This window comes from Francisella sp. AG1 (genome assembly GCF_057683165.1).
In genome coordinates this window covers 1614804-1729753 of the sequence record NZ_CM173135.1, presented here as the reverse complement: position 1 = coordinate 1729753, position 114950 = coordinate 1614804, and the positions used below count along the sequence as shown (strand labels likewise).

Below are 114950 nucleotides of genomic sequence, written 5' to 3'. Positions count from 1 at the left end.
TATTAGTTTGAGATAATTATCTATTTAGAAGAGTTGAATTTAAAAGATAGTATAACTATATAGCAGCTAGAACCCAAAGTTTACCATATTAGCTTTAAAAAGCATTATGGAGATGATAGATTGTAACAATGAATTTTTAAAAAATACTACATAGATGAGTGAAATTACAGTACTTTGGATTACATTTATAATTTATATAGCAATTATTTTTGCTATAGGTTTATATTCTTTCTTTCAGACAAAAAAAGTCTCAGACTATATGCTCGGTGGACGTTCTTTAAGCGCACCTATTGCGGCTCTTGGCGCGGGAGCTTCAGATATGGGGTCATGGCTATTATTGGCTTTACCTGGAGCATTTATGGTATCTGGCTTAAATCAAATATGGTTGCCTCTTGGTTTAACAATAGGTGCTTTTTTGAATTGGGGAGTTATTGCTAAAAGATTAAGAATATATACAGAAATAGCTAAAGACTCTATTACAATCCCTGCTTATTTTGAAAATAGATTTCATGATAATACGGGGTTGGTTAGATCAGTTACAGCAATAGTTGTAGTTATTTTTTTTACTATATATACAGGTGCAGGATTTGTTTCTGGAGGTGTACTATTTAGTTCTATGTTCGGTATTTCTTATCATGAGGCATTGTTACTGACAGCCTCAATTATTTTTATATATACATGTGTAGGAGGTTTTTTAGCAATTTCGTGGATTGATTTTTTTCAGGGAACGTTGATGTTATTAGCACTACTATTAGTTCCTACTGTTGTATATCTGAATTTTGGCCATGCAGATGTGGTAGGAGCATTATCAAATGTTGATATTAAAGGTTTTTATGATATCACAGCAGGAGTGCCTTTAATAACTATAGTGTCTCTATTAGCTTGGGGATTGGGGTATTTTGGTCAGCCGCATATTATAGTTAGGTTTATGGCTATTAAAGATCCAAATAAAACTCCTAAAGCGATGTGGATTTGTATGATCTGGATGATATTAGCTTTAATCGGAGCTGCATGCGTTGGAATCTTGGGCGCAGCATATTATCAAGATGGGATAATAAATCCAGAATCAATATTCTTAAAATTATCAGCAGTATTTTTTAATCCTTGGATAGAGGGTGTTTTATTAGCAGCAGTATTGTCAGCTGTTATGAGTACATCATCAGCACAACTCTTATCATTATCTAGTGCTTTTTCAGTAGATGTGTATACTAAGTTTTTTAGAAAAAATGCTTCTCATAAAGAACTTTTAGCTATTAGTAGATTAACAGTGCTTGTGGTTACAATTCTTGCAGTGTTTTTATCATATAATCCAAATACAAGTATCTTGAGTTTGGTTGGACATGCTTGGGCAGGTTTAGGTAGCTCATTTGGAGCTGTTGTAATTTTTTCTTTATTCTGGTCAAGGATGAATAAAACAGGGGCTTTAGCAGGTATAATTGTTGGTTCAGTTATTGTATTGGTATGGCCATTATTTGTACCTCTTGGTGGCTGGTTCAAGGTTTATGCAATGGTACCAGGCTTTGCTTTGAGCAGCTTATCTATAATAGTTTTTAGCCTATTTACAGCAGCTCCAGAAGAATCAATTAGAGCAGAGTACAATAAGTATAAACAAGAATTAAGTTAATAATATTTATTGTTACTAAGAATTTTTTACAGTAAACTCTCAATCATTTGATTTTATATTCATTATGAAGAAACTATTAACTTTTTTATTGATCATAATATTTTTATATAGCCTTTCATTCGTTGAAGAATTTTATGCTGGGCTGATTTTATTGTTGTTACTACTTAGTTTTATTATATTTCTATATATAACTTCAAAAGATAAGAGATTAGACTTTATTAGTGTTTTGTATGTAGTGTTAAGCTTTGCTTTTGTTATTTATGTTTCTCAAACTTTTTTTGTTGCAAACTATAGCATTCATCCATTTGCATCGTTGCTGATGTTAAGTGTTCTTTTGCCGACATTTTTCTTGTTGGGTTATAGGATAGTTTTGAGTATTCATTGTTTTGTAGATAGTTTTTTTGCTGTTGATAGTGAATTTATGGAGATTGATGAAAGTCAGAGTTGCTCTATAGTTATAACTACTAGAAATGAGCCTTTTGAAGTTTGTAAGCTAACGTTTGATTCAGCCTATGCTTTAGATTATGATGTTACAAAAAAAGAAATAATCGTGGTTGATAATAGTAACTTAACACATAAAGATTTTGATAGGTGGCAAAATTACGTTTCTGAACATAATATGAGAAATGGATTTAGTTGTAAATTCATTCACAGAGATGGTGTTGAAGGATTTAAACCTCGCAATCTTGATATTGCTATGGATAATATAAGCTTTGATCATGTTTTGTTTTTAGATGCAGATTCAACCTTGCCAATAAATGCTTTGAAGGTGGGTTTAGCAGAGTTCAAAAAAAATAATAGGTTAGGTTTTGTAAGTTTTTTGATAGAGAGTACAAATTATAATGTAAATTTAGTCACTAAAGTTGCTAGTATTTTTCAAAATACAATTCGCTATTTCAATGAGTTTGTTGGTAAACGTGGTTATTGTAATTATCAGGGTCATAATGGAATATGGAGTAAACAAGCATTAACTGCGACATCAAAGTGGGAGGAATATTATAAGTCTCAAGTAATGGTAACCGAAGATATTGCTGCAGGGTTTCGTTGTTATGAGGCAGGTTTTACTAGCAAGCCAGTTTTTCTTAAGACTGGTGAATGGGTTCCAACTTCTTTAAAGGAATTTGAGAAGATGTGGTTGAGGTGGTCTTTTGGTGGGATGCAGGTTATGCATAAGTATATGGCTAATATAGTAGCTTCACAAAATCTAAAATTTAGAGTGAAGCTAGATATGCTTTATCTGTTGTTTAAAGTGGTAGCCTCTGGTTTCCCAATATTTGCCTTATTACTTGTACTTTTTCCAAAAAATGATTCTGGTTTTGTATTTATAGTTAACTTATCACTTATTCCACTATTTATCTTAAGCTTTTGGTATTATCTATATGGGAACATACAAGGAAATATTTTAAGTAAAATTTTTCAGATATATGTGGCAATGTTTATGTTGTCATCATTTGTTTTTTGGTGTGGAATAAAGGCAGAAATAAGTTATTATATGAATAGGTCACAAGGGTGGAAACCTACTAGTAAGTCTTTTGATCGAGCTGAAAGCTGGCTAGAAATTATTTATGCTAATTCAGTTAAACTGAGTTTTTCTATATTTGGGTTGGTAATTGCTATTATTTCTACTTGCAGGTTTTATTCTGAGACTGATTATTATATGTATTTATTGTGTATGCTACCAAGCGTACTACTTTTTTTAAATACTATACTGTGTGTGGTTGTATTGGGGAGGCCGAAAGTAAAGTAATAAAATGACAGGATACGATAATATATTTTATTTGGTAATAGCATTTAGTTTTGTGTTATTGAATGCATTTTTTGTAATGGCAGAGTTTTCTTTAGTAAAACTTAGAAGTTCGCAAGCTAGTGTTTTGAATAAGAAAAAAGGTATACAAGGTAGAATCTTGTACAAAGTTCATAGCAAATTAGATATATATCTTTCTGCTTGCCAGTTAGGCATTACATTGGCATCACTAGGCCTAGGGTGGGTGGGTGAGCCGGCATTTTCTGAATTGTTAGAGCCATTTTTTGTATATTTAGGGATTGGTTCACTTAAACTTTCTCAGTTTATTGCTTTTGCGACAGGTTTTGCAATTATATCGTTTTTACATATAGTTATTGGTGAGCTTATGCCAAAATCAATGGCCATAAGACAAACCGAAAGGTTATCGTTGTTAACTTGTATTCCCTTATATACTTTTTATTGGGTAATGTTTCCTTTTATATGGATATTGAATACTACAGCTAATATGCTATTAAATCTTTTTGGGCTTGATGCTAAGACTGAAGCTGAATATAGCTATACTGCTGATGAAATAAAAATTATTCTTAAAAGTAGCCATTTTAAAAAGCCTCTAACAGAAGAACATCGAGATATTTTATTAAGAATGGTTGAATTTTCCCATTTGCAAGCTGTTGATGCAATGCGACCTATAAAAGATATGGTGTTAATAGATTATAATTTGACAAGTCAAGAGAAGCTTGAGGTGGTTAAGAAAAACCTATATACAAGATATCCAGTCTATCAACGGAACGAAAAAAATATAATAGGTGTTATACATACTAAAGATATTCTATGTGCATTAGGCAATGACTCACAAAAAGAAAATCTAAGGCCAATATTGAAAGTATCTCATCATGATCAGTTAATTGATGTTTTGAAGAAGTTTCAGCAAGGTAAACCTCACTTTGCATTAGTCTATAAAAATAATAAACCATTTGGATTTATTACCTTAGATAATCTATTGACAATTTTGATTGGAAGAATTTCTGATGAGTTTCATTTGGTTAAAGAGCCATGGATTACTTTGGCTGAAAATAAATTTTTGATAAAAGCAGATGCTCCTGTGTATGCGATTGAAAGATTAGCAGGAGTAGATCTTTCTGAATATCCGGTTGATACAGTTGTAGATTTATTACAAAATGTACAGCAAGAGGATATCTCTATAAGTAGTTTCTGGGATCAACCTAAATTCATAGTTAAAATTTCTGAAATGGAAGGTAATCTTCTAAAAGAGGTTATTTTAGAGTTAAAAGATCCAATAGAAATGTAAAAGTTTTTATAGAAAGATGATTTTGGGGGAAATACATGTTAAGATATATTAAAGTTTTATTAATAATATGTTGAGTAGTGCTATTTGGATCTGTATGCATTAATAAACAAAAAGGATTATCTTTAATTGAAAGCATAGCTTCCTCAGCTTTAATTTTGTTTGTATTATCCTCAGCTTTTTTAGTAATAAATTCGATAATCTCAACATCAATAGTAACTAATAAAAAAGTTTTATTAGCAGAGCAATTAGATAAAAAAATTAATCAATATATACTAACAGGTAGGTTTAATAACTCAACTATTGATAGTAATCATTTTTTTCAGCTTCCGCCTTCTAGTTTGAAATTGGTTAAGTTTGTAGCTGAAGATATAGATTTTAATATTAAAATATCTAAAGAAGTAATTAAATATGGCAGCAAATTTAACTAAGAAATTTGGTAAAGGAATTACTTTTGTAGAGCTTTTAGTAGCAATTAGTATCTCAATTATTGTTATAACTATAGCTATAAATATATATATATCATTTAAAAAAAATTATATAAACGCTAAATCAAAAGCTGAAATAGATATTAAAGAGCTAACAGCTAAAAAAATATTTTATGATGCTATTGTTAATGCTGGCCTTTCTTGTAAATATGGCTCTAAAAATCAGTCCTATACTAATAGGACAGGTGATAATTCTTTAGGTTTTGATTTTCTTTATAATAATTCTTCTATTCGGGTTGGTAATATATCCTTTATTACTAGTTATCTACAAGATTCTTTAGGTAATTCTCAGGGTATTCTATATCAGTCAAATACAGACTATATTATGGTAAAAGCTGAGCAATCATTTACAGATTTAGCTTCCAAATTGATTAACTTGAATTTAAGCTTAGAAAAACCTCAGCAATGGAATGTGGGAGATTACCTTGCTTTATGTAATAATGATAATATAGATATAGTAAAGCTAGCAGGTATTAATAAAAATAATAAGCAAATTCATTTAGCTATTGCGCCATCTAGTGAATATTATAAATCAGATTATATAGGCAAATATAGTGTACAGATATTTTATATAGCAGCTAAGTATAATCCTTATAATTCAAGTAAATTAAGCTACTCGCTATATATGTATTTGAAAGATGGTTCGAGAAAAGGGGTTTCGTATCCACTTATAAAAGGAGTTTCTGATTTGAAAATAAACTATTCAGTATTGAATAGAAAAAACCTTTCTTGGAGAAAAATATTTAAAAATATAGATTTGGATGATACTAATGGTAAAGCTATAAAGATATCATTTAAAATTAAAAATAAATATTTTGAGAAAATAATTTTGTTGTGATGAGGGTATAGTTTGAGAAATTTAATTAAAATAACAGGATCATCATTATTATCAGCAATGATATTTGGTTTTGTAATTTTAGTAACAGTTTCAAGCCTTATCTATGTAGTTAGATATAATTTGCTTAGTATTAAAAGCTTAGCTAATCAAGAAGCTATATCAACATTTGAGCAGCAGTATATTCAAAGTATAACTAAAAAAGATCATATTAAAGCAGGAAAAAGTAATTTAGGTAATTATGTTATTGAAAATACTTTACAGAGTAGACAACCTATATTCTCGCATAAAAATATAGATATTTCTTTATATCATGGTGAGCCAACTGCAATAAGCTCAGACATTATTCATAAATTGTTTTATAAAGATAACCTTAAGATAACTAAGCAGATTTTTTATAAAAGCTTACCAAGAGGCTCTATGATTAATTATGATTCAGCTTTTGTGCCTATTAATATTCCATATGTTAATGTTGATAGAATGAATAACTTACAGAAGCATTACCATTTAAATAAGCAGGGAGATATTGGTGATAAAAGTAAAGGTTATATAGGTTTTATTGAAAAGCAATATAATTGGTTTGTGATTTCAGTAAATAATAATGTTCAAGTAATCAGTTTAAAAAAAATGCAGCTATCAGATGACTACCAAATTAATATAGGTTGGGATCTTCATAAGGGAAATTGGCAAATGCTAATAGCGATATATGATAATAAGCATTTATATATTTATAAAACCAAACTTGATGATTTAACAAATCATTTTGATAAAGCAGTATTGGACTTATCAACACCTTTTAAAATTGTAGATGGCCCAGTAGGAATTGCCGCTGTTAGCTGGGAATATCTTAAGGATAATGTTGAACCAAGTTTAGCTGTATTATCGATACGTTATGGTGAGGATGGTGATGCTGGAGCTATAGTTGGAGATATTGAGTTTGATAAAACAAAAGATGCTTATATTACATCGATTAGAGATATTATCAATAATTTAGGGGAAATAAAAAAGAGTAATGTTTATGTGATTGCTTTAGATCCTTTTTTTACTTTAGCAAGTAGCTCTTTGTATGTGTTTGTTGGAGATAGGTTGGTGGTTTATAAGTTTGATAGTGCTTATAAGATTAAAAAAAATACTGTGATCTTAGGGGATGTAATTAAAAACCCTCCAGTAATAGCTAAAAAAGATAGTTATAGTAACTATCTTTTGATTTATGATAAAAATAGCTACTATCAATATATTTACACTAGAGATAGTAATGTTTTTAATGCTTTAAAACCTGTTATATATCCTGAACAAAACATCCAAAATATAATAGTTAAATACGGTTTGAAATATATAGTCACAAAGAAGGATATTTATATCGATGATTTTCAAAATAACCAGCTTAAAAGTATTTCAATATAGGTGTTGCTATGTGTAAGAAGCTTAGCATTTTTTTTTTATTAGGTTTATGTATACTCAAACTTTATGCTAATGATTGTGAACTTATTAATTTTAATGCTGGTTATCATGGTTTACTTAAATTTGTATGTCATCAGGATATATCACTACAAGATAATAAACTCATTTTTTATATAGTGGGTAAAAATGTCAAAATTGAAAAAATTAATGTTAATGGTGGAAAGATTGATTATGATATGGATAAAATCTCAAAGAACATTAACCAAGTTACGTTAAATATTTCAACAGAATCTTTATTTATAGATTTGGATTTTATAGCTTATGAAAATCAGCCTATTAAATTATTTATAGAGCCAGAGAAAAAAAGTAATTTAGATTATAAGATTCTTTTTGGAGGAGTTGTAAAAAATTCTTATAATAATAAAGTAAATAAAAATAATAATTTACAGTTTCATAGAAATAATTTGGGAGAATTTTTTGTATTTAAAAATGGATTAGAGTGTTTTATTAATGAATCTTGTAAAGATAAAGTCAAAATCTCTAATAATTGTGGTTCTCAACAGTGCAATAAAATAAACCAAAAATTAAGTTTATATAAGGGTTTTGGGATCATTAACCAAAGATTCATATAACTGTAGATTAAGGTTAAAGGTAATGCAAGTCTTTTTATGATAAAATTATTGTGTGAGGGAGAGTTTATATGATGGAAGCTTGAGAGGTAAAGGGAAATAGATCTGATGAGAGCGAGTAATGAGAAGGGTTTTACAATAATAGAGGTTCTTGTAGCTTCGATGTTAGCTATGTTCTTATTGATTGCTGCTTTTTACACTCTAGGAAATATAATATCAAAAGCAATCTTGCTGGAGAAGAAAGTTGAATTAGTTGATGAGTTGGATAGGCGAGTTGATGAGTTTATGTTAACAGGAACTTTTGATGAAACAGCTATGGGTGAGATTATTTTCTCTAAGGTTGCCTCAGGAAGTAATATTCAAGAATTTACAGCATCTAATGAAAATTTTTCATTAGAAGTAATAAAAAGAGCATATACTGCTAGTACCGATATAATCAGTCAACAGCTTGGAGCATATATGCAAAGAGCCAATGAGATTTATATTGCAGCAGGCGCAACGATGATAGATGAGACATCAGGACTTATTGCAGAGATTGATGTTGCAAGGGCAGATTTGTTGTCTGAGAGTACAGCTAAATGGTCATCAAATACTGGTGTGTTGCTTAACTTGGGGTCCACACAAATAGTTACGGCAACCCCTCTAGATGATCCTCCATTTGGACCAGGCGCTTATATAACTGTTGCACCATTTACAAGTAACGATATAACTTCAGAAGGTGTTGTTTGGAGATGTACAGCTTATGGTTTTGATAATGAGCTGCTTCCATCTTGGTGTGTGTTATAAGCTTTAAAGTAGGTAGTACAAAATGCAATTGATATGTAGAAATAAAAGAAAAAACTCGGGACTTACCATGGTAGAAGTTTTAGTCTCGACTTTGATAGCTGTAATGACGGTTTCTGCCTTAATAAGTATTTATGTATCAGTGAAAAATAGTTATAACAATTATAAAGATAAAACAACATCGGAGTCTAAAGAATTATTAGTTAAAAACGTATTTTATGATTTTGTCAAAGATATTGGATTTGCATGTAAATTTGGGTATTCTGGACAGACTTATTATGATAGAACTTCTGACTCTCTTGATAGTTTTTTTTATAGCCCTTCAATGATACGTATAGGAGAGTTACCTTTAACAACTTCTGATCAGCTCCCCGAAACCTTAGAAGATGGATGTTCAGGAGAATGCTATCAAACGGGGACAGATTATATTATGGTTAAGAAAGAGCTAAGCCATACTTCTTTTGCTGAGATAAATGCTCTTAGCTCAACTATGAATGTTAATTCTGTAGGTGATATAGCGACGGGGGATTACTTATTTTTGTGTAATAAGAAATATATCAACTTGGCTAAAGCATCGACTGTAGACACAGATACAAATATTATAGAGCTATCGCAAGCTCCTTTAGGAGCTGCCTATTATCCAGGTGATTATATCGGAAAATATTCTTTTGAAATACTCTATATTAGAGATACAGGACAGCAAGATAGTGAGGGACAAACCATATATTCTCTATATGTATATATTAAGGATAATAATGCTGCTGGTAAATCTTATGAGTTAGTGAGGGGAGTAGATAATCTTCAGCTGGAATATGCAACAGTTGATAATAATGTAATAACGTGGAACGCCATTACATCTGATATAGATATAGATAGTTCTGGTTATCCAGCAGTCAAGGCCTCTTTTGAAGTTGGAGGACAAACATTTAGTAAGGTTATTAATTTATAGGCTTTTGGAGTGGTATGATAAAGAAAATAAAGGGATCTTCATTACTAGCAGCATTAATGTTTGCGTTTGTCTTGATGGTAATAATATCTGCACTTGCTTATAATTTTAGAATGGATTCGCTTGCTATTAGTACATTAGTTGATGAAAAGCAAAATATAAATTTAGACGAAGGTCATTTTGCTAACATTATAGGAGAAGTTGATTTATCTGAGACTACAAGTGAAGATATTGGAGATTTTAGATTTACAACTACACCAAACTCAATTGCTCCAGGATTTGAGTATGATAATACTAATGCTGAATTATATAATGCTGATCCTTATTTAATAAGTTTTAATGTTAAACATGAGTTTTATGATAATGGAATACTGAAATATATACGAAATTTTATTTATAACACATTACCAAGTAGCAGGTTTACTCAGCATAGTGAAGATGTTTTTCCTTTAAATATACCTTATGCAAACACTGATGCTATGACAGGTAATTTATCAAGCTATAGATTAAGCTCAGAAGAAAAAATATTAGATAAAGAACAAGGTTATCTAGGTTATATAGAAAAAGAAGATAGCTCTTTAGATGTACATACGAGTAGTTTAAATTCAGCTATTAGTGTTCCAGATGACTTATAGTTAATCCGATAGTTATTTGACAATAATGTTATAATATTTAGAAAAAATGTCATCATATAGCCAAGATTTCAGAGATATCGTAATAACTAAATATAAAGAAGGCCTAACAGACAAAGAGCTAAGTAATTTTTTTAATATAGATATCCGTACTACTAGATCTTGGATAAACTTATACGAGACAACTGGTGATTATAAATCTAAGCAAGGCTTGGGTTGCGGTAGAGTAGCAACCTTTACAGATAAGGAAGCGATAGAAAGCTACTTAAGAACATATCCAGATGCAATGGCTTTAGATATTAGAGAAGCATTAGCTCCTGAAATACCTAGAAGCACATTTTATGATTGTCTTACCAGACTTGGTTTTAGTTTTAAAAAAAGACACCTAAATATAAGCAAAGAAAAGAACAAGATAGGCAAAGTTTTATAGAGGTTGTTGAGACTATTGAACCTAACAAACTTGTATATTTAGATGAAATGGGTATGGATAATAAACAGTCTGTACTAAGAGGATGGTCTCTTGTTGGTAAACCTAGCTATGGTGAAGTTATTGCTTATCAAACTCAGAGAAAAAGTATAGTTGCTGGTTATAACTATTTAGAAAAGAAGATTATAGCACCGCTAGAGTATACTGGATATACAGATACTCAAATTCTTAATCAGTGGTTTGAAGAGCATTTATGTCCTGAGTTAATTCCAAAGACTACTGTTGTTATGGATAATGCTAGTTTTCATAAGTCTCCTAAATTGGCTAAAATAGCAGAGAAGTTTGATATACAGATACTATACCTTCCTGCTTATTCTCCTGATTTAAATCCTATAGAAAAAATTTGGGCCAATTTTAAAAGAATTTTAAGAAAAGTAAATAATTCTTTTGATAATTTATCTGATGCTATTACTCACGTCTTTAGCACAATATTATCAGATTAACTATATCTACTAATTATAAACTTAATATTGGGTGGGACCTTAAGCAAGGCTATTGGAGTGTTTTTTTAGTTATTTATGATGATAATAAGGTTTATACCTCTTCAACAACGCTAAGAAATTTATTTGATAATATAGCACAAGCAGAGACTGATCTTTCTAACTGGCAGGCTGTAGTAGATTTGCCTGGTGGAAACGAGAGTTCAGATTATCCTACATATGTGGCTGGCACAGAGTATGAAAATGGAGATGTAGTTGCATCAGGTGAGAATTTGTATAGTTGTAAGATTGCTGGGTGGTGTTCAAGCTCAGCAGAGTGGGCATATGGTCCAGGAACTGGTTCAGCTTGGCAGTCAGCTTGGGATTTAGATGGTGCTATAGATGATGAGGATGGTGAAAGTTCAGATGGTAGTATAGTGCTTGCTAAATGGTTTAATAACTCTAATAATGAAGAACCAAAACTTTTGATTTTAAGAAAAACATCAAGATCCAGTAATTTTGATCTTGATGTTTATAAAACTGCTTATGATAGTATTAATAAGCTTTTTATTGCTTCATTGGCTGATACATATACAACAGGATTAGTAGACTTTGATGAATCAAATGTACATGTTGTGATACCAGATGCTTTATTTACTCTAGACTCAAGTGTCCCATTGATTTTTCAGGGCGCTAATATTTTTGATTTTAATGCTGAAGGGACATATTTGCTAGGTGATGGGACAGGATCAACTAGAGGGACATTAATAGAAGAGGTTGCAAATAAACCAGTTATAATAAAGAAAAATTCAACACAGTTATATATTGTATATTTTAATGGTAGTAGTTATTATAAATATTTGTATAGTTTTGGTGTGGCTGTGCCAACTTTAGTATCTTCACGCATTTTTTCAGGAGAGCAAATACAGAGTTTAATTGTTAAATTTGGAGCTTTATTCATTGTTACAGACAGTAATATTTATATGGAAAATATGTCTGATGGTTCGCTGATTAGCGTCATACCAGCTAGTGGATCAGAATATCAAATTTTTAGGGATGGTGAAGGACAAATATATGCTATAGCAGATGGTTTAAGCTGTACTATAAGCTCAAATTGTAGCGATGATTCTAGAGTTTATTTTGATTCTGGCTGTAGTGTTTATGGTGGATGTGATATTTTGGATGATTTTAATGACGTTAGTCCATATCTCAATATGGTTTATAAAAGTTTTGAGTTCTAATTTTTTTTCAAAAGATGGTAAAATTTAGCTATACTGGTAGCTTATAATATAAGATTTGATAAATGGATTTAGTGTTTGATGATTTTTTATAATTCCCTATCGGGTAAAAAAGAAAAATTTAAGCCTATACAGGCGAATAAAATTAAGATGTATGTTTGTGGTATCACTGTTTATGATGATTGTCATATTGGCCATGCTCGTACTTTCGTAGCTTTTGATGTTATTTATAGATACTTTAAATATCGTGATTTTGATGTCACAATGGTAAGAAATATCACGGATATTGATGACAAAATTATCAAAAGAGCAAATGAGAATGGTGAATCAACTACAGCGCTTGTTGATAGGAATATCAATGCTATGCATGATGTATTTGACAAATTAAATATCCTAAAACCTACTAAAGAACCAAGAGCGACAGAAACTATACCAGAAATGATAGCCATGATCCAAACTCTAGTTAATAAAGGCTATGCTTATCAAGGTAGTAATGGTGATGTTTTTTATCGTGTTACTAAATTCCAAGATTATGGTAAATTAAGTAAGCAAAATTTAGAGGCTTTACAGCAAGGTTCAAGAGTTGATGTTGTTGAAGAGAAAGAAAACCCTATGGATTTTGTACTTTGGAAAATGGCAAAAGAAAGAGAACCTGCTTGGGATTCACCATGGGGCTCTGGACGTCCTGGCTGGCATATTGAATGCTCAGCAATGTCAAAGAAACTTTTAGGTGATAACTTTGATATTCATGCTGGAGGGTCTGATCTTAGATTTCCACATCATGAGAATGAAATTGCTCAATCTGAAGCGTGTAATGAATGTACATTTGCTAATTATTGGTTGCATTCAGGTATGGTGAAGGTTGATGCTGAGAAAATGTCAAAATCTTTAAACAATTTTTTTACAATAGTTGATGTTTTGGAAGAGTATCATCCAGAAGTTATTAGATATTTCTTAGCATCTACTGTATATAGAAGTGAGATTAATTATTCAAAAGAAAATCTTGATAATGCAAAAGCTTCTTTAGAGAGATTATTTAATGCTCTAAGGGATATAGAGCCTATCGAAGTTAATCTGCCAGATGATGCTGATGAGTATGAAAATAAGTTTATAAAGGCTATGGATAACGATTTTAATACTCCAGAGGCCTTGGCTGTAATATTTGCTTTAGCAAAAGAAATAAACACTCTAAAAACCACAAATAGATATAAAGCTAGCGGTTATGCTTTTTTACTGCGAAAGCTTTGTGATGTTTTAGGTATTTTATTTACAGATATTGAAGATTACTTTAAGCAAGTTAGAGGGGTGAATACTGGTGAGATTGAGAGGTTGATTGTAGAGCGCTCTAAAGCTAAAGAAGCTAGAAATTATGCTAAGGCTGATGAGATAAGAAATCAGTTACAACAGCAGGGAATAATATTAGAAGATAGTGCAACTGGCACTACATGGAAAAAAGGTTAATAAACTAAATGTATAGTCAAGAAAAACAACAAGACATTATAAATAATTTACACTCTATCATGGATTACATTCGTTGGTCAATTTCTGAGATGACAGAGAATCAATCATATTTTGGACATGGATCGGATTCGATTTGGGATGAGGCTATACACCTTGTTCTTAGTGCGATTAATATTTCTCATGATATAGATAGTAATATGGTAAATTCGCGATTATTAACCCAAGAGAAAAAACAAATAATCGAATTTGTCTATCAAAGAGCCTATGAGCGTAAACCTCTGCCTTATATTCTTAAAAAAGCTTGGTTTGCTGGTATGGAGTTTGATATTGATGAGAGAGTTATTATACCTCGTTCTCCAATAGCTGAGCTTATTAGAAATGATTTTTCTCCATGGATTGGAGATATTGAAGATGTTAAAAATGTCTTGGATTTGTGTACTGGTAGTGGATGTATTGGCATAGCTTGTAGTAGCGTTTTTGAAAATGCGAAAATATCTTTGGTAGATATCTCTGATGATGCATTAACAATTGCAAACCATAATGTAAAAAAACATCAATTAGTAGATAGTATTAAAGTAGTGAAGTCTGATTTATTTAATAATTTGAAAGATCAGAAATTTGACTTGATAATTTCAAATCCTCCTTATGTAGATAAAAAAGATTTTGAGAGTATGCCAAAAGAGTATCATTATGAACCAAAGCTTGCTTTAGAAGCAGGGAGTGATGGTTTAGATTTGGCTAAAAGAATTATACTCGAAGCAGACCAGTATATGACTGAGAAAGGTGTACTAATTGTAGAAGTCGGTAATAGTCAATATGCTTTGATGGAGATGTGTCCAGATGTCCCATTTACTTGGTTAAGTTTTAGTGAAGGAGGGGATGGAGTATTTTTACTTACGTATGCTGAGTTAATTAAGTATAAAGATTTATTTAAACAGTATTTAAAAGAGTAATATTAAGCCAATATATAACAATAGTTTAATTTGTTAAAACACTAAATTATTAAGCAAAAGATGTTATTTATTTATGATACGGGTGATTTTCTAAAATAGTATAGGCTCTATAGAGTTGCTCAGCTATTATTATGCGTACAATAGGGTGAGGAAAAGTCATCTTGGATATTGAGATTTTATCTTTAGCAATAGCTTTGATACTGCTATCTATACCATCTGGCCCGCCTATCAAAATAACTATATTAGGATTGTTAAGCTTCCAGCTTTGCATTTTAGCAGCAAGCTCTTCGGTAGAGATAATTTTAGATTTGACATCTAATATAACTAGATAATCATTTTGATTTAACTTGTTAAGAATAGCTTTAGCTTCTTGCTCCATCCATACATTTGGATTTCCAGTTTTGGTGCGTTTAGCTATGGGAATCTCAATTAACTCTAATTGAATAGCTTTCCCGAGTCTTTTTTGATATTCATCAAAACCACTACTAACCCATTTAGGCGGTTTTTCTCCTAGGGAGAATATTTTAATTTTCATTTTCTATCTCGTAAAACATAATAGATTTTCTTTAGAGAAATCGGGGTTGAACTTATAGCCTAGAGTATCAAAATTTTTAATATCACTAATACTCTCGATTTCATTATTAAGGATGTATCTGGTCATTAATCCACGTGCTCTTTTAGCATGAATACCTATAGTTTTGTACGTACCATTTTTATTTTCTTTGAAATCTATGTCTAGCCATTTAGCATTTAAACATGGTTTATTAATTGCTTGGGAATATTCATTTGATGCCAGGTTTATTAGAATTTTATTTTGATGTTTAGACAATGCACTATTTAGTTGAGATGTGATTTTATCTTGCCAGTATTTATAAAGAATTTGATTATTTATTTTTATTTTTGTACCCATCTCTAGTCTGTAAGCTTGGATTAGATCGAGAGGTCTAATCAGACCATATAACCCAGATAGCATAAATAAATGGTGCTGAGAGTACTCAATTGTTTTGATATCTAAACTTTGAGCATCTAAGCCTTTATAAACATCACCACTAAATGTAAAAATAGCAGCTTTAGCATTTGTACTATTATAATCGTTAGGGTCAAAACTAGTGTGTTTATCAAATACTTCCTGAGCTAATTTTGGACTAATTTTCATTAGTTTTTCAATCTCATCTATTTCATAATGCTTAAGAGTTTTTATAAGCTGAGCAATTTGAGCTTTGAATATAGGCTGAGTAAAATCAAATGAAGTTTTGATAGGTTTAAAGTTTTGGCTTTTAGCTGGAGAGATTACAATAAGCATTTCTTTATTCTTAGATTACTTTTTAGATAATAATACCAATTTATATCCAATAATGGAATTTGCTTTGATGGCTTGTAATTTATCTATATATTTAGTAGTATATATTCCGCTGACTTGGTTTCCACGCAATGCTAGATTGTGAACTCCGCCAGGTCCGGAAGGAAGCAACGGTAACTTTTGATTCATGTGCCGTGTTCAGGCTAAGTCAGCACTTCAAAAAAGATAGCCTTTCAAAAAACTTTATTTATAATAATTCAGCTATTCTCAGTGAGCCCACAAAGCTATTAAACTCAATGCTTAGTTTTTAACAGTTATTCTCAGTCAGTTGAATATTTCACCTACTTTTTTATATTTGCATGCATCAACTTAATTTTAGAGAAAAATATAATAGTCAATTCACAATAATGGGAAATTTTAATGAAAAAATATCAGTTTTATAATCGAATTCATAGCTTATTTTGCAACAAGTACAGCTATCCTCCACCAACTAAATGAAGGGATGATAAACCTACACTATTTGTGGAGGATCAATACCATTATTATCTAATAAATGGATCAGCATATGCTCCCAACTTTCAAATAATAAAAGTTTGAACATACCTAATAGTTCATCCCATAAATCATCATATGTAACACAGACTTTTCTGCACCATTGAAATAACTGGTCTGTGAATTCTAATATTTGATGAATATAAAAAGCTAGCATAATTAAAATATAAAAATTAAAGCTTTCCCCTTTCAGATGACCCCAATTATGAGCTAGTTTATATCCAAAGTTTTTAAGAGTATTAAAACACTGATTCTCTATACGCCATCTAGCTCTTGCTGCCTTAGTTATCTGTGCTATATTGCTCTTATCAACCTCCAAGTTAGTTGCCCACACACCAGCTATCGTTGATTTTTGCTTACCATCTTTGTCTTTGCTAATCGTAAAAGCTTTAACTACAGTAACTTTCGTGCTTGAGTCTTTGTTTAGAGGTATGTCATAATACCATCTGTATGCGATAGATGTATTGCCCATAGTACTCTTATGACTTTGATATTCAGAGCTATCTAAGCACTCATATAGATGTTTATGATTACCCTGTTTTATTCTAAATATATAATCTTCTCCATTTTGTATTACTGATTCTATAAAGGGTTTAGTAGCATAGATACTATCTGCTAGCCATATAAAGTTCATTCTTGGATGTTGTGATCTAAGTTTTGGTAATAAGCGTTTAGCTGCATTAATTTCACAGTCTTGCTTCTTATCACCATCAGTGTTTTTAATAGGTTCAGGCATTAATGGGAATATTTGCTTTTGATTTGGATGGCATATTATTGCTTGTAATGCCTGATGGCTATATTCTACTTTACCATTACGTTTTCTCTTTTGTAAACATTCTTCACATTTTATAGTTTCAGATGAATGGTATTGTGTAGCATCTAATGCTACAAGATACTTATCTTCAAACCTAAAATTAGATAAGTGCTTACCTCGTTGTAAACGGTTTAAGTAGTTATTGAATATTGGTTGAAACTTATCATACTTAATATTTGATATGATAGTCCTCAGTTGATTATCACTAGGTATTTCTGTAACTCCAAATTGGGTTTGCAGATTATTTTTATATTGTCGTTTCTGCATTAATCTTTGATATTTTAATAAGCTAGATGATTTGTAAAACATACAGGCAAGGGTAGATAATGCAGCATCACTAATTTGATAATTTACACTACTAGCTCGTCTATTATAGTTAATCCGATAGTTATTTGACAATAATGTTATAATATTTAGAAAAAATGTCATCATATAGCCAAGATTTCAGAGATATCGTAATAACTAAATATAAAGAAGGCCTAACAGACAAAGAGCTAAGTAATTTTTTTAATATAGATATCCGTACTACTAGATCTTGGATAAACTTATACGAGACAACTGGTGATTATAAATCTAAGCAAAGAAAAGAACAAGATAGGCAAAGTTTTATAGAGGTTGTTGAGACTATTGAACCTAACAAACTTGTATATTTAGATGAAATGGGTATGGATAATAAACAGTCTGTACTAAGAGGATGGTCTCTTGTTGGTAAACCTAGCTATGGTGAAGTTATTGCTTATCAAACTCAGAGAAAAAGTATAGTTGCTGGTTATAACTATTTAGAAAAGAAGATTATAGCACCGCTAGAGTATACTGGATATACAGATACTCAAATTTTTAATCAGTGGTTTGAAGAGCATTTATGTCCTGAGTTAATTCCAAAGACTACTGTTGTTATGGATAATGCTAGTTTTCATAAGTCTCCTAAATTGGCTAAAATAGCAGAGAAGTTTGATATACAGATACTATACCTTCCTGCTTATTCTCCTGATTTAAATCCTATAGAAAAAAATTTGGGCCAATTTTAAAAGAATTTTAAGAAAAGTAAATAATTCTTTTGATAATTTATCTGATGCTATTACTCACGTCTTTAGCACAATATTATCAGATTAACTATATCTGGTAAATTACTAATGTTAGACTTAAATCCATCTATAAGTGGCTGTAAACTTAGATGTTTTTTGGTTTTGACCATTACATAAAAAATATTTTAATATTTGTATGTTATTATCTAATAATATTAAGTATTTTAGTATATTCTAGTGAAAATTAGTGCGAAAAAGTTAAAAACTAAGCATTGAGTTTAATAGCTTTGTGGGCTCACTGAGAATAGCTGACAATTAGTTAACTTGACGATGCCATCAAAATCACTAAAGAAAAAAATAGTAGATTTCTTTATGCTAAATAATGATAAAAAATTCTAAAATAGGCACTATTTTTTAAATTAGCTATAAAATCTATTGCAACTAGATAAATATAATAATTTACTTTGTGTATAAAACAATATTTTTATACACAAATGATTTACCTTAGAGAAGACGATATACATGAAAGTAGATTCAGAAGTCGTTATGATGAAAAAGTTTGTTTAGCAAAAATTCATCAAGAGATAGCTGTAATATTAGTTGATAATGATCAAGGCAGGACTATATTCTTTTACTTTAAAAATAAGCAACGAGTTATAGATAATTATATAAATAGTTCTAGTGGAAATATAAAAATTAAATTTATTACTTCAGTTAAACAAACAGCCCAAGACATGCACTTCATAAACTTATATATTAGATATGTTCATAAGAAATCTAAAGGAGGAGTAAGATTAGCTTCGTATTTAAGGCTCCTTCCCCCTCCTGTAAATACCAAGAAATTTGGAAAGTCTGTAACAGCTGGTGTTATTAGACCTATATATAACCCAGAAGGTGTATTTACAATGAAATTAGGTGTAAAAAATAGACTTTCTAGAGAAGGAATAACAATACAATGTATTAACGAAGCTAAGCTAAGTAAAATTATAAAATCAGAAGAGATTTTATTTGGTAGATTGCTTGGACAACGTAAAGTTAGTTCTGAAGCGGTAAGACATGCCAGTTTTGAAAATAAAAACTCTGAAGAAGAGAGTGATGCTTATTTATTTCCTGGAAAACATAGAGCTAGTTTAGATGCTGCAAGACATGCCAGTTTTGAAAATAAAGAACCTGAAGAAGAGAGTGATGCTTATTTATCTCCAGTGACCTGTGAAAATGCTGTATCATACGCAAATTATAGTTTTTCTTATAATAATGAAATTTGTTTATCACGCATCTATAATAAGCCAGCTTTAATATTAATTAATAGTACAGAGGAAAGAAGTACATTTATATACCTAGAAGAAAACCATATAGATTATATACTTAATTTTGTAAATGCTAATGATAGTATAGTTTTAAAAATTATTGGATATATAGATTTAGAATCACGAAATAATCCAAATACTAAGAAATATCGCACTCTTATAAAAAAATATATTGAAACAATTATTAAAGTAACTAAACGATGGAGCGCTACATATATCCAAATTAAAGCAGTGAGAGATAGAGTTACTGGTGAAATTTTAGATAAACCTATACTTAATGTAAAAGGCCAATTGCTGTACAAATATAAAACAGATCAAAATAATATCATATGTATTAATAAAAAAGTACTTAATTTATTAATAAAAGATAAATTAAAACTTCTTATTCGTGATAAATTAGTAACTGTATCAAATAATCTTTATCATCAAACAGAGATATATGATGATCCAAGTAGGCGCAGGGCTTACTCTACTATCGAAATGCCTGTTCGATTTGGATCTTTTAGTGGAAATAATTCTTATTTGGATGAAGAGGATGAGAAATCTCCTCTATTAGGAGATATAAGTAGAAGTAGAAGTCACTCTACTATCGAAATTCCTGTTCGATTTAGATCTTTTAGTGAAAATAATTCTTATTTGGATGAAGAAGATGAAAAATCTCCTTTTTTAGAAGATATAAGCAGAAGTAGGAATAGTTTAAGGTCTCCTAGAGTGGATATTCGAGTGCATAGAGACAGCGAAGAAGATAAAGAGTTATTGTCATCATTAAATAATCGTCGCCGTAAAACCTATGGCTCTTTAGAAATATATGATGAGAATTATTTATCAGATGATGAAGAGTTTTCTTTATCGGATGATGTTAATCTTTCAATAGATGATGATTCGGAAGATAATGAAAGAAATTGCTGTGATCGTTGTATAATACTTTAAAAGGGCACTATTGGGGAGCCTCTTCATTAAACTGTTATAGGTATGCCTGCAACCTTTCCTCAAACTGGATAACAGCTATTCTCAGTGAGCCCACAAAGCTATTAAACTCAATGCTTAGTTTTTAACTTTTTCGCACTAATTTTCACTAGAATATACTAAAATACTTAATATTATTAGATAATAACATACAAATATTAAAATATTTTTTATGTAATGGTCAAAACCAAAAAACATCTAAGTTTACAGCCACTTATAGATGGATTTAAGTCTAACATTAGTAATTTACCAGATAATAGACGAGCTAGTAGTGTAAATTATCAAATTAGTGATGCTGCATTATCTACCCTTGCCTGTATGTTTTACAAATCATCTAGCTTATTAAAATATCAAAGATTAATGCAGAAACGACAATATAAAAATAATCTGCAAACCCAATTTGGAGTTACAGAAATACCTAGTGATAATCAACTGAGGACTATCATATCAAATATTAAGTATGATAAGTTTCAACCAATATTCAATAACTACTTAAACCGTTTACAACGAGGTAAGCACTTATCTAATTTTAGGTTTGAAGATAAGTATCTTGTAGCATTAGATGCTACACAATACCATTCATCTGAAACTATAAAATGTGAAGAATGTTTACAAAAGAGAAAACGTAATGGTAAAGTAGAATATAGCCATCAGGCATTACAAGCAATAATATGCCATCCAAATCAAAAGCAAATATTCCCATTAATGCCTGAACCTATTAAAAACACTGATGGTGATAAGAAGCAAGACTGTGAAATTAATGCAGCTAAACGCTTATTACCAAAACTTAGATCACAACATCCAAGAATGAACTTTATATGGCTAGCAGATAGTATCTATGCTACTAAACCCTTTATAGAATCAGTAATACAAAATGGAGAAGATTATATATTTAGAATAAAACAGGGTAATCATAAACATCTATATGAGTGCTTAGATAGCTCTGAATATCAAAGTCATAAGAGTACTATGGGCAATACATCTATCGCATACAGATGGTATTATGACATACCTCTAAACAAAGACTCAAGCACGAAAGTTACTGTAGTTAAAGCTTTTACGATTAGCAAAGACAAAGATGGTAAGCAAAAATCAACGATAGCTGGTGTGTGGGCAACTAACTTGGAGGTTGATAAGAGCAATATAGCACAGATATAGTTAATCTGATAATATTGTGCTAAAGACGTGAGTAATAGCATCAGATAAATTATCAAAAGAATTATTTACTTTTCTTAAAATTCTTTTAAAATTGGCCCAAATTTTTTCTATAGGATTTAAATCAGGAGAATAAGCAGGAAGGTATAGTATCTGTATATCAAACTTCTCTGCTATTTTAGCCAATTTAGGAGACTTATGAAAACTAGCATTATCCATAACAACAGTAGTCTTTGGAATTAACTCAGGACATAAATGCTCTTCAAACCACTGATTAAAAATTTGAGTATCTGTATATCCAGTATACTCTAGCGGTGCTATAATCTTCTTTTCTAAATAGTTATAACCAGCAACTATACTTTTTCTCTGAGTTTGATAAGCAATAACTTCACCATAGCTAGGTTTACCAACAAGAGACCATCCTCTTAGTACAGACTGTTTATTATCCATACCCATTTCATCTAAATATACAAGTTTGTTAGGTTCAATAGTCTCAACAACCTCTATAAAACTTTGCCTATCTTGTTCTTTTCTTTGCTTATATTTAGGTGTCTTTTTTTAAAACTAAAACCAAGTCTGGTAAGACAATCATAAAATGTGCTTCTAGGTATTTCAGGAGCTAATGCTTCTCTAATATCTAAAGCCATTGCATCTGGATATGTTCTTAAGTAGCTTTCTATCGCTTCCTTATCTGTAAAGGTTGCTACTCTACCGCAACCCAAGCCTTGCTTAGATTTATAATCACCAGTTGTCTCGTATAAGTTTATCCAAGATCTAGTAGTACGGATATCTATATTAAAAAAATTACTTAGCTCTTTGTCTGTTAGGCCTTCTTTATATTTAGTTATTACGATATCTCTGAAATCTTGGCTATATGATGACATTTTTTCTAAATATTATAACATTATTGTCAAATAACTATCGGATTAACTATAACTAAGGCAGCAAGAGCTAGATGGCGTATAGAGAATCAGTGTTTTAATACTCTTAAAAACTTTGGATATAAACTAGCTCATAATTGGGGTCATCTGAAAGGGGAAAGCTTTAATTTTTATATTTTAATTATGCTAGCTTTTTATATTCATCAAATATTAGAATTCACAGACCAGTTATTTCAATGGTGCAGAAAAGTCTGTGTTACATATGATGATTTATGGGATGAACTATTAGGTATGTTCAAACTTTTATTATTTGAAAGTTGGGAGCATATGCTGATCCATTTATTAGATAATAATGGTATTGATCCTCCACAAATAGTGTAGGTTTATCATCCCTTCATTTAGTTGGTGGAGGATAGCTGTACTTGTTGCAAAATAAGCTATGAATTCGATTATAAAACTGATATTTTTTCATTAAAATTTCCCATTATTGTGAATTGACTATTATATTTTTCTCTAAAATTAAGTTGATGCATGCAAATATAAAAAAGTAGGTGAAATATTCAACTGACTGAGAATAACTGACTTGATTTTATTAGTGGCGCACCCATCGGGACTTGAACCCAAACATCCGCCTTCGGAGGGCGACGCTCTATCCAGTTAAGCTATGGGTGCAACTCTTTGTTTTAAAGCACTTTATAGTATTAATCAAAATCTTTTTATATTTTGAGGTACTGTGTAGGTACTACATTAATAAAATTTTATTCTTTAATTTTATGACTAAAATAATAATGCAAACAATAAAGATATAGGATATCAAAAACATAACCATAAATGATAGAGTTATTTTTGAAAAGTTTTTGTATTTAATTATGGTAATTATATACAATTTTACATAACCTACTTGATATTGGTGTAATTAAATACCATGATACTCTTATAAATAAATTGGAGTTTCAAATGATTAATCAAGATTTCAAATCAATATTAGATTTAATAAATGCTTTCCCTGATGAAGAATCTTGTATAAAGCACTTAGAAGAACTAAGATGGGACGGTATTATATCTAGTCCATTTGATTCTACTTCTAAAGTGTATAGCTGTTCTAGAAATAGATATAGATGTAAAAATACTTCAAAATATTTCAATGTCAAAACTGCTACTTTATTTGATAACACAAAAGTAAAGCTTCAAAAATGGTTCATAGCTATTTGGCTGGTAACTTCTCATAAAAAAGGTATATCTTCACTTCAACTATCAAGAGATATTCATGTGACACAAAAACCGCATGGTTTATGCTTCAAAGAATAAGATCTTGTTTTGTTATAGAAAATAATAATAATTTAGAGAATACGGTAGAAGTTGACGAAACTTATATTGGTGGTAAAAACAAGAACAGACACTCAAATAAAAAAGTTCCAAATTCACAAGGTAGGAGCGCAAAAGATAAAACTCCTATTGTAGGAATGATTGAAAGACAAGGTAAATTAAATGCCAATGTTGTAGAAAATGTTAAGTCTGACACTCTTACAAGTGAAATTATTAGAAATGTTAAACATACTGCAAGTTTGTATACTGACGAATGGTTAGGATACAAAGGTGTATCAAAAATATATGATCATTCAGTAGTAAATCATAATCAAGGTGAATATGTAAATGGTAGAGTTCATACAAACACTATAGAAGGGTTTTGGTCACTTCTGAAAAGAGGTATTTTAGGTATATACCATTTTACTTCTAAAAAACATTTGCAAAGATATGTTGATGAATTTGTCTTTAGATATAACACTAGAAATATTAAAGAAGCCTGTAGATTTAATTTACTACTAGTAAATACAGATATAAGAACAACTTATAAGGGACTCATTAATGGCTAAAAAAAACAAAATCAAGTATGAAGGAGAATTGGACCTAGCAGGTTTAGAAATTTCTTGTTATGTCCTGGAAGATGGAACCAGAGTACTATCAGGAAGAGGAATGCAAAATGCTCTAAAGATTGTAGATGATGCTGATACATCTAAGCAATCATCTGGGACCAGATTAAACAGATATTTAAATCAAAAAACTCTACAGCCCTTTATTTACGGAAAAAAAGAGCAGGGCCACTATAGCCCATTAATTTGCTATAGAGGTGAACAAAAGGTTCTGTCGCAAACTCAACAAATGGGTACAATATTTCCAAAATCAGCAACCACTAGATACAGTTATGCAGCTATTGCATAAAATTGATCCCATACAGTCATCTTACCAGCATTGATGTGCTGACCTTTTTTGATCATGTTAATCAACTCGTAACCGGCTATAGTAGATTCCATAGAATCCCATGCTTTAAAGCCTAACATGGGTCGAGTTAATCTCTTGATATTTCTATGATCCTGCTCTATCAAATTATTGAGATACTTATTTTGTCTAATCTCTATACCATGAGTTAACCATATCCCAAGCAAAAATAGAAAGATATTAATACTTAGCAAAGCAGCCTCATTAGCACCGGATTTATCTACATTGACTTTCTCCGGCAAACCATGTTTGCCAATGGTTTGCTTGAAGAATTTACGAGCCGCTTTTTCATCTCTTTTAGGAGAAACCATAAACTCTAATGTATCTCCATGCTTATCTATTGCCCTGTAGAGATAAACCCATTTACCTTTATGCTTTACGTAAGTTTCATCCATCTTCCAACTTACATAACCACCATATTTCCTAAACTTTCTGCTAAAGGTAGCTTCTAGCTCTTTAGCATATTTTATAACCCAACGATTGAGAGTACTATGATCTACACTAACTCCACGCTCTTTCATTAACTCTTCTACATGTCTATAGCTAAGCGGATATGATAAATACCACGAAGAGCTTGAAGGATTAGAAGTTTTGTAAAGTGTCTACCTGTGAAATCTAACATAGAAAAACATGATTATATTTGTGGTAAAATAATACTACAAAATTGACTGATTGTCAGTTTGCGACAGAACCATTAAATAACGTCTTTTTTTCTAAAATCATATAATAAAGGATTTTCATACTTTAGTGTATATTCCTGAAGGCGAGATAATAGTTCATTAAAGTCTAATAAGAAATTCTTTTTTATAGTAAATGCATACTTTTTTTTAAACAATTTTTGAGTTTAATCCTAGTTTATTGATATTGTAGTTGTTTAAACTAAAATCAACCCTTTCAGATTTATAATTTAAACAAGTTATTTTTTGTTTATCAAAGTCGATCATTGTTATCTTAGGCTCATAAATAGGATGTAGGTTTTTTGCTAATTGATCAATTATATTATGATATCGTTTTTTAAACTTTTCCTTATTTTTTATAACCCAATCTTTTTTGACTATAACATAATCATTAAACTTTCCAGAAATAACAAGAGAATATTCTTTTCTATTATATTCTTGATATATGTGTAATGATAACCGAGAGGCTTCAAGTAATAAATGCTTAAGTTTTTTTATAGTCTTGTGCATATCATTCTCCTTAATTTTTAAGATTTCAAAAATTCCGGTTCATATATACCTCCATCAATAATAGGTATAATTTTATATGAGATAGGTATAATTACTGTTGAGCAAATTAAACTGAATGCTAATTTTGATAAAAAGCTTATAATAGTCATTGTTAGAATTGTTGATATAGATATCCCAATTGGGAGCATGATTAAGAAGATAACTGAAAAAGTAAAGACGAACTCACCTATTACATCAGCTAACAAGATTCTAATAATTAAGTTTAATTTTTGTTTCTTAAATCTACCCAGCATATATGAGGCAATATTTAGACCTAATAAAGCTGCAATACAATTATAAAAGAAAACATGAGTAAATTCACTTTTCATGACAATATTATATGAAGATTCATATATTTCTTTACCTTGAGGTGCTGGTAGCATATTTGTTAACTGTAAAATAGCAAAACCTAAACCAATTGAAAAAAGCGCAAAAAAAGTCATACGTCGAGCATATACATAGTGATAATTTTCTGTGACAATATTAGTTATAACAAAACAAAGACCTATAAAAAAAATTGCAGTAGCGCTAGTAGCTAAATTAAAGAAATTAAAGAACCTATAAGAAGTAAGCATACTTAATGCTAGAAAAAGTGTATACATTAAGGATAGAATATAAAATCCATTCATTTGATTAGAAATAATATGTTTCCTCTCTAGTGAGAAGTCTGATATAACCTCAAATAATTGTTTAAGAAATTCAATAGTGTTTGAAAAAATAGTTTTAAAAATCATCAAATTTTACTAAGCTAATTTTGTGTTTAATATTTATTAAAGTAACACTTTTAAGTTTCTCTTTGCAAGATAAATAATAAGTATTATTGAAAAAACTTAACTTCTCTATTTTTAATTCTTTGTTATCATTCTCTATAATTACTAGCATATTATTTTTAAAATCATTGACACCATTGAATTTTTTTATATATAAGCTAGATCCATACGGAAACAAAAAATTATGCGTATCAACCTTAATAATATACTCTATATTTTCTTCTTTGGTTAGATAAGTAGAAGATTTGCTTTTAATTGCTGATGTGGTTAATTTAGAGATATTAATTATAGGAACTTCAATTCCATTATTGTTTTTTACAATTTCACCATTGATAATAGATAGCTTAAGTATTTGTAATAATTTTGGTAATTCGCTGCTGCTTGGATCATATATGCCATTAACCCAATTACTAACAGAGCTTGTTGAAGCACCAAGCATTTTAGCTATATTAACTTGTTTTATGCCTAGATCATTCATTCTTTCTAGAATTAAGTTTTTTGTAAGTTTAGTTATTCCCATAATATTAACTAATTTAAACCATAAACTATTTAATAAGTTTAGCTAGCTAAATTAAATATGTAAAGTTCTTAGTAAAATATTTATTTTGGTGTTTTTATGTGGATATTTATATTTTGCTTTCTTATTATTTAATCAATAAATATCCAACTATCTTAGTAATATGACGAGAGAAGAAGTTTTAAATTATTTTGGGAATGTCAGTAAAATTGCAAAAATTGTTGGTAAAACTGCTTCAGCAATATCTCAGTGGGAAAAAAATGGAATTCCTGCTGATTGCCAAAGAATGTTTTATTATATTAGTGATGGTGAACTAAGACCTTCATCTGATATTCCTTATATTTCTTTTAGAAAGTTAGAAAGAATTAGAAGAATAAGAGATATATAAATATGTTTATAATATTTCTACTTCACAATAAGGAAAATTATTGTTATATTAATCATGGGTGTGGAAACCCTAAGACCCGTAGACATACGATAAATGTAAGTTATAATTATTCGATCAATAAATTTCATCAATTAATGATCGGGTGGCGTGTAGCCATACAAGACCTAGCGATAGGGAAAGCTACCGACATTTTGGTTTTAAATGTTTCCAACCGCCCGAACACCAAGTATATTTCAATAATTAACTGGCGTTTGGCGGTGAAGACATTTGCTACAGTTATATCTATAGCTGTATCTAAATATCTTCCATCCTCTTGTTTACAAACTGGAGGACAGTATGAAAAATAACTTGCAAAATCAATTAGATCATCGATATAATAATCGTGGGCTTAAGAACCCTTATACAATTTGTAGTTATGCAATAAATAGCAGATTCAACCAAGTGTTTTTCAAGTTTTGGTTGGGTAGGGATAGCCATAAAATAGCTAGTAATAGTAAAAGCTATCCGCATCTTAATTGTATGATGTTCTTAACTGCCCAGCCATCTATTTCTTTTTTAAAGTCATTGTATTGCTGGGTAGTGAAAACATCTATTACAGCTATAGCTGTATCTATATGTTTTAGCCCTTTGTTTAAATTAAACGGAGGTGTGAAATGAACAATAAATTTATTCCAAATAGTTTTCAAACGTCAAATTCTTTTGTTGATGATGTATTAAGAGAAATATCAGGTAATGCAGTTAAGTGTTATTTGATCATCGCTAGAAAAACGACAGGTTGGAATAAAACAAGTGACAACATATCAACAAAACAGCTTAAAGAAATCTCAGGTATCAAAAAAGATAATACAATTTACTCAGCTATCTCTGAATTAGAATCTTATGGACTAGTAGTTAAAAAAGTAAATAACAGATGGGGAAATTTATACTCAATTAATTATGATTTAGTACCCCCTATAAACGGTAGTACCGAAAAAGGGGATATCCCTAAAAAGGGTAGTACAGTACTGCCGAAAAAGGGTACTTCTAGTAGTACCGAAAAAGGGTACATACAAAGTAACACTATAAACACAAATATATATAAAGAAAAAATATATAAAAAAGAAAACACTATTGCTGCAAGAATTTCTGATTGGAAACAACAAGCAAAAAATGAAATCCAACCAACCCAAGATCAGTTAAATATTTTTGATGAGTTTATAGCTTATTGGACAACTCATAACTCTACAGATAAAAAATTCCCAGCTGAGAAACAAAAGCAATTTATTTTTAAACAGCGCTGGACTACTTGGTTAGCAAATGCCAAAAAGTGGAATAGTCAGCCAAATAATTCAGGTTGGGATTATTTAGAGGAAGTTTACCAAAAAGAAACAAAAAACAAGTTAGATCAATCAAATAATAAGCTAGGAGTAGATCATGGATAGACAGGAAGTGACGATAATATTGAAGACATTAAAGCTTTGTTACCCACTTTGGTATAGCAAACTAAAACCAAACGATATGAATGCGTTAATAGCTCTATACGAGACTAAGTTTGCTAAAGATGATTTTGAGATAGTACACAGGGCAGTTACAGAGCTAGTCGATGAATGTAAATCTGAACCAAAAATGCAGGAGATTCGTTCAAAGATCAAATCGATACAACACAACCTACAGATACATAGGGAGATTGAAAAGTCTAAAAATAGAATTGCTTATAAGCCACCTAAGAAGCTTAAAGAAATTGGACTTGATTACCTTAATAAAATTAAACAGCAGATAGCTTAGGAGTTTTTATGAGTGAAATAACTTTAGAGGAAATGATAGCAAGTAAGGCTGGTGATTCGATCAATAAGATTGTATCTGTTGTTATGGAGAATATTCGGAGAGAAAAGATTTATATTGATGTATGTGATGAAATAGCATATCCAGCTGCAATGATAGCCGAAATGATAGATATGCATCCAGTAACAATCCACAACTGGTTTGAAATAGGCAAACTTAAAAACGTATCGTCAGAAGGGAAAGTAAAAAAAGCAAAATTTAAACAGTTTAAGCATTTGGTTAAAAGAAGAGATTTGTAAAAAAATGTACATGAGGTTTTTGAAACTTGTTTGGTTAACAAAGTACGGTGAGATTAGAAGAAAGCAGCTTGTTCAATATGGTATTTATCAAAGTTAAGGAGTTTATTAGTTACTAGTATTTTTATTTTGGATGTTTTGTTTAATTTAAGGGGTTAAAAGTGAATATAGCAATATCAAAAAATCAAATTGGTGATGAAGAAATAAATAGCGTAAATGCTAGGGATTTGCATAGTTTTTTAAGTGTTAGAACGAAATATAATGATTGGTTTAATCGTATGTGTGAATATGGTTTTTCTGCAAATGAAGACTTTATAGCTATTACTCAAAAAAGAGTCACAGCTCAAGGTAATGAATCTACATTTATTGAACATATTATTAGCTTAGATATGGCTAAAGAAATTTCAATGCTACAAAGATCTGAAAAAGGTAAGCAAATCAGAAAATATTTCATTCAATGCGAGAAGCAATTTAAACAAAATATTCCACAAACTTTAACAAGAAAACAAATACTCCAAATAGCTTTAGATTCAGAGCAGAAATTAGAGCAAGCTAAGCAGACTATTGAACAGCAAAAACCTAAGGTGCTATTCGCAGATTCGGTATCATCTTCAAACTCAACTATTCTTGTCGGTGAGCTTGCAAAGATTATCAAACAAAATGGCTTTGATATTGGAGCTAATCGGCTTTTTAGTTGGTTAAGAGAGAATAACTATTTGATTAGACGTATTGGAGCTGATTTTAATACCCCAACGCAGAAGTCAATGGATCTAGGTTTGTTCAGAATTAAAGAGACAACAGTTACTCATTCTGATGGGCATATTTCTGTTAGTAAAACCCCAAAAATCACAGGTAAAGGACAGGTTTATTTTATTAATAAATTTGCATCGATGCAAACAAGAAGCTTACAAGTTGCTTAGAAGTATTTTAAATAATCTTATTAAGGAAAATGTATGAATTATTATATCTCGATGAAAAAAAATAAATACTGTGTTTTTAGTATTAAAGAAGGTGAGCTAAAGAGTTTTAGAACATTGTTTTTTGCGAATAAATTTTTAAAAAAGGTTAGGAAAGAAAAGGCTCAAGAATGCAAGAATATCTCAAAATAAATGATCTTGTCAAAATGGGATTTAAAGATTCATCAATTCGGCGTTGGCAAAAAAATGAAAATTTTCCAAAAAATATTAAAATTGGACGTGATCGATACTGGATCAAAGCAGAAATTGAGCAATTTTTAGAGAAAAAAAGGGGTGTAGATGAAGTTAACAACAACCCAAATAAATAACCTCAAACATAGCAAAAACTCAAATAATATTGAGATGATAAAAGATATATCTAACTTATATATAGTTATCAAAGCAGCTAATACAAAAAGTTGGCTTTATCGTTATAATTTTAATAATAAGTCTTATAGTCTTGGTTTAGGTAGTTATCCCAAAATAAGTCTTAAAAAAGCTCGAGAAATAACTCAGCACTATAATTCACTTAGATCACAAGGTCAAAATCCTAAAGACCTCAAACAAAAAACTAAGCTCGATAAGCGCAAATTATTTCATAATATTATTCAAGAATGGTACAGCAAAAAAAGCATTAGAAAATCCACAGCTATAGGTTATAGAATGTATCTTGATAACGACATCATCCCATTTTTTAAAAATATAGATATCAATGATATTGAAATACTTTCTATAGGTTCATTTTTACAAAATCATATCAAAACAAAAGCAAAGCAACGAAAACTCAAAGCAATTCTTTCAGGCATTTTTAAATATGCTGTGGCTTTAGGACTTTGTAAGCAGAATATTATGCTTAATGATTTTTCACATATATTATCATCTAAATCAGGTAGTAGTTATGCATTTATTAATCCTGTTGTACAGAAACAAGAATTTATTTTATTACTAACAAAAATGGATAAATATATAGGCAAAAATATATATAAAGTTGCTTTGAAATTAGCGACTTTGTTAGCATTTAGACCGAATGTTTTAGTTAGTTTGAAATGGCAATATTTTAATATTTCTGAGCGCTTACTTATAATTCCAGCAAGTTTGATGAAGATGAAAGAAGACTTTAAGCAACCACTATCGAATCAAGCATATCAATTAATTATAGAACTATACGCAGCTAAGAAAGAAAGTTCTTATATATTAAGTAATAAAAATAGCAAACTTATATCCGCTAATAAGTTACGTAATATTATTCAAAAAGACTTTGGCTTTGATGGGACTAGCTTACCAAGACAAACAATGCACGGTTTTAGACATTCAATTTCGACAGCTATTTATTATTTACAAAGACAATATAAATGGCAGAGTGAAGCTATAGAGCTTATTTTAGATCATCGTAAGAGAAATAAAATTCAAGCGATATATAACACCTATGAGTATATCGACGAACGACGTGAGATTTTACAAATTTGGGCAGATTATTTAGATGAGTTAAAAGTACAGTTAGACAATTAGTTATACAACTTAAAAAGGATTGATTTGACATGATAAGCAATAGTTTGAAAGTAAAAAATAACAGCTTAAAAAATACTAATAATTGTAATTGCTGGGCTATGACAGGCTTTGACAGTATAAAAGATCAAACCTATATGTTTCTTGAAATTTTAATATAAAAAAGGAGATGTGATGAAATTAATTGAAGAATTAGCACAAGAAATGAAAATAAGTGAAATTGATGTCAAACGCTTAATTAGTAAAGCATGTGTAATTCCATATACATTCAAACGAAATAGCAATACTTCAATATATTTCAATAATGATATGGTTATGCGAATTAAAAAAGCTTATATGCATGAGCTAATTGGTTTAGCAGCTAAAAAAAATAGAGGATGTTGATATGGCTAAAGGAACAATAAATAAAGTTTTTTTGTTGGGTAGATTAGGTAATGATCCAAATATTAAAACAACTCAAAACGGTACAACTATAGCAACTTTAAGTATTGCCACTAATGATGGTATGGGTGAAAATATCACTACAGAATGGCATAGAGTTGTTGTGTTTGGTAAAGCAGCAGATGCAATTCAAAGGTATGCTAATAAAGGTACACAACTATTTATTGAAGGTAGGATTAGTACAAATAAGTGGCAAGATAAAGCTGGTAATACTCAATATACAACAGAAATTATAACTTCTAATTTTCAATTTGTAGGCACAAATAAAGATAATAAAGTTAATCAGAATACACCGACAATAGATGAGATTAATAATTTTAAGGATAATGTTGCCCCGTTTTAATTTTTAAGTATAGAAGGTGTTTTAATTATGTATACTGTTGGTTATAGATTATTACGTACAACTGTTGGTAAAGACTGGGCAGATGAAATATCATCAAAATGTTTAATTCAAACTAGAAACAGATTAACAATACCTTATCAACGTCAAAAGTATAAAATTAATCGTTTTTATAGTTTTATTGGTGATGATGATATAGCTAATAAGCTTATTTTTGATCTTGGAGGGCAACGAATCAATACAACTAAATATTTAATGAACACTCATCGAAAAATCACAAAAAAAATTCTATATGTACTGCTGTCAAGTGGTTTGTCTAAAGATGAGATAATAACTGTTATTCGATCAGATACTGAATTTTTTGGTTATCAGAATAAATGAATATACTAAAAAAATTGTTTAATGCTTTTTTCTCATCTACAAATTATCCTACTGGTTATTTTATAAATAAATATAATATAGATAACAACATCAATAATGGTTTTAAAGTTGATGAAGCTAATTTATCAAAGGATTTTTCTAAAGCATATGAGCAAGTTATAACAAATAAAAATAAGTAATAAAAAAACAATTAGCATATGATGGTATTTATCTTACTCCTTATCAAAAGCAAAACTTGCCCAGATTCAAATCAATATATTAGTTATATTTATAAAAAAGGTACTCCCTCAGCCTTTACAGCGGCGAGGGTACAATACGCGCCAGATTCATAGTGTGCGAGGGATTTTGAAATTAAGGGGTTAAATACTATTAATAATGAAATCTAAAAAAGGGATCAATGTTAATAAACAAGAACTCGCTGATATTTTTGGTGTAGAAACTACGACTATTGATATTTGGGTTCGTAAAAACTGCCCTGTAATTTCGAAAGGCTCAAAAGGAGTGGCTTGGAAACTTAATACTGCTGATGTGTATCAATGGCGAAAAAATAGAGCTATAGAGCAACAATCTGATAATAAAACAACAGTAACAGATGATGCAAAAGAGTTAGAGATTAAGACCAAACAAGAAAAATATCGTTTAATTAAATATCAGGCAGATGAGCAAAAAACCAAAGCAGAACTTGCAGAAAAAAAAGTAATAAATGTTGAAGATGTAGAGAGTGTTATGAGTAATCTATTTACACTGATACGCAGTCGTTTGCTTAATGTTCCAGATCGAATCGAGACCGAGATTTTAAATGAGTCTAATATTAATATTTTAAATGAGAAAATAACTGCTGAAATAAAAGCTGCAATGTATGAGATCTGTGAGGGATCACTTGAGACGATCGCTAATATGACTGAGGGTGATAATGAAACTTGATAAATTTATAGAGTTTACACAACAATCACTAGATAGATATTTTAAACCAATTATAAAATTATCATTATCTGATTGGTCAGCTAAACATGTATTTTTGCCTAGTGGAACTTCAGCAATGGCTGGTAAATGGCAAACATTAAGTTATCAAGAAGGAATATTGAATGCGATTGAAGATAATAATATAAATAAAATTACGCTGATGTGGGGTGCGCAATTAGGCAAAACTGCACTTTTAAATAATGCGATTGGTTATTATATTGAGCATCAAGCAGAATCACAAATCATGATGCAACCGAGTGAATCTGATTTAAAAACTTGGCTAGAAACTAAATTTAATCCGATGCTGGATTATAGTACAAGTATCAGAGATACACTTGCCAAACCTCGAGGGCGTGAAGGTGTTAATAATCAAAAAATGAAATCTTATAACGGTGGTTTTTTGATGTTTGCTTGGTCAGGTTCACCTAATACAATGCGCGGCAGATCAGCTCCGAAAATCTATTGTGATGAAGTTGATGGCTATGAGCGTAGCCATGAGGGTCACCCTGTCAATTTACTTTGGCAACGTGCTGCCACTTTTGGTAAAAAAAGAAAGCTTATATTAACAAGTACGCCAACAATCAAGGGTAATTCTTTTATTGAGATGAGTTTTGATGCTGGTGATAGACGCAAATATCATGTGCCTTGCCCACATTGTCAACATTTCCAAGATTTAAAGTGGAGCAATATCCACTGGCAAAAAGACAAAGATAAGCATAAACCTGAGACAGCACAATATTTTTGTGAAAACTGTGGTGCTGCTATTACTGATAGCCAAAAACTTAAAATGTTAAAAAAAGGCAAATGGATTGCATCGATGCCATTTGATGGTCATGCGAGTTTTCATCTCAACGAGATCTACTCGCCATTTCGAAAATTTGAAGATATTGTCAGATCATTTTTAGAAAAAAAACAAACTAATGATTTAAAGAGTTTTGTCAATATTTCACTAGCTGAAACTTGGGAAGAAACAGGCGAGACGACTGATCCAAACATACTTTTATCACGTGTTGAAAAATGGCAGTTATTAGCTGAAAATTGTTTTTTTATTACAGCGGGTATTGATGTGCAGTTAGATCGCATCGAGCTCCAAGCAGTTGGTTTTGGTGTTGGTGATGAATCTTGGATTTTAGATTATAAGATTTTTTATGGTGATACGGATCAAGACGAGGTGTGGCAACAGCTAAGCGAGTATCTTGATAACAAAAAATTTAAGCATAAAAATGGTCGTAGCCTAAATATAGAATCTGCTTGCTTAGATACAGGTGGCACAAACAATATGACATCAAAAGCATATGAGTATGTAAGATCTCGTCCAATTGGCAAGCCCTTTGCTATCAAAGGTCGTGGTGGGTCTGGAGTGCCTTTTTATACTAAACCCACTTTGAAATTAGAAAAAGCAAAACGCAAATTATATTTATTTATTTTGGGAGTTGATGAAGCTAAAAGTGTGATTTATAACAGATTAAATCGAGATGAGCAAGCTGGATCGGGGATTATCCACTTCAAAAAAGGCTTATGTGATGATATATATTTTGGACAGCTAACAGCAGAGAAAAGAATCGTCAAGTATGTCAAAGGATTTCCTAAATATGAATGGCATAATGTCGCACCTGATAAAAGAAATGAAGCTTTAGATACTTATATTTATGCTTTAGCAGCTTTGAGAATTCGCAATGTTGATTTAGATATGATTTATCAAAAATACATTAAGAAAAAAGAGGTACAAAAAAAATGAGAAAATTAATAATAATAATATTATCTTGTATAGTTCTTTGTGGTTGTGATAGTTTGAAAAGTGTGATACCAAATATTGGCGATAAACAAAATCACTCAAGTACATCAACTAATAATGGCAATGGGGCAGGACGAGATTTAAAGGCAAAAATAGCTTTAAATAATGGTGATGATAAATCATCGAGTTTTTATGATTCAAATGTTAAACAAGCAAATACAGATACTAATAATACTATCGAATCAGGACAAGGCAAGACGCAAGCCGTGTTGGGAAATTTATCAGATAATTCTCAAAATACAACACAAACTAACTCTACCACTAAGCATAATTCTAATAATTCTATAGTGAATAATTTTGGGATTGAGTATTTGATAGTAATTATTGTTGGTTTGGTCATATCTTGTTTAGCTGTGGGAGTTATATTTGGGCGTTTGATACCAACAAAGCAGCAACAACAAACTTATAATATTTTGATTAAAAAGATATTAGATTTGTAATAATGTGTGAAGTTTGTTTTTGATTTCTTGTAATTGTTCTGATGATAATTTTCCTTTAAATTTTGCTTTTCTAGCAACCCAATCTAAGCTCTTAATTTGATCTGCTAATACAGCACTTTTATTATCAATAGCTACTTCAAATGGGTAGCCTTTTATTTTTGTTGTCATTGGGCAACAGATACATAGATTAGTTAATTTGTTGTATTGTTTTGGGCTTAAAATGATTGCAGGGCGATGACCTTTATGTTCATTACCTGTACTAGGGTCACAATTAATCCAAATTATATCACCAATATCTGGAATATATTTAGCTACCATATCTCATCCCCTTGAGAACTCCCAAACTCAACTTCATTGTGTAAGTTTTTATCATTAATTTGAGCAAGTAGTTGCTCTAATTCTTCACTGATAGGTTTAATTACTATACTGCCATTTTCGATGTGAATATCAAGTTTTTGACTTTCTTTAATTTTAAGACTATTTAAAATAGTTTGTGGTATTCTTATACCTAAAGAATTACCCCATTTTTTGATTGAAATTTCCATATTAGTCTCCTTAAGTTATAAATTTAAGTATATACATTGTTTATACATATTGCAAACTTATTTAAAATATAAAACTTGCCCAGATACAAATCAACAAAATCTATAAAATTTAATTAAGATTAGTATTTTTTTGTGTATTGATGATAGGTATATCAAATAATAATGGACGTTTAATTACAGATCTCGATCATGTTAAGCAATCAATTACAGATATTTTGACAACCCCTATTGGCTCAAGAGTAAAGCTACGTGATTATGGCAGTGATATCTATAAGTATCGTGATAATCCTATTAATACAACTACTATAGCTAATATATATAAAGCAGTTGCTGAAGCTATTGATAAATGGGAGCCTCGCGTTTCTTTAGTTGGCGGTAAATTGACAGTCAAAGCTGATCAAAACGGTAAGCTAGTCATCAATGTTGAGTTTAAATATAAAGGTGAAACTGTGAGTTTAGGAGAGACGACTATATGAGCTTTGATTTATCAAAATTGCCATTGCCAAATTCAATATCAAAAATCAGTTATGAAGATAATTTGATGAAATTAATCAAAAAATTCAAAGGGCTAGAGCCTAGTTGGGATGCATACCTTGAAAGTGATCCTGTAATTAAAATATTCGAGGCGTGTGCGTATGCTTTGACAATTAAAGATCAACAGCGAAACGATCAGATTAAAGCGATCTTGATTGCAACAGCAGAAGAGACTGATCTTGATAATCTAGGGGCATTATTAGCAGAAGAGCGCCAAGCTGACGAAGGTGACGATAGATATAGAACTAGAGTTATCAAAGCACCTAGTAAAGTCTCAAGTGCTGGAGCAGCTGGAGCATATGAGTCATTAGCTCTTGAAGCTGATAGTAGAGTTGTTGATGTGATTGCATTTGATGATGATAGTCAACCTGCAAAAGCATTTGTGGCGATCCAATCAAACGAGCAAGAAAATGGGGTTGCAACAGCTGAATTATTGTCGATAATCTCAGCTTATCTTAATCATCAAGATCGAAAACCTTTAGGTGTACAAGTAGTTGTCTCAAGTATCGAAGCTGTTAATTATAGTATAGATGCTGTAGTCAGATTAGAGAAAAATGTCGATAAACAAATGATCTTAGATACGATGCTTGATAATGTTAAAGCTCTTGTTGATAATAAAAAGCGTATAGCTGCTGAGATTGCAATTTCTGAGATATATGCGAGCTTGAATATTGAAGGTGTTGCAGTTGTTGAAGAGCTAAATATACCAGCTACAAATATAAAAACATCTAATATTCAAGTGCCATTTTGCACAAATATTGATATCAGCGAGGTGGATGATGACTAGTTTATTACCACCAAATGCCACTAATTTAGAAAAAAATATTGTTGCAAGTTTTACAAGTATACTAGATGAGAAAGAGCTTCTAATTAAGCAAATATATGATGTTAATGAATGCCCAGCAGAATTTCTAGTATATTTAGCTTGGTTTTTTAATGTTGATTTTTCAATTTATAATGAGTTGAATGAGTCAGCAAAAAGACAATATATCCAAAAATCAATTGAAATTCATCGTAAAAAAGGCACTTTAGGAGCGCTAAAACAAGCACTAGAATTAAATAATTATCTAATTAGTGTTACGGAATGGTATGAAAATAGTAAGACTGCGCATACGGCTCGTATCAATATTACTGCGACAGATGATAACTTTGATTTAGAGTTTCTCAAACAAATCGTCGCAAAAAATAAAAATGTGCAAACGATTATTAATTATTTAGTTTCGATAGGATCTAAATCTAATACTTATGTGGGTATGGCATGTCGAATCAGACTTAAGTATAAAATCAAATCTAATGTTGCAGCATTTATTCAAGAATTGAAAGATTTAATTATAGAGGTACAAAATGTCTAGTCAATTAAGCTTAACAATCACAGCGATGAATAAGCTCACAGAAGCTCAACAAACTGGGCAAAATGTAGCAATTAGAGAGTTTGCTGTCACAGATTCACCAGTTTCTGATCAAGAAACTTATGGTAATGAGATATATCGAAATCTAATAACTGATATCACAGCAGATGAAGAAAACGATAATACTATCAAGATTTTAGCAACAATTCCACCTCTTGAAAATATTACAGGAATAATTTCAAAGGCTTATTTATATGACGATGATGGTGATGTTTTTGCATATGGATTGATTCCAAGCATTGAATTAGTAAATGATACATCTTTAGAGATTGAATTAGAGTTTTTTCTAACTTTTTCTAATACTAGTTATGTTGAATTAGCAGCACCTATTGAATCATTTGTCGATACTCAGACATTTGAAGATCATAATCATAATGATCTTTATTACCAAAAAATTGAAGTAAATAATCTCTTGAATCAAAAATCAGATCAAGATCATAATCATGATGATATTTATTATCTAAAGACTCAAATTGATACTCAAATTGCTGCGCTTAGCTCAAGATTAGATCAAGTTATGAGTTCACTTGAGCCGATTGGGCATATTGGTATGTTTTATTCGACAGTTGCACCAAATAACTATCTTAAGTTAAATGGCTCGTGGTGGTCAAAAGAAACATATCAAGATTTGTGGCAAGCACTACAAAATCAACCCAGCCTCGAAGAATCTGACGATACTTTATACTTTAGATTATTAGATATGCGGGGTGTATTTCCACGCTTTATTGATGATGGTAGAGGTCTCGATAATGATAGATCCGTAGGTAGTTATCAAGCTGATATGCTCAAGCAGCATTATCATGGGTATTCTCGAGCAGTAGGTTGGATCAATGGTCCAGCAGCTTCAAACATTAAATACCCGGGTGGAGCTTCTATGGGAGACGGAAGTAAAAACACAAGTTTTACAGGTGGAGTTGAGACACGACCTAAAAACATTGCATTATTAGCGTGTATTAAATATCGATTATTTTAAGGAAAATTATGAGTAATATATCAACAGAAGATTTGACAGTATTTTTAGATACTGCAAATGAATATCTCAAAACACTACAAGCAAAAGTAGATGAAGTTAAAGAGCTGATTGATGCTCAAATAACAACTTTAGATGATAAAAAAACTACTATTTTTGCAGAATTAGAAACGTATATTAGTACTACAACTGAAAGCTTTGAACAATTACAAGTGCAGTTCAATACTACATATGAGAAATTTTTAGTTGAAGCAGATGAGCAGTTACAAGATTTTGAGAGTATAGCTAAGAAGATAACTACTAGAGAGTATGTGAGCAATGGTGTAACAAATAAACCAAAATGGTATTATGATATATTTTCAATCAATATATCAAGTAATTTAAACTCAAAAAATACTCAAGATTATAAATTTTTGTATATTGCTTTACCGATATATATAAACGATGAAAATCCACATCTTTTTAGATTTGACATTACAGGCTATTGCTTCACAGATGCTGAAGCTATAGATATCAATATTGTAGGTGCAAAATATAAAAATAAACTTCTAAATCAAGCATCTACTGGGACAAATTCAGCATATGTATTTATTAATGAAAATAAGCAAGTTATTGTGCGTTTAGAAGCAACAAATTGGTATAACTCAAGTTTAAGTTTTAATTATTTTACTGATAAAAATTATAGTGATGAGTTTATCTCATCTTTAAGATCAGCTACTTTAGTAAATTTAGGGGATGAGAATGATTATTGATAGTTTAAAATTAAAAAATGGTGAGATATATCGCAATATTTTCATTGCTAATTCTTCTGAATTAGAGAGTTTTGGTTATTCAGCAGTAGAAGCTGCTGAAATATGGCTGACTCAAGCAAAAGTCGATGCAATTAAAGAAATAAAAATCAACTCAAAAATCGTGCGTGATCTTGTTACTGGTGGGGTTGATTATATTCGAATGTGTGGCTGGATAATCAAAGAGACACGCGCAAGACGACTAATCAATAGTACTGCAACAGCAGCAGATATAAAGCAACTAGAGTTAGAAGTTGAAAGTCGTAATAAAGGTGAAACTATCGAAGAATTAGCAACACGTCAAATTTTCATCTCAGATGAATTAGCTCTTTCAAATGCTTTTTTGGATGGTTATGAGAGTTTTTATATTAATAGTATTGAGATTGCAACTAAAAGATCAGAGATTGATAATCTCTTAGCCCAATACAAGATCGATGTGAATAATAAACTACAAGAAACAAAACAATATAGCGAGCTATAAGATAATGATTAGAATACATTTCACATATAGTCAAAATATAATCTCAAAATTGGCGCGCCTTATAAGTATGAGCAAATTTAGTCACGTTGAGATAGAAATTAATGGCATTTGCTATAGTGCGAAACCTTTTAAAGGTGTATATAAGCAAACATTGAGACAGTTAAAAACTCAAGATATAACGATTGAGAGTTTTCATCTTAAACAAACACCAACAGCTGCCCAATTATACGATCTTATTAATTTTTTAGATGCTCAAGTTGGCAAAAAATATGACTATAAAGCTGTAATTGCTTGTGGTCTTTTTAGGAGAAATTGGGCTGATGATACAAATAAATGGTTTTGTTCAGAGCTAGTAGCTCGATCGTTAGAGCTTGCTGGTTTAGATTTAACAAATAAATATTATATGCCAAACAAACTTATTCCTGAAAGTTTGATTTTATCATTAGCTTTAGTCAGAGCTTAATAATTTAAAACTTGCCCAGATCCAAATCAAAAAAAGAACTATCATAAAAGTATAAATAATTCCTTTAAAGAGTTGGCTAATGAGTTTTGATAATGAACTTGCATATCAAAAGGAACGTCTGAGTCTAGTTAGAGAGCAGCTTAAAAAACTTCTAAGTACAAATGTTGCTTCATATAGTCAATCAGGCAATAGCGCAAACTATCGCACTATAGCTGAACTACGCGAAGAAGAAAATCTAATTATTAGAAATATTAGAAAAATTGAAGCAAGAATATCGGGTCAATCTATGCTGTTTAATGGTTTTGTAAGGGTTTTATAATGTTGAGTTTATTTGGAAAAAAACGTAAATATCATAAAAAAACCCTAACAGGATCTACCAGATCTGCACATTATGAGAGTGCTGCCAGTAAGCTAATTTTTAAAAATAGTATATCTGGTAACAATATTGACGATATTATCGAGAGTCAATATAACGCACTACAATCACGAGCAAGACATGCATATTGTAATAATGATTATGTTAAAGGTTTTATTAATCAAGCTTGTATCAATGTGATTGGTAACAAAGGTATAAAAATTCAAGCAAAACTAGTAGATGAGAAGTTAAATAAAAAGATCGAAACTAATTATCGTCGTTGGTCAAAAAGATCTAATTGTGATGTGACAGCAAGCATGTCTTTTGTTGATATTCAGCTTTTAGAGCTTAAGTCTCTATTACGTGATGGCGAGTTTTTCATCATCAAAAATGTTATTGATGGTAGGTTGCAATTACAATTGATAGAGCCGTCAAAAATAGATATTCAATACAAAGCAAAATTAAATAATCAAAGAGAAATTATTAATGGTGTTGAAGTTGATAGTTTTGGTAAAAAAATTGCTTACTATTTTTTTAATGATGACTACTCACGTACAAGAATCCCAGCTAAAAAAGTTATTCATGGTTTTATTCAAGATTTTGTTGGTCAAAAACGGGGCATCTCAGCTGTTGCGACTGCATTGATTAGATTGGGCTTGCTTGGACAATTTGAAACAGCAGCAATAGATAATGCTCGTCAAGCTGCACAGATTTTAGGCTTTGCAAGTAAACCTCAAAGCGATTATGAGCCGATCAATTCAAGCTTTGAAGATGATACCGAATCTCAAATTAAAGAAATAAATATTGGTGAGGGGGCAGCCCTTGCAATAGCAGACGATGGTTATGATATTAAGAAAATAGATTCACAATTTCCCAGTTCGGAATATGGAAATTTCAAAGATGCAATTTTGCGAGCTGTGAGCTTGTCTCTTGGTTATGGTATTAATTTTATTAATTTAGGTAATAACCTAGAAAAAGTCAATTATTCATCTGCAAGACAAGGGATGCTAGCAGAACGTGATTCGTGGAAATTGTTACAAAATTTAATGATTGAAACATTGATTGAACCAGTTTTTGAGGCATGGCTTGAGGTTGAAATTTTATCAGGTCGTTTAGGTTTTATAGCTGATAATCAATATTTAGAAATCTTAGATAAGATTCGTTATCAGCCACGCAGCTGGGCTTGGATTGATCCTTTAAAAGATGCTAAGGGAATTAGTGAGAATTTAAGAAATAAAACCTTAAGTACTAGTGAGGCGATTTTAGAAACTGGGCGAGATCCAGATGATGTATTTGAACAAATCGCTAAAGATAAACAAAAAATGCAAGATTTAGATATTTATGAGGAGTTTTTAGATGACAGTAGCAATGAATATAGCGAAGAGCAAGAACAGAAAACTAACTAAAAGTTTGAATTTAACTATAGCGAATTTTGATAAAGAAAATCGTAGCTTAGAACTTAGTTTCTCAAGTATTACACCAATTAAACGTTGGGCTGATACTTATGAGGTGCTAGTACATGAAGATAGTGCGATCGATTTCTCACGATTAAATAATAGTGCTGCACTTTTATATAATCATAATCACAATAAGCAAATCGGCGTAGTTGAATCTGCATGGCTAGATGCAGATAAATGCAGAGCTAAAGTCAAGTTTTCTAAAAATGCAGAAGCAGCTGAGATTTTTCAAGATATCAATGATGGCATTATCAAGAATGTCTCGGTTGGATATCAAGTGTTAGATGAAGAGTATAACGAAAAATCAAAAACAGTAATTGTAAAAAGTTGGCAGCCATATGAGATATCAATAGTCACAGTGCCAGCAGATGTTACTGTTGGTATTGGTAGAAGTCAAAATAAAGTCGAAAATTTCAATCATGATAAAGGAGAGAATACAATGAGCGAAAAAAATAACACAATCGATAATCAACAAGCTGATCTTGTACAAGCTGAGAGATCTCGAATCGCAGCGATTCAGGGTATTGCTGATGAACATAATTTCAGAGAAATAAGCTCTGAGCATATAACAAAAGGTACAAGTGCAAATGCTTTTAGAACAATAGTTCTTGATTCTCTAGCAGCTAGAAATAAGCAAAAATTGACAGTTTTAGAAAGCTCAAATCCGCAAATAAATACGGCAAGATCTGGTCATTCAAGAGTAGAAAATAATCATACTAATGAGGGTTTCGTCGGTGCGATTAGAAGATTGCAAGAGTCTCCTAGTGGAGCATCTTTGAAGCTTTCTCAAGATACGCTAGAAAGAAGCATAATAACAGCAGATAATGGTGCAATAATCCCTACAACCCTAAAATCTGATAGCTTTATCAAGATGTTACATAACAAATCTATTGTGATAAACCTTGTCAAAAAACTTTATGGTCTACAAGGTAATTTTGATATTCCAAAACAAACAGCTTCATCTGATGTGTTTTGGGTTGGTGAGAAAGAAAAATATAGTGAAGGTAAATATAAAACAGATAAAAACTCGATGACAGGTAAAAAATGTGCTGTACAGTTGTCAATCTCAGAAGAATTATTGATTAATAGTACTCCGTCAGTTGAGCTTGCGATCAAAGAAGATATCGCTACAAAAATGGCACTAGCGATTGATAAAGCGGTGCTGTATGGAACTGGTGATAAGCAACCGCTTGGATTATTAAGTACCTCAGGTGTACAAAATCTTAACTTAACAGCTGCGCCAACACTAGCAAATTATGTAAAACTTGAGACGCTAATTTCCCAGCAGAATGCTGATGTAGCAAATATGAGATACCTCCTTAATCCAGCTCTTCGAGGTTTAGCAAAAACTACTGCTAAAAATATGAATGCTACAAGTGATTCAATGATTTGGGAGGTTGGAAATACTATTAATGGCTATGGTGTGGGTGTATCTAATCAAGTCTTAGCAAATCAGATAATTTTTGGAGATTTTAATCAGATTATTTTAGGTTTTTGGGATGGTTTGAGCTTGACTGTAGACCCTTATACAGAAAGTAATGAGGGCAGTATAAGAATAACTGCAAGACAAATTGTTGATGTTGCAATATTAAGACCAGAATCTTTTGCAGTTGCAAAAATTACTGAGTTGGAGAGTTAGATTATGAAAGTTAAACTAAAAAGATCGATAATTGTCGCAAAAAGAGACGGCAAAGTAGGTGATATAGTTTTATTAAGCGATAGTGAAGCTATGTTTTTGATATCGCGAGATCTCGTTGAAAAATATCAGGGCAAAGATAAAGCTATAAATGAAGAGGTTGAGAAAAATTCTAAAAAATGATAGATACTAGTGCTGCTATAGCTTGTGCTTTTGATGATTGGTCAGAAAAAGCATTGATTTTATTATCAAATAAAAAGTGTGATGTTATTTATGATGATTGCACAAAGCTATTGCAGTTGGGATTATCTCGATTTAAAAATACAGCTGGGTTTTTATTGATTAAAAAAACTGATATAGAACTTTTTAAATTAAAAGATAGAGTGAAACTTATCGAGTCAGACAAGATCGTGATTATTGAAAGTCTTGTCAAAGAAGGTACTGGCATAGTCAAAGCTGAGCTTAGCTACTTTAATGATGATGAGGTGTTTAATGATTTCAATTTCGAGTAATAAAAGTAACGATATTGCAAAAGCAATCACAGACTTAAATCTAGCTAATAATGATATTCGTAAGGTGTTTTATACTACACTTAATCGCAGTGCATTACGTGCAAAAAATAGGCTTGCTCGTGATATTGCAGTAGAGCTTAAACTACCACTAAAAGTAATTAGAAAAAGACTATTTATGTACAAAAAAGCAACATCTACAACACGAGATTTTAAAATTTGGGTTGGGTTGAATGATATTCCTTTTAGTATTTTAGGGACATTAAAAAAAAGTGGTAAAGATATTTTAGTCAAAGGTATGCGTGCAGAGAATGCTTATGTTATTGGTAATAGAGTTGTTTTGCGAGATTCTGGTGAACAAGCCACTTTGAAAATTGATAATAATGTCACCAAAATTATAACTCAACGTTTACCATATTATTTCGATGATGAATTTCACAAAAATTTTGAACAATTATTGAGGTATAAATTCAAAAAATGAATACAAGTAAACTCACAGCACTAGTTTATAATAATCTAAAAGCTAAATTTAGTGAATTAAATTGGTGTATATATCCAAGTGATGAAAAATTAAATAAATTTCATGTGCCAATTGCGAATCTTGAGCTTATATCACTAGAGCATCTTGAAAGTGCATGGGATTTAAATAATATCGATGTGATGTTTAACATACGTTTGATCTATGCTGATAAAGCAAAAGATAAGCTTAACATCCGTGATAAAGCATTAGAAATTGGCTGCTTTCTACAAGATAATACTTTTGAGAATAAGCAAATTGAAAAGCTAAGTATTCTATCAAGCCAACCTGATAACTTTAGCCCTGTTGTTGATGGTTATATTTGTTGGCAGATAGATTTTATTATCAAGATTTTTATCGGTGAATCAAGTTACCCAGAAAACGATATTTCACCAGATTTTGAGCTGGAGATTAATGAAAATGCAGATTGAGGAGTTTTTAGAAGATCTTGAAAGGCGAGTAGCTAATATTCTCAAAATTGGCACAGTAATAGAGATCAAAGAGCAAAAAGTAAAAGTTAAATGTGGCGATATAACTACTAAATTTTTACCGTTAATAACGCCGCGAGCTGCAGATTGCATTGTATATTTCAGTCCTCAGATTGATGAGCAAGTACTGATATTATCCCCATGCGGAGAGTTAAATAATGGTATAGTCTTGCCTGCGATTTATACAAAATATCAGCAGCGTGAAAGCGAACAAAAACATACAATTGAGTATGCTGATGGTACTATATTTAGCTATGATTATGAGAATAAATTATTAGATATAAAAGCTGTAGGTGATATATCTATCACAGCTGAGAATTTAAAACTTGAGCAAAATAAAAATATCTTTTTAAAAGCGCAAAATATCGAAATACAAACTGACGAAGATTTAAAAATCGCTACAAAAAATATAAAAATCTCAGCTAATGATAATATTGAGATTAACGCAGAAAAAGTGAAGATAAATGCTGATTTAGAAGTTGCAGGCTCAATCAATGCGACAGAAGATATTAAATCGAGTAATATCTCATTACAAAATCATACGCATATTGATGCAAAAAGTAGAACAACTAGTAGTTCTAAATAGTTTCAATTATTAGTTATTTTTTTTATAAAAATCGCGTAAAAATTTGAGTTTTTGGATGTTTGTATCTTTTGCTATAGCGCTGAATATTTCTATATATGATGCATCTTTTTCGGGGTTTAATTTAATTTGAATATGTTTAACTTTTTTGTTCCATTCAGAAGAAGTTTTAATTCAACTCTCTTTACAATTTTTTTAGGAATTAGTTTATCAAATAAAACTTGCCCAGATTCAAAATAAAAAAAGCTTTAAAATTTAATTATAAATAAAAATTAGCTGTGATGATGAGCGAAATTAAAACTTCATTATTAGAAAGAGAAGTTAAAGATGTCAAAAGTGATATTAAAGATGTTAAAAGTAGCGTCGAAGATATTGTAAAAGATACTACAAAGCTTAATAAAATCGTTTTTCAGAGCATTGGATCTGCGAAGACTTTAGCTATTTCAGGTTCAATATTTGCTTTTTTGATAATGGCACTAATTGCAATTTTTTCGATATATGTAGAGCAGCAAAGCAATAGCCCTTCACCAAGAATCATGCAGAAAGATATTAGCAGTCTGTATGACATTACCGATTCAAATTCGAAAAGTTTAGCAAGTATCGAAAGTAAGATTAATATTTTATTTGATAAAGAGATTAATAAAAAAGGAGATAAAAATGTCAGATAGTTTTTTTCATGGTGTTGAGATTATTGAAGATAATTCAGGCTCACGCTTAATCAAGACAGTACGCTCAAGCGTAATTGGGCTAGTGGGTACAGCACCAGAAGCCGATGCGGAAGTCTTTCCGCTTAATAAGCCTGTACTTTTAGTAGGTCAAGAATTAGCAAAGATCGCTAAATTAGGTAATACTGGTACTCTAGCTGATGCAATTACAGGCATATTTGCATCGGGTGTGGGTGCGATGGTGGTAGTTATCAGAGTTGAAGAGAATGCAGATAGTGCATTGCAGTTAGCTAATATTATCGGTAGAGTTGATGAGCAGACAGCACAACGTACAGGATTACAAGCTTTATTAGATGCTCAGTCACAATTACAACTAACTCCTAAACTACTTATAGCCCCGACATTTACTAACGAAATTGGTGTAATTAATGCGATGATCCCAATTGCTGAGAGATTAAAAGCAATCATTATCGCAGAAGCACCAAGCACGACAGAAGAAGCTGCAATAACATATGCAAATAACTTCGACTCAGCACGTATTTATTTAGTTGATCCACGTGTAATTATAACAAAAGAAGGTGTAGAAACAGTAGTTGCAAATTCAGCATATATTGCAGGTCATATCGTGCGTATAGATAATGATTATGGTTGGCATTATTCGCCTTCGAATCATGTTATTTATGGGATTAATAATACAGAGCGTGCTATTGATTATGATGGTAGCTCTAGTTGTCGTGCTAATTATCTCAATGAAAATAAAGTCGCAACAATCATTAATGATCAGGGGTTTAGACTTTGGGGAAACTATAGTTTATCTGCAGATCCAAAGTGGCAGTTTCTATCAGTTAGAAGAACTGCTGATATGATTAATGAATCGATCAAATTAGCACATAAATGGGCAGTTGATCGAGGCATTACAAAAACTCTTGTGGAAGATGTCGTTATGTCTGTTAATAGCTATATTAGAAGTCTTATTCGACAAGAAAAAATCCTAGGTGGTAGGTGTTGGGCTGATGCTGATAATAACACTGCAAGCGAAATTGCATCAGGCAAATTAACACTTAATTTTGATTTTACCGCGGTATATCCAGCCCAACATATCCAGATAAAATCAAAGCTTACTAATGATTATATTGAAGAAATTTTTAATTAAGGAGTTATGTGATGTTCAATGGTTTATTACTTAATTTTAGTGTGTATGTTGATGGTGCGAATTATCTTGGCAAAGCGATCAAAGCGACCTTACCGAAAATCACGCCAAAAATGCTCGAACATTTTGGTGCGGGGATGGCTGCTCCTGTAGATCTTGATACTGGAAAAGTTGAGAAAATGGAGTCAACTATTGAGATCGAGGGCATACAAAAAGCTCTATATAAAGTTATCGGAAATTCTGACACACCACTGATTATCAGAGGTAAAATCAGGAATGATAATGGTGATGATGAGGCTGTAGTAGCTGAGCTTAGAGGTTATATAGCTGAGCTTGATAATGGTGATCTTGCACCAGAAGAAAAAGGCAAAAGTAATCTTAAAATGTCTGTTAATTATTATCGTCTTAATATTGCTGGCGATGATGTACTTGAGATAGATGCACTGAATGGTGTCAGAAAAATTAACGATATTAATCAACTAGCAGTTGTTAGTTAGGAGAAAGTATGCTCAAAGATATTTGCTTAAGAGATGAAGTAGAGCTAATCAACGCTAAAAAGACAAAAACTATAAAAATGCGTGAGCCGACGCGCGCAGATTATAAATTTGTGCAAAATTTTGATGATGATATTGAAAAAGAAGATCAAATGTTAATACGACTAACTAATATCTCACAAGAATCATTAGATAATCTTGCAATATGTGATAGTAATAAATTAACTGAAGCTTTAGAAGCTATGGGAGCTACTAATTATGACCCAAAGAACTAGATCGTGCTTTTTTTATGATTGCGACGCAAACTGGTTGGCAGTACTCAGAGCTAGAGAGATTAACAATCTCCCAAATTAAGTTTTTTTATAAAGAAGCGATCTCTTTATTGGAGTTAAAAAATGATGCAAAATAAGAAGCTTAATTTCACTATTGGCGGTGCTGTTAACAATAGTTTTAATGCTGCTATTGGTAGTAGTATTCGAAAGCTTGATTGGCTAGCTAATAAAGAAAATCAACTTAAAACAAAGCAAACTTTAGTATCAAAATTTCATGCTGATAAAGCAGCAATGTCTAAATTGACAGATAAACTAAGACAACAAAAAGCTAATCTAAGTAGTTTAGATACTCAATATAAAGCTTCAGGTGGCTCAAGTGAAGCTCTAAGAGCTAGAATTGATAAGCTCAAAAAAGAAGTCTCAAACACTAATCATAAATTTAATGAGCAACGCCAAAAAACAGGACAAACAAGAAGAGAGCTAAAAAAGGCAGGTGTTGATACTGCTAATCTTACAGGTGAAGAAAAACGCCTCAAAAATGCTTTAGAAAAAACACAAAAATCTATGCAACGTAGAGCGAAAGGTTTTCAAGCTGTTGGTTCAAGTGTACGTTTTTTAAGTCGTGGTTTATTAGCAACTACAGCTGCCGCAGCTGGTGCAAGTGCAGCTGCTTATAAGCTCTCAAATAGTTTTGCAAATCATGGTGATAATGTTGCAAAAACTGCGGATAAGCTCGGTATAGGTACTCGAGAGTTACAACGTTTACGTTATGCAGCTGAAATTGCGGGCATGAGTACTCAAGAGTTTGATAAGTCATTATCACAGATGCAAAAAAATACTATCGATGCGGCGATGGGATTAGCAGAACCTAAAAAAGCGATGGATATGCTTGGGCTATCTGCGATGGAATTAAAAGAGCTAAAACCAGAAGAGTCGATGGCTTTGATCGCTGATAAGATTCAGCATGTAGAAAATAAACAAGAGCGTTTACGTATTGCGACTTTGTTATTTGGGCGAAGCGGTGTGGGCATGGTTAATATGTTGAAAAACGGTTCAAAAGAGATGGAGATATTAGGTGATAAAGGTGAAAGGATTGGTTATGTCTTAAGTGAGAAATCATTAAGAGGAGCAGAGCAAAATGTCGATGCTTTTTTAAATATGAGTACAAGTATTAAAAGTGTTTCATTTGCTATAGGAAATGCATTGTTGCCAACTTTTACGCAGACTTTTGATAATATCACAAGCTGGATTTCCAAAAACCAAGATAAAGTCAGAGAATGGGCAGCAACTGCAAAAACAGTATTTAGTGCTGTATCAAGTTTTCTTTTAGTTACAGGCAAAGTAGTTGGTGTTTTTTTTAGTTCTTTATGGAGTTTTGGTGAAAAATTAGGTGGTTGGTTATATGATGTTCAAGAGTTTTTTAGCTCTTTTTCAGCATCTGTTGTTTCCTTATGGGATACAGCAACACAAGCGATCACTAATAATTCTTTTATAAAAGGTCTGGGATTAGTTAAAAATAGCGTGGTTAATATTTTTGGAAGTATAAAAGCGACATTAGTTCAGAGCATAGATTTTTTAAAAAATAAATTTGAATGGTTATCTAATTCTATTGGTTGGATTTCTGATAAAGCTCAAAGTATAAAAAAATGGTGGAATGGCGAAGACGATAACAAAGAAATAAACCTTAACAAAACATCAACTTTTGCAGGTATGGATGCTGTTGCAACTAAGCTAAGAGAAAATCGTAATAATCAAACAAGCAATAAAAACAACAATGTAAGCTTACATAACACGATTACAATTCAAGGAAATGCTGATAAGAAACATGTTGAAGAGGCGATAAAAGCTGCAACAATGCCTTTATATGGGCGTTTTGGTCATGGTATATATTAAGGAGATTATATGAATGTTGTTGGATTAATTTTAGGCTCTATGCCCTTGGGTGTAAATACAGTTACATACAATAAGATCACAAAATCATATTCAAACAACTGGGCAAAATTAGACAGAATTAATAATGCACCAATACTGCAAAACACAGGCTCACAAGCTGAGTCAATGAGCATTTCAGGCTTGAGCTTACCTACTGTAAGTAATGTCTCAGGTGCTACAGAAAAAGCAGCTTTAATCACAATGCGTGAATTATCAGAAAGTGCTACACCTAATTTTTTATTTGATATTGATGGAGTTATATATGGCAAGTGGGTTATCGATGGCATCTCACAAGATGAGATGAACGCAGATGAGACAACATACTCACTTAATTTGCAGCGTTATCCAGATAGTTCACTATTAGAAGAATCAAAAGCGTATGTAAAAGGTATAGTATGATTGAATATCTAACAAAACAGGGCGATATGCTCGATGCGATTTGTTTTAAGTATTATAAAAGTACTGACTTTACTGAGTTAGTGCTTGAGTATAATCGTGATTTAGCTGCTTATGGCACTATTTTTCCAGCTGGATTAATAATCAAACTTCCAGAAATCGAAAAACCGAGTAAACAACGCAAGGTTGTTTTATGGTGATAGATTTTCAAATATTAGCCAATGGTAAAGATATCACAGATAAAATCAAATCTCTTGGTAGTTTCAGTATAAGTATAACTGATACTATAGGCGATAATGCTGATGGTTTCTCGATTAGATTAGCAGATGCAAATGATGAACTAGAATTTCCGCAAAATAGTACAAAATTACAGGTTTTTTTAGGTTATGATGATGATTTGAGAGATTTTGGCTATTTTTTCATTGCTGATACGAAATATAGTCTAAATAAAGGTCAAGGCTCGTTCATCGATATAGTCGCAAGTAGCGTACCATTTACAGAATCTTTGACATATAAATCAATGCAAACAGCTCAAGAGAGATCTTTTGACGATATAACTCTTGGCGAAATAGTACAACAAATAGCACAAGAGCATAATCTAGAAACTGAAATTAACCCAGAATTAGCCCAAATAACAATCGAACATATTGATCAACAAAACGAAAGTAGCATCGCATTTTTATATAGAATTGTAAGATTATATAATGGCATCCTAAAGCCAACCCATAGCAAAATCCTAGTGCTAAAAGATGAGAAAGGCGCAAATACGAAAGGTACTAAACTTGAAACTATCGAGCTTGATATAGAAGATATTAGCAGTGTCTCATACAGTTGCAAGAAAACCGCAAAATTTAGATCAGTACAAGCTAATTATCAAAATACAGATGATGCAACAATAAAAACTGTAACTATTGGAGAGGGTGAGCCAGTTAATAAACTATCATATCTCTATGATAATGAACAAATAGCTAAAGCAACCGCCCAAAAAGTCTATAATACGTCAGCGCTTGATAATGATACACTTAATATCTCAACATCTGGGAATCCAGATTTAATCTCAGGTTTACCTATAAAAATAATCGGTCTAAGAGACGATATACCGCAAAATTGGTACATCAAAACAGCTTCTCACGCAATTTCAAAAAGTGGCTATAGTACTTCTTTGCAGCTGACTTTGAAAGAGCTTGAGTGATTTTTTTTTATAATAAATCAATAGCTGACTTCTTAACATCTGGACTTAGATGAGCATATCTTTGAGTAGTTTTAACATCGGCATGACCAGCTAACTGAGCTACTGTATATATTGGAACGCCTTTCATAACTAGCATACTGCAAAAATTATGTCTAAGGTCGTGAAAACGAAAGTTTTCTATTTGAGCTTCTTTTAATAATTTATTCCAACTATACTTAACATCATTGTATTTTTTATTTGTTATATTGGATAAAAAAACTAACCCTTTATCTTTTATTACCATTTCACTTAATATTTTTTTGACTTCATTATGTATTGGTATACTTCTACTTTTACTTGTTTTAGTTTTACTGGCATTTAGAACAAATTGATTTGTTTCAAAATCAATATCTTGCCAGTCAAGAGAGAGTATTTCTCCTTTCCTCATGCCTGTATAATAAGCAATTTTTATAATGTTTTTTGCATTAGAACTTTGCAGCTTTTCTAATACTTTAAAAAAACTTTTAGTCTCTATTTTAGTAAAATATCTAACCTTACTTTCTAATACTTTAAGTTTTTTGACATTTTTTACACTATTTTCTTTAATATATCCATATTCATGAGCGCGGCTAAACATGCCTTTAATAGTAGATAAAATACGGTTATATCTGCCATTACTTATATTGTTATTAATTTGATATTTATTTAGGTATGATGTCACAAAAGTTTTATTGTTTACATATTCTAAGTTTAGGTTAATAATATCTTTAAATACTTTCCCTTTTATTAAGCTAAGGAAACCATTAATATCTTTATTATGCTTTTTATACCAATCTATATAGAAGTAATCCAAAAATTCTTTTATCGTAATTATTGCAGGAGAAGTACTATTGTTTTTTTCTTTTTGTACATCAATACCTTGAGAAATTAAACCATTCAGTCTTTGAGCTTCTTTTTTTGCTTGAGTGATGGTAATAGAACCATGTTTTCCAATGGTATATATATTAGCTTTTCTATTTATGTAGTATTTTAGTCTATAAGATATCGAACCAGTAGGAGATATTCTAAGTATTAATCCCTTAACACCTTTATCAAAATAATCAGTTGTTTTTTTTGGAGTTTCAATGTTATTTATAAATGTGTTAGTAAGTTTTTCTGTTGGCATAAGGTACTACTCAAGGTACTACAAAAAATATAAATTATATTAATAATATTATATGTAGATATATATTTAAACCACTAAAGCCATGTTATATCAAGGATATTATAAAGTATAATAGAATTTAATATATATTATTTTCCATATAAATAGCCTTCGGAGGGCGACGCTCTATCCAGTTAAGCTATGGGTGCTTAAATCACATATTAGTATAATATAGATTAAGTACAGAGTCTTTATCTACTTTGAGGTATTTATTAAATTTTGATAATAATATTTAATATAAGTATGAAATCAACAAAGAGCTAGATAGAAGAATAAATTATGCTAGAAAATATTTTTTCAAATTATTAGTTGAAGTTAGCGGATAGCTTTAATATAAAAACCTCAAAAATTTCTTGAAAAAAAAATTATAGTCTCAATATACAAACATGCAAGTACTTAAAGTCACTGGCTGATTTTAGATTGCAAAAAATTCACATTTAAAAAAATAATGAAGGAGTAAGATTGTTATGAATATTCGTCCATTACAAGATAGAGTATTGGTGCGCCGTAGTGCTGAAGAGACTAAATCAGCAGGTGGAATTATTTTGACTGGTAGTGCTCAGGAGAAGCCTAGTGAAGGTGAAGTTGTCGCTATTGGTAACGGTAGAAAGTTAGAAAATGGTTCAGTAGTAGCAATGGATGTAAAAACTGGTGATAAAGTTTTATTTGGTAAATTTGCTGGTTCTGAGGTAAAAGTAGGTGATGAAACACTTCTTATGATGAAGGAAGATGACATCATGGGAATTATCGGGTAGTAAATTTTTATATATTCAAGGGAGAAAAATAACATGGCAGCTAAAGAAGTTTTATTTTCAGATGAAGCTCGTGCAAAAATGCTTGATGGTGTAAATACATTAGCAAACGCAGTAAAAGTAACTTTAGGACCTAAAGGTCGTAATGTGGTTTTAGACAAATCATTTGGTGCTCCAGCAATTACAAAAGATGGTGTATCTGTTGCAAAAGAGATCGAATTGGAAGATAAATTTGAAAATATGGGCGCACAGATAGTTAAAGAAGTAGCATCAAAAACTGCTGATGTGGCAGGTGATGGTACTACTACAGCTACAGTATTAGCTCAAGCACTACTTACAGAGGGTTTAAAAGCTGTTGCTGCAGGTATGAATCCTATGGATTTAAAACGTGGTATAGATAAAGCAGCAGCTAAGCTTGTGGAAGAACTAAAAGTACTTTCTAAGCCGTGTTCAGATCCTAAATCTATTGAGCAGGTTGGTACAATTTCTGCTAACTCTGATGCTACAGTTGGTAAGATTATTGCAGATGCTATGGCAAAAGTTGGTAAAGAGGGTGTAATTACTGTAGAAGAAGGTAAAGGTTTTGAAGATGAACTAGATGTTGTCGAAGGTATGCAGTTTGATAGAGGGTATTTGTCTCCATACTTTGCTACTAACCAAGAAAATATGACTACTGATTTAGAAAGTCCTTATATACTTCTAGTAGATAAAAAGATTTCTAATATCCGTGAATTACTTCCTGTTTTAGAAGGTGTTTCTAAATCTGGTAAAGCTCTTTTAGTAATTGCTGAAGATGTTGAAAGTGAAGCACTAGCTACTTTAGTGGTTAACAATATGCGTGGCGTAGTTAAAGTATGTGCTGTTAAGGCTCCAGGGTTTGGTGATAGAAGAAAAGCTATGTTAGAAGATATTGCTATATTAACAGGTGCTACAGTTATTTCTGAAGAACTTGGTATGAAACTAGAAGAAGCTAGTATGGAAAGCCTAGGTACAGCAAGCCGCGTACAAGTAACAAAAGATGATACTACAGTTATTGATGGTGCTGGTGATAAGGCTGCTATTGCTAATAGAGTTAAAGTAATCAAATCTAATATAGAAGAAGTAACTTCTGATTATGATCGTGAAAAGTTGCAAGAAAGGTTAGCTAAGCTTTCAGGCGGCGTTGCAGTAATCAAGGTTGGTGCTATCACAGAAGCTGAAATGAAAGAGAAGAAAGATCGTGTTGATGATGCTTTACATGCCACTCGTGCAGCTGTAGAAGAAGGTGTTGTTGCTGGTGGTGGTGTTGCGCTTATCAGAGCACAAAGAGCTTTAGAAGGCTTAACTGGTGATAATGAAGATCAAAATCATGGTATTCTTTTACTTAGAAAAGCAATCGAAGCTCCACTTAGACAAATTGTTATGAATGCTGGTGGTGAAGCTTCTGTTGTTGTAAACGAAGTAAAAGCAAAAGAAGGTAGTCATGGCTATAATGCTGCAAATGATACTTATGGTGATATGGTTGAGATGGGTATCTTAGATCCTACTAAGGTTACGCGTTCTGCTTTACAACATGCTGCATCAATTGCGGGTCTTATGATTACAACTGAAGCAATGGTTGGTGAAATTAAAGAAGATGCTCCTGCTATGCCTTCTATGGGTGGTGGTATGGGGGGTATGCCAGGTATGATGTAAGATTTTAAAATCTTTTTTATATAAAAATATATAATGATACGGTTAAATTATTCTAGATATTAATTTTGTAATTTAATTGTATTTCATCTCCATTTATTCCTCTGAATCCCCAGTTATGGGGTTCACTTTCAATAATACAAATTTCTATGTCACTAAGAGCAATCTTTAATTCTTTATTTATATTTTGAAATAGTGACTTTATTAGATTTTTCTTTGTATTAGTATCTCTTCCTTTCATCATTATAATTTCAATAATTATATATTGCTGGCTTTTATCATCGGGGAATATCATATTCTCCTGATCAAAGGAGATAAAACGATGAAATTTTTTATTTTTAGGAAAAGATAGATTATCAACTATTGTTGAATGGATCACTTCAGATAGTTGGTTTCTAATTTCTTTTAAATTGTTTTTTAATCCAAATATTTTAATTTGAGGCATTTACTATACTCTAATGTAATTATTAAGAATATTTTACATTAAAAGATCTAAGTTTTTTATTGTAAAGTTAATATTTTGGAGTTATCTTATAGAAGATATGAAGAGTTGTTATATAGGTGTTTTTTAATATTTACTTAATACCTTATCTAAAGATTTTGAAGATAATATTCTTTTCAAAAAAGCCATAATCCATGTAGCTTTAGTAATATAATAACGAGGTTTAGGGTTATTTGAATTGATAATTTTTTCAACTACTTTTGCTATTGATATAGCTTCTTCATTAAATGGAACTTTTTTATGCTTACCTTCTAGAATTTTTTTATATTCTTTTTTGTGGGAGGAGTTGGCATATTCAACATTTTTTATGGTTTCTAATGAGTTTTCTCGGAATCTGCTTGTTATAGGCCCTGTATTAAGGCTAGTCATAAAAATATTAGATCCTTTAAGCTCTAATCGTATTGTATCTGTGAGCCCTTCTATAGCATATTTGCTGGCGTTATAGGCACCACGATATTTCATAGAAACAAGCCCTAATACGGAACTATGTTGGATAATTTTACCATAGCCTTGTTTTCGCATTATTTTTAAACTTTGATAGGAAATATAATGTAATCCAAAAACATTTGTTTCGAACTCTTCTTTTATAAATTTAGTCGGTATATCTTCTAAAGCCCCAGCTTGTCCAAACCCTGCATTATTGAATACTACATTAAGTTTCCCATTAGTTTTCATGAGAATATCTTCAAAAGCCATATCAACTTGTTGATAGTTAGTTACATCTATCAGATATGCCTCAAAACCTTCTGATAAAAGCTTATCAACAACTTCTTGACGTCGTGCTGATGCAAAAACTCGATGCCCTAATTGCCTAAGATAAATAGCAGTTGCATAGCCAATACCACCATGGGTACAGCCTGTTATGAAAATAGTTTGTTCTTTATCCATATTTAAAGCTTAAATTTCTTTGGTTAATTATTGATTAGTTTAAGTTAAAATGGTAGATAAGTATAGCCACCTAATTTCAATTTATTTATGAACTATTCTAAGGCACGTAAATTTATAAAGTTAAAAAGAACCATTAGTCAAACTAGAGGGCTTAGGTTTGTAGCAACTAAATTGGCTGATCGATATCTATGGAGGTTTAGCTATAGATCTGTAGCGAGAGCTTTGATGATAGGTCTTTTTTGGATGATGATTCCGATACCATTTCAAATGATTCCAGCAATTATAATGTGTGTTTATTTGAGGGCTAATATTCCGTTGGCAATAGGTTGTGTATGGTTGAGTAACCCAATTACGTGGATACCTTTATATTTTTGTAATTATCTTTTTGGAAGTTTTTTGTTGGGATTAAATATTAATATAGTCAATTGGCAGCTGTATGCAATATATGTTATGGATAATATTAGTAAGTTTTGGCAGCCTTTATATTTAGGAAGTTTTGTAGGAGGAGTCATATTAGGCTCAATAGCTTTTTTACTAGTATATTTAATTAAAATTTTAAAAAACAAAAATAGAAAGTAAATTTATTTTTCTAATATTTTAGGTTTTAGTTTTAATTAAAATTTGCTGTAAAAACCTTTTTTTTTATATCAGCATCTATGTAAACTACTTTTGATTTAAGTGGTTTACTATTTGTGTAATGTAAATTATAAGGAGCTTATATGCTAAAAAGAATATTATTACTACTTGGAATCCCTTTATATAGCATAGTATATGCGGGCGATATAGAATTAATAGTTAAGTATAAGGATACTAAAAATAAAAGCCTTGGACAGACAGCTAGTAGCACAATGTCTAATATAAATAGTCATTATGATTATGAAGTGGTGGATAATCTTGATTCAAGAACGAAGTTAATAAAAATAAATAATTATCAGCCCATATTATCTAGCTCTAGTACATTAAACTCTTCAAGCAACCCTTCAACAGTGGCATATACTAAAGAAAATAATGAATATGCGGCAGCTAAAAGACTGATGGATACTGATCCTAATATAGAATATGCTATTCCAAAATCATCAAAAATGTATGCTTATGATTCTGCTATAGTTAGTAATCCAAAAAGCTCACAAGCTCAAAGTATTAGCTGGGGAGAGCAATGGGATATGAAAGACCCAAAAGAAGTTACTGGTGGAATTAATGCTTACGGGGCATGGGAATTAATTTCTGGTAAAACCAAGAAAATAGATGTGGCTGTTATTGATTCTGGGTTAGCTTATAGTGCTGCTAATGATATAGCTAGTAAAATTGATAATAATTATCAGCATTACTATTTTTTCATGCAAGATGGAAAACTAAGAGTATCAAAAAACATATATGATAATGGTAGTTTTCATGGTACACATGTCGCAGGTACTATTGCAGCAAATGGACCCAATGTTAAAGGTGTTGGTGGACCTGTTGAGAGTATTAAAGTTTTCCCTGTAAGAGCTTTGGGAGACAATGGTTCTGGAGACACTTATGCTATATTAGAATCTCTTAAATGGGCTGCTGGAGCAGAAGTTAAAGCCAAGGATAATAATGGTAGATATATAGAGAAAAATGAAGCACCAGTTAAGGTTATTAATCTAAGTTTAGGAATGTCTAGAATTGATCCAAGAACAAGGCTTCCAATAGTTAATGATTCAGAATGGGAAAGAAATTATATGGGAACATTGTGCCCAGCTTGGGAAGATGCGATATCAACAGCACATGAAAATGGTATAACTGTAGTCATAGCAGCAGGAAATGATGGTCAAAATTTGTTTAATGATATCCCTTCCGGTTGTAAGCATATAGATGCAATTGTTGTAGAGTCTACTGGTCCTGGAGGTTTCCTTGCACCATATTCAACATATTATGCTCCTGATGGAATACTTAAGTGGGTGGTTGATAGCTTGGTTGTGAGAGCTCCAGGGGGTGATAGTAGCTACGGGGAAACAGCTAAAATATATTCGACTCTTAGTAATTATAGTTATGGATATATGCAAGGAACTTCTATGGCATCACCACATGTTGCAGGGATTATAGCTCTTTTGTATCAAGAGATTAAAAGTGATCAATCAGCATCTCAGGTGAAATATCAGATTGAGAAAGCTTTAGAGGATTCTAAGGATATCTATAGTCCAAATATTGTTAATGCCAAAAATGCGGTTGAAAATATTATTAACTCTAGTGTCAAAATTGCAGCGTAGATTTTTAAAAATATAATCTATATTATTTTTTTAAATTTATTTAGAATTTTTTTGAAAATATTTTTTTCATTAGCTTGATTATGTTCTTCAACTTGTACTTGTCTAATCTCTTCTAGTTTCTCTTGTAGACGTACTTCTACTTGAGTGTTATGAAGATCAGCTTCTTTATATTCTTTTTCTTCTTGAGCTGCTATTTTTATTTCTTTTTGTATATCGGTATGAGCTTCATCACTATAATCAAAATTAAGATTAGCAGTCTCAGGTATTTGCGGTTTCGTTGAGAATTTATTACGAGTTATTACATAAATATCATTTTCATTTTTTCTAATAAAACCTTGGTCTCTTAAAGCTCTACGATATTTATATATTGTACTTTTAGATACTCCAAAGTCAGGAGCTAATTTAGCAGGACTATTACCATCTTCTATAGCTTTTAGAATAGCCTTTTTCATAATCAGCTCTTTTGTAGTGGGAATTCTCATACTGTAAGGTAGAAATTAGAGGTATCAATCCTATAATTATATATTAGCTTTTATGATTATACAACTTGCCCAGCTGCCCATCCAGAAGCCCATGCCCATTGAAAGTTATAACCCCCAAGCCAACCGGTCACATCTATTACCTCACCAATAAAAAAGAGACCTTTAATTTTGTTTGTTTCCATAGTCTTTGATGATAGCTCATTACAACTTATACCACCAAGTGTAACTTCAGCAGTACGATATCCTTCTGTGCTCTGTGGATATATTTCCCAGTTATGAATATTGTTAGAAATAATATCTATTTCATTAAGATTTAGATCACAAACTCTTTTATCGTAAAGTGCTATTTCAAAAAATGTGATAATAAAGTTTTTTGGAAAAATTTCGCTTAGAGTATTTTTAAGTGATGATTTTAATCCGGATTGTTTTTTGTTAGTAAGTAGTTCTTTAATATCCTGAGTGGGGCAAAGATTTATATTTATTTTTTCACCAGCTTGCCAATATGATGATATTTGTAAAATAGCTGGGCCGCTTAATCCTTTATGAGTAAAAAGAATATTTTCATTAAAATCAATCTTATCATTAGAGACTTTGCAGAATATTGATATTCCACTAAGAGGTGAATATTTGTTTTTATCACATTCTTTAAATATAAAAGGTACAAGACCAGCTGTTTGTGAGTTGACTTTTAAGCCAAATTGTTTGGCTAGTTTGTAGCCAAAACCAGTAGCGCCCATTGTAGGTATAGATAGTCCTCCAGTTGCTATTATTAATGACTTACATTCGTAAATATGATCGTTTGAATGGATATGGAAGCTATGATCTTTTTTGTAAACTTTATTTATATCAGCATGAAGCTGAATTTTAGCATTATATTTTTCACATTCTGATAAAAGCATATTTACAATATCTTTAGCTTTATTATCACAAAAAAGTTGACCAAGAGTTTTTTCATGATAAGGAATGCTATATTCATTTACTAAACTGATGAAATCCCACTGAGTGTAGCGTGACATTGCTGATTTAATGAAGTGTGAATTATCTGCTAAATATTTATCATTAGAGATATTATAATTTGTAAAATTACAGCGTCCACCTCCTGACATTAGAATTTTCTTGCCAATTTTATTAGCATGATCGAGAATTATTACACTACGGTTTCTTTTAGCTGCTTCTATAGCACACATAAGTCCAGCAGCACCAGCACCAATTATTATTACATCATAATTTTTATTTGACATATTTATATCTAATAGAAAGCATCAAAGTTCTTTTAATTTATACCAGTATAGCGCAATCACGATAAACAATAAAACTATATAGATTGCGATAATATTTGTGATAGTGTGAGCATGTAAAAAGCTTTGAATAAAAGATACAAGGCTTGTGATTGAAACATTAATAAAATACATGATTGCAGCAGCCGTACCTGATATATGTCTAAACATCGAGATACCTTTGCCCATAGAAAGAGGAAATATTGAACCGCACATGAAATAAATAATCATTGTAGTTATAATAAGTAGGCTTATGCTAGTCTGCATAGTAAAGCTTAGTGCAAATAATATTAGTATTAATAATGTAAAAGCGTGTATGACAACAAAAAATATTCTACCAACAGAGTAGTGATCAATTAATTTACGTCCAATTATTGGAGCAGGTAAAAAAGCGAATCCTAAAAAAATTGCTAACTTTCCAAAGTAAGCAGCAGAATACCCCATCATATCTTGGATTAAGAATGGCCCAAGAGTATTGAAACTTATGATAAGGGAGTAGGTGATTCCCATCCCAATACTTAAGCACATAAATTCTTTATGCTTTAAAACTTCAGTTATATCTTTTCTTATTTTAGAGATGCTTAGTTTTGATTTTTTTTCAATTGTTTCTGGGAAATAGATAAATATTAGTATAGTAAGTAAACCGACAATTATACTAAAGAAAATAAATCCAGCTTTCCAGCCAAATAACTCTTGTAAAAACCCACCGATTATTGGGCCAGCAATCGGGCCTAAACCCCATAAAAAACCTATTGTAGGGCCTAATTTTAAGAGTTTTTCAGGAGGTAGTAAATCTGAGAAAGTACCTCGATTAAGAACGCCTATAGAACCCATAAGAAAACCTTGAGAAAACCTTGAAGTTAAGAGTATATGTTCATTTGGTATCAAAGTTGGAAAAATACTCACAATAACAAAAAGAACACAAGATGTTCGTAGCAGTATTTTACGACCTATGGAGTCAGTTATAACGCCGATCACTAGATTTCCTAAAGCATAGCCAATCAAATATATTGAAATAACCATTTTTGCAATAGATGCTGTAATGTTTAAGGAAGAACTTATTCCTGGCAATGATGGTGCAAATAGGTCAATACTCATACCCATGAGAATAGGAAAGCAGAGTAATACAAACATTCTTATTCTATTTTGATAAGGGATATTTAGTTTATTAGTCATTTATTTTAAAAAAGGATATTTCTTAGAATGATGATTCTAGCAGAAATTTAGTATGTAGGGAATTTGTTTAGAAATACTAACTTTATTATTAGTGATTAGTGTCTACCTTGTTGAATCATTGCATTTGCAACTTTTTCAAAACCAGCAAGGTTAGCTCCAGCTACAAGGTTGTAACCACAACCATACTTTTCACTTGCATTTACACAAGCACGGAAAATATTTGACATAATTTCACGTAGTCTAGACTCGACTTCATCTGCTGACCAAGCTAGCCTAGTAGAGTTTTGAGACATCTCTAGACCAGAGGCTGCAACACCACCTGCGTTTGAAGCTTTGCCAGGTGCTAAGATGACACCTTCTTTTTGTAGTAATGCAATAGCCTCATTTGTAACAGGCATATTAGATGCTTCAACAATATATTTAATACCATTATTTATTAATTGCTTAGCTTCTTTCTCACATATTTCATTTTGCGTAGCAGAAGGTATAGCGATATCAGCTTTGATGCCCCAAGGTTTTTCACCAGCATGATATGTAGCACCAAACTCAGTAGCATAATCTTGCATAGTTTTTTCACCAGCACGGATTTTTAATAAAAATTCAATTTTATCATCAGTTGTAACACCTTCAGGGTCATGGACAAAACCTCTTGAACCAGAAATAGTTACAACTTTGCCACCTAATTCAGCGACTTTTTTACATACACCCCATGCAACATTACCATAACCCGATATCACTACTTTTTTGCCTTTAAGAGAATCGTTGTCATATTTTAGCATTTCATCTAAAAAGAATACAGCACCATAACCAGTTGCTTCTGGACGAATCAAGCTACCACCAGATTCTAGAGGTTTACCTGTTAGTACACCATTTTCAAAAACACCTTTGATACGTCTGTATTGACCATACATATAGCCAATTTCTCTACCACCTACACCAATATCACCAGCAGGTACATCTATGTCTGGGCCAATATGTCTTTGAAGTTCAGTAATGAAGCTCTCACAGAAATCCATAATCTCTGTTTCTGTCTTATCACGCGGATCAAAATCAGATCCGCCTTTAGCACCACCCATAGGCAGAGTAGTTAAGCTGTTTTTAAAAACTTGCTCAAAACCTAGGAATTTTACGATGCCTGAGTAAACACTAGGGTGGAATCTAATACCACCTTTAAATGGTCCAATTGCACCATTAAATTGATATCTATAGCCGCGGTTAACCTGTACTTTACCATGTCTGTCTGTCCAAGTTACCCTAAATGTAATCCCTCTCTCAGGCTCAACTATTCTAGCTAAAATATTTTCTTCAATATATTTAGGATTTTGTTCTAGTGCAGGTTTTAGTGTAGAAAAAACTTCTTTTACAGCTTGAATAAACTCTTGTTGATGAGCATTTTTCTTTTCAACTTCTGTGACTATATTATCTATATATTCTTGTGCATTCATTTGTGCTTCTCCTTTGAGTTGTAAATTTTATAAGAATATTTTTTTATATAAAAAACCACATCTAACTAATATGTGGGTCAAGTTTAATAAAATATTCTATGTGCGTAATTCTGCATCTAAGTTAGTTAGTTTACAACTATCTTGATTTAATTTTTATTATTTTATAATAATTTCACCATATTAAAAATCCTATAATTCAATTTAGTACATAAAATATTTTATAAACTAAGTCCAGACTAGTTGGATCAAGAAGGAATTATGGATATTATCTAAATATCACAAAATATTGATGCTCAAGTTAAATGTTTGAAAATTATAATCAAAAAATAATAAGTGAGCCATAAAATATGGTAAGGTTTTAGCCAATTAGTGAATCTAAGACTAAATATTAGATTATAAGGATTATTATGAGTTTATCAAATAAGCGAATTTCAACATTATCATTAACGATGCTAAATATCTCTGCAATAATAAGTTTAAGTTCAATAGCTTATATGGCAACAATTGGTCTACAGAGCATATTTTTTTATTTAATTGCTGCAATAACCTTTTTATTACCAACATCACTAATTTGTGCTGAATTAAGCAGTATGATTACCCACAATAATGGAGGTGTCTTTAGCTGGGTAAAGGCAGGATTAGGAGAAAAAGCTGGAGTGCTCGCAATGTGGTTAGAATGGTTTAATAATGTAGTGAGCTTCCCTAGCTCTATTACAGCTTTGATTGCTACAGTTTCTTATATAGGTTTTCGTGGATTTGCTGAAAACACACATACCAGTATATTTTTTTGGTTAATAATGGTGATCACATTTATAGCAATTAGTTTATTTAACTGCTTACCATTGAGAAAAATTGTAATTCTCAATATAATAGGTGCAATATTTGGAATGATATTCCCTGGAGTGTTATTGGTTTCGGGAGCTATTTATTTTATAGTAAGTGGTCAGAGTAACCTTGAATATCATGGGATAAGTGATCTTATGCCAGCTTTTTCTTTAGGAACATATGCTCTTTTGGTTAAAACACTATCTTCATATTCAGGTATTCAATCAGTAGCATTTCACATGACAAATATTGAAAATCCTAAAAAAAATATTCCTAAATCAATATTAATAGCTACTTTGATAATTGTATCATTGACAATACTTACTACGGTAGGGTTAACAATTATTATCCCAGTTAAGGATGTTAATGTTTTAAATGGTTTAATACAGGGGATTTCTCAAGTTTTAAACCTAGTAGGTCTTGGTAGCTTTAAGTCGTTGATTGTCATTATGGTAAGTATAGGCATGTTAGCAGCGTTAAGTACATGGATTTTGGGCCCAGCTAGAGGTATGCAAACAGCAGCAGAGCAAGAGTTTTTCCCCAAACTTATGGCAGGTAAAAATAAGTTTGGTATGCCTGTAAATATGCTTGTTATACAAATACTGATTGTAGTTGTACTATCTTCTGTTTTCCTAATAATGCCATCGGTATATGCAGCATTTGCTTTGCTGGTTGCAATTACATCGCAGTTTACGGTGATAATGTGGGTAATGGTATTTGTATCTGCTATTAGACTTAGATTTATCCAACCAAATGCTTATAGAGTATTTTATGTCGGGAAAAGGAATTCTAACTGGTTACTTGTAAGTATGTCTATAGTAGCAATATTTATGTGTGGATTAGGTTTTATACTCGGTTTATTTCCACCTACTTTTTCGCATGTAAAAGATGTGTTTCAATATGCTATGATCTTGGTGATTGCTGATATTATAATTGTTGCGATACCTCTTATATGGATTTGGTTATATAGAAATAGAATTTTCTAGATTAAGAAGGAATTCTTTTTTATCTAATCCTCCTGTATACCCTCCTAATTTACCATTAGAATTAATCACTCGATGACAGGGTATAATTATTGGGAAAAAGTTTTTACCATTTGCATTTGCTACGGCTCTAAAAGCAGTTGGTTTACCAATTTTTATTGCTTCGTCTAAATAACTGATAGTTTTCCCATAAGGGATTTTTAGTAATTCTTGCCAAACTTGTTTTTGAAAGTTGGTACCTGTGAGTTTCAAAGGAGTAGAAAATTTTTTTAGCTTTTTTCCAAAATAAGAATTTAGCTCTATTGCAACTTGCTTTGTGATTTGATTATCACTAAAAACTATTTTTGCAGAGTAAATTTCTAATAATTTTTCAATGGATTTTGAGTTTGAGTCATTTATAAAAAGACAAGCGTATAGATAATTACTATCAGCAATAGCTATTAAAGACCCTAGCGGGCTGCATATCTCTTGAGCGTAGAATACATTTTTTTGGTTATTTTTGTTTATGGATGTTAAATAAATTTGATGCGTTTCTTTTAACATATGTATATTATGTATTTTATATATGATTTAGATAATAGCTTAGATAATGAATAATAGTAAGTTTTATAAATTTTTACCAATAGTAATTTTAATATTAGGAATAGTGTTTTTTTTTAGTTTAGGTGGTCAGCAATATTTATCTTTAGATGCACTTAAAAATAATTATGAAAATATTATTAATTTCGCTAATCAATATTTTTTTATTAGTGTCTTTGTGTTTTCTCTGGCTTATATTATTGTAGTAGCTTTTTCGATACCTGGAGCTGTTGTAATGACTTTGCTTGGAGGCTTATTATTTGGTTTGCTATTAGGAACAATAGTCGTGGTTATCTCAGCAACTATTGGGGCAAGTATAGTTTTTTTTGCTGTAAAAACTGCTTTAGGAAATATATTGCGAAGCAAAGCTAAAGGAAGTATTGAAAAAATGCGTTTAGGTTTTGAAAAAGCTGCCTTTAATTATTTGATGGTACTTCGATTAATACCGATATTTCCTTTTTTTGTAATAAATATAGTAGCAGGAATGATTGGAGTTAAATTTAGGGACTTTTTCTGGGCAACGCTTTTTGGGATTATTCCTGGTAGTTTTGTCTATGTATGGGTGGGTACTAGCTTAGGCTATGTCATTCAAAAAGGGGATAATATTGATTTGGGCATTATTTTAGAGCCACAGTTTATTTTACCAATCATAGCTTTAGCGGTATTATCAATGGTACCGATTCTTCTTAAAAAAATTAGGAAAAAAAGGGTAACTAATTATGATTAAAACAGATATTTGTATTATTGGAGCAGGATCAGGAGGACTATCTGTAGCAGCTGCGGCTGTACAAATGGGAGCAAAAGTTGTCCTATGCGAGGGTGGTAAGATGGGTGGTGATTGCCTTAATTATGGATGTGTGCCATCTAAAGCTATCATAGAAGCCTCTAGACTTATAGCCCATACAAGTAAGGCTAAAAAATTTGGAATTAATATTAATGATATAGATATTGATTATAAAAAAGTACAGCAGCATGTTAAAAATGTTATAGCAAAGATCGAGCCTCACGATTCGGTTGAACGCTTTGAGGAGCTGGGAGTAAATGTTATCAAAGAATATGCTGAAGTAGTAGATAAGCATACAGTGAAAGCTGGTGATAATATTATTAGGGCTAAATATATAGTCATAGCCACAGGGTCTAGGGCAAGTATACCAAATATAAAAGGCCTTGATAAAGTAAAATATCTAACTAATGAAACAATCTTTGATTTAGAAGAGTTACCTAAGCAATTGATGATAGTCGGAGGGGGCCCTATAGGGGTGGAGCTTGCTGAGGCATATGCTTTACTTGGCTCTCAGGTAACTATTTTTGAGGCTTCTGATGTTGTTTTAGGAATGTTAGACAATGAGTGCAGAGAAGTTGTTTTAAAAAAACTAGTTAGTTTAGGCATTAGTATAGTCACAAAAGCAAGTATTCAATATGTAGAACAAAATGAAAAAATAAGTATCCATTGCGATAAAAGTATATATGATGGTTCACATCTACTAGTTGCTGCAGGGCGACAGCCAAATCTAGAAAAATTAAATCTAGAAAAATCAGGGATTAAACATATATCTAAAGGTATAAGTGTTGATAATAGGTTGAGAACAAATTATAAAAATATATATGCTATAGGTGATGTTATAGGGGGGTATCAATTTACACATGTTGCAGGGTATCATGCAGGAGTTGTTATACAGAATGTTTTATTTAAATTACCTACCAAAACTGATTATACTGCTCTGCCATGGTCTATATATACAACTCCCGAGGTTGCTCATGTTGGCCAAAGCTTATCTCAAGCAGAGGAGCAAGGAGCAAAAATATTTAAAATTTCATATAAAGATAATGATAGAGCACAAGCAGGTTTAGTTACTGATGGGCTAGTTAAGGTTGCTATAAGTAAGAGAGGTTATGTTTTAGGGGTAACTATAGTTGGAGAAAATGCAAGTGAGCTAGTAACACAATGGACAATTGCTATAAAAAATAAATTAAAAATTAAAAATATGGCATCGCATATTGTCGCGTATCCAACTTTAAGTGAGTTAAATAAAAGATTAGCAGGTAATTATTTTACCCCGACCTTATATAGTGATAAAGTTAAAAAAATAGTTTCATTTTTAATGAAAATATCTGGTAAGAAACTGTGATAGAGCAAAAAATAAGACCTATATTTCAAAAGATTTTTATAGATGCTATAGCAAAAAAGTTAGTAAGTAGAATTAAGCCTAATACAGTAACTATAATTGCTCTTGTAATGGGATTATTAAGTGCTTTATTATTGTTTGTGGATAAATATTTATGTATTAGCTTGTTACTCGTATCAGGATATTTGGATATCCTTGATGGCACAATTGCCAGGCTACAAAAATCAGCGTCAAAATTTGGCACATTATTAGATATTCTATCAGATAGGCTTGTTGAGATTTTTATTATTGTTGCTATATTTATTAGTCAACCTTTAGAGAATCTTTGGATTGCTTTTTTTATTATCACTACAATATCTTTTTGTATGTATAGTTTTTTGCTGGTTGGGATGTTTAGTGAGAATGTTTCACAAAAAAGTTTTTATTATAGTCCTGGGTTGATTGAAAGAGCAGAAACATTTATATTTTTTATTATTATGATTATTTTTCCTAGCAGTGTGTTTTTGTTAGGCTTAGTTTATATAGTGCTAGTTTTGTGGACAACTATTTATCGTTGTTATGAGTTTTATATTTTTGAGGTAACAAAGGAGTAGGAATAATGAGAAATATATTAAATAATGTATTTGTAGGGTTTGTGGGAGGTTTGATTAGTGCTGGAATATTATGCTTTATTTTTAGCCTTGCGATGCAACATGGTATGGAGTTGAACGATGCATTTAAATATAGTTTATATCGATTAATGATATGGGGTGGGGTATGGGCAATACTTTTTGCACTTCCATTATCAAAAAATATTTTTGTTAAGAGCTCAATAATAGGTTTGGCAGTTATATTTTTTAATTTTTTAGTTAAAATGCCACTTTCTGGTCAGGGTTTTTTCGCTTCTAATGTTGAAACCCAAGTGTTTGTCATGAATATTGTATTTAATTATTTATGGGCGCTCTTTGCGGGTTTTATATATGTAAAAGCAGTAAAGTAAATATTCTACGTGAATAACTATTTCAGTTGTGAGTATTTTCTTTTTTAAGAAAATATTTGTCAGGGATATTCTTCTGACTTTTTATCAAAAGTTGTGGAAATATTATTATTACGATATCTAAATGGCCAGAGTGTTATAATTTGTGGGGATATTTCTAATATTACTTGTTTTTATTTAAATAGACCTTATATTCAAAGATTAGTAAATATAAAGATTAGATAAGAGCATTTTTTTAGAAAAAGATGTCTTGCATAAAAGAGTTTAGGAGTTTATTAAATGGCAGATTATTATTCTTTGTTAGGGGTCGCAAGAGATGCCTCGGAAGCAGATTTAAAAAAAGCATATAGAAGATTAGCTAAAAAATATCATCCGGATGTTAATAAAGATAAGGGCGCTGAGGATAAATTTAAGGAAATCCAAACTGCCTATGATGTCTTGGGAGATAAAGAAAAAAGAGCACTTTATGATAATTATGGTGAAAACTGGGACAAAGTTCAGCAGGGAGGCTTTGGTGGTAAGCAAGGAGGTTTCTCTTCTGGAAACTCACAAAGTTTTAATTTCGAGGATTTAGGCGATGTCTTTGGAGATTTATTTGGTGGTGGAAGTTCTCAAGGTTTTGGTAGAGCTCAACCAAGAGCTAGAAAAGGGGAGGATATAAATATATCGTTACGTCTAACAGTTGAGGATGCTATAAAAGGAGGTAAACGTACAGTTTCTTATAATTATCAAGATGAGAATGTGAGCGGTATGCCAAGTATGCAACGAAATACTGTTGATGTGAAGATACCTCCAGCGATGGGTAATAACAAAAAACTTAGAGTAAAGGGCAAAGGAGCTGCTGGGGTTGGAGCAAATGCTCCTGCTGGTGATTTATATATTAAGATAGAAGTGATAAATCACAATAATTATAAAGTCGAAGGTAATGATATTTATGAGCATATAAATATAGCTCCATGGGAAGCAGCTTTAGGCACAACTTTAGAAATAGAAACACCATTTGGTAAGAAAAAAATGAAAGTACCAGAGGGAAGTCAATCAGGGCGTAAAATGAGAATTAAAGGCAAAGGTCTTGGAGATGGAGATTTTTATATAGTTTATGATGTTAAGCTGCCTTTAGCAGATACTGATGAGAAAAAAGAAATTTATAAGCAGATGCAACAAAAAATGGATTTTGATCCAAGAACTTAAATATTTTTATTTTGTCTTTTCTTATTTCCAATTTCAATTATAAAATAACTCATTAGTATCAATAAGCCACCGATTATGGTTGAAATATAGATTTCCTCATTATTAATTATTCTTCCAAATATTGTTGCAAAAATAGGTTCAAAAGAGAAGATTACAGCAACCTGAGACATTGTTAAATATTTTTGATATGTGTTTTGTAGGTAGTAGCATATTATAGTTGTAATAGAGCAGAAGAATATTGAGATTATTAATACATAATCAAAGTGGAAGTACATAAATGGAATATCAGATATTAATGGTAATGGAATACCAAAAGCTATTTGTAGCATTATTAATAAACGCAGATCTTTGAAAGCTTCGCTACGATTATCTTTTCTAGTTTCATAGCTTAAGTATACTACTGAGAGCGCATAGGCTAAAGCGCATAGAATTGACCAGAGATACCCTGTTGTAAAGTTATCAAAGCTGGCGCCTGATAAGGCGTATATGCCTAGTAGAGATATGCCAGATGCGATTATTCCATATATGGTTAAACGGTCAATTTTAAAAACACTACCTATAAATGGAATCATAACGACACTTAAAGCTGTTAAAAAAGCAGATTCGCTAGATGAAACTGTATATAGTCCATGTGTTTGAAAATAAAAGCTTAATCCTTCTAATGAACCAAAAATAGCTCCTACTTTAAGAAGATAACCCTTATGCTTGAAAGTTGATTTTATAATTATCGGTAAAAACAATAATAAAGACAGCCCAAGTCTAATTGCAACAAACAATCCTGGTGAAATATATGTTAAAGATATTTTTATTAATGGAAATGTTACCCCCCATAATATAGCAACTATAAATAAAGCTAATATAGCTTTGTTTTGAATTTTCATGAAATTTGTATATATACCATTCTGCAGATGTTTAGTAATAATTTCAAGAAGATTGGGTAAGAGTAAAATATTTCTATTTATTGGTTAGTTACATTAAATAAACAATATTGGTATAATTTGGTGTTCTTTGAATTAAATTTTGGTAAAGATAATTGATGAAAGAAGTATCGATTGTAAAGCAAATAGGTGCAATAGCGATTATTGCTGGAACTGCTATAGGTGCTGGGATGTTAGGTATACCTTTTGCAGTAGCAGCAGTGGGATTTAATTATGCAGTAGCGGTATTGTTTTTAGTTTGGATATTAATGTATGCAACCGCTTTACTTATAGTCGAAGTAAATGTGTCTCAGCCATTAGGTACAGATATGGATTCCATAGCGTATAATATCTTAGGTAAGCTAGGCAAGTCATTGAATTTACTGTTTTATTTATTATTGTTATATTCTTTGTTGACTGCTTATATATTTATGGGCGGGCAGCTTTTTGGTACATATATTTTTGGATGGTGTGGTATTGAAAATAATAGCTTAGCTAAATTTATATTTTGTTTTGTGTTTGGTTTTTTTATTTATAAGGGAATAAAGGTGGTTTTTAGTATAAATGAACTTTTTTTGAGTTTAAAAATAATAGCTTTTATTTTATTTATAGTTTTTGTTGTGCCGCAAATTGAGTTAACGTTTCTAACAAGTCAGGCTTTGGGTGTCAGATATGTGTGGTTTGCTATTCCTATTTTAGTGACATCGTTTGGTTTTCATATTGTTATACCATCTATTAGAAATTATTTTGAGAATGACAAGGTATTAAAAAAACTGTTGATATGGGAGCTTTGATTCCTTTACTTGTATACTTGATATGGATTGTTGCAACACTTGGAACTATTGATTTGTATGGTAATAATGGTTTTATAGATCTTAATAATAGTGGTAAAAATTTAGCAGATGCATATGTAGGGCTTGGGCAACATACTCCACGGATGTTTATAAGGCTCTTTGAGAATTTTGCTATTATTACATCTTTTTTAGGGGTGGCTTTAGCACTATTCTCATTTAATAGAGATTTATATAATTTAGATGTAACAAAAAAATCAAAAAAATTTCTTACCATTTTTATAACACTTGTACCTCCTACGATATTTGCTATTTATTTTGTTAATAGTTTTATAGCAGCATTAGGCTACGTAAGTATTTTTGTGGCAGTGCTACTAATTATTCAACCAGCGATGATGGTTTGGGTGGTGAGATCAAAAGGAAACACAAATAATATTTTAAGTAAATTATACTTGTTATTAATATTGTTAAGTGGAGTAGGTATTATTGTATTGCAATTACTGGTAAGCTTTGGTAGATTACCTTATATATAATTTCTTTAACTTTCGAATTTTTTAATTATTTCTATGAAAAAACCTACTTTTGATATTAAAAAAAGACCTCATACGAACAATAAGTTTGCAAATAATAGGCATAAAAATATCCCTGTGGTTGAGGATTTTGCTGTAGATAAACTTAAACAGTTTTCTGAAGAAATGGTGGAATTATTTAAACTTATTCAAGCAGTTAAATATGATAGAATAAGTCTGCAGGAAGAGTATAATGAATATCGTCTCAAACTTAATAATGATCGGATGGAGCTTGAATCTGAAGTTATTAAAATGAAAAAAAAGTATAATGTTAAAATATCTGCTTTGCAGGAAGAATATAATTCGGTAAAATCTAACAATACTATTGAATTAGCTAAGATAAGAGAAAGCTAATAAATACAAAGCTAGTCGGGCAATCGCGCTTTTTTTATTAAAAAGTGAGGAAAGTCCGGGCTTTATAGAGCAAGATGCCAGATAACGTCTGGGGGGCGTGAGCCTACGGAAAGTGCAGCAGAAAATATACCGCCTTAATTTTTTTAAGGTAAGGGTGAAAAGGTGTGGTAAGAGCACACCGCATTGGTGGTAACATTCAATGGCATTGTAAACCCCATCTAAAGCAAGACCAAATAGCGCTACGTATATGTGTTGCTCGCACTGTAGCAGGGTAGGTCGCTTGAGCCTGCTGGTGACAGTAGGCCTAGATAAATGATTGTCTATTACAGAACCCGGCTTATAGACTAGCTTTGTTTTTTATAAAAAAGTGGGTATTTATGCAAGTTATTGACTCTAAACTTTTAGGTAGTGATGGTCAGATAAGAGATGAGCTTTTAATATCTGAGCTGAGAAGTTTTTATGCCGATGATAAATTTGAAATTATTAATTCAGCATTAGAGCTTCTAAAAAGTAAAAGTGCTGTATCTGCCCGACACCCTACGGGGATTAGTTCACTTTTGTATGCAATAGAAATGGCATATGTTCTTTTTAAGATTCGAGCGGATGAGGAATCAGTATCTGCAGGTATACTCTATGAACTATATAGTTTCGGAGATGTCTCTGATGAAGAAGTAGAGCTAGCAACTAATCATACAGTCGTTAAAATCTTACAAGGCACACGCAAGATGTCTGCTATTAGGATGTATCGTTCTGATAATATATCTTCGGAGCAGATTGATACGTTTAGAAAAATGCTTTTAACAATTATTGAAGATGTTAGGATTGTGCTTGTTAAGATTGTTGATAAGTTATGCACAATTAGACATTTAGTATCATTAAATAGTGATACTCAGCAAATCATAGCTAGAGAAACTTTAGATATATATGCTCCTTTGGCAAACAGGCTTGGTCTGGGAGTTGTGAAGTGGGAGTTGGAAGATAGAGCTTTTTTCTTTTTAGAACAAAGTGAGTATAAAAAAATTGCAAAAAGTTTGGGAGCTACTCGTAAGCAGCGCGAAGATTTTTTAAATAGCGTGATTGAGCAGTTAAAACTAATTTTAAAAAAATATGATTTAGATGCTGGGATTCAGGGTAGAGTTAAGCATATATATAGTATCTACAAGAAATTCAAAAATAAAGGTTATAATGATCTTGATGATTTATATGACATTACAGCAGTTAGAGTTATTACAAATAATGTTGATGAATGTTATAAAGTTCTTGCTGAGATTAATAACTTATATTCTCCAATTCCTGAAGAGTTTAGTGATTATATTGTAAACCCTAAATCTAACGGCTATAAGTCTATACATACTGTTGTTAGTACAGGTCAACATAATATAGAAGTACAGATTAGAACGCATCAAATGCATGAAGAGTCAGAATCAGGCTTTGCTGCACATTGGAGATATAAAGAAGGAGTTAAATTTGATGCTTCGTATGAGGCTAGAGTTGCATGGTTGAGATCACTTCTTGAGTGGGAGAGGGAGATTAATGATGATGATAGTGAAATCACTAAAGAATTAAACAAAAAGCTTTATATATTCACCCCTGCTAATGAGTTAGTAGATTTATCAGAAGGCTCAACCGTTCTTGATTTTGCTTATGCAGTTCATACAATGGTTGGTCATCGTACTAAAGGTGCTAAGGTAAATAATAAAATAGTGCCTTTAACAACTAAGCTTATCACAGGAGATAGAGTTGAGATCCTAACACATAAAGAGCCTAATCCTAGTAAAGATTGGGCATCAGAGAGTTTAGGATATTTGTCTTCTGCACGTAATCGTTCACGTGTCACTAAGTGGTTTAATGAGCAAAATAAAGAAGATAATATTATTCTTGGTAAGGATAGACTTTTTAAAGAGCTCAGAGGTTTTGATCTTAAAGAAGTAGATTTTGTAGAAGTTGCCTCAAAGTTTAATATGAAAAGTAGCGATAGCTTATTTGCTTCTGTAGAGAAAGGCACAGTAAGAGTTAATAGTATTATTAATCATATAATTGATACCTATTCAGCAGAAGAAAATTTAATAAAGAAAAAGTCTCGAGTAGTTCCCAATAATATAGCTAAACCTAAGAATATCAAAGTTTTGGTTTCTGGTTTTGATGGAATGAAATATGAATTAGCAAAATGTTGCCACCCAACTCCATCTGATGAGATACAGGGCTATATGAGTGTTACTAAAGGAGTAGTTATACATACCTCAAAATGTCCCAATTTAGGACATCTTCAGAAAAAACATTCAGAAAAATTCATAGAAGTAAATTGGAATAATAAAGATTAAGAAGAGCTTTTAATTGGGTGGTAGTTACCAGTATTTTTTAATTGTTGTAACCATCCGCTCCTTGCATTAAAAGTTACTATATTAGTTGATTCTATATCATTACCATCAGCAGTTTTTCCCGAGATAGTAAGTTTACTTTCTCCAGGTGTTGGTCTAGCTATAACCCAGGTTTTCTCTGTGTCGCTATATGATGCTGGTATGCTAGAGCCATTTATTATAAAGGTTGGGCTGTCATTTTTTGGAATCGTTGGGTTTGTAATAATAGGCAATTCTTGCTCTTTGGTGAAAATGTTTGCACCAGTGCTGGGACTGATTATTTTTACACTAAATACCATTTCGTTTCCTTCTTTGAGAGCATCTTTATTTTTTTCTGCTAATTGTGAATCTGCTAGCTTTTTAACATCAGATTGACCAATTTCTACAGAATTGTCACTCTCAGCGTCTTGAGGGTTCTTAGTATCTACAACTGTTGGATTTCGTACTTCAATAATTTTATATTCAATATCATCACTAGGTTTTTTTTCAGATAATACAGTACTACCATTTTCTGAGCGCCATGAGTAAACTTGAGTCTCAGCAGCTTCCATAAATGTTACTGTTGAAAATATACAGATTATAGTATTTAATAAGAATTTGTTAAATTTTGACATTATACTTTAACTGTTGTGATGTTGTATATACTCCAGTATATATAATATTAATTATAATCAAAAGGCTAGTTGAGTTGATTTTACCTTTTGAGTATTCATCTTAAAAAATAATGTACCTCTAGTATAGTTAATCCGATAGTTATTTGACAATAATGTTATAATATTTAGAAAAAATGTCATCATATAGCCAAGATTTCAGAGATATCGTAATAACTAAATATAAAGAAGGCCTAACAGACAAAGAGCTAAGTAATTTTTTTAATATAGATATCCGTACTACTAGATCTTGGATAAACTTATACGAGACAACTGGTGATTATAAATCTAAGCAAGGCTTGGGTTGCGGTAGAGTAGCAACCTTTACAGATAAGGAAGCGATAGAAAGCTACTTAAGAACATATCCAGATGCAATGGCTTTAGATATTAGAGAAGCATTAGCTCCTGAAATACCTAGAAGCACATTTTATGATTGTCTTACCAGACTTGGTTTTAGTTTTAAAAAAAGACACCTAAATATAAGCAAAGAAAAGAACAAGATAGGCAAAGTTTTATAGAGGTTGTTGAGACTATTGAACCTAACAAACTTGTATATTTAGATGAAATGGGTATGGATAATAAACAGTCTGTACTAAGAGGATGGTCTCTTGTTGGTAAACCTAGCTATGGTGAAGTTATTGCTTATCAAACTCAGAGAAAAAGTATAGTTGCTGGTTATAACTATTTAGAAAAGAAGATTATAGCACCGCTAGAGTATACTGGATATACAGATACTCAAATTTTTAATCAGTGGTTTGAAAAGCATTTATGTCCTGAGTTAATTCCAAAGACTACTGTTGTTATGGATAATGCTAGTTTTCATAAGTCTCCTAAATTGGCTAAAATAGCAGAGAAGTTTGATATACAGATACTATACCTTCCTGCTTATTCTCCTGATTTAAATCCTATAGAAAAAATTTGGGCCAATTTTAAAAGAATTTTAAGAAAAGTAAATAATTCTTTTGATAATTTATCTGATGCTATTACTCACGTCTTTAGCACAATATTATCAGATTAACTATATCTATCTGCTCAAATGCTGACATCCTTATTAGCTACATTAGTTTGGTTTAGAACTCCTTTTTATACGGGTTTTACAAAAAATAGATGCTTATTTAGCTTAGTATCTTGTTTAGTGATTTTAGCTATATGGATTGGATTAATGTATAAATATATTAACCCTGCTGTTATAGATTACACTATTCTATTTGGATTTGAATATCTATGCTATATGCTGTTTGTAGTAGGAAGTATATTTGTTGTTTTCAGGCTCTATATAGGGTTGATTCCTCTAGCTGTAGTATTTATCAGCTATGCTGTAAATTATGCAAGCTCAGCGATGGCTATGGCGAATTCGCCTCAGTATATTAGAGATTTTATTCCTTACTATTGGATTTCAGCAGTATTTTTATTTATTGCGGGTATTCTTACTGTTATGGCTTATACCAAAGTAAAAAGAAATATTTAGCCTTACTTTATAAACTATAAATGTCAAATCTATTAGTCTTACCCTTTAGTTGAGAAGATGGTTTTTTCTCATGTAATGACTCTGCATTTATAGGTCTTTTAACTATTGCTTTTTTGGTCATTTTTGAGTGGATGATATTTTTAAGTAGATCATTATTTGATTGTTCATTGTTAAAAGCGATTTGATGTAGAACTTGCATTCCTTGTTTAACTTTAGCACTTTTACGTCGAATAGGAAACATTGGGTCTATATACACACAGTCAAAAATTGTATTGTTAGCTTTTATAAAATCATTACTATCAGTATTTAATAGTGTTATTCTATTTGCAATAGCACTTAAGCCTTCTATTCCTTTAGCTCTATTTAATGCATCAGTAAGTAGTAAAAATATGTATGTATCTTTTTCTATAGATATTAATTTATGGCCTTTAGCAGCTAAGGTGAAAGTGTCTCTTCCAAGACCTGCAGTAGTATCAAGTATGTATAGTATATTTTTAGAGCGACCTTCTACTGCTTGGACAACACTGCATTTCTTTGATTTTGGGTTTATTCTATTTAAGATCTCATTACTGTTAAAATCAATAAATAACTCTTTGTTTTGATGAAAAAGTTTTAAGACATTATTTTCATAACTAAGATATTTATCCTCAGTAGATATTTTATATTTTTGATTATTTTTTGTTATACTTTGGAGATGTTTCAGAGTTGACTGATTTGAGATATTTATAATCATTATTTTTTCTTAGCTCTTGGGTGAGCACTGTCAAAAACACTAGCTAATTGTTGAAAATTTAAGTGAGTATAGATTTGTGTACTGGAAATATCTGCATGTCCGAGCAAATCTTTTACCGCTAATAAATCTTTTGATGAATCTAGCATATGACTTGCAAATGAGTGCCTTAACATATGAGGGTGTATATGTTTGGTTGCATATTTTCGGGAGAATATTTCAAGACGTTTTTGGATTGATCTATTTGTTAGATGGTTGCCATCTCGAGAGATAAAGAGATAGTCACACTGAGGGTTGAGGCTATGTCTAATCTTAATCCACTTATTTAGATTATTGAGAGTTTTTTGTCCAAAGTAAGTGATACGCTCTTTATTGCCTTTCCCAATTACACGAATACTATTTTGTGAAAAATTTATATCTTTAATATGGATTGAAGATAGTTCATTAAGTCGAATACCACAACTATATAGAAGATCAAAACTAGCAATATCTCTAGCTTCAATATCGTTACTAGGTTTTATTTCTAATAGATAGGCTAGTTCATCTATATTAATAGCCTTAGGGAGTTTTTTACCACTTTTAGGAGCTTTTATACTTCCTACTGGGTTTTCAGTAATGATTTCACTATTTATCAAAAAGTTAAAAAAGCTCCTAGCAGAACTAAGTTTGCGCTGAAGTGTTTTGGGCGATGAACCCTGAGCATGCAATTTTTTTATCCATCCTAAAATATCTTGATGGCTTAATTTAGTAATTGCTTTATCGTTAATACAATTAGCTAATTGTAACAAATCTCTTTTATAATTATTTATGGTCTCTCTTGAATAATTTTTGAGATAGAGTAGGTTATCTAAAAAATTGTTGATATGTTGATAGTTGGTCATATTTTGAATTAAGCTATAACACACATTATAACTATTAGACCAGAAACAAAAGAAATTAGCCACAAACTTTTGTATGAAGATATTTTGTAGTTAAAATCTTCTCCTAACTTATTCATTTTAAAAGCCATCATTGCAGGCATAATCATTAATAATACGGCGATTGATAAACCTACGCAAGTCATTGCATATATAAATATATTAGGATCAAGTTGATTGATTATTAAAGGTATAGCAAAAGTTAAGAGTGTTGCTATAGAGTATCCAACAATTTTTTTAGTTTTATTGAGTTTATAGGTGTCTAAGTTAAAATGAAATAGCGATAGATTTACACTTAGGAAAGACGTCATAATAGCAACATAAGTGAAAATATGAAGGATGATGTCGGTTGTAGGAGTTCTAATTTTATCACCTAATGTAGTGAGGATATTACCAATATTGGCCTTATCCACAGGGATATGATTAAATATTGAGCCCATAAAGCTTATCGGGCCGTGTAATGGTAAAATACCTAAGATACTGACTATCCATATTATATAAAGGATAAGAGGAATAACACTACCTATTATAACAATTCTCTTCATATCTTTGGTGTTTTTATGAAGATAGTCAGATAAAGCGGGCACTATAATATGTGATGTAAAGGATGTTGTGAAAACAGGTATAGCTATTATTAAAGATATACCTAAGTCAACAGGTGCTACAAAAAGATTTTTGGCTTCAATATATTTATTAAAAACAATGCATAAAATTACCAATACTAATATTTTTGAGATTATAAAAAATCTATTAGCATAATCAACAAATCTAGTCCCTAAAACTACAATACTTCCAAAAACAATTACAAAAAGCAGCGATGAAATTTTTTCACCAAGATTAGGGAATGATGTTGCTAAGGATGAAGCTGCAGCAGAGATGTAGGCAGTACTTATAAAATACATCAGCACAAGAAATGCAATACTAGCAATTATGCCTCCAGCTTTACCTAGATATTTCTCAGCTATAGTTTTAAAACTACTGCCATAAGGCATAGAACAAGAGATATCAGATATGACTATAGCAGTGTAAGTCATAATACTCCATACAAGTAGTATAAGTATAGAGCCAATTACAAACCCAAGTTTTGCAGTGATTATTGGTAAAGCTAATATGCCGCCACCAATCATGGTACCGACAATAATCATTATTGATCCTAAGATCTTGATTAAACTGTTTGGTGTGTTATACATAGATAGGTTTCTTAGTTAGTGAGCTGGTTGCTGAGCTTTTTTTTGCATATATATAGCATCAAAATTAATTGGTGCTAAATTTAGAGGTAAAAAACCACCTTTCATTATAGATGAATCTATAGTTCTTTTTGCATATGGGAAGAGGGTGTTTGCACAATATGTGTTAAGTACCGATTCTATTTGTTGATCGGTCATATCAGTTATTGTAAAAATACCAGATTGAGTTGCTTCAACTATATATACATTTGTTTCATTATTTTGTGTAGTTACTGTAACTGTCAAATCAAGTTCATAATTATTGTCATCAATTTTTTTTGTATTTATATCAATATTGAAATCTGAGTTGGGATTCCACTGGTCTTTAAAACAAGTAGGAGAGTTAATAGTTTCTAAAGAAACATCTTTTGTATAGACTTTTTGAATTAAAAAAGACGGTTGGTTTTCATTATTTTGCATAGCGCGTATCCTAGACTTTTTATCGAATTATATTGGAAAAATTATAGCAAATTGAAGAGGTTTATATAACTAAATTAAAGTTTTTTTAGATCATAAAGAATATTTAGGGCTTCAATTGGTGTGATACTGTCAATATTTAGTTTTTCAATAATATCTTTGTGGATGTTTTTTTGTTCTGTTATTTGTAGATTTAATGAATTTTGCTGTTGATTTTGTACATCAATTATAGATTGCTTATTTTCAAGTTTACATAGGTTTTGTTTTGCAGATTTTAGGACATCTTTAGGTATGCCAGCAAGTTTTGCAACCTGGATTCCATATGATTTTTTTGCAGCCCCATTGATAGCTTTGTGCATAAAATAGATATTATCTTTATATTCTTTTGCCTCAAAGTGGATGTTTTTTATATTAGGATATTTATTTATTAGCTCTGTAAGCTCAAAGTAATGGGTTGCAAAAAGGGTGAAAGCGCCAATTTTGGCAAATTTTTCAGCGCAAGCTTCAGCTAATGATAAGCCATCAAAAGTACTTGTACCTCGACCTATTTCATCCATTATGACTAGAGATTTTTCTGTGGCATTATTTAGTATGTAAGCTGTTTCAGTCATTTCAACCATAAATGTTGATCGACCACTAGAAATATCATCAGAAGCACCAATTCTAGTGTAAATAGTATCTATGTCACAGATTTCTGCTTTAGTTGCTGGAACAAATGATCCCAGGTGAGCCAAGAATATTAATTGTGCCACTTGACGCATATATGTGGACTTGCCACCCATATTTGGCCCTGTAATTATTTCAAGTGAATGTGAATGCTTTGTAAGTGCTGTATCATTAGGGATGAATGGTTCATCAATATTTTGCTCAATAGCAAGGTGTCGAACATTTTTCAAGCTAAGCTCGCTATGCTTGTTAAAACTAGGTTGGCTAAGCCCTAATTTTATAGCTCTTTCAGCAAAATTAGCTAAAACATCAATTTGAGCAATATTTTCTGCACTTTGTTGGATCTTACTATAATATTGTAGCACCTCTTTTAACAGAGCTTCATAAATAAGTTTTTCTCTAGCCAAAGCTTTGTCTTTGGATGAAAGTATCTTATCTTCAAAGCTTTTAAGTTCTTCGGTAATATAACGTTCGCTAGCTTTTAAAGTTTGGCGACGAATATATTCAACTGGTACTTGATTAGAGTATTGTTTGGATAATTCTATATAATATCCATGCACACGGTTATAGCCAACTTTTAATGTATTTATGCCAGTTTTCTGCTTTTGATTTTGCTCAAATTTTATTAAGAAGTCATAAGAGTTGTTTTTGATATTTTTTAATTCATCTAGTTCTTTATCATAACCTTCTTTTATAACTCCTCCATCACGGATGGTTGCTGGAGGGGTATCAATAACAGCCTTTGCTAAAAGCTCTACTAGTTCACTGAGATCATGAATATCTTTATTGATCAATTGTGTTTTATCACAGCTTCTTTCAGATAAGAGACTTTTAAGTTTAGGCAGTTGTTCAAAAGAGTTCTTCAAAGCTACTAAATCTTTAGGTTTTACAGTTCCTAGTGCAACACGTGAAATGATTCTTTCAATATCATTGATGTAACTTAAAACTTCCTGAAGCTTTAAAAAATGATGCTCTTTTTTAAATGTGTTTATAATGGTATGGCGCTGAGATATTTTTGCTAAATCTTTTGTTGGGTTTTTGAAATACCTTCTTAGTAGGCGACTGCCAAGATTTGTTTTACATTTATCAATTATATGAAGTAGGCTGCTTTTAGATTTATTATCTAATTCAAGGTTTGAACGGCTATTAATATCAACGCTAAGAGTCTGCTCATTTTCATATAGATTAATGTCTGTGATGTGCAGAGGGGTATTTTTTAAAGTGTTTGCTAAATAAGTCAAGATAGAACCTACCGCTATAACTTGTTCAGATTTATTGTTTTTTATAAAATTTGTGGCTAGATTTTTATCTAAAGAATTTGAGATTTGTTTTTTAGCCTCAAAGCTACTAAAATACCATTCTTCTAGCACTTTTGTTGGAATTTGTGAGATTTTTTCAGCTAGCTCTAGAGAGTTTGTGATAATTTCTTTAGGAGCTAATTTTAAAGTCTCATTTTTTAATTCATCTAAATTAACTAGTGTTTTTAGTAAAAATATTTTACCTTGGGTATAGCTTGTATAGGCTAGATGGTATTTGTCTTTTTTTGCAAATATACATAGTAAAATACTGTCTTGGTTTGTATCTAAAAATGCCTCTTCAGAAACAGTTGCTGGGGTTATTATCCGTACAACCTCTCTCTCTACAGGCCCTTTTGATAAGCTAGGATCACCAGTTTGTTCACATATGGCTATTGATAGACCTGTTTTGACGAGTTTGGCAATATAATTTTCTGCTGCGTGATATGGTACTCCTGCCATAGGGATTGGATCACCATTAGATTTACCGCGAGCTGTAAGCGTTATGCCTAGTAGATCTGCAGCTTTTTTAGCATCATCAAAAAATAATTCATAAAAATCTCCCATACGATAAAATAATAATATATTTTGATATTGTGATTTGATTTTTAGATATTGCTGGATCATGGGAGTATGGTGAGATATGTCTTGCATTGGTCAGTGTTTTAAGGTTTTATCTTTATTGATGAATTATATTATAAATATATAGTATAACAAACTGTCAAAATCACTGATTGCTATCTTTTTTATTTTACTAAAATACATTAGAATATCATGTAGCTATTTTTATAGATTGATATGTGTTCGCAAGGAGAATATAAATGAATTATTTGGACTTTGAGTTAAAAATAAAGGAGATAGAAGATAAGATCACATCTTTATCTCATGTTTTTGAAGATGAAAAGACAGAAAATGAGATTAAAAAATTAAATAAAAAAAGACTTGAACTTATGGAATCTACTTACGCTAAGCTTACAGATTGGCAAGTAGTCCAATTATCGCGTCATCCAGATAGACCATATTTTAAAGATTTGTTGCCGTTAATATTTACCGATTTTCAAGAGTTACACGGTGATAGAACCTTTGGTGATGATTTGTCTGTAATTGGTGGTTTAGCTAAAATAAATAATAAACCAGTTATGGTTATAGGCCAAGAAAAGGGTAGAGATACAAAGAGTAAGATTAAACATAATTTTGGTATGATGCATCCAGAAGGTTATCGTAAAGCTTTAAGGCTTATGAAGTTGGCTGAGAAGTTTGATATGCCAATTGTAACTTTTATTGATACTCCTGGAGCATATCCAGGTATAAAAGCTGAAGAGCGTGGTCAAAGTGAAGCAATTGCTCGAAATTTGTTAGAAATGAGTGCCTTAAAGGTTCCTGTGGTTTGTATTGTTATTGGAGAAGGATGCTCAGGAGGAGCTTTGGGTATAGGTGTTGGAGATAGATTGTTAATGCTTCAATATAGTTATTTTGCAACTATTTCTCCAGAAGGATGTGCTTCAATACTGCATAAAACAGCAGAAAAAGCTTCTGAAGTAACTCAAATGATGAATATTACATCTGGGCGTTTGAAGGAACTTGAAATTGTAGATGGTGTTATTGCGGAACCACTTGGTGGGGCTCATAGGGATTATGATACTACTGCAAATAATATTAGAACTGCTGTGGCTGCAGAATTAAAAGAATTGACTGAATTATCAGTAGAACAGAGAAATACAAAAAGGTATGATAAATTAATGTCTTTTGGAAAATTTAAAGAATCTTAATTTATAACAAAAGATGTTTTTATGTCCTTTAAAACAGTAAAATTTCAAGGTGGTTTTGGCATAGTGGAATCTATGCTTGCGGCCCTAATTTTACTTTTCGTTTTATCTGCAGGTTTTTTACTGTTAAATAGCGTTCTAATTAATATTACTTTAGAAAATAAAAAAGATGAAATAGCATCACTTCTTGATGAGCGTGTCAATATATATCGTCTGACAGGTGTTTTTGACGATTCCAAAACAAAAGATGGTATTGAGTTTGTTAAAACAGTTGTTTTAGAAAAAAATAATGATGCTAAACCAAAAGAGCAGAAGAAGACTGTGAATAGATTTGAACTTCTAAGTGCTTCTGATGTTAAAAAAATGGCGGAAAAAGCAGATAAAAAAGCTAAGAAGGAAGAAAAAAATAATGTTGATATAGTATATAAAATAATTAATATCGCTGCTTTTGATGATCGTACTGGTATTGCAGATAGAGTAAAAATAATAGAGCGCGAGGTAAAGAAGAATGATAGCCAGGCAGGTTAAAAAAAACAAAGGTTTTACATTGCCAGAGCTAATGATTTCAATGCTTATAGCGGCTATTGTGATGACGATGGCTATTGGGATTTATATTGATATGAAGCATCAATATATAAGACTTAGTGAAAAGCAAAAGATAAATACCAGTAAATTAATGGTCAAGCAAATTTTATATAATGCGATAGGCCATGCAGGTTTTATAACAAAATATGGCGATACATACCAAGACCTTGTGGATAACTCTGGGGACGATCTTGGAGATATCTTTGGGAAAATGGGGATTGTCGCTATTGGTAAAACTCCTATAGAAGGTACCGTTGGTTTGCCAGAAGGTCTAACTTTATCTACTGAAGCTTGTAGAGAGCGTAAAAAAAATGAAATTACTTTAAGAGAAATGAATATTAGTGAAAATATACACTGTGTTCAGCCAGGTAGTGATTTTATCTTAATCCAAAGAGGTAGTTTAGATTCAACTTTAAAAACTAATTCTTCAAATAATATTTTTAAGGTAAACGAATTTCAAAAAGATATATTGCCTGAAAATGATATTACCGCAAATGATTATCTGGTTTTATGCAATGCTATTGAGTGTGATCTTGTTAAGGCGAGTGCTGTAACTTCAGATTTTGTCTCGACTACAAAGCGTGTGGAAAATAAATTTAAAATAGGTGATTATGTTGGTAAGTATGCTCTAGAAGTTTTCTTTATAGCTGCAAATGGTAAGAAAGATAAGTATGGTAAAGAACTATATTCACTGTATGAATATATAAAGCAAAATTCAAGCGATTCTACTATTTACGAGCTTATAGATAATGTTAGCGATATGAAAATCAATTATGTTTTAAACTCAGATATTGAACTAGGGGAAGCAAAAATTAAGTGGCAACCATTAGGTAAAACAATAATTAATGTTAAAGGTGGTACTATAGCAGCACTTAAAATTTCATTTAAAGTTTCTGGTCAGCCTACTAATAAGATTTTTTTGATAAGCGAGGTCTAAATATCAAGATGTACAAACAACTAGGTTCAAAAAAGTCAGGCTCAGCACTTTTGATGGCTTTGATATTTGCGTTTGTAATAATGGTTATGCTGACAGGATTGCTGTACACATTTAAAATGGGTTTACTTACTAGCAAAAGTATTATTAAAAATAGTCATGAAAAGATTTTAGGTGAAACATATATATCTAAAGCAAAAGATGATATAGATTTTACAAAACCTAGTGAATTTAAGATGGGTGATACAAAATTTGAAATAGCTGTTGATGAAGATAATATTTCGTTATTTTTTCCAAAAAATACAAATGCTGAGCTTTTTCATTCACAAGAATATAATAGCTATGATGCTATATATAAAGCTTTTAATTTGGGATCAAAAGTTAATCTTACTGAGAGAATTATTTACAATGCTCTAGGTAGTAATAGTTATCAAAATTTTGATGGTGACTATACTCCTATAAATGTACCGATGATAAGTCCGGATAATATGCAAGACTATCAAGAGAGAAATTATCGTTTAAAGAATGATGGAACTATAGAAGATATACATAAGGGTTTTATAGGTTTTATACAAAAACAAAATAAGCAATTAAACCTTTTTACAGAAAAAGCCAAAATAAGTATACCTATTCCAGATGCTATGGGGACTGATTATAAAATTAAAGTTGGTTGGAATCTTGAAAAAGGTAAGTGGTATCTATATTTACTTTTATATGATACTGATAAGCTTTTTACGTCAGTTTTTCCTTTGGACGATATTTTAAATGAAGATGTTAAAAAATTAGCTAAGGATAATGAAGCCTTAGGAAATGAGATAGGTAAATGGAAAGCTGTAATTGAAGGTAGTGGTAACGGTGGATCTTCAGGGGGACAGTTTATCAAAGCTAATGTCTTAGGGGTTGTTTGGTATTTTGAAAATAATGATGGCCCACCTCAGCTGATGCTTGTACGAAAGGCAGATCAAAAGAAAGGTAAAAGAGATGTCTTGGAAATTTATTATTCTGTGTACTCTTCAATAAATAAAAACTACACTTTTAAGTTAGCTGGAAAGCTAGATTTTAAAACTGAATTAAAAGAAAAGAATATTAAACTTTTAGTCCCAGATCCGGCTAATAATTTTGATGCTAGTATGGTGTTAATTTTCCATCCTAATAATCAAAGTGATACTATTATGGGTATTAGTGATTTTAATTATAATGGCGATCATAGGGTTGGAAAAAGCTTGGATACATATATAGATGGAGATAGTTTTGGTAAGCCTATTATCGCCTCAAGATCTGATAATTCAATGTATGTTATTACTTATGAGCCAAATAAGATTCATAGGTATATATATGAAGAGGGTTATGGTAGTTTTATAAGTACAAACTCAGGATCTAATGGTATAGAAAGAGAATTTAAAGATGAGGATGATAGTGATAATGTAGTTGTTGGTTTGTCGGATTCTAAAGATAAAGATGATGATGAAAATAAAAATGGCATCCAGTTGGTTATACCAAAGTTTGGTTACCTATTTGTTTTTACAGCTAATAAGGTTATGCAACTTAATTATGATTTAGATATACTCCAAGAGTTTGATTTAGAAACTGTATCAGCACCACAGATTTTAGTGGATTTTGATGCGGTTAAGAATACAATTAATAAAATATATATTCAGTCTGATGGTTTAGATATTAAAGCTAAAGAAATTAGAGATGAATTGGATGATGAAGATGAGCCAAAAGATAAAAATGAAATAGATGATAAATCAAAAGAAAAAGCTACACCAAAAGTGAAGACAACAAAAGAGAGAAGGCTAGAAGAGATTGCTAAAAATAATAAAGATGGTGAAGATGAGGAAGAGCCAGCTGAACCTGTTTATTTAGATAGCAAATATTTATATCCATTGGGAGTGGTTAAAAAGGTGGTAATATGAGTATATTAAAAAATATAAATACTGAGAGAAGAAATTCAAAAAGTTTTTGTTTTGATTCTATGCCAATTTCAGAAGCAATAGACTTGATGATAGATGAAGAGTATGGAGTTATAGAAGCTTTAAAAGAACAACACGAAAATATTACTCAGGTAATTCTACAAACTTCTAAAGCACTTAAGAATGGAGGAAGGATTATATATGTTGGAGCTGGCACCAGTGGTAGATTGGGTATATTGGATGCTGTAGAGTGCCCACCAACTTTTAGTGTTGACTATAATACGGTTGTTGGACTTATAGCTGGGGGAGAGAAAGCTTTTATTCAGGCACAAGAAGGAGCTGAAGACGCTCCAGAATTTGGTGAAGCTGACTTAAAACAGATAAACCTGGTCGCTAAAGATATTGTAATTGGTATCGCTGCTAGTGGAAGGACGCCTTATGTTATTGGAGCATTAAAGTATGCTAAGCTTGTGGGCGCTAATACAGTTGCAATTAGTTGTACTAAACAAGCTAAGATATCTCAACATGCTAAATATCAAATAGAGGCAGTGCCTGGGCCAGAGGTTTTAACTGGATCAACTAGGTTAAAAGCAGGAACAACCCAAAAACTTATTTTAAATATGATATCTACTTTATCAATGGTTTCAATAGGCAAGGTGTATCAAAATCTTATGGTCGATGTTAAGCCAACTAATAAAAAATTAGTCGAGCGCTCTAAATTGATAATTTGTGAAGCAACAGGAGTTGATTATACGACGGCCCAAACTTTTTATTTAAAATCTAAGCAGTCAGTAAAAGTAGCAATATTAATGATATTAAATGATTGTGATTATGACCAAGCTTTGGCAATATTAAAGAAGAGTGATAATTTTATTAAGAGTTAATATGAGAATATTAATACTAATATTGGGGTTTGCAATAAGTCTAAATACGTATTCTTTAGTGTATGAAACACATCAAGATGGTGTACCAGGTTTTTCTAATATTAAGTCAAAAGGCGCTAAAGAATTAAATTTACAAGATGATCCAGTATCAGTAGTTAATATAAGTAATATTCCCAAAAAAATAGTTTGGGGTATAAATAAATCACAAGAGAATTATAGTTTAAATAGACAAGATACTATGCAATCATCCTTTCCTGAACAATTTACTGATAATTATTATGATTTTTATGGGCGTAACCACCAATACAAGAGGTTGATGTCATCTACTATTGGCATGAGTATGTATTCTCGGGATGATGCTAATAATATGAGATTACAACAAAACTATTAATACTTTCTTAGTTTCTTATAAAGTTTGAGATGTATATTTAACCTGTTTTTTGCTTTTAAAAAGAGTGATTTACGAGATTGAAATGTCATACTCTAATTTAGAGCTTTTTAAAGAATAAGAAGGGTTGTATGCAAGAGTATGATGTAATAGTTATTGGCTTAGGAGCAATGGGAGCTTCTTGTATATATCAACTTTCTAAAAAAGAAAATATAAAAATTTTAGGTATAGAGCAGTTTGAAATAAATAACCAAAATGGATCTTCACATGGTGAAACGAGGATAATAAGGCGTGCTATAGGTGAGGGTAATGGGTGTTATACAGCTATGGCTCAACGTTCTTATAAAATCATAACAGAGATAGAATCAGAAGCAAATATTGAATTTAAGCGTAAACCAGGTTTATTACTTATGTTTAATGATAAGCATAAGCCTGAAGGCGGAAAGGTAAATTTCTTGTCTAGAACTATACAACAAGCAGAAGAGGCTAATATTAAACATGCAATCTTAAATAAAGAACAATTACAAAAACAATTCCCATTTTTGCTTGATCAGCCAAATTTAGATAATTACTATGAGTTTGATGCAGCATGTATCTCTCCAGAAGAAAGTATAGCTATTCAAATAAAATTAGCAAAAAAAAGAGGGGTGGATGTTAGTGATAATGAAAAAGTAATAGATATAAAAAAGCAGGATAAGAATTCTATATTAATAACTACTAACAAAGACAAATACAAAGCAAAAAAAATTATACTTACAGCAGGCGCTTGGGTTCAAACTTTTATTGAGCATAAATATGCCTCTATATTTAAACCATATATTCAGAAAATATACTGGTTTGAAGTAGATAAAGATCATGAAGATATTTTCGATAGGACAGGGCCTTTCTTAATTGGTGACCTTAAAACATCAAAATTTGTTTATGCAATGCCATCATTTAATAAAGGTGTCATTAAGTTTGGTTTTGAGCAGTTTGATGAGCAGTTCGATTTTGTGAATAAAACTGAAATAACTCAAAAAAATATTGATGATATATATAAGAAATATATTTACCCTAATGTAAAGGGTGTGACAAGTAATTGTATAAAGGCGAGAACATGCATGTATACCGTAACTCCTGATTATGATTTTGTTATATAGTTAATCCGATAGTTATTTGACAATAATGTTATAATATTTAGAAAAAATGTCATCATATAGCCAAGATTTCAGAGATATCGTAATAACTAAATATAAAGAAGGCCTAACAGACAAAGAGCTAAGTAATTTTTTTAATATAGATATCCGTACTACTAGATCTTGGATAAACTTATACGAGACAACTGGTGATTATAAATCTAAGCAAGGCTTGGGTTGCGGTAGAGTAGCAACCTTTACAGATAAGGAAGCGATAGAAAGCTACTTAAGAACATATCCAGATGCAATGGCTTTAGATATTAGAGAAGCATTAGCTCCTGAAATACCTAGAAGCACATTTTATGATTGTCTTACCAGACTTGGTTTTAGTTTTAAAAAAAGACACCTAAATATAAGCAAAGAAAAGAACAAGATAGGCAAAGTTTTATAGTTAATCTGATAATATTCCATACTATGATAATGTTTATATGATCTCAGCATGTTCAGGTCATGGATTTAAACATTCTTTTGCTATTGGGGAAAGTGTAGCAAATATTGTCTTAGGCCAAGATGCCAAAATTGATTTAAGTTCGTTTAAGTTGTCACGCTTTGGTTTATAAAAGTGATTGTTTAGTTATTTATGGCATTAGCAGCCTTTTTGGTAGGTTTGTGTGGATATATCATATTTACTACTATTTTTAGTGTTGAGCCTTGAGCAAGTATTGAAAGTATAACGACTGTATAGGTCATACTAACAATAATATGACCCTCATCAGGAAGGGATAGAGCTAGAGCTAAAGATATACCACCTCTAACTCCAGACCATGCAACTAGGATATTATCTTTAGCAGAAGATCGTGAGAGTTTTTTGTCGATTATAGTGATTGGTATAGATATACTAATTAATCGTGCAAAAGTGACGATAAATATGCCTGCAATACCAACCCAGAAAGCCCCTCGATTAAAAGGTATGCTAGTTAGTTCTAGTCCTATCAATATAAATAAGAAAGAGTTAAGCATGTTATCAATAACCATCCAAAAGCTATCAACTTTTTCAACTTGATTGGGGTGAGTTTTTTTACAATCAGATAAATTATTGCCGATGAATAGCCCCGCAACAACCATGGCGATAGGTCCTGATACATTCAAACTATGAGCCACAACATATCCCATACTAGCAATAGCTAAAGTTACGAAAATAGAAGTTTCTGAATCTCTATTTGTCGTTAAAAAAATCAGTGCTATTTTAGCAAAAAGATAACCAAGGATTATACCACCGCCAGCTTCAATTCCTATTTGTTTTGTGATAACCCAGATGTAATTTACACCATGATTTGTTAGCGTGTGGCCGAACTCACCACCACTACCAAAGAAAACTATATTTGAAAGTACTACAAAAAGTACAATGCCTGTAGCATCATTAAATAGTGATTCGCCTACGACTCGTGTTTTTATATGTTTTGGAATTGATTTGTTACCTGCAAGAGTACTTATAACTGCTATTGGATCTGTGGGTGATATTAAAGCACCAAAAACTAAGCAATAGCCAAAGCTAATTTTAAAATGTACTAGTACGCAAAATCCATATATTAGTATAGCGGTTGTAAAAGCTGAAAGAAGTAGCCCTATGCTTGCTAAACCAAATACGGCTTTGAGTTCTTTTTTTAAATCAATCATATTAAAGTGTAGAGCATTTGCAAATAATAAAAATGAAAGCATTCCATCTAATACTGTAGTTTTAAAGTCAAAACTAGATAAAGCCACTACAAGAAAATTTGTGTCACTTAAAAATGATGCACATAATGCTGAAAAGGTTATTGATAAAATTGTTAAGCCAATTGCTTTAGGTAATTTTAGAAACTTTGTATTAATATAGCTCATCAGTGCTGCGACAACAGTTAACAAACTAAATAAGAAATATTCACTCATAAAAAAATCCTCTATAGACCACAGCTATACTCCCAGCTACAAGCTTTGGATAGCTCCTCTAAAATATTATTTTGTATAAAAAACTCGCTATTTAATTTATTAAATGAGCGTTCGCCAAACATAAAGTTACCTATTTGGTTTTCTAGATGTGTTACTTTTTTTATATCTTGTACCGATATATTATCAAATTCATTACGTGTATAGTGGATGCATGGTTGACATTCTAGACTATGCTCCACAGGTTTGAATGTTATCCCTTCAGTCAGCTTTAATATATCAGCATAGCTTTTTGTTAACAGGGGGTATTCTAATGCTCTATAATCATATTTTTCTTCTTCATCAAGATTTTTTAAAAGTTGTGATACTTTAGATAGCTCTTTTCGGTGGCTTAGCAATATAGTGGCTTCTCCATTGGGGTCGATCTCATCAATTTTGTTTAAAAGGGCTATCCCTTTTAAAAATCCGGCACACCAGCTAAATTTTTGTGATGGAAATTGTTTGCGCGCAAAAACTAGCTCTTCGAAAGTATTCTCTGAATCTAAGTGAAAATATTTGATATCTTCTTTTTTAAGCCAGTTAAAAACGTTTATTAAATAGCTTTCCCAGCTGGAGGCAGCAAAACCTGTATTTACTGATAAAACACAGAAGTTTTGGTTTAGGTTTTGCTTAGCCCAGCATATTAGTCCTAAAGAGTGTATGCTGTAGTTAGCGATAATAATATTATCAAACTTTTGCATTTATTCATTACATCCCTATTATATCTTTTATTGTTCTTAACTTATTTTGTGCATTAGGGCGCAAATTAGCAGCACCATTGTTAAGAATGTCATCAATGATCTGAGGATTATTAATATAGTGTTCATATTTTTCTCGTGCTTCTGTTAAGTAGCTATTTATTTTCTCAAATAATATTTGTTTTGCATCACCCCAACCTAGACCTCCTGCTAAATATTTTGCTTTTAATGAAGATGTTTCAGCTTCATTAGCTATGCTTTTATATATGGCAAAGACTGTACAGTTATTGGGGTCTTTTTTCTCTTCAGGAGTTTGAGAGTTTGTTATGATTTTCATTACTTGTTTTCGTAATTTTTTCTCTGTAGAAAAGATAGGTATAGTGTTATCATAACTTTTTGACATTTTGCGACCATCCAACCCAAGGATAGTTTGGCTATCTATTTGTGTTAATGCTTGAGGTGGCTTAAGTGTGTTTGCTTTATAAATGTGATTAAACCTATTAGCAATATCTCTAGCTATTTCTATATGTTGAATTTGGTCTTTTCCAACAGGGACTAAATCAGCATCAAACATTAAGATATCTGCTGCCATAAGCACAGGATAATTAAATAGTCCCATAGTTATGCCTTTGTCAGGATCGACATTTTCTTCTTGTAAGTTTTGATCTATTAAAGCTTTGTAAGCGTGGGCACGATTTAATAGTCCTTTAGCTGTAGTTGTACTAAGTATCCAATTTAACTCCATTATTTCAGGAATATCTGATTGACGATAGAAAGCTGCTTGTGTTGGGTCAAGTCCCAAGGCTAGCCAAGAACAAGCAATTTCGTAGATGTATTGCTGACGAAGTTTTTTATCCCATAGTTTGATTAGGGAGTGTTGATCAGCAATAAAATACATGCATTTGAAATCTTTATTATGTGACATTTCTATGGCTGGTTTAATTGCACCAATATAGTTGCCTAAATGCGGAGTTCCAGAGGGGGTGACACCAGTTAAAACAATTTTTTGTGACATTTTGAGATTTTAAAACTATATACTAATGAAGTACTATAAATTGTAGCATATCAGAGGTTTTTAAATAAGAATATTTGATTACAAAATTATGGAGCGGGAAACGAGGTTCGAACTCGCGACCCCAACCTTGGCAAGGTTGTGCTCTACCGCTGAGCTATTCCCGCAAATTATGAAATTGAATTATATTAATAAAATTTATAAGTTTCAAGAGTCTTTTTTGATTATCTAATTTCTAATAATATAACTTGTGTTACCTTAGCAGCATAATGTAAAAATTTGTTATAAAGTTATTAGCTTATAACACTTAGTATTAGAGGCTTTTGCAGATTGGATTGTGATAAATGATGGCACACCCAAAGAGTGAAACTAAGTGTTTTAGACTATAAAGTATTTTTCCTAAGTTTCAATAAAGATATTGTAATATCTAGTTTTTAGCATATTTTATTAAAATTGGTTATAAAAAACTGTACAATCTTAAGCAATAAAGTTGTTACCTATTTTGTTACCTATGCCACAAGTTAAATTATCAAATAGTTTTATCAATAGTATAAAGCCTACTGGAAAAACTATAGATTATTCAGATTCAGAAGTCAAAGGATTGGTATTAAGAGTTAAGCCTACGGGCAATATGGTTTGGAGACTAAATTATAGAAATAAAGATAAGATACAAAAAAGGTATACTATAGCTCAGTTTGGAACAATAACACTCACTCAAGCTAGAAAAGAAGCACAACGCTTAAATGGTTTGATTTCACAAGATATAGACATACAGCTACAAGATAAAGAAAATAAATCAAAAAACTATTCTTATATGGAATATTTAGAAGAGTTTTATTTTGATTGGTTTAAAAATCATCACAAGAGTTGGGTTAAAAATAATAAGTGGTTAAAGACTATTGCTACAAGCCTAAATAATAAAAGCTTAGAGTTTGTAAGCAATAAAGGTAATATATCAAAATTTATGCAAAATATGAAAGAATCAAATAAATGGTCTAATTCTACTTATAATAGAATACTTGCGATGATAAAAGGTAGCATTACAAGAGCTGTAGAGTTTGATTATCTACCATTTAATGGTCTATCAGGTATGAAATCTTTAAAAGTCAATTCATCAAAGTTTAGATATCTTAGTGAAGATGAGACAAAAAGGTTTTTTGAAGCATTACCTAATCAAACTAAACTAGCTAAAGATATTATAAGTATAGCTTACTATACTGGAATGAGAAAAAGTGAAATATTAGGTCTTAAATGTGAAAATATAGACTATGAAACTAATCAAATAAAATTAAATGCTTCTGATACTAAAACTAATAAATTCAGGAATATACCGATACATTGTGAGGTTAAAAAAATACTTAATAGTTTTAAAGGTAAAAAAGGGTTAATATTTAAAAATTATGATGGTGGAATGGTTACACAAATTGAAAAGCAGTGGAAAAAATTTAAAAAAGAAGCAGAAATAGAAAACTTCCGCTTTCATGATCTAAGACATAATTTCTGCTCTATGTTAGTGATGAAAGGTATACCAATATATACGGTAGCACAATTGGCAGGGCATGCAGATGTTAAAACTACGCAGATATATGCACATCTTAGCCCTGATGTTAAAAAGAGTGCTGTTGATTTATTATAATAAATGTTTATCATACTTATATAATAATTTACATTTATATTTCTTGTGAGAAAACGTTATTATACTTTCTTAGCGCCATTCTTGATTTTTTCCTTATTCTTTTTATTAAATTATTTACAACCTCTTCGAGCTGATGATTTTGGAAGAGCTAATACGGATGCTCTTAGTAAAGGGTTTGTTATTTATCTTAGAGGTATAGGGTCAAATTATTTTCATTGGACAGGTAGGGTGTCTGCACAGGCATTAGTTTATTTATTTCTAAATAAATTATATATTAATGTATGTATTTTTGTAATTAATGTTTTAAACTCGATTAGTTTTTATTTATTTATTTTATACTCATATAAAATTGTTACTCGTAGAAAATATGTTAATTTAATATCACGAGATTTCTTAATATATTTCTTTTTTTTTATTTTTGTTTTTTACCAAACAGGTTTTATAGCCAATGTAATGTGGAAGACTGCTGCTATACAATACTTCTGGGGTATTACATTATTAACTATTTTTTATTATTACTCAATAATTTTAAAAAAAGAAAGCTTATTATTTAGTGTTTTTACAGGAGTATCAATAGGCTTATATAATGAAATATTTGTTTGCATAAGTATTTTACTGTGTTTAGCGTATTTATTTGAAAGAAAGTTTTATAAGAAATCAATAAATAAGGGAACCTTTAGTTTCTTTATTTCTTGTTCTATAGGAGGAATTATACTATTTGTTGCTCCAGGAAATTATGTTAGATTCAATGATGCATCTCCTGTCCATGTTTCTATTTATGAAAATATTTTTTATTTAATTCATCAGTTAATATTTCAAACACAAGATACACTTATATTGTTGATCCTTATATTAATATATTTATTTTTAATATTTACAAATAAAAGAGTAAAAAGAATAAAAGCGATAACTTATTCTTTAGCTCTCTTAGTATCATTATTTATTTTAACTCCTGTGGCAAAATCATACGGTATAAATCAAAGGATTTTACTTATATACTATGCTATATTTTTTATTGCAGCATTCAGTCAGTTCTATAATCATAGTAGTATCTTTTGCAATAAATTGTCTATATGGTTAAAAAAAATAAGTTGGGTATTTGTTTTATTTTTGATTATTCAATTGTATCTTATAACAAGTATTTATATCTCACTTTATACTTTTGAAAAAAAAAGAGATGATTTGATTAAGTATTATCACAAAAAAAGTATTATAAATATTATCTTACCTTGTATTACAGAATATATTGGATCTACAGTATTTATTGATGATATAACTTCAAATAAAGATGCATATAATAATCAAGTATTTGCACATTTTTATAATTTTGATAGCGTTACTTGTAATTATACTTTAAAATACTAAGAATGATTTTTCTTTTTAATTTATTACAGTTAGTTGAAGACTTCCATTATTTGGAAAAATTAACTGAGGTCTATATATGATTTAAGTATATCAACACCTAGAGTTCTCCACATATAAGTAGGCTTAAAAATATTATCAGTCCCTTTATTACACTCCCTCTCTAATTGATTCATGATCAAATTCTATGATTATATTAACTAATTCATGTTTTATATATTTAGGAAATATAAAATCACAAAGTTTAATTCTTGTTAATACAAGGTCTCTCCATTTATGATTATTATTATTAGATAAATGTCCCAAACATTTATCTAAATTAAATTCTTTATTTAGATATTTAAGTGTATCTGAATTATCATTTTTAATATAATGCCAATAAGGACGATATATTTGCTTTAAACAAAACTCTTCTAGATCTGTTATTTTTTCACTCATAACTAAAGTTTCTCCTTCAATTTATTGTATATTAACGTTTAAACTACAGCTATACTACTTGCTTTTTAATTTTTGAAAGATAACTTAAACTTATTGCTGAACAGATTATTAGATTTTCTATTAATCAAATATGATTTCTTTTCCTAAAAGTATATTTTTCTGCAAAATCTAAAATCTGTTCTATAGTTGCTTCCTTATCTTTATTGTTGCTAACATTTTTAAGTTTTCCTTGTTCAAACCATTGGTTTATGCAAGATGAGCTTCTACCGAAAATATCAGCTATTTGTCCTACTTTTAGTTTAACTTTCAAAAAAGCTTGCTCTCTTTTCTTGGAAGACTCTATTTTACTATTTAGTTCAGTAGTTAAAGGCTGTAATATTGATTCTTGAATTGCATTTTTTAATAGCTCTGTTGATATTAAATCTGTTCTCATTTATTACTCCTCATCATTAAGTAATGCATTTTGCCAATCATTAAAATATCCCTCAAAATCTTCTAGTATATGTTGATAAGTCTGTGGATCTTTACTATTTATCTTGTGGAAATCTGAAAAGCTACGCATATTTTCTTTGCTTGTAATGCCGTAATCTTTCATAGTTTTAATAAGTTTTTGTACTAGTGGTATTTCTTCTTCCTTAACTTCAACAATATTATCTTTATCTTTATCAATTAACTCAGCATAAGCATTTTGGGTAGCTGTATTATTAATTTTTTGGGATTGATTATTAATATTAGATGATTCTATCTCATCATCTGTATATACACCAAGAATTGCACTAGGATAATATTTTCTAGCCCAGTTTTTAATTTGTAAATATCCTATTTGTTGTCTAGGATTTGTTTTCCAAAGGGGTGAGTTTTTAATAGTTACATCGCTTATTTTTAGCCATTCACCATAAATTATTTCATCATCATTATCTTTAGTTTTAGCCCCAACTCTACACTCAAGACTATTACCATCACCTTTATATTCATAATTAAAAGTTCCTTTAATAATTTTAGATGTCTGTAATACTGAGTGAACTAGTTGAGCTTCATAACCCAATATACCACTTATTAAATGAGTTTTTTGAGCAACTGCAAAAGGATTTAATCCCCATTGTGAAGATTGAATAATAACCGCCATGCAATCTGCTGCATTACCTTGTAAATGCTTAGGAACAGTTGCTTTACCTTGCGCCATAAATTCAGCTAATTTAAAAATAGTAGCCATTTTATCGCTATCTAAAACTAGACTAGCTGTACTTACATCATTATTGCTATGCAACATTACTTCTTGACTCTTCATAATCTATATCTCCATTTATATTTTTATTGAATTTTTTAATGCAATAAGCTATATCTAACTTTGTTCTTTCTATGGTTGCTTTAATATCAGTGATTATTTCTTCATCCCTATATATTCTTATTTTGAAAATATCTTGATTAAAATTAGGGTTATATATCACATAGTCGCACCATTGTTTATCGCATACCCACATCTGCATTTGCATTTGATAGAGGTATAGCTTACTTATAGACTTTTCACCATTAACAACTATGTTTAGATAATTCTTATTTCTAGGACATTTGAATTCAGCTAATCCATCATCATTGGCTAAACAGTCAGGGCTAACTCCAACAAAACTATCTAGCTCAACGAAACCTACATCTTTAGTATTTATGTTGTATTTATCTGAATATTTTTTAATTGCTTCGTCTTCAAGGCTAATGCCTCTTTCTATATCAATACTATTAATTTTTATAGGTATATAATTACCTGTTAAAATTTCAGAAGCTTTAGTTCTAATAATGTCATCTCTAGTTTTACTATCTCCTCTTAAAATGAATATATTTGAAGCTGTTATCTTACCCATCCTCAACTTGTACCATTCTTCTGATTTCTGTATAACATCATGTACTTTCATAATTATTTAACCTTTACAAAATACTTTTGATTGTTAATCATGTAAATTTCAAACTCAGTTACTATTTTTCTAGTTTTTAACCTTTGTGTTATTTTTTTAATTATTTTCATATTTTTTCTCCATAATAATATATTGTTGATTTTTTCCTATATTTATTCTTCTTAAATCTTTCATAACCTTACTCATGCTTTCGGCATAAGCTACTGGGTATGTAGATATTAAATGTTGGTTATTATCAACTGCATAAGCTATAAACATGACTATCTCCTAATCTGCTAGATTTACTGTTAGTTAAATACTTAATGAATTGATATACTTATAAATTTATTGATTAGATAAAATTATGGTAATTAAATTTACGATACCTATTCTTGATAAAGTGATATAATATATTTATGATTTTTTGACCTACCAGAAAAAAATTAATGTGTTAATTGATTTTGATCAACAAAGTTTTAGTAAAGATGAAAACTTTATATATTCTAAAATTATTATTGAGAATAATATCTCTTACAATGTTGCTATTGAAGATATATACACTAAAGATCATTCTCTAGTATTTTTAATACAAAATATTGGTGACTCATTAAATTCTATTAATAAATTAAATAAATATAAGAAATTCAAAGACTTTAAATTTAAATGCAAACGATCTTCTAAATACATAAAGAATAAATCTTCAATAAAATATTCATGTTTTAATGTCAGGTTTCATAAAAAAGACAAAATCTATATTAAATATTAAATCAAATATTTTCAGGAGTGACACTAGAGTCTTTTCTACCTATATCTCCCTGTGATATTACCTCACCTATTTCATGCATTTTTTCTTTTTCGTATAATAATTCTTCAATTTCATCTATTTTGTCTTTAACTTTTTGCATCTTTTTATCATCACTGCATACCACTAATTTTTTTATATTTGTATTAATTTTACATAGATCCCATCGCATATTAACCATTAACTGATATTGCATATCTGAACGAGAACCATTTTGAAAAGCTATGATTATCAGTAGTATTAAGCATAAAGTTATTGTTATATCTAAGTACATATTATTATCTCTTAAGCCACTTTTGGCAGTTGTTTATCATTATTTATATATTTAACGTTGAATACTTCTACATATGCACGATCATCATTAGATTTAATTGAATATTCAATCTCTAAGAACATGCCTAAAATATTAATTTCTGTGTAATAATCGCAGCCAACATTGCCATAATCTGGATCACATGAGTAATACCAATCGTGCCATTCTTCATATATATCAGCTATCGTGTCAGCAAAATTAAAATCACAGTCATTACTTACCGCTTCAATAAACATTTTTCCCATATCCATATTTTTTCTCCTTGATTAACCATTAGTTACATTAAGAGATCACTCGATATACAAGTAATCTACTAATATAATTAGTACCTTTATCTTTCACCTACTTAGCAACAATCTCTGCTTATGTTGCTGTGTTCGGCTATCATTTGGTTTTAAGTTTTTAAATATCTTTTTGGTTCTTAACATTATTCGTTAAGTGATGAAATAAATTCTACATCAATAAAAACAAAAATCAACAATAATTCTACAAATTGTAGAAAATAAATTCTACACAATGTAAAATAAAAATATTGAATAATAGAAAAAGTTTTATGAAAAAATGAAAAATAAGGTTTTATGGATATAATTGTATTTAATAATAATCTTGCGGATGCTGATATTAATATAAGTAAAAACCTTGTCGAGAAAGCTGGTAAAAAGATCAAAGATAGAAATGATGTTGATATGTCTCTTGATGAGGCGTTCAATATTATGTCTGAATGCAGATCAAGGCATGACATAGCTTTGATCTGCATATACAATCAAATAAAAAATATTGCTAGTAAATTGATAATAATTCATACTTTGGCGCTAGATTAAAAAGAGAAGAATCAATTACTTAAAAATTACTTTGGTTAATGACTTAATTACTCTACATGATAAATGAAAGTGGCCCTGCTCTTTTTATACGTAAATAAAGGGTTGTAGAGTTTTTTGATTTAAATATCTGTTTAATCTGTCCCAGTCTTCTTGTTTTTTTGTATCTGTCTATTACAACTCCAATGAATCCGCCTATGATTGATATTATTGCTGGAGATGCGAATATTGATCCTATGATAACGTTATCGTTATATATAAGAAATGTTGAAAGAAAACTGAAAATAACTATTGTAACCTGAGTTCGGAGTTTAAACTCTTATAAAACGAAGGCTTTAAATTTATGTGGTCGAAGACAGAACACCATGCGTTTACCCGTGGGTATCTATAATTTATCTTATAAAATTAATGGATTAGATAGAGCCTCTAAAATAGTTATAGAAATATTATTTTAATATTTCGGGTTGTGATATTTTAGGGTCTATCGTACCAGACTTTGTATGGTAAATGATTTATTTTAATTGTGTGAAAAGAACCATAATCATGTATTTTATCTGGTGGTTTATATACTAAAACATTTCCGTTGTTTAATAGGTGTAGTTTTTCACCATATTTAAAATCATACTTTATCAAAGTATAACCTTTATTTCTATGCCTTCTGTTTGGAAGTTTATTTAAATATTCTTCTGGTAAAATAAATGTAGTCAATAACACCTTTTTTGTAAAACTAGAGTACTCATATTGAGTACTGAAAAAGTCATTTGCGATGAAAATAAATATTTGGAATGTTATAATTATAATGCTAATGGTAGTAAAAAAGTATTTGAATTTATTTTTTTTGCAAAAAAACTTCGGGTATGTATAAGATATAACAATATAGTAAATAATAATCCATAGAGTACTTGTAAGAGCCATTAATATATCATTACATAGTAGGATATTGCTTGCGAATGGGAAATTATCAGCTGAATACCCTGTTATACTAAATATCAAATTATTATTTGTCTCGTAAAAAAAACTTCCAGATAACCAAATAAAAATACTGAAGCATATAGATGAAACAACATACAGCTTGGGGTATTTCTTTATCGAGATATTTATATCTAATGCGATAAATATTGATATATATATTATATAAATTGATAGTATTGTGCTAAATGCAATGGATATATTATAATATTTAGGGTAGTAAATAGAAATCACCAATACAAGAAAAAAGGTTAGACCAGCATAATTTAGGTAATTGATTTTTTCCTCTATTTCTTTATTTATCAAGTTGAAATTTATAATATTATATTTACGACTAACAAATCTTATTATTATAAAAAATATAATAAATAATAAGTTAGGAATAGCTATAAATATTCCGACGTAATCAATAGACATAATCTATATTAGATACTATTAATAATTTTGTTAACTGCATTACTTAAAAATTCCTTTGGTTAATAACTTTAATAACCTTGCCAATAATCCTAGCTTCACTAGGTCTTTTAATATTCTCGTTATTCTGTAATCTAGAGTTTAAAGGCATTAAACATATTCCTCGTTCTTCTTCATAAGCAAGTTTAACTGTTGTGCCATGTCCATTATGAGCTACCATTACTTTTCCGATTAGGCAATCAATATTAGTCTGGTTGGTATCAACTAAGACAAATTCATTTTCATTTATAGAAAATTTTGAATATTCCATTTTAAGCCTCTGTGTTGGCGAATAATCGTAAACCATACTATCGCCTTTAACTTTCATTAAAAAAGCATTATGAGGCACTTCTGATGCAGGTAGTGGTATATATTCAAGCTCATCACTGTTTAAGTGTGATAAGTCGCTAAATTCTCCTGCTTGAACGTAGGATAGGATAGGGACATATGCAATTTTTTCAAATTCATCAGAAATTTTACTGGTTATATTATTCTCTATTTCTTCAATATTAAGAGCTTTTTTTATTTTATCCATTGTATTCCTATTTGGATGAGAAACCCCAGTAAACCATTTATTAACTGTACTTCTGCCTTTACCTATCATTCTTGCAAGGTCTGACTGGGTTATTTTTTTGTCGTTCATTATTTTTTCTAATTGTTTTAATGTCATGCTAATTTCCTTGGCATATTTGATTGATATTATGCTTATATGTCGACTTAAATTCAACATTTAGAGCTTGTACATAATACTTAAAGTTCTACAATGTAGAAATATTTGTTGATTATTTTCTACAATTATGTACAATTTATTTCAACACAGTTTAAATATTATATTTTTATGACACCAAGTGAAGCAGCAAGTTTTTTTGGTTCTCAGGCAAATGTAGCTAGATTGCTTAATAAGCATAGATCAACAGTTAACAAATGGTTTACCAGTAAAAATGGAATACCTATTCAACATCAAAGGGTATTGGCAAAAGAAAGTAAAAATAAATTAAAAGTTGGTTAATGATGAAAGATGAAAATTTCTATGTAGTTCATGGATGGATGAAAAATCACTTAAAACTAAAAGGTGTGAAACTTGAATTATTCGCTATTATTTATGGATTTTCTCAAGATGGTAAATCTAAATTAATAGCTGGTAAAAAGTATCTTATGGAATCTGTAAATGCTAGTAAGCCTGCTATCAATAAAGCTCTAAATGATTTGCAAGAGATGAAATTAATATGTATAGATAAGTCTGAAAATAATATTGATTGTAATAGATATTATGTTTTGGGTAGTAAAGAAAGTTTACTAGGTAAATTTGTTTCTCTAGGTAGTAAAGAAACTTTACCAGAGGTAGTAAAGAAAGTTTACGATGGTAGTAAAGAAACTTTACCCAATAATAATATAGATAATATAAATGATAATAATATAGATAATAGTAATAACCCTATAGTCCCTTTAAATGTAAAACCTAAAAATTATTCTCTTAATTACACATTTGAGGATTTTTGGGAATTAGTACCAAAGTATCACAAGAAAGATTCAAGAAAATGTAAATTAATATTTGATCGTGTTAGCAAAGATAAAGAGTTTCCTAAGACATTTGACGGTATTAGAAAAGCATTAATACCATATATCACTAAAGTTCACTTTAAATATCCATACATTAAAAATATGACCACATGGCTTAACAGTGGTAACTACGCAGATGAATGGAGTTGTGAGACTTTAGCAAATGAGATATCTAAACAAGAGACTACCCCAAGAGTAAGGAGAGGACTTGAGGAGTACGTCAAAGAGTTTGTTAATAATTTTGAACAAGGAATAAGGTATGAAAATGAAAAAGTTATCTGATATTAAACCTAGTCAAATCTCTATGAATGACAACTATGACACTAGATGTAAATTTGCTGATCAGTTATTGCCTATTTTGGAGAAGTTTCAAGAGAATTTAACTTTCTTTAGACAAAAGGCTACAACAACTGCTTTGATGATGACGGCTAGAGAATGGGCTACACCATTAATAAAAAGTGGCTATACGATAACAGAATGTGATTCAGCTTATGCATTAATTATTTTACTTGGTCTTAAAGATTTACAGCTAGCAGATTTGATTAGAGTTATAGCTATTCAAAAAAGATATCGCAAGGAAGATATTAACCAAGCTAGAAAAATTATTTTAGAAGATTTTTCTAAAAATCCTATAGCTGAATTATCTGAAATAGTTAAGCCAATAGCACAAAGAAATGCTATTGCTAGAGAAAACAGAATAAGAGTAGAGCATGATAACAGCCTTAAAATTGAAATATCGCCAGAGTCTAAAGTAAAAATAAAAAAAGAGAATGAGCAAAAGACTAAATACACTCTAGAAATGCTTAAGGAAATGTTTGGTACATCAAAGAAAAACGCAATTAATTTTTAGTGGATTCATAATAATGAACAATCAACAATTATATAACAGTATTTTAGGAGATATTAAAAAAATATCATCCCTAAACTATGTTACTTATAACGGTGGCGTTAATGGCGATAAATATTCAGCGGTTATTTATTCAAGTGAGGATAAATTGTCAGCAATTAGGAGGGAAATGAAATCTGAAACTATCAAAGGCTTAAGGCATGAATTAGATTTATTTTTATACGGAGAATATTAGTCATGAATAAAACACAAAAAATTTTTAAATACCTAGAAGATGGGAATACGTTGACACAGCTAGAAGCTTTAAAAATGTTTAGATGTCTTAGATTAGCTGTAATTATCCATAACCTTAGAAGAAGAGGTAATGATATACAAAATATAGCTACTGATACCAAGTATGCAATCTACAAAAAAGTGGGGTGATTTTATGGTTGAAATAGAAATAAAAGCTTACCCACCTAGCACAAATCAACTGTATAAAAGAAATAAAAATGGAAGTTTAAGACTATCTGAGAAACATCAAATGTTTAGAAATATGATGTTTGTTAATTCTAGGTTTAAAGAAAAAATAACTAGGTATCCAGTAGAAATTGAAATATTAGTTTTAGCTCCTGATAACAGAAGGAGGGATTTAGATAATATCGGTAAAGTGATATTAGATAGTTTGGTTAATGCCAATGTGCTTAAAGATGATTCAAATAAGCACGTAAATAGCCTTAGAATAGCCAATATTGGATTTTTATGCGATGGAGTGGGTAAGACAATAGTAAAAATAAAGACTAGTGATAGAGAGGTTTAAAATGATTATTATTTATACTGATCAAGATAATAAAAAATATAAACTTAATAAATTTTGTTACAAAAATAACTATGGTGAAAAAGTTTATAACTTAACTCAATTAGTAGATATTACAGGCTCTACAGAATATAAAATTAAAAACGTTATAAGGTTAGCTAATATGAAATCAACAGAACTAAAAGTAGGAAATAAAATAGTTAACACCTACACACATAATCAACTTAAAGAAATAAAAAAGAAACTTGAATCTATAAAAAAATTTAATGCTAATATAAAAAAAATACCTTATAAATCAACAGCTTTCCATCATATAGCAAGTCGTAGATTAATAAATTTATTTTGATTTTTCACGACACAATTAAATTGATAAAATTTAAAAATAAAAGTTAAATCAATTAACTAATGGCTAAACATCCTACAATATTAACAGAAGATCAAATAATACAAGTAGAGAGCTTGGCTTGTACTTTAACAATAGATCAAATAGCCGAGTATTTTGGTATCTGTAGAACGACCTTTAAAGAGATACGTAAAAGACAGCCTGAAATATACGACCGTTATAAAAAAGGTAAAAATAGAGTTATTTCTGACGTTGGGAACTCTTTAATACAAAAAGCTATAAAAGGTGACAGTACAGCTCAAATGTTTTTTTTAAAGACACAAGGGAGATGGAAAGAATCATCAATAACAATAAAAAAGGCTCAACTAGAAAAATTAGACAATAAAGAAAGATTAGAGCTTATTATACAAAGTATTATGGATTCGCCGGATGGTGAAATTGATACTAAAGTTCTAGCAAGCTTAGATAAGCTTATAAAAACAAAAACAGATCTTGACGAGCTACAAGACATTAAAGAAAGACTGGAGAAACTTGAATCAAATGGCTAGTCTACATCAAAGAGTTAAAAAGTTAGAGTCTACAAGAACAAATAAGGATGTTGTAGAGCTAACTAGATATGACATACTCGTGAATGGTAAATCAATATTACCGTCACCTTTAAGGACTTATCAAAAAAAACTCTTTGATGTATTCGTTCATGGTGATGTTGAAGAGTCTACAGACAAAGCTTTTACGTTATGGAGTCGTAGATCAGGTAAAACTTTTACTTTGTTTTTAATATGGGTATATATTTGCCTTAGAGATAAAAATACTAATGCGTATCAGTTATTCCCTGATCATCAAATGGCATATAAAGCTGTATGGGCAAGTGTTTTTATATCTAAAGGTAAGTCTGTTAAATTTATAAATATACTTCCTACAAGTATATGTACTCTAAATAATTCATCAATGACAATGAACTTCTATAATGGTTCATCACTAAGAATGATGGGTACATCTGACCCTGACAAACTAAGAGGTATTACTTCCAATGCTATAGGTATAAGCGAGTATGCTTTTTGTAAGGATTATGTACTCCCAGTTATAACGCCAATTATCAGTCAGAGCAAAGGTAAATTACTTTTAGAAACTACACCAAATGGACAAAACTTTGCCTATAGACAATTTAATAATTTTAGTAAAGATGTAAAGTGGTTTACACATAAGGGTACTGTAGAGACATTATTAGATGATAACGGTAATAGGTATATATCAGATGAAGTTGTACAAGATGCAGTTTCTAACGGTATGAGTGAGGGATTAATAAGTCAAGAGTTTTATTGTTTACCTGTACTAGATGAAACGTTAATTATTTATGCTAGGGAGCTTAAAGAAATGAAGATTTTAGATAGTGTATACAATCCTATGTTACAAATACATTTTGCTTTTGACTTAGGTGTTAATGACTCTACAGCGGTAATTGGTTTTCAAATAAGAGATGATGGTGGTATAAATGTGGTATTTGCTTATGAAAATAACAACCAACCATACGAACACTTTATAAATCATTGTTTTAGACATTATGGCAATAGACGTATAGGTAAATTTGTTCTTCCTCATGATGGTGCTAAAAGATCAGGTCAAAGCTCATCTTTAGAAACGGTATCACAACACTTTGAGTCTTTTGGTTGTAATGTTGAAAGGCTTAAAAGACCCAAATCAATGAATGGTTTTATATCATTAGTTAAATCTCATATTGCAAGCGTGATAGTTGATAAGTCTTGTGATGGTTTAATAGACGCTCTTAATAATTATTCTTACGACGAGAAGACTAGAAAGCCTATACATGACTCTAACTCACATTATGCAAGTGCTTTTGGCTATGCAATTATGTCTGTATATTATGGGCTATCTGACATTAATTACAATAGTGAGGTAATACGTTATGCAGTATAAAACAGAGTTTGATGTAAGTTTTACAAAACCTCTCAAAGGGATGGGTAATCATTACGATATATTACTTTCATGCGATAAAAATTATATAGGTATTAAAAAAACCGACATTGATAAATTAATAATTGTTGATATTAACGTTGATAAATTAGATATTAAATTTATTAGACAGGCTATGCAAGATTATAAAGGTTATACATTGCTTGCTTCAGTAGAAAAAAATAATACTCGTAGTAGATGGTTGGTTAACTGCCTATTTTTTAAAAAAGTTGATGAAGATGAAGAAATTATAATTTACAGAAAGGAGTTATAGTTATGGGCGTAGGTGGAGCAATAAGTGCTGCAAAATCAAGTAATGAAATGATGAAAAAACAAATTGCAGATCAGCAAGCACAGCTAAAACAAAAAAGAGAGTCATTATTTAGTGATGAGTTGGAAACATTAAAATCATCGGGGCAAGCTCATTTAGATACATCATCAGATACAAACCAAGGAGCTTTTTAATATGTTTACTATTCCTATTAGTTTAGCTATTGCTGGAGTTATAGCAACTGTTGTATCAACTGTTGTATCAATATCATCAGCACAATCTGCAATGGCAGAACAAAATGAAATGATGCAACAACAGACGCTAGAAAATAGTTACAAAAACTTATCTCAAAAGAATCAGACATTAGATAAAATGAGAGAATCTTTAGAAACTAATGAAGCCCATATGGCTGCTACTGGTATGGCGGCTAATTCACCGTCGTTTGTTGCAACAAATGCTGAAACAGTTGAAGAGGGAGACAAAGCTATGCGTAACGCAGATGTGGCACAATCTCTCAATGACTATACTTTGAAAATACAACAACAAGCCCAACAAAGACAGGCTTATGCACAAGAGATAGGTTCTTTAGCTAATATGGGTAGTTCTTTAGCTAGTACTGGGATTAGAGGTTATAGTGATTACAAATATGGAGAAGCTTTCTAATGGATGAACAATTTAATCAACAGCTAGAAATGGCAAAAATACAAGGTTATATGGCTGGTAATAATATTCAGATTAATCAAAACATTATAAGTAGTGCAAAAGCTCATTTATTTTTAACTGATCTAACTAATAAAGGTATAAATAATGGCACAGAATCAAATAATACCAAATAATGATAATGAAGTAGCTAATGCTATGGATAATTTGGCTAAAGCTCATGGAGCAATGGCTAATGCTGATATGCAACAAATGGCAATGTATGGTGAGCTTGATAAAGATGTTTTAAGTACAGAAAACACCTTTTCTAGATTTATGGCTAGAGATAGGCATAACAATGCTATTAATAATGCTCAGAATTATTTATCTACAGCCTCAAATATTGCCAATAAGCATATACAAGAGCTTAACAATCCAGTTGCTTTTGATGAGAAAGGTAATCAGATAGACCATATACATCAATTAAATAAATCCAATGCTTTATATTTTGCTAGGATAAATGGGTTAGTTAAAAATATTAATGATTCTAATATGCCTAACTCTATTAAATTTAGAACTCTTAGGGAAATTGATAAATATAACACAAAAGTAACTAATACTTATAATGCGTCAACTGGTTATCAAGTAGCTTCTAAGGAATTAAATAACCTTAAAGTAGCAACAGCAAGTATTCAAACATTACATCCTGATAATGTACAGTTAGATGATATTAACCACAATTCTATTAATATATTAAACAATCATTATGCTAGTAAAGAGCAAAAGCAAGAGGCATATAATATACATTCTAATATTTTACTTAGAATGGCTCACCCTGAATCTCAATCAATACCATTAAAAGATAATGAACATGTTACAGAGGCTACTAGTAACGCATTAGGTGATCAAGCTACAGATGACTCGATAAAAAATATATTTCTAAATTCTAAGGATTTAAGCCCATCTATTAACTATTCTGCTGACCCTATTAAAAATGAAAAATTGTATCAAAAGTTTGATGAAATAAAGAATACTAAGCAGATGTTAGTTCAATCTCATAATATACCTGCTTATTTAGATGGTATGGCTCAAGATGGCAACCCAATACAACAAAAAACCGCTAAAGTGTTACAGCCATTACTTCAAAAAAATATGGGAGATTATATTTTAAGAGGTATTGACCCACAATTACAAAATTTATACGAAACTTATCAGAAGACACCAAACTATAACACATGGCAAGCATATTCTACTAGACTACATAAACAAGCAGAGCAGACAGGAATACATTTATCAAATGTTGGTGATCTGCCTATGGATGTTAATAATACTCTAACAGAGGTTAATAAAGATTATCAAAATCAAAACTATACTAATGAATTATACGATAGTTTAGCTAAAACAAAGCTGCATATGGGTGATATGCCAGTATATGGTACTAGTGACAATGCAAACATGGTTAGATTATTTAATTATGGCGATGAGTCAAAAAGTGGTTTTAATACATTTGTTGCTAGTGCAAACCCAAACTATGCAAATAATGTTAATACTGTTTATAAACAATTTAGCGTTGATAATGATTTTATTGGCGATTACATGTCTAGTAATGAAAGAAGTTTAAAGACTGTAGCTACTGCTGTACAAATACCACAATCTAAATTTAATAGATATGTTCAAACACACTTAAAAAGTATGATTAATAATGGTATGTCTGAGCGAGAAGCTAAACAACATATGAACGATATCTTACAAGGTTATATAAATACAGGTAATCATGATATAGGAAGCAATTACATAGTTAATAATAAGTTATTTTCTGATATGGGAGTAACAGATAATCATACTAAATATGATATAGCAAATAACGCTATTAATCTCGCCTACAATAAACAAGTTAATGACATAGCTAAACAAAGCTATGCTAGTAATAAAAGTATTTCTTTAGAGGGCTATAAAACTAGGGTTAAGGATAATCTAGGACAACCTAGTGACTATTCTATAGTATCTAGCAATGGACAATTATTTGCTAAAAATAATTTTACAGGTAAAGAAATACCAATGAATGATGCTACTTTAAAAACAGCTCATGATTATGTTATGGACATACTTGAAAATAGACAGAGTAAGCCTAATTTCTTATGGCAAACAGTTTCATTATTACTATAGGGAGTCTATAATGTACCAACCTACTTTACTAGATTACTTAAAACCCAATGCAGAAGAGGGTATTAAACTACAGAGCTCTTTTTTAGATCAGCAAGACCCTCATATAGGTGTCTTAAAATCTGCTTATCGTTCTGCTTGGGGTACAACAAAAGGTCTATTTGACTTTACACTAGGTGCAACACAGCTTGGAGTTTATGGAATATCTAAGTTATTTAATGCACAAGACACTTTCTCACCAGAATACAAGTCTGCAATGAAAAATTTTGCAAATTCAGCTAAAAATAATATTGATACTGAATTTAATACTCAAGATCACCCTATAACTAACTTTATTGCTAGTGCTTTACCTTATGCTGCGATAGATGTGGCTACTTTAGGTTCTGCTACGCCTGAACTTGCTAGTGCCAAGCTTGGTGATGAGGTAGCTGTTAATGCTTTAAATAATCTTACATATCCCAAATCATTTTTAACTAAAGAATATGCAAAAAATATAGGAATAAATGAGGCGATATCATCTCAACAATCACTTACATTAGATCAAAAAGGTAATGTTCATGTTGACCCTAAAACATTTGTTGCTAGTAGTGCTTTAGGTCTTGGTATTGCTTCACTTTCTCAAGCTGCACATATTAGATATTCAAATAAAAACGCTGCAAGAGTTATAGAAAGTAAGAAAGATATTCCTATAGATCAGTCACAACCACACACTATAGATGAATTAAAAAACGAAGATGGAACTATAAAAACAGCTACTAATGAAGATGTTAATAGAATTTTAGATAAATATAGTAATGATTTACTAAAAAATAGCGAAACATCTGATATAGATATTAATCATTTAGATAATATAAATATCAATATTCAAAGATTATTAGATGATGATGATTATTTAACTAAAAGTGGTTTATTTACTTCTGCTAATTCTGTTCAATCAATGCTTGATAATGGAATTAAATATAATGGAGAGATAAGAGACTTTAAAGACCCTATCCTACATGCTTTAGTTAATAATGATTTAAAAGAAAGGCAAGAAATACTTAAAACTAGAGGTGCTGAAAAGGTATCTTTAACACAAGCCTTAAATGATGAACCCAAAACTAAACTAGATAAGTGGGAAGAGCAAATTGCAGAGGGTACTAAAATGGATTACCGCTCATTTGGTGCTATAAGTAATGATACTGGCGAACATTGGCTAGAATTTAGACCAGAGAATATAACCGCTAAGTCTTTAGATAAGATTAAAACAGCTAGTGCTAATGGTGATACTACAGCCAAGAAGCTAGAAGCTTTATATCATATTTCTAATACTCATAATTTAGATTCTGATACTAAAGCATTAAAGGCGTTACAAAGAAATATTGTTTTATGGAAAAGTGGCGTATTAGATATAGCTAAAAACTATACAAAAGATGACGCTAAAACTATAGATGAATTTATAAATAAAACTTTTGCTAATAATGCTGAATATTTTAAGAATCCTATGTCTAGTGGTTTTGTTAAGTTATCTAAGAAATGGGATAGTCAAGAGTTTGAGGATTTAATAATCTGTTTAATTAATAATCAATAGGTTTATTATGAGTTATAAAAATGCATGTGAAAAACATATTACTAATTTAGAGCTTAATGAAGCAGAAATAACTTTATTAAACAAAGAAGTATCTAAAAAGTCAGGAGCAGTAGCTAAGATTAATGAAATACAATCTAAACCTGAATATTCTAAAGGTGATAAAAAGTTATTAGCTGAATATAGAAAGATTTTAAATGATGTTAAAGATACGATTAAGTCAGATTATCAAAGAATGGCTAAAGATTCTGTCACTGATAAGCTATCAACACTTACTAATAGAGTTTTTAAAGATAGATTGGTTAAGAAGCCAACATTATTAAAAGATATGCTTATTAATACTGTAAAATCAACAAAAGAATCTATTTGGGGT

General features: G+C 30.8%; 134 protein-coding genes, 2 tRNA genes, 2 other RNA genes and 4 pseudogenes (2 of these 142 cut by a window edge). 103 read left to right on the top strand and 39 right to left on the bottom strand.

Annotated elements, in window-relative coordinates:
* From ACR0PV_RS08990 to prmB, 15 genes are all read left to right on the top strand, one after another.
* A protein-coding gene (locus ACR0PV_RS08990; RefSeq protein WP_488172756.1) for a serine hydrolase crosses the window boundary here: on the top strand, positions 1-6 show its 3' end. It extends 645 nt beyond the left edge of the window; 6 of the gene's 651 nt are visible here — the last part of the coding sequence; its start codon lies off the left edge, out of view; its stop codon occupies positions 4-6.
* 148 nt (positions 7-154) lie between these two features.
* The gene (gene putP / locus ACR0PV_RS08985) at positions 155-1624 is read left to right on the top strand and encodes a sodium/proline symporter PutP (protein ID WP_488172755.1); all 1470 of its coding nucleotides are present in this window, start codon (positions 155-157) and stop codon (positions 1622-1624) included.
* A 64-nt stretch (positions 1625-1688) separates the two neighbouring features.
* Complete coding sequence (locus ACR0PV_RS08980) at positions 1689-3371, top strand: glycosyltransferase family 2 protein (RefSeq protein WP_488172754.1); 1683 nt, start codon at positions 1689-1691, stop codon at positions 3369-3371.
* A 4-nt stretch (positions 3372-3375) separates the two neighbouring features.
* The gene (locus ACR0PV_RS08975) at positions 3376-4677 is read left to right on the top strand and encodes a hemolysin family protein (protein ID WP_488172753.1); all 1302 of its coding nucleotides are present in this window, start codon (positions 3376-3378) and stop codon (positions 4675-4677) included.
* Between the two features lie 77 nt (positions 4678-4754).
* Positions 4755-5105, top strand: a complete 351-nt coding sequence (locus ACR0PV_RS08970; RefSeq protein ID WP_488172752.1) for a hypothetical protein — start codon at positions 4755-4757, stop codon at positions 5103-5105.
* Complete coding sequence (locus ACR0PV_RS08965) at positions 5086-6000, top strand: PilW family protein (RefSeq protein WP_488172751.1); 915 nt, start codon at positions 5086-5088, stop codon at positions 5998-6000. Before ACR0PV_RS08970 ends, ACR0PV_RS08965 begins: the two co-directional genes overlap by 20 nt.
* A gap of 57 nt (positions 6001-6057) precedes the next feature.
* A complete protein-coding gene (locus ACR0PV_RS08960; RefSeq protein ID WP_488173989.1) occupies positions 6058-7401 on the top strand; it encodes a hypothetical protein in 1344 nt (447 codons plus the stop codon).
* Between the two features lie 8 nt (positions 7402-7409).
* Positions 7410-8030, top strand: coding sequence for a hypothetical protein (locus ACR0PV_RS08955; protein WP_488172750.1), 621 nt, complete (start codon positions 7410-7412; stop codon positions 8028-8030).
* A gap of 105 nt (positions 8031-8135) precedes the next feature.
* Positions 8136-8813, top strand: coding sequence for a PulJ/GspJ family protein (locus tag ACR0PV_RS08950; protein ID WP_488172749.1), 678 nt, complete (start codon positions 8136-8138; stop codon positions 8811-8813).
* 22 nt (positions 8814-8835) lie between these two features.
* Positions 8836-9759, top strand: a complete 924-nt coding sequence (locus ACR0PV_RS08945) for a PilW family protein (protein ID WP_488172748.1) — start codon at positions 8836-8838, stop codon at positions 9757-9759.
* Between the two features lie 14 nt (positions 9760-9773).
* Positions 9774-10391 carry a hypothetical protein gene (locus tag ACR0PV_RS08940; protein ID WP_488172747.1) on the top strand — a complete coding sequence of 206 codons (618 nt, stop codon included), beginning with the start codon at positions 9774-9776 and terminating at the stop codon, positions 10389-10391.
* A gap of 46 nt (positions 10392-10437) precedes the next feature.
* Positions 10438-11318 (top strand): IS630 family transposase gene (locus tag ACR0PV_RS08935; RefSeq protein ID WP_488172178.1). Its coding sequence is split into 2 segments (ribosomal slippage): positions 10438-10762 and positions 10762-11318, totalling 882 coding nucleotides; the frame shifts between segments, so codons are not numbered across the junction.
* A gap of 179 nt (positions 11319-11497) precedes the next feature.
* Positions 11498-12535 carry a hypothetical protein gene (locus tag ACR0PV_RS08930; RefSeq protein WP_488172746.1) on the top strand — a complete coding sequence of 346 codons (1038 nt, stop codon included), beginning with the start codon at positions 11498-11500 and terminating at the stop codon, positions 12533-12535.
* A gap of 78 nt (positions 12536-12613) precedes the next feature.
* Positions 12614-13993 (top strand): cysteine--tRNA ligase, encoded by a 1380-nt coding sequence (gene cysS, locus ACR0PV_RS08925; protein WP_488172745.1) that lies wholly within the window; start codon positions 12614-12616, stop codon positions 13991-13993.
* An 8-nt stretch (positions 13994-14001) separates the two neighbouring features.
* The gene (prmB, locus tag ACR0PV_RS08920) at positions 14002-14946 is read left to right on the top strand and encodes a 50S ribosomal protein L3 N(5)-glutamine methyltransferase (protein ID WP_488172744.1); all 945 of its coding nucleotides are present in this window, start codon (positions 14002-14004) and stop codon (positions 14944-14946) included.
* Positions 14947-15013: 67 nt separating this feature from the next.
* On the opposite strand, the gene rlmH is transcribed toward prmB, so the two are convergent.
* Both rlmH and yaaA read right to left on the bottom strand, forming a co-directional pair.
* Positions 15014-15481 carry a 23S rRNA (pseudouridine(1915)-N(3))-methyltransferase RlmH gene (gene rlmH / locus ACR0PV_RS08915; protein ID WP_488172743.1) on the bottom strand — a complete coding sequence of 156 codons (468 nt, stop codon included), beginning with the start codon at positions 15479-15481 and terminating at the stop codon, positions 15014-15016.
* 3 nt (positions 15482-15484) lie between these two features.
* On the bottom strand, positions 15485-16249 hold the full coding sequence (gene yaaA, locus ACR0PV_RS08910) for a peroxide stress protein YaaA (protein WP_488172742.1): 765 nt from the start codon (positions 16247-16249) through the stop codon (positions 15485-15487).
* A 112-nt stretch (positions 16250-16361) separates the two neighbouring features.
* On the opposite strand from yaaA, the gene ffs reads away from it, so the two are divergent.
* Positions 16362-16458, top strand: an RNA gene (gene ffs, locus ACR0PV_RS08905) — signal recognition particle sRNA small type.
* 299 nt (positions 16459-16757) lie between these two features.
* On the opposite strand, the gene ACR0PV_RS08900 is transcribed toward ffs, so the two are convergent.
* Positions 16758-18044, bottom strand: a complete 1287-nt coding sequence (locus ACR0PV_RS08900) for a transposase (RefSeq protein ID WP_488172741.1) — start codon at positions 18042-18044, stop codon at positions 16758-16760.
* On the opposite strand from ACR0PV_RS08900, the gene ACR0PV_RS08895 reads away from it, so the two are divergent.
* From ACR0PV_RS08895 to ACR0PV_RS08885, 3 genes are all read left to right on the top strand, one after another.
* Complete coding sequence (locus ACR0PV_RS08895; protein WP_488172740.1) at positions 18035-18640, top strand: transposase; 606 nt, start codon at positions 18035-18037, stop codon at positions 18638-18640. The genes ACR0PV_RS08900 and ACR0PV_RS08895 overlap by 10 nt on opposite strands.
* A 491-nt stretch (positions 18641-19131) precedes the next feature.
* Positions 19132-20874 (top strand): hypothetical protein, encoded by a 1743-nt coding sequence (locus tag ACR0PV_RS08890; RefSeq protein WP_488172211.1) that lies wholly within the window; start codon positions 19132-19134, stop codon positions 20872-20874.
* A gap of 213 nt (positions 20875-21087) precedes the next feature.
* On the top strand, positions 21088-22068 hold the full coding sequence (locus tag ACR0PV_RS08885; protein WP_488172212.1) for a hypothetical protein: 981 nt from the start codon (positions 21088-21090) through the stop codon (positions 22066-22068).
* Here the strand turns inward: ACR0PV_RS08885 and ACR0PV_RS08880 are convergent.
* Positions 22069-22949 (bottom strand): IS630 family transposase gene (locus ACR0PV_RS08880; protein ID WP_488172194.1). Its coding sequence is split into 2 segments (ribosomal slippage): positions 22069-22625 and positions 22625-22949, totalling 882 coding nucleotides; the frame shifts between segments, so codons are not numbered across the junction. It lies immediately after the preceding gene.
* A gap of 180 nt (positions 22950-23129) precedes the next feature.
* Here ACR0PV_RS08880 and ACR0PV_RS08875 point away from each other — a divergent pair.
* Complete coding sequence (locus tag ACR0PV_RS08875) at positions 23130-23327, top strand: hypothetical protein (protein ID WP_488172739.1); 198 nt, start codon at positions 23130-23132, stop codon at positions 23325-23327.
* Positions 23328-23542: 215 nt separating this feature from the next.
* Here ACR0PV_RS08875 and ACR0PV_RS08870 read toward each other — a convergent pair.
* Positions 23543-23618 (bottom strand) — tRNA-Arg (locus tag ACR0PV_RS08870).
* A gap of 285 nt (positions 23619-23903) precedes the next feature.
* Here ACR0PV_RS08870 and ACR0PV_RS08865 point away from each other — a divergent pair.
* Positions 23904-24820, top strand: a pseudogene (locus ACR0PV_RS08865) (IS1595 family transposase).
* Between the two features lie 100 nt (positions 24821-24920).
* Entirely contained in the window at positions 24921-25166 is a 246-nt protein-coding gene (locus ACR0PV_RS08860; RefSeq protein ID WP_488172738.1) for a hypothetical protein, read from the top strand.
* Here the strand turns inward: ACR0PV_RS08860 and ACR0PV_RS08855 are convergent.
* The 4 genes and pseudogenes from ACR0PV_RS08855 to ACR0PV_RS08840 all read right to left on the bottom strand — a co-directional run bounded on the left by ACR0PV_RS08855 (position 25148) and on the right by ACR0PV_RS08840 (position 27739).
* Positions 25148-25845 (bottom strand): annotated as a pseudogene (locus ACR0PV_RS08855) (IS6 family transposase). The gene ACR0PV_RS08860 and the pseudogene ACR0PV_RS08855 overlap by 19 nt on opposite strands.
* Positions 25846-26050: 205 nt before the next feature.
* A complete protein-coding gene (locus ACR0PV_RS08850) occupies positions 26051-26410 on the bottom strand; it encodes a hypothetical protein (RefSeq protein ID WP_488172737.1) in 360 nt (119 codons plus the stop codon).
* A gap of 17 nt (positions 26411-26427) precedes the next feature.
* Positions 26428-27183 (bottom strand): VUT family protein, encoded by a 756-nt coding sequence (locus tag ACR0PV_RS08845; RefSeq protein ID WP_488172736.1) that lies wholly within the window; start codon positions 27181-27183, stop codon positions 26428-26430.
* Positions 27173-27739, bottom strand: a complete 567-nt coding sequence (locus tag ACR0PV_RS08840) for a helix-turn-helix domain-containing protein (RefSeq protein WP_488172192.1) — start codon at positions 27737-27739, stop codon at positions 27173-27175. Before ACR0PV_RS08840 ends, ACR0PV_RS08845 begins: the two co-directional genes overlap by 11 nt.
* A gap of 160 nt (positions 27740-27899) precedes the next feature.
* Between ACR0PV_RS08840 and ACR0PV_RS08835 the strand changes: the two genes are divergently transcribed.
* The 15 genes from ACR0PV_RS08835 to ACR0PV_RS08765 all read left to right on the top strand — a co-directional run bounded on the left by ACR0PV_RS08835 (position 27900) and on the right by ACR0PV_RS08765 (position 37003).
* The gene (locus ACR0PV_RS08835; RefSeq protein ID WP_488172735.1) at positions 27900-28124 is read left to right on the top strand and encodes a Cro/CI family transcriptional regulator; all 225 of its coding nucleotides are present in this window, start codon (positions 27900-27902) and stop codon (positions 28122-28124) included.
* Positions 28125-28777: 653 nt separating this feature from the next.
* Positions 28778-29545, top strand: coding sequence for a replication protein (locus tag ACR0PV_RS08830; RefSeq protein ID WP_488172734.1), 768 nt, complete (start codon positions 28778-28780; stop codon positions 29543-29545).
* 76 nt (positions 29546-29621) lie between these two features.
* Positions 29622-29888, top strand: a complete 267-nt coding sequence (locus ACR0PV_RS08825; protein WP_488172733.1) for a hypothetical protein — start codon at positions 29622-29624, stop codon at positions 29886-29888.
* Positions 29889-29896: 8 nt separating this feature from the next.
* Positions 29897-30184 (top strand): terminase gpP N-terminus-related DNA-binding protein, encoded by a 288-nt coding sequence (locus tag ACR0PV_RS08820; RefSeq protein ID WP_488172732.1) that lies wholly within the window; start codon positions 29897-29899, stop codon positions 30182-30184.
* 158 nt (positions 30185-30342) lie between these two features.
* A complete protein-coding gene (locus tag ACR0PV_RS08815) occupies positions 30343-31101 on the top strand; it encodes a phage antirepressor KilAC domain-containing protein (RefSeq protein WP_488172196.1) in 759 nt (252 codons plus the stop codon).
* A 33-nt stretch (positions 31102-31134) separates the two neighbouring features.
* On the top strand, positions 31135-31290 hold the full coding sequence (locus tag ACR0PV_RS08810; RefSeq protein WP_488172197.1) for a hypothetical protein: 156 nt from the start codon (positions 31135-31137) through the stop codon (positions 31288-31290).
* On the top strand, positions 31269-31466 hold the full coding sequence (locus ACR0PV_RS08805) for a helix-turn-helix transcriptional regulator (protein WP_488172198.1): 198 nt from the start codon (positions 31269-31271) through the stop codon (positions 31464-31466). The genes ACR0PV_RS08810 and ACR0PV_RS08805 overlap by 22 nt, the downstream gene beginning before the upstream one ends.
* A complete protein-coding gene (locus ACR0PV_RS08800; RefSeq protein WP_488172731.1) occupies positions 31438-32646 on the top strand; it encodes a tyrosine-type recombinase/integrase in 1209 nt (402 codons plus the stop codon). The genes ACR0PV_RS08805 and ACR0PV_RS08800 overlap by 29 nt, the downstream gene beginning before the upstream one ends.
* Before the next feature lie 171 nt (positions 32647-32817).
* A complete protein-coding gene (locus ACR0PV_RS08795; protein ID WP_488172730.1) occupies positions 32818-33027 on the top strand; it encodes a hypothetical protein in 210 nt (69 codons plus the stop codon).
* 1 nt (position 33028) lies between these two features.
* Entirely contained in the window at positions 33029-33427 is a 399-nt protein-coding gene (locus ACR0PV_RS08790; protein WP_488172729.1) for a single-stranded DNA-binding protein, read from the top strand.
* A gap of 27 nt (positions 33428-33454) precedes the next feature.
* Entirely contained in the window at positions 33455-33805 is a 351-nt protein-coding gene (locus ACR0PV_RS08785) for a hypothetical protein (RefSeq protein WP_488172728.1), read from the top strand.
* Complete coding sequence (locus tag ACR0PV_RS08780) at positions 33802-33984, top strand: hypothetical protein (RefSeq protein WP_488172727.1); 183 nt, start codon at positions 33802-33804, stop codon at positions 33982-33984. The genes ACR0PV_RS08785 and ACR0PV_RS08780 overlap by 4 nt, the downstream gene beginning before the upstream one ends.
* A gap of 196 nt (positions 33985-34180) precedes the next feature.
* A complete protein-coding gene (locus ACR0PV_RS08775) occupies positions 34181-34729 on the top strand; it encodes a DUF1441 family protein (protein WP_488172726.1) in 549 nt (182 codons plus the stop codon).
* The gene (locus ACR0PV_RS08770) at positions 34719-36506 is read left to right on the top strand and encodes a phage terminase large subunit family protein (protein WP_488172725.1); all 1788 of its coding nucleotides are present in this window, start codon (positions 34719-34721) and stop codon (positions 36504-36506) included. Before ACR0PV_RS08775 ends, ACR0PV_RS08770 begins: the two co-directional genes overlap by 11 nt.
* Positions 36503-37003 (top strand): hypothetical protein, encoded by a 501-nt coding sequence (locus ACR0PV_RS08765; protein ID WP_488172724.1) that lies wholly within the window; start codon positions 36503-36505, stop codon positions 37001-37003. Before ACR0PV_RS08770 ends, ACR0PV_RS08765 begins: the two co-directional genes overlap by 4 nt.
* On the opposite strand, the gene mazF is transcribed toward ACR0PV_RS08765, so the two are convergent.
* Both mazF and ACR0PV_RS08755 read right to left on the bottom strand, forming a co-directional pair.
* Positions 36992-37321: an endoribonuclease MazF gene (gene mazF, locus ACR0PV_RS08760; RefSeq protein WP_488172723.1), complete on the bottom strand. Its 330-nt coding sequence runs from the start codon at positions 37319-37321 to the stop codon at positions 36992-36994. The genes ACR0PV_RS08765 and mazF overlap by 12 nt on opposite strands.
* Positions 37315-37548 carry an AbrB/MazE/SpoVT family DNA-binding domain-containing protein gene (locus ACR0PV_RS08755; protein ID WP_488172205.1) on the bottom strand — a complete coding sequence of 78 codons (234 nt, stop codon included), beginning with the start codon at positions 37546-37548 and terminating at the stop codon, positions 37315-37317. The genes mazF and ACR0PV_RS08755 overlap by 7 nt, the downstream gene beginning before the upstream one ends.
* A gap of 140 nt (positions 37549-37688) precedes the next feature.
* Here ACR0PV_RS08755 and ACR0PV_RS08750 point away from each other — a divergent pair, with 140 nt between their 5' ends.
* From ACR0PV_RS08750 to ACR0PV_RS08640, 23 genes are all read left to right on the top strand, one after another.
* Positions 37689-38024, top strand: a complete 336-nt coding sequence (locus ACR0PV_RS08750; RefSeq protein ID WP_488172722.1) for a GPW/gp25 family protein — start codon at positions 37689-37691, stop codon at positions 38022-38024.
* Positions 38021-38869: a baseplate assembly protein gene (locus tag ACR0PV_RS08745; protein ID WP_488172721.1), complete on the top strand. Its 849-nt coding sequence runs from the start codon at positions 38021-38023 to the stop codon at positions 38867-38869. The genes ACR0PV_RS08750 and ACR0PV_RS08745 overlap by 4 nt, the downstream gene beginning before the upstream one ends.
* Entirely contained in the window at positions 38859-39434 is a 576-nt protein-coding gene (locus ACR0PV_RS08740) for a phage tail protein I (RefSeq protein ID WP_488172208.1), read from the top strand. The genes ACR0PV_RS08745 and ACR0PV_RS08740 overlap by 11 nt, the downstream gene beginning before the upstream one ends.
* Positions 39427-40464 (top strand): phage tail-collar fiber domain-containing protein, encoded by a 1038-nt coding sequence (locus ACR0PV_RS08735; protein ID WP_488172720.1) that lies wholly within the window; start codon positions 39427-39429, stop codon positions 40462-40464. The genes ACR0PV_RS08740 and ACR0PV_RS08735 overlap by 8 nt, the downstream gene beginning before the upstream one ends.
* An 8-nt stretch (positions 40465-40472) precedes the next feature.
* Positions 40473-41213, top strand: coding sequence for a hypothetical protein (locus ACR0PV_RS08730; protein ID WP_488172719.1), 741 nt, complete (start codon positions 40473-40475; stop codon positions 41211-41213).
* A complete protein-coding gene (locus ACR0PV_RS08725) occupies positions 41203-41730 on the top strand; it encodes a hypothetical protein (RefSeq protein WP_488172718.1) in 528 nt (175 codons plus the stop codon). The genes ACR0PV_RS08730 and ACR0PV_RS08725 overlap by 11 nt, the downstream gene beginning before the upstream one ends.
* A gap of 4 nt (positions 41731-41734) precedes the next feature.
* The gene (locus ACR0PV_RS08720; RefSeq protein ID WP_488172717.1) at positions 41735-42193 is read left to right on the top strand and encodes a hypothetical protein; all 459 of its coding nucleotides are present in this window, start codon (positions 41735-41737) and stop codon (positions 42191-42193) included.
* Between the two features lie 79 nt (positions 42194-42272).
* The gene (locus ACR0PV_RS08715) at positions 42273-42512 is read left to right on the top strand and encodes a hypothetical protein (RefSeq protein ID WP_488172716.1); all 240 of its coding nucleotides are present in this window, start codon (positions 42273-42275) and stop codon (positions 42510-42512) included.
* A complete protein-coding gene (locus ACR0PV_RS08710) occupies positions 42512-43954 on the top strand; it encodes a phage portal protein (protein ID WP_488172715.1) in 1443 nt (480 codons plus the stop codon). The genes ACR0PV_RS08715 and ACR0PV_RS08710 overlap by 1 nt, the downstream gene beginning before the upstream one ends.
* A complete protein-coding gene (locus ACR0PV_RS08705) occupies positions 43905-45644 on the top strand; it encodes a phage major capsid protein (protein ID WP_488172714.1) in 1740 nt (579 codons plus the stop codon). Before ACR0PV_RS08710 ends, ACR0PV_RS08705 begins: the two co-directional genes overlap by 50 nt.
* Before the next feature lie 3 nt (positions 45645-45647).
* Positions 45648-45824 (top strand): hypothetical protein, encoded by a 177-nt coding sequence (locus ACR0PV_RS08700; RefSeq protein WP_488172713.1) that lies wholly within the window; start codon positions 45648-45650, stop codon positions 45822-45824.
* A complete protein-coding gene (locus ACR0PV_RS08695; RefSeq protein ID WP_488172712.1) occupies positions 45821-46153 on the top strand; it encodes a hypothetical protein in 333 nt (110 codons plus the stop codon). The genes ACR0PV_RS08700 and ACR0PV_RS08695 overlap by 4 nt, the downstream gene beginning before the upstream one ends.
* Positions 46134-46631 (top strand): hypothetical protein, encoded by a 498-nt coding sequence (locus ACR0PV_RS08690; protein ID WP_488172711.1) that lies wholly within the window; start codon positions 46134-46136, stop codon positions 46629-46631. Before ACR0PV_RS08695 ends, ACR0PV_RS08690 begins: the two co-directional genes overlap by 20 nt.
* Positions 46628-47098 (top strand): hypothetical protein, encoded by a 471-nt coding sequence (locus ACR0PV_RS08685; protein ID WP_488172710.1) that lies wholly within the window; start codon positions 46628-46630, stop codon positions 47096-47098. Before ACR0PV_RS08690 ends, ACR0PV_RS08685 begins: the two co-directional genes overlap by 4 nt.
* Positions 47082-47741, top strand: coding sequence for a phage baseplate assembly protein V (locus ACR0PV_RS08680; RefSeq protein WP_488172709.1), 660 nt, complete (start codon positions 47082-47084; stop codon positions 47739-47741). Before ACR0PV_RS08685 ends, ACR0PV_RS08680 begins: the two co-directional genes overlap by 17 nt.
* 278 nt (positions 47742-48019) lie before the next feature.
* Complete coding sequence (locus tag ACR0PV_RS08675) at positions 48020-48406, top strand: hypothetical protein (protein WP_488172708.1); 387 nt, start codon at positions 48020-48022, stop codon at positions 48404-48406.
* On the top strand, positions 48396-49556 hold the full coding sequence (locus ACR0PV_RS08670; protein ID WP_488172707.1) for a phage tail sheath C-terminal domain-containing protein: 1161 nt from the start codon (positions 48396-48398) through the stop codon (positions 49554-49556). The genes ACR0PV_RS08675 and ACR0PV_RS08670 overlap by 11 nt, the downstream gene beginning before the upstream one ends.
* Positions 49557-49567: 11 nt before the next feature.
* Positions 49568-50050 carry a phage major tail tube protein gene (locus tag ACR0PV_RS08665; protein ID WP_488172706.1) on the top strand — a complete coding sequence of 161 codons (483 nt, stop codon included), beginning with the start codon at positions 49568-49570 and terminating at the stop codon, positions 50048-50050.
* An 8-nt stretch (positions 50051-50058) separates the two neighbouring features.
* A complete protein-coding gene (locus tag ACR0PV_RS08660) occupies positions 50059-50322 on the top strand; it encodes a phage tail assembly protein (protein ID WP_488172705.1) in 264 nt (87 codons plus the stop codon).
* 120 nt (positions 50323-50442) lie between these two features.
* Positions 50443-52212 carry a phage tail tape measure protein gene (locus ACR0PV_RS08655; protein WP_488172704.1) on the top strand — a complete coding sequence of 590 codons (1770 nt, stop codon included), beginning with the start codon at positions 50443-50445 and terminating at the stop codon, positions 52210-52212.
* 9 nt (positions 52213-52221) lie between these two features.
* Complete coding sequence (locus tag ACR0PV_RS08650) at positions 52222-52650, top strand: phage tail protein (RefSeq protein WP_488172168.1); 429 nt, start codon at positions 52222-52224, stop codon at positions 52648-52650.
* Entirely contained in the window at positions 52647-52847 is a 201-nt protein-coding gene (locus ACR0PV_RS08645; protein ID WP_488172703.1) for a tail protein X, read from the top strand. Before ACR0PV_RS08650 ends, ACR0PV_RS08645 begins: the two co-directional genes overlap by 4 nt.
* Complete coding sequence (locus ACR0PV_RS08640) at positions 52841-53839, top strand: phage late control D family protein (RefSeq protein WP_488172702.1); 999 nt, start codon at positions 52841-52843, stop codon at positions 53837-53839. Before ACR0PV_RS08645 ends, ACR0PV_RS08640 begins: the two co-directional genes overlap by 7 nt.
* A gap of 7 nt (positions 53840-53846) precedes the next feature.
* Here ACR0PV_RS08640 and ACR0PV_RS08635 read toward each other — a convergent pair whose 3' ends face one another.
* Positions 53847-54983 carry a site-specific integrase gene (locus ACR0PV_RS08635; RefSeq protein WP_488172701.1) on the bottom strand — a complete coding sequence of 379 codons (1137 nt, stop codon included), beginning with the start codon at positions 54981-54983 and terminating at the stop codon, positions 53847-53849.
* Positions 54984-55489: 506 nt separating this feature from the next.
* On the opposite strand from ACR0PV_RS08635, the gene ACR0PV_RS08630 reads away from it, so the two are divergent.
* Positions 55490-55777: a co-chaperone GroES gene (locus ACR0PV_RS08630; protein ID WP_488172700.1), complete on the top strand. Its 288-nt coding sequence runs from the start codon at positions 55490-55492 to the stop codon at positions 55775-55777.
* Between the two features lie 33 nt (positions 55778-55810).
* Positions 55811-57448: a chaperonin GroEL gene (gene groL, locus ACR0PV_RS08625; protein WP_488172699.1), complete on the top strand. Its 1638-nt coding sequence runs from the start codon at positions 55811-55813 to the stop codon at positions 57446-57448.
* A 52-nt stretch (positions 57449-57500) separates the two neighbouring features.
* Here the strand turns inward: groL and ACR0PV_RS08620 are convergent, their stop codons facing one another.
* Positions 57501-57890: a tautomerase family protein gene (locus ACR0PV_RS08620; RefSeq protein ID WP_488172698.1), complete on the bottom strand. Its 390-nt coding sequence runs from the start codon at positions 57888-57890 to the stop codon at positions 57501-57503.
* A gap of 123 nt (positions 57891-58013) precedes the next feature.
* Positions 58014-58835 (bottom strand): SDR family NAD(P)-dependent oxidoreductase, encoded by an 822-nt coding sequence (locus ACR0PV_RS08615; protein WP_488172697.1) that lies wholly within the window; start codon positions 58833-58835, stop codon positions 58014-58016.
* An 87-nt stretch (positions 58836-58922) separates the two neighbouring features.
* Between ACR0PV_RS08615 and ACR0PV_RS08610 the strand changes: the two genes are divergently transcribed.
* Both ACR0PV_RS08610 and ACR0PV_RS08605 read left to right on the top strand, forming a co-directional pair.
* The gene (locus tag ACR0PV_RS08610) at positions 58923-59414 is read left to right on the top strand and encodes a DUF2062 domain-containing protein (RefSeq protein ID WP_488172696.1); all 492 of its coding nucleotides are present in this window, start codon (positions 58923-58925) and stop codon (positions 59412-59414) included.
* 140 nt (positions 59415-59554) lie between these two features.
* Positions 59555-61066 carry a S8 family serine peptidase gene (locus ACR0PV_RS08605; RefSeq protein WP_488172695.1) on the top strand — a complete coding sequence of 504 codons (1512 nt, stop codon included), beginning with the start codon at positions 59555-59557 and terminating at the stop codon, positions 61064-61066.
* A 17-nt stretch (positions 61067-61083) separates the two neighbouring features.
* On the opposite strand, the gene ACR0PV_RS08600 is transcribed toward ACR0PV_RS08605, so the two are convergent.
* The 4 genes from ACR0PV_RS08600 to gdhA all read right to left on the bottom strand — a co-directional run bounded on the left by ACR0PV_RS08600 (position 61084) and on the right by gdhA (position 65446).
* Complete coding sequence (locus tag ACR0PV_RS08600) at positions 61084-61548, bottom strand: FTL_1293 family small RNA FtrC-regulated protein (RefSeq protein ID WP_488172694.1); 465 nt, start codon at positions 61546-61548, stop codon at positions 61084-61086.
* Positions 61549-61604: 56 nt separating this feature from the next.
* Complete coding sequence (locus ACR0PV_RS08595; protein WP_488172693.1) at positions 61605-62789, bottom strand: BaiN/RdsA family NAD(P)/FAD-dependent oxidoreductase; 1185 nt, start codon at positions 62787-62789, stop codon at positions 61605-61607.
* 21 nt (positions 62790-62810) lie between these two features.
* A complete protein-coding gene (locus ACR0PV_RS08590) occupies positions 62811-64001 on the bottom strand; it encodes an MFS transporter (RefSeq protein WP_488172692.1) in 1191 nt (396 codons plus the stop codon).
* 95 nt (positions 64002-64096) lie between these two features.
* The gene (gene gdhA / locus ACR0PV_RS08585; protein ID WP_488172691.1) at positions 64097-65446 is read right to left on the bottom strand and encodes an NADP-specific glutamate dehydrogenase; all 1350 of its coding nucleotides are present in this window, start codon (positions 65444-65446) and stop codon (positions 64097-64099) included.
* Positions 65447-65853: 407 nt separating this feature from the next.
* Here gdhA and ACR0PV_RS08580 point away from each other — a divergent pair, with 407 nt between their 5' ends.
* On the top strand, positions 65854-67257 hold the full coding sequence (locus ACR0PV_RS08580; RefSeq protein WP_488172690.1) for an APC family permease: 1404 nt from the start codon (positions 65854-65856) through the stop codon (positions 67255-67257).
* Here ACR0PV_RS08580 and ACR0PV_RS08575 read toward each other — a convergent pair.
* Complete coding sequence (locus ACR0PV_RS08575) at positions 67234-67797, bottom strand: methylated-DNA--[protein]-cysteine S-methyltransferase (RefSeq protein ID WP_488172689.1); 564 nt, start codon at positions 67795-67797, stop codon at positions 67234-67236. The genes ACR0PV_RS08580 and ACR0PV_RS08575 overlap by 24 nt on opposite strands.
* 46 nt (positions 67798-67843) lie before the next feature.
* On the opposite strand from ACR0PV_RS08575, the gene ACR0PV_RS08570 reads away from it, so the two are divergent.
* The 5 genes from ACR0PV_RS08570 (at position 67844) to ACR0PV_RS08550 (ending at position 72126) form a co-directional block, all read left to right on the top strand.
* On the top strand, positions 67844-68560 hold the full coding sequence (locus ACR0PV_RS08570; RefSeq protein ID WP_488172688.1) for a TVP38/TMEM64 family protein: 717 nt from the start codon (positions 67844-67846) through the stop codon (positions 68558-68560).
* Positions 68553-69962, top strand: coding sequence for a dihydrolipoyl dehydrogenase family protein (locus tag ACR0PV_RS08565; protein WP_488172687.1), 1410 nt, complete (start codon positions 68553-68555; stop codon positions 69960-69962). Before ACR0PV_RS08570 ends, ACR0PV_RS08565 begins: the two co-directional genes overlap by 8 nt.
* On the top strand, positions 69959-70552 hold the full coding sequence (locus ACR0PV_RS08560) for a CDP-alcohol phosphatidyltransferase family protein (RefSeq protein WP_488172686.1): 594 nt from the start codon (positions 69959-69961) through the stop codon (positions 70550-70552). Before ACR0PV_RS08565 ends, ACR0PV_RS08560 begins: the two co-directional genes overlap by 4 nt.
* 5 nt (positions 70553-70557) lie before the next feature.
* Positions 70558-70938, top strand: a complete 381-nt coding sequence (locus ACR0PV_RS08555; protein WP_488172685.1) for a membrane lipoprotein — start codon at positions 70558-70560, stop codon at positions 70936-70938.
* 276 nt (positions 70939-71214) lie between these two features.
* Positions 71215-72126 carry a DnaJ C-terminal domain-containing protein gene (locus ACR0PV_RS08550; RefSeq protein ID WP_488172684.1) on the top strand — a complete coding sequence of 304 codons (912 nt, stop codon included), beginning with the start codon at positions 71215-71217 and terminating at the stop codon, positions 72124-72126.
* Here ACR0PV_RS08550 and ACR0PV_RS08545 read toward each other — a convergent pair.
* Positions 72123-73007, bottom strand: a complete 885-nt coding sequence (locus ACR0PV_RS08545; protein ID WP_488172683.1) for a DMT family transporter — start codon at positions 73005-73007, stop codon at positions 72123-72125. The two genes, ACR0PV_RS08550 and ACR0PV_RS08545, sit on opposite strands and share 4 nt — an antisense overlap.
* Positions 73008-73162: 155 nt before the next feature.
* Between ACR0PV_RS08545 and ACR0PV_RS08540 the strand changes: the two are divergent.
* The 4 genes and pseudogenes from ACR0PV_RS08540 (at position 73163) to ACR0PV_RS08525 (ending at position 77078) form a co-directional block, all read left to right on the top strand.
* A pseudogene (locus tag ACR0PV_RS08540) lies at positions 73163-74367 on the top strand (amino acid permease).
* A 33-nt stretch (positions 74368-74400) separates the two neighbouring features.
* The gene (locus tag ACR0PV_RS08535; RefSeq protein WP_488172682.1) at positions 74401-74757 is read left to right on the top strand and encodes a hypothetical protein; all 357 of its coding nucleotides are present in this window, start codon (positions 74401-74403) and stop codon (positions 74755-74757) included.
* A 7-nt stretch (positions 74758-74764) separates the two neighbouring features.
* Positions 74765-75113, top strand: an RNA gene (gene rnpB / locus ACR0PV_RS08530) — RNase P RNA component class A.
* Positions 75114-75134: 21 nt separating this feature from the next.
* Entirely contained in the window at positions 75135-77078 is a 1944-nt protein-coding gene (locus ACR0PV_RS08525; protein WP_488172681.1) for a RelA/SpoT family protein, read from the top strand.
* Here the strand turns inward: ACR0PV_RS08525 and ACR0PV_RS08520 are convergent.
* Complete coding sequence (locus tag ACR0PV_RS08520; protein ID WP_488172680.1) at positions 77075-77728, bottom strand: DUF4124 domain-containing protein; 654 nt, start codon at positions 77726-77728, stop codon at positions 77075-77077. The two genes, ACR0PV_RS08525 and ACR0PV_RS08520, sit on opposite strands and share 4 nt — an antisense overlap.
* Positions 77729-77785: 57 nt before the next feature.
* Positions 77786-77911 (bottom strand): hypothetical protein, encoded by a 126-nt coding sequence (locus ACR0PV_RS08515; protein WP_488172679.1) that lies wholly within the window; start codon positions 77909-77911, stop codon positions 77786-77788.
* Here ACR0PV_RS08515 and ACR0PV_RS08510 point away from each other — a divergent pair.
* Positions 77902-78782, top strand: a protein-coding gene (locus tag ACR0PV_RS08510) for an IS630 family transposase (RefSeq protein ID WP_488172201.1) whose coding sequence is annotated in 2 segments (ribosomal slippage) — positions 77902-78226 and positions 78226-78782 — 882 coding nt in all. Because the reading frame shifts where the segments join, the coding sequence is not laid out codon by codon here. The two genes, ACR0PV_RS08515 and ACR0PV_RS08510, sit on opposite strands and share 10 nt — an antisense overlap.
* A gap of 18 nt (positions 78783-78800) precedes the next feature.
* On the top strand, positions 78801-79232 hold the full coding sequence (locus ACR0PV_RS08505; RefSeq protein ID WP_488172678.1) for a hypothetical protein: 432 nt from the start codon (positions 78801-78803) through the stop codon (positions 79230-79232).
* A 7-nt stretch (positions 79233-79239) separates the two neighbouring features.
* On the opposite strand, the gene ACR0PV_RS08500 is transcribed toward ACR0PV_RS08505, so the two are convergent.
* The 5 genes from ACR0PV_RS08500 to mutS form a co-directional block, all read right to left on the bottom strand.
* Positions 79240-79965, bottom strand: coding sequence for a class I SAM-dependent methyltransferase (locus ACR0PV_RS08500; RefSeq protein ID WP_488172677.1), 726 nt, complete (start codon positions 79963-79965; stop codon positions 79240-79242).
* Positions 79965-80843, bottom strand: a complete 879-nt coding sequence (locus tag ACR0PV_RS08495; RefSeq protein ID WP_488172676.1) for a tyrosine recombinase XerC — start codon at positions 80841-80843, stop codon at positions 79965-79967. Before ACR0PV_RS08495 ends, ACR0PV_RS08500 begins: the two co-directional genes overlap by 1 nt.
* Positions 80844-80851: 8 nt before the next feature.
* Positions 80852-82024 carry an amino acid permease gene (locus ACR0PV_RS08490; RefSeq protein WP_488172675.1) on the bottom strand — a complete coding sequence of 391 codons (1173 nt, stop codon included), beginning with the start codon at positions 82022-82024 and terminating at the stop codon, positions 80852-80854.
* 60 nt (positions 82025-82084) lie between these two features.
* Positions 82085-82525 (bottom strand): protein-export chaperone SecB, encoded by a 441-nt coding sequence (gene secB, locus ACR0PV_RS08485; RefSeq protein ID WP_488172674.1) that lies wholly within the window; start codon positions 82523-82525, stop codon positions 82085-82087.
* A 74-nt stretch (positions 82526-82599) separates the two neighbouring features.
* Positions 82600-85137 (bottom strand): DNA mismatch repair protein MutS, encoded by a 2538-nt coding sequence (gene mutS / locus ACR0PV_RS08480; protein WP_488172673.1) that lies wholly within the window; start codon positions 85135-85137, stop codon positions 82600-82602.
* A 167-nt stretch (positions 85138-85304) separates the two neighbouring features.
* Between mutS and ACR0PV_RS08475 the strand changes: the two genes are divergently transcribed.
* From ACR0PV_RS08475 to ACR0PV_RS08440, 8 genes and pseudogenes are all read left to right on the top strand, one after another.
* Entirely contained in the window at positions 85305-86252 is a 948-nt protein-coding gene (locus ACR0PV_RS08475) for an acetyl-CoA carboxylase carboxyltransferase subunit alpha (RefSeq protein WP_488172672.1), read from the top strand.
* 21 nt (positions 86253-86273) lie between these two features.
* Entirely contained in the window at positions 86274-86777 is a 504-nt protein-coding gene (locus ACR0PV_RS08470) for a pilus assembly protein (RefSeq protein WP_488172671.1), read from the top strand.
* Complete coding sequence (locus ACR0PV_RS08465; protein WP_488172670.1) at positions 86758-87771, top strand: PilW family protein; 1014 nt, start codon at positions 86758-86760, stop codon at positions 87769-87771. Before ACR0PV_RS08470 ends, ACR0PV_RS08465 begins: the two co-directional genes overlap by 20 nt.
* A gap of 8 nt (positions 87772-87779) precedes the next feature.
* Positions 87780-89684 carry a hypothetical protein gene (locus tag ACR0PV_RS08460; RefSeq protein ID WP_488172669.1) on the top strand — a complete coding sequence of 635 codons (1905 nt, stop codon included), beginning with the start codon at positions 87780-87782 and terminating at the stop codon, positions 89682-89684.
* Positions 89681-90565, top strand: a complete 885-nt coding sequence (murQ, locus tag ACR0PV_RS08455) for an N-acetylmuramic acid 6-phosphate etherase (RefSeq protein ID WP_488172668.1) — start codon at positions 89681-89683, stop codon at positions 90563-90565. Before ACR0PV_RS08460 ends, murQ begins: the two co-directional genes overlap by 4 nt.
* Position 90566: 1 nt before the next feature.
* A complete protein-coding gene (locus ACR0PV_RS08450; protein WP_488172667.1) occupies positions 90567-90956 on the top strand; it encodes a hypothetical protein in 390 nt (129 codons plus the stop codon).
* 128 nt (positions 90957-91084) lie between these two features.
* Positions 91085-92092 (top strand): FAD-dependent oxidoreductase, encoded by a 1008-nt coding sequence (locus ACR0PV_RS08445; RefSeq protein ID WP_488172666.1) that lies wholly within the window; start codon positions 91085-91087, stop codon positions 92090-92092.
* Positions 92093-92138: 46 nt separating this feature from the next.
* Positions 92139-92527 (top strand): annotated as a pseudogene (locus ACR0PV_RS08440) (COG3415 family protein); the annotation flags it as partial.
* A gap of 171 nt (positions 92528-92698) precedes the next feature.
* On the opposite strand, the gene ACR0PV_RS08435 reads toward ACR0PV_RS08440, so the two are convergent.
* The 4 genes from ACR0PV_RS08435 to ACR0PV_RS08420 form a co-directional block, all read right to left on the bottom strand.
* Complete coding sequence (locus ACR0PV_RS08435) at positions 92699-93997, bottom strand: cation:proton antiporter (RefSeq protein WP_488172665.1); 1299 nt, start codon at positions 93995-93997, stop codon at positions 92699-92701.
* A gap of 11 nt (positions 93998-94008) precedes the next feature.
* A complete protein-coding gene (locus ACR0PV_RS08430; RefSeq protein WP_488172664.1) occupies positions 94009-94734 on the bottom strand; it encodes a hypothetical protein in 726 nt (241 codons plus the stop codon).
* A gap of 7 nt (positions 94735-94741) precedes the next feature.
* Positions 94742-95746: a tryptophan--tRNA ligase gene (gene trpS / locus ACR0PV_RS08425; protein WP_488172663.1), complete on the bottom strand. Its 1005-nt coding sequence runs from the start codon at positions 95744-95746 to the stop codon at positions 94742-94744.
* Positions 95747-95835: 89 nt separating this feature from the next.
* A tRNA-Gly gene (locus ACR0PV_RS08420) sits at positions 95836-95910 on the bottom strand.
* Positions 95911-96254: 344 nt separating this feature from the next.
* On the opposite strand from ACR0PV_RS08420, the gene ACR0PV_RS08415 reads away from it, so the two are divergent.
* Positions 96255-97379, top strand: coding sequence for a site-specific integrase (locus tag ACR0PV_RS08415; protein WP_488172662.1), 1125 nt, complete (start codon positions 96255-96257; stop codon positions 97377-97379).
* 45 nt (positions 97380-97424) lie between these two features.
* Complete coding sequence (locus ACR0PV_RS08410) at positions 97425-98744, top strand: DUF6056 family protein (protein ID WP_488172661.1); 1320 nt, start codon at positions 97425-97427, stop codon at positions 98742-98744.
* Positions 98745-98891: 147 nt separating this feature from the next.
* Here ACR0PV_RS08410 and ACR0PV_RS08405 read toward each other — a convergent pair whose 3' ends face one another.
* The 7 genes from ACR0PV_RS08405 to ACR0PV_RS08375 form a co-directional block, all read right to left on the bottom strand.
* Positions 98892-99179, bottom strand: coding sequence for a hypothetical protein (locus ACR0PV_RS08405; RefSeq protein WP_488172660.1), 288 nt, complete (start codon positions 99177-99179; stop codon positions 98892-98894).
* Between the two features lie 124 nt (positions 99180-99303).
* Complete coding sequence (locus tag ACR0PV_RS08400; protein WP_488172659.1) at positions 99304-99612, bottom strand: hypothetical protein; 309 nt, start codon at positions 99610-99612, stop codon at positions 99304-99306.
* 3 nt (positions 99613-99615) lie between these two features.
* Positions 99616-100467 carry a RecT family recombinase gene (locus ACR0PV_RS08395; protein WP_488172658.1) on the bottom strand — a complete coding sequence of 284 codons (852 nt, stop codon included), beginning with the start codon at positions 100465-100467 and terminating at the stop codon, positions 99616-99618.
* Positions 100439-101086, bottom strand: coding sequence for a lambda exonuclease family protein (locus tag ACR0PV_RS08390; RefSeq protein ID WP_488172657.1), 648 nt, complete (start codon positions 101084-101086; stop codon positions 100439-100441). Before ACR0PV_RS08390 ends, ACR0PV_RS08395 begins: the two co-directional genes overlap by 29 nt.
* Before the next feature lie 96 nt (positions 101087-101182).
* A complete protein-coding gene (locus ACR0PV_RS08385) occupies positions 101183-101344 on the bottom strand; it encodes a hypothetical protein (protein WP_488172656.1) in 162 nt (53 codons plus the stop codon).
* A 488-nt stretch (positions 101345-101832) separates the two neighbouring features.
* On the bottom strand, positions 101833-102141 hold the full coding sequence (locus ACR0PV_RS08380; protein WP_488172655.1) for a hypothetical protein: 309 nt from the start codon (positions 102139-102141) through the stop codon (positions 101833-101835).
* Positions 102142-102152: 11 nt separating this feature from the next.
* Entirely contained in the window at positions 102153-102431 is a 279-nt protein-coding gene (locus ACR0PV_RS08375) for a hypothetical protein (RefSeq protein WP_488172654.1), read from the bottom strand.
* 327 nt (positions 102432-102758) lie between these two features.
* On the opposite strand from ACR0PV_RS08375, the gene ACR0PV_RS08370 reads away from it, so the two are divergent.
* Entirely contained in the window at positions 102759-103001 is a 243-nt protein-coding gene (locus ACR0PV_RS08370; RefSeq protein ID WP_488172653.1) for a hypothetical protein, read from the top strand.
* Positions 103002-104427: 1426 nt separating this feature from the next.
* On the opposite strand, the gene ACR0PV_RS08365 is transcribed toward ACR0PV_RS08370, so the two are convergent.
* The gene (locus tag ACR0PV_RS08365) at positions 104428-105090 is read right to left on the bottom strand and encodes a LexA family protein (protein ID WP_488172652.1); all 663 of its coding nucleotides are present in this window, start codon (positions 105088-105090) and stop codon (positions 104428-104430) included.
* A 108-nt stretch (positions 105091-105198) separates the two neighbouring features.
* Between ACR0PV_RS08365 and ACR0PV_RS08360 the strand changes: the two genes are divergently transcribed.
* The 16 genes in view from ACR0PV_RS08360 to ACR0PV_RS08285 are tightly spaced (at most 59 nt apart) and all read left to right on the top strand, a layout consistent with a single transcriptional unit that may run on beyond the window.
* Positions 105199-105429, top strand: coding sequence for a hypothetical protein (locus tag ACR0PV_RS08360; protein WP_488172651.1), 231 nt, complete (start codon positions 105199-105201; stop codon positions 105427-105429).
* Positions 105429-106262 (top strand): hypothetical protein, encoded by an 834-nt coding sequence (locus tag ACR0PV_RS08355; protein WP_488172650.1) that lies wholly within the window; start codon positions 105429-105431, stop codon positions 106260-106262. Before ACR0PV_RS08360 ends, ACR0PV_RS08355 begins: the two co-directional genes overlap by 1 nt.
* On the top strand, positions 106246-106830 hold the full coding sequence (locus ACR0PV_RS08350) for a hypothetical protein (RefSeq protein ID WP_488172649.1): 585 nt from the start codon (positions 106246-106248) through the stop codon (positions 106828-106830). The genes ACR0PV_RS08355 and ACR0PV_RS08350 overlap by 17 nt, the downstream gene beginning before the upstream one ends.
* Before the next feature lie 13 nt (positions 106831-106843).
* Positions 106844-107062 carry a hypothetical protein gene (locus tag ACR0PV_RS08345; protein WP_488172648.1) on the top strand — a complete coding sequence of 73 codons (219 nt, stop codon included), beginning with the start codon at positions 106844-106846 and terminating at the stop codon, positions 107060-107062.
* Between the two features lie 2 nt (positions 107063-107064).
* The gene (locus ACR0PV_RS08340; RefSeq protein ID WP_488172647.1) at positions 107065-107250 is read left to right on the top strand and encodes a helix-turn-helix domain-containing protein; all 186 of its coding nucleotides are present in this window, start codon (positions 107065-107067) and stop codon (positions 107248-107250) included.
* Complete coding sequence (locus tag ACR0PV_RS08335; RefSeq protein WP_488172646.1) at positions 107225-107626, top strand: RusA family crossover junction endodeoxyribonuclease; 402 nt, start codon at positions 107225-107227, stop codon at positions 107624-107626. The genes ACR0PV_RS08340 and ACR0PV_RS08335 overlap by 26 nt, the downstream gene beginning before the upstream one ends.
* 1 nt (position 107627) lies before the next feature.
* Complete coding sequence (locus ACR0PV_RS08330; protein ID WP_488172645.1) at positions 107628-107969, top strand: hypothetical protein; 342 nt, start codon at positions 107628-107630, stop codon at positions 107967-107969.
* A 59-nt stretch (positions 107970-108028) separates the two neighbouring features.
* Entirely contained in the window at positions 108029-108514 is a 486-nt protein-coding gene (locus tag ACR0PV_RS08325; protein ID WP_488172644.1) for a hypothetical protein, read from the top strand.
* Positions 108507-109901, top strand: coding sequence for a terminase large subunit domain-containing protein (locus ACR0PV_RS08320; RefSeq protein ID WP_488172643.1), 1395 nt, complete (start codon positions 108507-108509; stop codon positions 109899-109901). Before ACR0PV_RS08325 ends, ACR0PV_RS08320 begins: the two co-directional genes overlap by 8 nt.
* Entirely contained in the window at positions 109891-110211 is a 321-nt protein-coding gene (locus tag ACR0PV_RS08315) for a hypothetical protein (RefSeq protein ID WP_488172642.1), read from the top strand. Before ACR0PV_RS08320 ends, ACR0PV_RS08315 begins: the two co-directional genes overlap by 11 nt.
* A gap of 2 nt (positions 110212-110213) precedes the next feature.
* Entirely contained in the window at positions 110214-110402 is a 189-nt protein-coding gene (locus ACR0PV_RS08310; RefSeq protein ID WP_488172641.1) for a hypothetical protein, read from the top strand.
* Position 110403: 1 nt separating this feature from the next.
* Positions 110404-110871 (top strand): hypothetical protein, encoded by a 468-nt coding sequence (locus ACR0PV_RS08305; RefSeq protein ID WP_488172640.1) that lies wholly within the window; start codon positions 110404-110406, stop codon positions 110869-110871.
* On the top strand, positions 110871-111044 hold the full coding sequence (locus tag ACR0PV_RS08300; protein ID WP_488172639.1) for a hypothetical protein: 174 nt from the start codon (positions 110871-110873) through the stop codon (positions 111042-111044). Before ACR0PV_RS08305 ends, ACR0PV_RS08300 begins: the two co-directional genes overlap by 1 nt.
* Positions 111016-113013: a hypothetical protein gene (locus ACR0PV_RS08295; RefSeq protein ID WP_488172638.1), complete on the top strand. Its 1998-nt coding sequence runs from the start codon at positions 111016-111018 to the stop codon at positions 113011-113013. The genes ACR0PV_RS08300 and ACR0PV_RS08295 overlap by 29 nt, the downstream gene beginning before the upstream one ends.
* A 10-nt stretch (positions 113014-113023) precedes the next feature.
* A complete protein-coding gene (locus tag ACR0PV_RS08290) occupies positions 113024-114580 on the top strand; it encodes a hypothetical protein (RefSeq protein WP_488172637.1) in 1557 nt (518 codons plus the stop codon).
* Positions 114581-114587: 7 nt separating this feature from the next.
* Positions 114588-114950, top strand: partial view of a hypothetical protein gene (locus tag ACR0PV_RS08285; protein ID WP_488172636.1) — the 5' portion only. It continues 2088 nt past the right edge of the window; 363 of the gene's 2451 nt are visible here — the first part of the coding sequence; it begins with the start codon at positions 114588-114590; its stop codon lies beyond the right edge, outside the window.

Coding starts and splice junctions, on each gene's coding strand:
- putP (WP_488172755.1), top strand. CDS start 155: ATGAGTGAAATTACAGTACTTTGGATTACATTTATAATTTATATAGCA.
- ACR0PV_RS08980 (WP_488172754.1), top strand. CDS start 1,689: ATGAAGAAACTATTAACTTTTTTATTGATCATAATATTTTTATATAGC.
- ACR0PV_RS08975 (WP_488172753.1), top strand. CDS start 3,376: ATGACAGGATACGATAATATATTTTATTTGGTAATAGCATTTAGTTTT.
- ACR0PV_RS08965 (WP_488172751.1), top strand. CDS start 5,086: ATGGCAGCAAATTTAACTAAGAAATTTGGTAAAGGAATTACTTTTGTA.
- ACR0PV_RS08960 (WP_488173989.1), top strand. CDS start 6,058: ATGATATTTGGTTTTGTAATTTTAGTAACAGTTTCAAGCCTTATCTAT.
- ACR0PV_RS08955 (WP_488172750.1), top strand. CDS start 7,410: ATGTGTAAGAAGCTTAGCATTTTTTTTTTATTAGGTTTATGTATACTC.
- ACR0PV_RS08950 (WP_488172749.1), top strand. CDS start 8,136: ATGAGAGCGAGTAATGAGAAGGGTTTTACAATAATAGAGGTTCTTGTA.
- ACR0PV_RS08945 (WP_488172748.1), top strand. CDS start 8,836: ATGCAATTGATATGTAGAAATAAAAGAAAAAACTCGGGACTTACCATG.
- ACR0PV_RS08940 (WP_488172747.1), top strand. CDS start 9,774: ATGATAAAGAAAATAAAGGGATCTTCATTACTAGCAGCATTAATGTTT.
- cysS (WP_488172745.1), top strand. CDS start 12,614: ATGATTTTTTATAATTCCCTATCGGGTAAAAAAGAAAAATTTAAGCCT.
- prmB (WP_488172744.1), top strand. CDS start 14,002: ATGTATAGTCAAGAAAAACAACAAGACATTATAAATAATTTACACTCT.
- rlmH (WP_488172743.1), bottom strand. CDS start 15,481: ATGAAAATTAAAATATTCTCCCTAGGAGAAAAACCGCCTAAATGGGTT.
- yaaA (WP_488172742.1), bottom strand. CDS start 16,249: ATGCTTATTGTAATCTCTCCAGCTAAAAGCCAAAACTTTAAACCTATC.
- ACR0PV_RS08895 (WP_488172740.1), top strand. CDS start 18,035: ATGTCATCATATAGCCAAGATTTCAGAGATATCGTAATAACTAAATAT.
- ACR0PV_RS08900 (WP_488172741.1), bottom strand. CDS start 18,044: ATGATGACATTTTTTCTAAATATTATAACATTATTGTCAAATAACTAT.
- ACR0PV_RS08890 (WP_488172211.1), top strand. CDS start 19,132: ATGATTTACCTTAGAGAAGACGATATACATGAAAGTAGATTCAGAAGT.
- ACR0PV_RS08885 (WP_488172212.1), top strand. CDS start 21,088: ATGGTCAAAACCAAAAAACATCTAAGTTTACAGCCACTTATAGATGGA.
- ACR0PV_RS08875 (WP_488172739.1), top strand. CDS start 23,130: ATGCTAGCTTTTTATATTCATCAAATATTAGAATTCACAGACCAGTTA.
- ACR0PV_RS08860 (WP_488172738.1), top strand. CDS start 24,921: ATGCAAAATGCTCTAAAGATTGTAGATGATGCTGATACATCTAAGCAA.
- ACR0PV_RS08850 (WP_488172737.1), bottom strand. CDS start 26,410: ATGCACAAGACTATAAAAAAACTTAAGCATTTATTACTTGAAGCCTCT.
- ACR0PV_RS08845 (WP_488172736.1), bottom strand. CDS start 27,183: ATGATTTTTAAAACTATTTTTTCAAACACTATTGAATTTCTTAAACAA.
- ACR0PV_RS08840 (WP_488172192.1), bottom strand. CDS start 27,739: ATGGGAATAACTAAACTTACAAAAAACTTAATTCTAGAAAGAATGAAT.
- ACR0PV_RS08835 (WP_488172735.1), top strand. CDS start 27,900: ATGACGAGAGAAGAAGTTTTAAATTATTTTGGGAATGTCAGTAAAATT.
- ACR0PV_RS08830 (WP_488172734.1), top strand. CDS start 28,778: ATGAACAATAAATTTATTCCAAATAGTTTTCAAACGTCAAATTCTTTT.
- ACR0PV_RS08825 (WP_488172733.1), top strand. CDS start 29,622: ATGAATGCGTTAATAGCTCTATACGAGACTAAGTTTGCTAAAGATGAT.
- ACR0PV_RS08820 (WP_488172732.1), top strand. CDS start 29,897: ATGAGTGAAATAACTTTAGAGGAAATGATAGCAAGTAAGGCTGGTGAT.
- ACR0PV_RS08810 (WP_488172197.1), top strand. CDS start 31,135: ATGAATTATTATATCTCGATGAAAAAAAATAAATACTGTGTTTTTAGT.
- ACR0PV_RS08805 (WP_488172198.1), top strand. CDS start 31,269: ATGCAAGAATATCTCAAAATAAATGATCTTGTCAAAATGGGATTTAAA.
- ACR0PV_RS08800 (WP_488172731.1), top strand. CDS start 31,438: ATGAAGTTAACAACAACCCAAATAAATAACCTCAAACATAGCAAAAAC.
- ACR0PV_RS08795 (WP_488172730.1), top strand. CDS start 32,818: ATGAAATTAATTGAAGAATTAGCACAAGAAATGAAAATAAGTGAAATT.
- ACR0PV_RS08790 (WP_488172729.1), top strand. CDS start 33,029: ATGGCTAAAGGAACAATAAATAAAGTTTTTTTGTTGGGTAGATTAGGT.
- ACR0PV_RS08785 (WP_488172728.1), top strand. CDS start 33,455: ATGTATACTGTTGGTTATAGATTATTACGTACAACTGTTGGTAAAGAC.
- ACR0PV_RS08780 (WP_488172727.1), top strand. CDS start 33,802: ATGAATATACTAAAAAAATTGTTTAATGCTTTTTTCTCATCTACAAAT.
- ACR0PV_RS08775 (WP_488172726.1), top strand. CDS start 34,181: ATGAAATCTAAAAAAGGGATCAATGTTAATAAACAAGAACTCGCTGAT.
- ACR0PV_RS08770 (WP_488172725.1), top strand. CDS start 34,719: ATGAAACTTGATAAATTTATAGAGTTTACACAACAATCACTAGATAGA.
- ACR0PV_RS08765 (WP_488172724.1), top strand. CDS start 36,503: ATGAGAAAATTAATAATAATAATATTATCTTGTATAGTTCTTTGTGGT.
- mazF (WP_488172723.1), bottom strand. CDS start 37,321: ATGGTAGCTAAATATATTCCAGATATTGGTGATATAATTTGGATTAAT.
- ACR0PV_RS08755 (WP_488172205.1), bottom strand. CDS start 37,548: ATGGAAATTTCAATCAAAAAATGGGGTAATTCTTTAGGTATAAGAATA.
- ACR0PV_RS08750 (WP_488172722.1), top strand. CDS start 37,689: ATGATAGGTATATCAAATAATAATGGACGTTTAATTACAGATCTCGAT.
- ACR0PV_RS08745 (WP_488172721.1), top strand. CDS start 38,021: ATGAGCTTTGATTTATCAAAATTGCCATTGCCAAATTCAATATCAAAA.
- ACR0PV_RS08740 (WP_488172208.1), top strand. CDS start 38,859: ATGATGACTAGTTTATTACCACCAAATGCCACTAATTTAGAAAAAAAT.
- ACR0PV_RS08735 (WP_488172720.1), top strand. CDS start 39,427: ATGTCTAGTCAATTAAGCTTAACAATCACAGCGATGAATAAGCTCACA.
- ACR0PV_RS08730 (WP_488172719.1), top strand. CDS start 40,473: ATGAGTAATATATCAACAGAAGATTTGACAGTATTTTTAGATACTGCA.
- ACR0PV_RS08725 (WP_488172718.1), top strand. CDS start 41,203: ATGATTATTGATAGTTTAAAATTAAAAAATGGTGAGATATATCGCAAT.
- ACR0PV_RS08720 (WP_488172717.1), top strand. CDS start 41,735: ATGATTAGAATACATTTCACATATAGTCAAAATATAATCTCAAAATTG.
- ACR0PV_RS08715 (WP_488172716.1), top strand. CDS start 42,273: ATGAGTTTTGATAATGAACTTGCATATCAAAAGGAACGTCTGAGTCTA.
- ACR0PV_RS08710 (WP_488172715.1), top strand. CDS start 42,512: ATGTTGAGTTTATTTGGAAAAAAACGTAAATATCATAAAAAAACCCTA.
- ACR0PV_RS08705 (WP_488172714.1), top strand. CDS start 43,905: ATGACAGTAGCAATGAATATAGCGAAGAGCAAGAACAGAAAACTAACT.
- ACR0PV_RS08700 (WP_488172713.1), top strand. CDS start 45,648: ATGAAAGTTAAACTAAAAAGATCGATAATTGTCGCAAAAAGAGACGGC.
- ACR0PV_RS08695 (WP_488172712.1), top strand. CDS start 45,821: ATGATAGATACTAGTGCTGCTATAGCTTGTGCTTTTGATGATTGGTCA.
- ACR0PV_RS08690 (WP_488172711.1), top strand. CDS start 46,134: ATGATTTCAATTTCGAGTAATAAAAGTAACGATATTGCAAAAGCAATC.
- ACR0PV_RS08685 (WP_488172710.1), top strand. CDS start 46,628: ATGAATACAAGTAAACTCACAGCACTAGTTTATAATAATCTAAAAGCT.
- ACR0PV_RS08680 (WP_488172709.1), top strand. CDS start 47,082: ATGAAAATGCAGATTGAGGAGTTTTTAGAAGATCTTGAAAGGCGAGTA.
- ACR0PV_RS08675 (WP_488172708.1), top strand. CDS start 48,020: ATGATGAGCGAAATTAAAACTTCATTATTAGAAAGAGAAGTTAAAGAT.
- ACR0PV_RS08670 (WP_488172707.1), top strand. CDS start 48,396: ATGTCAGATAGTTTTTTTCATGGTGTTGAGATTATTGAAGATAATTCA.
- ACR0PV_RS08665 (WP_488172706.1), top strand. CDS start 49,568: ATGTTCAATGGTTTATTACTTAATTTTAGTGTGTATGTTGATGGTGCG.
- ACR0PV_RS08660 (WP_488172705.1), top strand. CDS start 50,059: ATGCTCAAAGATATTTGCTTAAGAGATGAAGTAGAGCTAATCAACGCT.
- ACR0PV_RS08655 (WP_488172704.1), top strand. CDS start 50,443: ATGATGCAAAATAAGAAGCTTAATTTCACTATTGGCGGTGCTGTTAAC.
- ACR0PV_RS08650 (WP_488172168.1), top strand. CDS start 52,222: ATGAATGTTGTTGGATTAATTTTAGGCTCTATGCCCTTGGGTGTAAAT.
- ACR0PV_RS08645 (WP_488172703.1), top strand. CDS start 52,647: ATGATTGAATATCTAACAAAACAGGGCGATATGCTCGATGCGATTTGT.
- ACR0PV_RS08640 (WP_488172702.1), top strand. CDS start 52,841: ATGGTGATAGATTTTCAAATATTAGCCAATGGTAAAGATATCACAGAT.
- ACR0PV_RS08635 (WP_488172701.1), bottom strand. CDS start 54,983: ATGCCAACAGAAAAACTTACTAACACATTTATAAATAACATTGAAACT.
- ACR0PV_RS08630 (WP_488172700.1), top strand. CDS start 55,490: ATGAATATTCGTCCATTACAAGATAGAGTATTGGTGCGCCGTAGTGCT.
- groL (WP_488172699.1), top strand. CDS start 55,811: ATGGCAGCTAAAGAAGTTTTATTTTCAGATGAAGCTCGTGCAAAAATG.
- ACR0PV_RS08620 (WP_488172698.1), bottom strand. CDS start 57,890: ATGCCTCAAATTAAAATATTTGGATTAAAAAACAATTTAAAAGAAATT.
- ACR0PV_RS08615 (WP_488172697.1), bottom strand. CDS start 58,835: ATGGATAAAGAACAAACTATTTTCATAACAGGCTGTACCCATGGTGGT.
- ACR0PV_RS08610 (WP_488172696.1), top strand. CDS start 58,923: ATGAACTATTCTAAGGCACGTAAATTTATAAAGTTAAAAAGAACCATT.
- ACR0PV_RS08605 (WP_488172695.1), top strand. CDS start 59,555: ATGCTAAAAAGAATATTATTACTACTTGGAATCCCTTTATATAGCATA.
- ACR0PV_RS08600 (WP_488172694.1), bottom strand. CDS start 61,548: ATGAGAATTCCCACTACAAAAGAGCTGATTATGAAAAAGGCTATTCTA.
- ACR0PV_RS08595 (WP_488172693.1), bottom strand. CDS start 62,789: ATGTCAAATAAAAATTATGATGTAATAATAATTGGTGCTGGTGCTGCT.
- ACR0PV_RS08590 (WP_488172692.1), bottom strand. CDS start 64,001: ATGACTAATAAACTAAATATCCCTTATCAAAATAGAATAAGAATGTTT.
- gdhA (WP_488172691.1), bottom strand. CDS start 65,446: ATGAATGCACAAGAATATATAGATAATATAGTCACAGAAGTTGAAAAG.
- ACR0PV_RS08580 (WP_488172690.1), top strand. CDS start 65,854: ATGAGTTTATCAAATAAGCGAATTTCAACATTATCATTAACGATGCTA.
- ACR0PV_RS08575 (WP_488172689.1), bottom strand. CDS start 67,797: ATGTTAAAAGAAACGCATCAAATTTATTTAACATCCATAAACAAAAAT.
- ACR0PV_RS08570 (WP_488172688.1), top strand. CDS start 67,844: ATGAATAATAGTAAGTTTTATAAATTTTTACCAATAGTAATTTTAATA.
- ACR0PV_RS08565 (WP_488172687.1), top strand. CDS start 68,553: ATGATTAAAACAGATATTTGTATTATTGGAGCAGGATCAGGAGGACTA.
- ACR0PV_RS08555 (WP_488172685.1), top strand. CDS start 70,558: ATGAGAAATATATTAAATAATGTATTTGTAGGGTTTGTGGGAGGTTTG.
- ACR0PV_RS08550 (WP_488172684.1), top strand. CDS start 71,215: ATGGCAGATTATTATTCTTTGTTAGGGGTCGCAAGAGATGCCTCGGAA.
- ACR0PV_RS08545 (WP_488172683.1), bottom strand. CDS start 73,007: ATGAAAATTCAAAACAAAGCTATATTAGCTTTATTTATAGTTGCTATA.
- ACR0PV_RS08535 (WP_488172682.1), top strand. CDS start 74,401: ATGAAAAAACCTACTTTTGATATTAAAAAAAGACCTCATACGAACAAT.
- ACR0PV_RS08525 (WP_488172681.1), top strand. CDS start 75,135: ATGCAAGTTATTGACTCTAAACTTTTAGGTAGTGATGGTCAGATAAGA.
- ACR0PV_RS08520 (WP_488172680.1), bottom strand. CDS start 77,728: ATGTCAAAATTTAACAAATTCTTATTAAATACTATAATCTGTATATTT.
- ACR0PV_RS08515 (WP_488172679.1), bottom strand. CDS start 77,911: ATGATGACATTTTTTCTAAATATTATAACATTATTGTCAAATAACTAT.
- ACR0PV_RS08505 (WP_488172678.1), top strand. CDS start 78,801: ATGCTGACATCCTTATTAGCTACATTAGTTTGGTTTAGAACTCCTTTT.
- ACR0PV_RS08500 (WP_488172677.1), bottom strand. CDS start 79,965: ATGATTATAAATATCTCAAATCAGTCAACTCTGAAACATCTCCAAAGT.
- ACR0PV_RS08495 (WP_488172676.1), bottom strand. CDS start 80,843: ATGACCAACTATCAACATATCAACAATTTTTTAGATAACCTACTCTAT.
- ACR0PV_RS08490 (WP_488172675.1), bottom strand. CDS start 82,024: ATGATTATTGTCGGTACCATGATTGGTGGCGGCATATTAGCTTTACCA.
- secB (WP_488172674.1), bottom strand. CDS start 82,525: ATGCAAAATAATGAAAACCAACCGTCTTTTTTAATTCAAAAAGTCTAT.
- mutS (WP_488172673.1), bottom strand. CDS start 85,137: ATGCAAGACATATCTCACCATACTCCCATGATCCAGCAATATCTAAAA.
- ACR0PV_RS08475 (WP_488172672.1), top strand. CDS start 85,305: ATGAATTATTTGGACTTTGAGTTAAAAATAAAGGAGATAGAAGATAAG.
- ACR0PV_RS08470 (WP_488172671.1), top strand. CDS start 86,274: ATGTCCTTTAAAACAGTAAAATTTCAAGGTGGTTTTGGCATAGTGGAA.
- ACR0PV_RS08465 (WP_488172670.1), top strand. CDS start 86,758: ATGATAGCCAGGCAGGTTAAAAAAAACAAAGGTTTTACATTGCCAGAG.
- ACR0PV_RS08460 (WP_488172669.1), top strand. CDS start 87,780: ATGTACAAACAACTAGGTTCAAAAAAGTCAGGCTCAGCACTTTTGATG.
- murQ (WP_488172668.1), top strand. CDS start 89,681: ATGAGTATATTAAAAAATATAAATACTGAGAGAAGAAATTCAAAAAGT.
- ACR0PV_RS08450 (WP_488172667.1), top strand. CDS start 90,567: ATGAGAATATTAATACTAATATTGGGGTTTGCAATAAGTCTAAATACG.
- ACR0PV_RS08445 (WP_488172666.1), top strand. CDS start 91,085: ATGCAAGAGTATGATGTAATAGTTATTGGCTTAGGAGCAATGGGAGCT.
- ACR0PV_RS08435 (WP_488172665.1), bottom strand. CDS start 93,997: ATGAGTGAATATTTCTTATTTAGTTTGTTAACTGTTGTCGCAGCACTG.
- ACR0PV_RS08430 (WP_488172664.1), bottom strand. CDS start 94,734: ATGCAAAAGTTTGATAATATTATTATCGCTAACTACAGCATACACTCT.
- trpS (WP_488172663.1), bottom strand. CDS start 95,746: ATGTCACAAAAAATTGTTTTAACTGGTGTCACCCCCTCTGGAACTCCG.
- ACR0PV_RS08415 (WP_488172662.1), top strand. CDS start 96,255: ATGCCACAAGTTAAATTATCAAATAGTTTTATCAATAGTATAAAGCCT.
- ACR0PV_RS08405 (WP_488172660.1), bottom strand. CDS start 99,179: ATGAGTGAAAAAATAACAGATCTAGAAGAGTTTTGTTTAAAGCAAATA.
- ACR0PV_RS08400 (WP_488172659.1), bottom strand. CDS start 99,612: ATGAGAACAGATTTAATATCAACAGAGCTATTAAAAAATGCAATTCAA.
- ACR0PV_RS08395 (WP_488172658.1), bottom strand. CDS start 100,467: ATGAAGAGTCAAGAAGTAATGTTGCATAGCAATAATGATGTAAGTACA.
- ACR0PV_RS08390 (WP_488172657.1), bottom strand. CDS start 101,086: ATGAAAGTACATGATGTTATACAGAAATCAGAAGAATGGTACAAGTTG.
- ACR0PV_RS08385 (WP_488172656.1), bottom strand. CDS start 101,344: ATGTTTATAGCTTATGCAGTTGATAATAACCAACATTTAATATCTACA.
- ACR0PV_RS08380 (WP_488172655.1), bottom strand. CDS start 102,141: ATGTACTTAGATATAACAATAACTTTATGCTTAATACTACTGATAATC.
- ACR0PV_RS08375 (WP_488172654.1), bottom strand. CDS start 102,431: ATGGATATGGGAAAAATGTTTATTGAAGCGGTAAGTAATGACTGTGAT.
- ACR0PV_RS08370 (WP_488172653.1), top strand. CDS start 102,759: ATGGATATAATTGTATTTAATAATAATCTTGCGGATGCTGATATTAAT.
- ACR0PV_RS08365 (WP_488172652.1), bottom strand. CDS start 105,090: ATGACATTAAAACAATTAGAAAAAATAATGAACGACAAAAAAATAACC.
- ACR0PV_RS08355 (WP_488172650.1), top strand. CDS start 105,429: ATGATGAAAGATGAAAATTTCTATGTAGTTCATGGATGGATGAAAAAT.
- ACR0PV_RS08350 (WP_488172649.1), top strand. CDS start 106,246: ATGAAAAAGTTATCTGATATTAAACCTAGTCAAATCTCTATGAATGAC.
- ACR0PV_RS08345 (WP_488172648.1), top strand. CDS start 106,844: ATGAACAATCAACAATTATATAACAGTATTTTAGGAGATATTAAAAAA.
- ACR0PV_RS08340 (WP_488172647.1), top strand. CDS start 107,065: ATGAATAAAACACAAAAAATTTTTAAATACCTAGAAGATGGGAATACG.
- ACR0PV_RS08335 (WP_488172646.1), top strand. CDS start 107,225: ATGCAATCTACAAAAAAGTGGGGTGATTTTATGGTTGAAATAGAAATA.
- ACR0PV_RS08330 (WP_488172645.1), top strand. CDS start 107,628: ATGATTATTATTTATACTGATCAAGATAATAAAAAATATAAACTTAAT.
- ACR0PV_RS08325 (WP_488172644.1), top strand. CDS start 108,029: ATGGCTAAACATCCTACAATATTAACAGAAGATCAAATAATACAAGTA.
- ACR0PV_RS08320 (WP_488172643.1), top strand. CDS start 108,507: ATGGCTAGTCTACATCAAAGAGTTAAAAAGTTAGAGTCTACAAGAACA.
- ACR0PV_RS08315 (WP_488172642.1), top strand. CDS start 109,891: ATGCAGTATAAAACAGAGTTTGATGTAAGTTTTACAAAACCTCTCAAA.
- ACR0PV_RS08310 (WP_488172641.1), top strand. CDS start 110,214: ATGGGCGTAGGTGGAGCAATAAGTGCTGCAAAATCAAGTAATGAAATG.
- ACR0PV_RS08305 (WP_488172640.1), top strand. CDS start 110,404: ATGTTTACTATTCCTATTAGTTTAGCTATTGCTGGAGTTATAGCAACT.
- ACR0PV_RS08300 (WP_488172639.1), top strand. CDS start 110,871: ATGGATGAACAATTTAATCAACAGCTAGAAATGGCAAAAATACAAGGT.
- ACR0PV_RS08295 (WP_488172638.1), top strand. CDS start 111,016: ATGGCACAGAATCAAATAATACCAAATAATGATAATGAAGTAGCTAAT.
- ACR0PV_RS08290 (WP_488172637.1), top strand. CDS start 113,024: ATGTACCAACCTACTTTACTAGATTACTTAAAACCCAATGCAGAAGAG.